Origin of the sequence: Mesorhizobium qingshengii (genome assembly GCF_900103325.1) — a bacterium.
Classification (GTDB): domain Bacteria; phylum Pseudomonadota; class Alphaproteobacteria; order Rhizobiales; family Rhizobiaceae; genus Mesorhizobium; species Mesorhizobium qingshengii.
The window spans coordinates 1-110,575 of sequence record NZ_FMXM01000023.1 but is presented as its reverse complement, the minus strand read 5'-3'; the positions used below and the strand labels follow the sequence as shown (position 1 = coordinate 110,575).

Here is a 110,575-nt window from a genome sequence, read left to right as displayed (position 1 = left end):
GCCATGTTATCCTCCCAAGGAACATTGATGGGGCTAAGGGGCGGCACCCGCTGCGTAGAGATGCAAGGCGCGGAAGACCGCCGTGTGGCCGGGGGTCGCAACACCGAACTTGATGCCCAGTTCGTGCATCCGTCCGGAAAGCCAGGCGACCTCGATTGGCTTTCCTCTTTCGAGGTCGTTGGCCATCGACGATTTCCCGTGAGGAGGCAGCGCGGTCCATCGGGCCATGACGCGGTCCACGAAACCGTCGGTCATCGGATGACCGGCCGCGGCGGCGACCGCCATCCCTTCGTCCCGCAGCTGTTCGATAAAGATGCGAGCTTCAGGGTCTTCGAGGATTGGACCGATCCCGGAACGCAAGAGCGAGGTTCCTCCCGCGAACGCGGACAGTGTCACGAACTTTTCCCACAGGACGCTGTCGATATCCTCGACCGGTTTCAAGTCCAGCCCGCGCGCTCGATCACACAGTTCCTGAAGGGCCTGGATGAGGCGATCCCGGTGCCCGCCAACGAGAACCTGAGGCAGTCCGCCGGCATGAACGATTTCTCCCGGCTTGTTGATGAAACCGGATATGTAGGTGGCTCCGCCAATCACCTGGTCGCCAGGAACATAACGGCCGAGAGTGTCGACGCTGTCGATGCCGTTTTGCAACGTCACCACACGCGTATCCCTGCTGATAAGCGGTCCAAGGGCCGCGGCGGCCTTCTCACTGTCATACAGCTTGACCGCAAAAATCGCGAGATCGACGGGACCGATGTCGGCCGGCGCGTCGCTCGCGGACACAATGGGGAGAAAGACGTTGCCGATATCACTTTGAATTCGCAGGCCGTCCCGGCGCATTGCCTGCAAATGGGCACCGCGAGCAATGAAGCGGACGTCGCCCCCCGCCTCGGCGAGCCTTGCGCCGAGGTAGCCGCCGATGCCGCCCGCTCCTACCATTGCGATCCGCATGCCGTCCCCTCGACGCCAGCTTCCGCCATTGGCCGCGCGAAGCTGGAATGGCGTTCGCCGGCCCGATTAACATTAGCATTTCCTTGGATATAAGGCCAGCCGACAGGGTAGACGTCCGACGGCAAGCCGATCACGACTGGTCCTCGCCTACCTTATCGCCCGGCATGCCGCGCTCATGCGCTTGGGGTCACGAGCAGATATCGGCAAATGGCTATGGCCGAATGTTCCCATAGCGTCTTCGTCCGCTATGAGGTGCGAACATGACTTCCAATGTGGAGACGCTCTATGTCTGCTTCCGGGCGGAGGCGAAGTTCGCTTCTACGACCGGTATGCGGCGCAGTCCCGACTTCCAGTTGGCAAACGCCGGACCGGCCGAGCAACGGGCGCGCTCGAGATCGCCCGCGCGCGGTTCTCCTAGTCCGAAAACCTCACGCTCACGCCGCGCTGCCGAAAATAAGCCTGCATCAACTTGCGGCCCGAGCGGTTGTTCTGCGCCAACTTGGCCGGATCGAACACCGCCTGTTTTATCCCCTCTCGTGCCAGCGCTGCCTTGAGCGTCGCTATATGTGCGTCGATGTCGGCATTGTCCGCCCGCAGCGAAGCATAGATATTTTCGGTCGCCTCGGCCACGGTCGGTTCGTTCACAGGTGTCTTCCTTTGGTTGGTTGGCCGGCGGCTTAGCACAGATTCGCGGCTCCGCCGATACTGATGAGACAGTCAGTGCGCAGTGCCCGGGTTTTGGAGCGACATCAGCGGCGCTTCGAACTTGCACGGGTAGATGTCAGCCAATTCGCGACGCTAGTAACCGGCGGCGAAGCCGGCTGCAGACAAGGCGACCGTGCTTCGGATACAGTTCTGCCGGGAGCGACAATCATCGAGGGAGGATAGCGAGGTGAATGAAGCCAGTCCAAGACCGCTCGCGGAGATTGCCAGCTATCATGCCCACATCTACTACGGCGGGCAAACCGAGCGGCCACATGCCGAATGGCTGCGCCTTCGCATCGCGGAACGTTTCAGCGTTCGCCTGGGTGCCTGGCACGACCAGAAGGTCGGGCCGCATGACCAGGCCATGTACCAGGTCTCGTTCGCCAACGAGATTTTCGGCTCGCTCGTTCCGTGGCTGATGCTGAACCATGGGGAGCTCAGCATCCTCATCCATCCGAACACGACCAACCCCCGGCGCGACCATCTGGTCGACCCGATCTGGATCGGCCGGCCGCTGGCAGTGCACGGCGATATCCTTCCGGAGGATCATGAGGCGGAAGAGGCGCTGCCGCCCAACACCGAACCGACCCTGCCGGCATAGCGGTTCCCAGCGCAGCCCGCGAGAAATTCGCGCTGGAAGCAAATCCGCAGGCAAACGCGATTTCCGAGATCGAGGCCGAGGCGCGGACGGGGAGAGCAATTCTTCCTCAAGTCGGCGGACGAACCGCAGCGATTCCGTCTCGGGCGGCAGGTCGATGTTCATCCGTTGAATCGAGATTTGGCGCCAACTTGCTGTTCGCCAACAGTCTTTTCCGGTCTCGCCTGTTCTTTCTAGGCGAGCAGGCCGTGAATGGTGGCTGCAACAGCCGTGGGCGCGTAGGGCTTGGGCAGGAAGACGCCACCGCTCGGCATCGCGTCCCGGGCCGGCCGTTGCTTGCCCGAGGTGATGATGATCTTGACCGGCGGCCAGCGGTCGCGCACGGCAGCCGACAGGCGCAGGCCATCCATCGAACCCGGCATGTCGATGTCGGTGAACAGGATGGCGATGTCCTGCCGGCTCTCCAGTATGCGGATCGCCTGGTCGGCGTTGCTCGCCTCCAGCACGTCGAAGCCCGCCTCGCGCAGATCATCGGCGATGGCGAACAGCAGGAAGGCTTCGTCTTCGACGACAAGGACGGTGACGAGGCTCTGAGTGGTCATGGCATGCCCTATGTAGTCAGTAAGGTGCTGTCGGCAACTGGGGTGCCGGTGCGTCCAGCACGCATTCGACGCCGTCGGGGTGGTAGTCGATGCGGACCGCTCCGCCGAAGTCGGTGCCGAAGACGCGCTCGATCAGGAAGCGGCCGAAGCCGCGCCGGCTGGGCGGCGTCACCGGCGGGCCGCCGCTTTCGCGCCAGCGCCAGATCAGCCTGATGTCGCCGGGCCTGTCGTGCGACGGCTGCAGCGACCACTCGATCGCCACCTTGCCGTCCGGTGTCGACAGCGCGCCGTATTTCAGCGCGTTGGTGGCCAGTTCGTTGACGGCGAGCGCGAGCGTCAGCGCCATCTTCGGGTTGATCGGCAGCGCCGGGCCCGAAATCGAGATCTGTTCGAGCGGGAAGGCGGCGATGGTGTTGTCGACCACCTGGCGGATGGAGGCGCTGGTCCAGCGGGTCTTGTTCAGGATGTCATGGGCGTTGGCGAGCGCGCGCAGGCGCTCGTTGAAAGTGGCGCTCGCGGTGGCGATATCGGTGTTGCGCAAGGTTTGCGAGGCGATGGCAGCGACCATCGCCAGGATGTTCTTGATGCGGTGTTCGAGCTCGTGGGTCAGCAGCTCCTGCCGTGCCTGTGCCTCGCGCCGGTCGGTGACATCCTGCATTACGCCGAACATCTTGACCGGCTTGCCGGCCTCGTCATGGACGAAATCGATGTGGCGCGACAGCCAGCGCAACTCGCCGGTGTCGGGCCGCCGGATGCGGTATTCCACGGCCGGCACGGCGGTGCCTTGCTCGCGCGTCTCCCGGTTGGAGCGGACGTCCTTGTCCTCCGGAATGACGATGTTTTCCAGCACGGAGATGTGTACGCTTTCGCGCGGCGACAGCCCCCAAAGACCCCAGAAGCCCTCGGAGCCGACCACGGTTCCGCTGGCGATGTCGAGTTCGAGTGCCGCGATGCCGGCTGCATTTTGCGACAGCTGCAGGCGGCGCTCGCTTTGCAGAAGGGCCTGTGCCACCTGCTTCTGATCGTCGATATCGGTGTTGGTGCCGATCCAGCGCAGGATAGCGCCGTCGGCATCGCGGATCGGGACGGCGCGCGCAATGAACCAGCGATAGATGCCGTCATGCCGACGCAGCCGGAATTCGGTTTCGTAGAATGTGCCGGCGGCCAGCACCAGTTGCCACTTTTCCGCGGCTGCGACGATGTCGTCGGGATGCACGATATCGGCCCAGCCATGGCCGTCGAGCTCGCCCGGCTTCGCACCCGAATAATCGTAGACGCGCGGGTTGAACCAGTCGAGCAGCCCCTCCGGCGTCGCCGTCCAGACGTGGTTCGGCATCGCCTCGGCGAAAGTGCGGAACTGGGTCTCGCTCTGGCGCAGCGCCTGTTCGGCGATCAGCCGGTCGGTGACGTCGACACCTTGCACGAAGATGCCGAACACCTCGCCCGCGGGATTGCGCACCGGCTGATAGACGAGGTCGATGAAGCGCTCTTCGCTCGCGGCACCAGGCGTGCGCTGCAGCTCGGCCTTCAGCGCGTAACCGATGAATGCCTCGCCAGAGGCGAAGACCTGGTCGAGCAGTTCGAAGAACCCCTGGCCTTCGACCTCGGGCAGGGCCTCGCGAACCGGCTTGCCGATCACGTCGCGGTGCCCGACCAGTTGCATGTAGGCCGCGTTGGTCAGCTCGAACACATGTCGAGGCCCAGACATCATGGCCATGAAGCCCGGCGCCTGTTCGAACATCTGGCGCTGCCGGTCGCGCTCGCTCGCCTGCCAGCGCTCGGCGGCAATTTTCCCGGTCACCTCGATGACGATGGCAACGACGCCGGCTGGTTCGCCGCTTTCGTCGAGAATCGGTGAATAATCGAGATCGAGCCACACCTGTTCCGGTTTTCCGGTTCGGTTGAGCGTCAGCTCCTGCTCACGATAGGCGAGCGTGCCGCCGGCCAGACACACCTTCATGATGTTGTCGTTGAAGTCGGCCACTTCGGGCCAGCCTTCGCGGACCTTGGAACCGAGCAGTCGCGGATGGCGCGCGCCGGCAAATTCCGAATAGGCATGATTGTAGATCATGACGCCGTCCTCGCCCCACAGCATGACGATCGGCACGTTGGAGCGCAGGATCAGCGACACCGCCGTCTTCAGGCTTTGCGGCCAGACCTCGATCGGTCCGATCGAGGTCGAGGCCCAGTCGAACGTAGCGATCAGGCAGCCGAGCTGGCCGCCGCCGGCGAGGAAGGCATGACGACGATCTTCTATCGCGGTTTTACTGGTTGGTGGCATGGCGTCTCGCGGGTCGGCCGGCGTTTGTTCGAATTTCGATTGGTCGTCGCAAACGTGTCAGGTACCGGGAGCCGCTCACCATTGTCCCACCATCAGCCGTCACAGCCCATGAAGCTTCGCGCCACGAGCGCGCGCTGCCGGACTTTCTCGCATTCGATGAGATCGTGATCATGTGCATCCCCCGAGGGCCAGAACCCGGGACAGGGCTGATCGGTTCCCGATGCATGGGTATTTTCCTTCGGATGCAACAGGCTTGCCCACGCGATGGTCTGCTATTCGATCTATTTTCTTTGCCAGCCGTTAATCCGATTTCTTTGCCAGCCGTTAATCCGGGCATGTTGTTATTAAGCGGCTACTAATGAGTCGTCATGCGGGGGGTCGCAATGACCAAGAATCTCGGCAACGCACGCTATGTGCCGCCAAAGGACACAAAGGACTCCTTCTTCAGCAAGGTCGCGCCGGCGCTGTTTCCGCTGGTCGTGGTCGCGCTGGGCTACGTGATCGGCCGGCAGTTCTTCGGCCTGTAGCGCGCAAGCGCGGCCCCTCGTTCAAGTCGCGCCTATTTTCGCGCGCCTATTTTTCGAGCCCGCCGCCCGCCTCCGTCCTGGCTTCCGTGGGGCGGATACGCTCGCTGGCCAGAAGCACGACCGGGCAGGCGACGGCGGCAAGCACCGCCGTGGCGGTATCGCCGAAGAACAGCTCTTCACCCGGCCTTTGCGTGACGCCCATCACCACCATCGCAGCCCCCTTGGCGACCTCCCTGGCGATCGCCCTGTCGGGCGTGGCACGCGTGCGCAGCGCGGTGTCGACCTGCACGCCATAGCGAGCGGCCAGATCGGCGATATCCTTCAGCATGGCTTCCTCGCGCCGGTGCGAGACGGAGGTGGCCCCTTGCCGTGCCGCCTGCGATACATAGAGAACCTTGACCCGCGCCCGGTGCGGCCGTGCCAGCGCCAGGGCGAAATCAGCGGCGCGACGCGAGACTTCCGTGCCGTTTACGGGAACCAGGATGGTGGTGCCGGCTTTTAGAACCGGCATCTTGGCCGCGGATTTGGCGCCGTTCAGCACCAGGCACAGCGGACCGTCGAAACCGCCGGTGATGTCGTTGAGCGTCCCGGTGAACGATCCCTTGGCCGTCATCATGGTCTCCAGCCCGACCAGCAACAGGCCGTAGCCCTTGCGGGCTTCCTGGGCGATCGTGTCGGCGGTGGCTTCGGACTTCGTGCGGGTGGTCAGATGCACCTTCTCGACCGACGTGTCCTCGGCCTTGCTGACGGCCCTGGCGCTTCGCGCGGCACCCTTCCTGACCTCGTTGCGCGCCCGTTCCGGGCCCTTGTCGCCGGCCGGGCCGGCGATCCTGCCATCCTTGAGGTGGAGGAGGGTGGTCGGCATGCCGCTGCCGCCGCCGACCAGCCCCGCCAGATAGGCGGTGAACTTGCCGACCGGGCTGTCGTCGACCAGCAGCAGGAGCCGCTCCAGCTTCGAGACGAAGCCGCGCTCGTCGAGCAACTCGCGCTCGACACGCTGCTTCTCCGCATGTCCGACCGGCAGCCGGCCGAGCGCCCAGCGCAGCATTGGCGGCATGGCGAGCGTGGTGATGACGGCCATGGTGACGATCATGGTGAACAGGTTGTGCGAGAGGATGTTCATCGACAGGCCGATGCTGGCGACGATGACCTCGGTCGAGCCGCGCGCGTTCATCGCGCTGCCGACGGCGATGGCCTCCTTCAGCGACATGCCGGCCAGCCTGCCGCCGATGAAGGCGCCGCCGAACTTGCCGATGCTGGCAATGGCCACCAGCGCCAGCGTCAGCAGCGCCAGCGTCGGATCGGTGAGCACGGTGAGGTCGGCCGAGAGGCCGGCCATGCCGAAGAAGATCGGCATGAACAGAGCGGTGATGACGCCGCGGAGCTGACCCTCGATGTGGTCGGACAGGATCGGCGATTCACCGACCAGGATGCCGGCGACGAAGGCGCCGAGCACGGTGTGGACGCCGATCAGATTGGTGATCAGGGCCATCACGCCCATGATGATGAGGATGACGGTGATGACGGCGTATTCGCTGCGGAAGGAATCATTGCTCCAGCGGATCAGCGTGAACACCAGGCGGCGCCCGAGTGTGAAGGAGAACACCATGAACAGCGCCACCTCGGCCACGGTGGTGAGCAGCGGCAGCACCTGCAGGCTGCCATTGGTGGCGATGCCGAAGGTGATGGCGATGATCAGCCAGCCGATCGTGTCCTCGATGATCGCCGAGGAGATGATGACCTGGCCGAGATTGCGGCGCATGAAGTTCATCTCGCGCACGACCATGGCGACGATCTTGACCGAGGAGATCGACAGCGCCGTGCCGAGGAAAAGCCCGGCGACGATGCGCTGCGTCGGTTCGGGCAACAGCGTGGCGGGCAGGAATTGCGCCAGTGCGAAGCCGCAGGCAAAGGGCACGATGATGCCGGTGATCGAGATCGAGAAACAGGCGGCCCCCACCCGGCGCACGAGGCGCAGATCCGTCTCCATGCCGGTCAGCAGCAGGAGCAGGAGAATGCCGAGCTGCGAGACGGCGTCGATCATGCTTTTCTGCGCCGGGTCGGTCGAGAAGATCAGGTGCTGCGCGTCAGGCCACAGCCAGCCGAACAGCGACGGCCCGAGCAGTATGCCGCCGATGAGCTGGCCCATGATCGCTGGCTGGCCATAACGCTGGAAGATCTCGCCCAGGCCGCGGCCGACCAGAAGCAGAAGCACGATCTCGGCGACGAACAGTCCCTCCGCCGAGCCGCCCATGCCCGAGGCGTGGCCGACCGGCTGCGCGGCAAAGGCATGGCTTGCCGACGCCAGGGCGAGAACGGCCAGCAGGACAATCGCCGCAACAATGCGTGGCGTGGTTGCCGATTGACAGTTCATGGGTTCCCTCAAACACCGCGGTGGACTGGCCGTCACAACGCGCCGGCCATCGTTTGCGTTGCAACCGTCGTCAGGCGCCGGCCTCAGACGTGGACGTCGCCGAAGGAAAGCTCGCCGTCGTCGCGCGCGGCGAAAAAGACGATGGCGAGCAGGCTAGCATAGAATGCCGCCACAATGACAATGATCGCCACACCAGGAATGGGACCAAGGGCGGCGCCGTCGACGGCCTCGCGAAGCGATCCGGCGAACCCGGTCCGGAGAGCCGCGGTCTGAAGGCTGGGTGTCGAGATCTTCAGACCCCAGGCCAGCAGCAGGATCAGGAAGAGGTAGATGTAGTTGCGGCGCAGGCGACGCGCCAACGCGGCGCGTTGCGAGAGCAGAAACTTCGGCGCGCGCAGGCCTTCGCCGACGATGAGCAGCCAATCCGAGGCGAAGTCGGGCTGCGGGGAGAAGATCTGCGCGAAATAATGACGCTCGAACTGGCGCACGCGGGCCCGGTAGAAGTCGAAGAACCGATAGCGGCGCGCCTCGATCCACAGCAGCAGCAGGATCAGCAGCATGGCGAACAGCAGCACGCCGTGATGCGCGCTGGCCGTCGATAGCGACACCGAAAGCATCGCCGCCACCACGGTGATCGCCCAGTTCGTCGTCCTGTCGAGCCGATCGCGCCATCCCGCCATGCGCGCGATCTCGGCGCGGTGGAAATGCGACAGCGTGTTCACGCGCTCCGTCGATGAAAGGACGGGACCCGCGGGCTTTGCCGACGCATCGTTCATGGCATCCTCCGGCAAGACTAGAACAGTTTGCCGGCAACATTGTTCCCTGTCGCAGATCGCGGCGACCTGTTCACTCCGGCCCGCCGATCCAGTCGACCAGAAGCGCGACGATGCCGAAGGCGGCACCGATGGCACAGACAGCGGGCCAGCCGCCCAATGTCCATGCGATCCCCGCCAGCATCGAGCCGATGGCGCCGCCGATGAAGAAGATGCCGACGAACAGGCCATTAAGGCGGCCGCGCGCCCTCGGCTGCAGCAGGTTGATGGCGCGGCGGCCGAGCGTCTGGTCGCCGGTGACGCCGATATCCAGCAACACGGCGCTGAGGCCCATCAGCACCAGTGGCCACCATCCGGTTGCGGATTCGGTTGACCCCGCCCAGCCCGCGAGGGCCATCGCGCCGATCAGCACGAGATGGCAGGCGATGGTGGCCGAGCGCGTCCAGCCACGGTCGCCGGCGCGGCCAAACAGCGGGGTCACCACCGCGCCGCCGGCGCCGACCAGCGCGAACAGCGCAATGCCGCGCTGGCCGAGGTCGAAGGGCGGCTGCGCCAGGCGCAGCGCCACCGCCGTCCAGAACAGGCTGAACGCCGCCATCACCAGCGCCGCCGTCAGCGCCCGGCGCCTCAGCACCCGCTCGTCGCGCAGCAGATCGAACAGCGAGGCGATCAGTGCGCCATAGGATGATCTCGCAGCCGGGCGCCGTCGCGGCAAGGTGAAGGCGAGCACGCAGGCGAGCAGGACGAGGGCGGCGGCGCTGAGGCCGTAAAAGGCGCGCCACCCCCAGGCGTCGGCAACAAGGCTCGCCAGCGGCCGCGCCAGCAGGATGCCGACCATCAGCCCGCTCATGACATCGCCGATGACGCGGCCATCCTGTCCGGGCGGCGCCATCGAGGCGGCGATCGGCACCAGGATCTGGATCGCCGAGCAGGCCGCACCGAGGATGAACAGGACGATCAGCAGCGCGGGCGCGGTGGGCGCCAGTGCGGCGCTGCCCGCCGCGAGGGCCGCCGCGATCAGCATGCGCAGGATCAGGGCGCGGTTTTCGGCAAGGTCGGCGAGCGGCACCAGGAAGAACAGGCCGGTGGCATAGCCGAGTAGGGTGGCCATGGCGACGAGGCCGACGCTCGCGGCGTTGGCGCCGAGCGATGGCCCGATCAGCCCGACCAGCGTCTGCGGCGCGAAAAGGTTGGTGACGATGACGCCGACCGCAGTGGCAAACAGCAGGGTCTGCGGGCCGGTGATGGTCGCGGCCGGCGCGGCCAGTTGGCCGTCATTGGTGTCGAGCATATGGTCCTCAATGAAATTGCATATCGTGCGAGGACTTTATGCCGATCTGTTATCATGCTACAATTCAATCAATTCGATAATGATTATGCGAGATGCGCATGAATATCCATGACCTCGAAGCGTTCATCGCCGTGGTGGAAACCGGCTCGATCGTCGGCGCCTCGGCCAGGCTCAACCTCACCCAGCCGGGCGTGACACGCCGCATCCAGAACCTCGAGGATGGGCTGGCGACGGCGTTGCTCGACCGCCAGTCGAAGCCGCTGAAGCCGACCGCTTCCGGGCGCGAGGCGTATGAGCATGGCCGGCGCGTGCTGCGCTCGCTCGAGGATTTGAAGGCCGGCGTGTCGCCGCAAGGTGGGGTCAAGGGCGAGTTCCGGCTTGGCATCATGCCCTATCTCTCGGATGCCGCGCTGGCGCTGCCGCTCGACACCTTGCGCGCCGCGTTTCCGCGGCTGACGCTGCGCATCTCTTCCGGCTGGTCGCCAAGGCTGGTCGAGCAGGTGGCGCGCAGCGAGCTCGACGCGGTGGCGGTGTGCCTCGCCGAGGGCGTCACTCCGCCGGACGAACTCGTGCGCGACGATCTCGGCCTGCAGTCGGTGCTGCTGGTCGCGTCCCCCGGCCTTGGCGTGCCCGGGCCCGCCGACCTTGCCTCGCTGTCGCGCTTCCCCTGGGTGATGAACGAGAACGGCTGCGGCTTTCGCGCCTTCATCCGCCAGAGTTTCGAGACCGCGCGGCTGCCGTTCCAGGTCGGGGTGGAGGCGCTCAGCGTCGATCTCAGAATGTCGCTGGTGGCGCGCGGCCACGGCATCGGCATCGTCACGCCGGGCGCCTTCGCCGACAGCCGGTGGCGCGATGCCGTCGAGGTCATCGACTGCCCGGACTTCAAGCCGCAAGTGCGCGCCTGGCTGCTGCACCGCCCGCCCGCCGGCCGGCTCAGCCGCCCGATCGCGCTGTTCCGCGACGCCTTGATCGAAGGGCTTCAGGTGCCGATGCCGCTGGTGTCTTGAGTTGGCGACCAACTGGCCGTCGCGAGCATTTGTTGAATCCGGCCAAGCTGTTGAGCGTGGCTGCTCAGATTCTGATTCCATGTCTGGATGACCCTGACCCTTGAGATTTGAACTGCTTTCAGCAAGATGACGGTAAGGCTGAGGACGCGAGAATGAACAAAGCCATGTCCGGCAAGCCGGCCCGAAAACCCACCATTCGCAAAACGCCGATGGCGCTGACCGAGGATTTGGTCGCGCGCACGCTGCGCGCGGTCGAGGATGCTGGGCCGGTGCCGGGCATGGTCACCATGACCGACGCGGATTATGCGCGTTTCCGCGACGAGGTGCTGGCAACGGCTCCGGCCGGGCCGCTGAAACTGTTCGCCTATGGTTCGCTGCTATGGAAGCCGGCCGGCGAGGTGAGGGGTGGCGATCGGGCGGTGGCGACCGGCTGGCATCGGTCGTTCTGCTTCACCGTGCAGCGCTTCAGGGGCACCATCGAGCAGCCCGGCCTGATGATGGCGCTCGACCGTGGCGGCCAGTGCCAGGGCATGGTGTTCGAGATCGCCGAGCCGGTGGCGGCCAATCTCGAAGCGTTGCTGCGCCGCGAGATGACCATCCTTCCCGCCGTCAACGTGCCGCGCTGGCTGCAGGTCAGGACAGGCGACAGTGCCTCGCGGGCGCTCGGCTTTGTCGTCGACCCCGGTAATCCACGCTATGCCGGCAAGCTCGACAAGCGGGCGATCGCGGCGACGCTGGCCAGGGCGGTCGGCCATTGGGGTTCGGGCGCGGAATATCTGTTCGAGACCATCCGTCACCTCGACGCCTGCGGCATCCGCGACCGCAATCTGTGGCAATTGCAGCAACTGGTGGCCGATGAGATCGAACGGACGCGCCCCTGACGCCTCACCCGTCCCTTAGCCACACCAGCATTTCGCCTGGCTCGCGGTTGTCCCAGGCGAAGTAGGGGATGGCGGTCAGGCGCGTCTGTGTGGTGGCCGGCGGCTCGGATCTGTAGAGCCCGCCCTGCCAGCCATCGCCGGCGTCAGCTTGCGCGGTGGCTGAAAGCGTCACCACGCCGCCGAGAAGCTCCGGCCGATCCCGCGCTTCGACACTTGCCGTCCTCGGCAGCGTCAGGCGATGCAACTGGCTGTCATTATCGGTCGCCTCGACGCAGTAGATCACCGGACCGCGTGACAGCGCAACGCGACCGGCATCCTGGCGCACCCGCGGGTTCGCGTAGAGCCGTTCGATCGGCATTTCGAGATCGAGCCGGACGCGGTCGCCCTTTTTCCATGTGCGCCGTATCGCGGCATAGCCGTCGCTGGTGACCTCCGCCAGCTTGACCGCCTCGCCATTGATCTCGAGCGCCGCGCTGCTGCTCCACGCCGGTATGCGCAGATGCAGCGTGAACTCGACTGGCGCCTGTGGCTCGAGCGTGATCTCGACGGCGCCGTCCCAGGGATAGTGGCTCGCCTGGGCAAGGCTGATTGCGGTGCCGCCAATGTCGAAGCGGGCGGTCGAGTCGCCATAGAGATGAACCGCCAGCGCATCGTCCGCCAGGCTGTAGAAATAGCTGCCGATCGAGGCCACCATGCGCCCGACATTGGGCGGACAGCACGGGCAGCGGTGCCATTTCCATCTGTTGTGCCGGCCCCGGCTTTCCAGCGGATTTTCATAGAAGAACAGCGAGCCATCCAGCGACAGGCCCGAGATCGAACCGTTGTAAAGCGCACGTTCCATCATGTCGGCGTAGCGGGCGTTCGGCCCCATGCCGAGCATGCGGCTGGCCCAGAAAACCAGCCCGACCGCGGCACAGGTCTCGGCATAGGCGGTCTCGTTAGGCAGGTCGTAGTCGCTGGTGAAGCCCTCATTGTGCGCCGACGGCCCGAGCCCGCCGGTGATGTAGAGGTTTTTCGTGGTGAGATCGTCCCACAGCCGGTCGAGCGCCACGCGCAGGCTGTCGTCGCCATATTCGGTGGCGATGTCGGCCATGCCCGAATAGAGATACATCGCCCGCACCGCGTGGCCGACGACCTTGTCCTGCTCGCGCACCGGGATGTGCGACTGGCTGTATTCATAGGTCTTGAAATGGTAGGCCTTCGGGTCGGCGCCGCGGGCGCGCGCCTCCTCGTCGAAATAATGCGGCTGCTGGCCGCGCTGGTCGATGAAGTATTTCGCCAGTTCCATGTATTTCTTCTCGCCGGTCACCCGCGCCAGCTTGACCAGCGCCAGTTCGATCTCCTCATGGCCGCAATAGCCCTTCTTTTTGCCGGGCTCAGGCCCCAGCACCGAAGCGATGTGGTCGGCATAGCGGCACATGATGTCGAGCAGCTTGCGTTTTCCGGTCGCCTGGTAGTAGGCGACCGCGCCCTCGATCAGGTGGCCGGCGCAATAGAGTTCGTGGCAGTCGCGCAGATTGGTCCAGCGTTTGCCCGGCTGGATGCGCTGGTACCAGCTCGAGAGATAGCCGTCCTCCTGCTGCAGCCTGCCATACATGTCGATGACGGCGTCGATCTTCTTTTCCAGTTCGGGGTTCTTGCGCCGGTAGAGCGAATAGGCCGCGGTCTCGATCGTCTTGCCGAGATCGGAATCCCAGAACATCTGCGTGGTCACCGTCGAGCCGGTGAATTCCGCGCCCTGGCGGTCGGCTTCGTCGGGCGAGGGCGAGTGGAACGGGATGACGACGCCGGGCGAGGGCCGGTCGGGGTCGATCTGCTCCAGCATGCGGGCCTCGACGCAGCGGTCGTAGAGGATGTCGGCGGTGCGCGCGGCGACCGCGTCGGCGCGGTCGCCCCAGAAGCCGTGCACGTCGACCTGCGGCACCGGCAGCGGGCGGAAGGCGAGCTTCGGTTTTCCGGTTTTTGCGGATGGCGATGCGGTCATGAACTTACTCCATTCGGTCGAATTACTTGACGGCCCCGGCCATGAGGCCGCGGATGTAGAAGCGCTGCAAAGCGAGGAAGAGAATGAGGCAAGGCACCATCATCACGGTGACGCCGGCCTGCACCGCGCCCCAGTCGATGGCGCCGAAGCGGCCCGACTGCAGCGCGGTCATCATCACCGGCAGCGTGAATTTGGACTGGTCGGTCATCAGCACCAGGGCGGCGAGGAACTCGTTCCAGGCGCCGAGAAAGGCAAACAGCGCGATGGTGACGACACCCGGCCAGACCAGCGGCAGCATCACCTTGAGAAGCATGGTGACGTTGCTGGCGCCGTCCATGCGGGCGGCCTCCTCGATCTCGCGCGGCACCGCGTCGAAAGCGTTGCGCATCATGAAGATGGAGAATGGCAGTTGCAGCGTCACATAGACGCCGACCAGGCCGGTCAGCGTGTTGTGCAGGCCAAGCTTGGTCAGCACCAGGAAGATCGGCGTCAGGATCGACTGGAACGGGATCATGATGGTCGACAGGATGAGGATGAAGAACAGGTCCTTGAACGGGAAGCGGAAGCGCGAAAAGCCGTAGCCGGCCAGCACGCTGACGATGACCGACAGCACCACGGTCATCACCGAGACGTAGATGCTGTTCTGCGCCGAGACCCAGAGCCCGTCGCCGAAGGTGTCGAGCGTGGCATAGTTCTCCAGCGAGAACCCCGACGTTGGCCAGGGCGGCAGCGGTGGCAGGCGCGCTTCGGCTGCCGGTTTGAAGGTCGACAGCACCGCCCACACGATCGGCGCCGCGAACAGCAGCGAGGCGATGATGCCGGTCGAATGCTCCGCGATTCGGGCGGCGAGCCGGCGGTTGCGGGAGGCGGCCTGCGCCATCAGTCGAGGCCCTCCGGCTTGCGCAGCAACCACAGCTGCACGAGGCTGAGCGCCACCAGGATGACCAGCAGCACCATGGAGAGCGCGGCGCCATAGCCGAGCTTGAACGAGACGAAGGACTGGTTGAAGATCCAGTAGACCGCCGTCAGCGTCTGGTTGCGCGGACCGCCGCGCAGGATGATGTAGAACTGGTCGAAGGCGAGGATCGAGCCGGCGACCGACAGGATCAGCGCCAGCGCCAGCGTGCGGCGCATCAGCGGCAAGGTGATGGCCCTGAACCTGGCGAACGGCCCGGCGCCGTCGATGATGGCCGCTTCCTGCAGATCCTGCGGGATCGACTGCAGGCCGGCCATCAGGATGATCATGGTGAAGCCGGCGACCTTCCACACGACCATGGCGATGATCGACCAGAAGGCCGGCTGGAAGGTGGCCAGCAGGTTGAACTTCTTGTCGATCAGGCCAAGGTCGTAGGCGGCCGGGCTGAACAGACCGGAATCGACATTCAGCAGCCATGACCAGAGCAGGCTGGCAGAGGCAAAACCGACAACCGCCGGCATGAAGAACATGGTGCGGTAGAGATTGGTCAGCGGGCGCGGCCGTTCGACGAACAGCGCCAGCGGAAACGCCACCGCGAAGATCGCGATGGTGACGATCACGGTGTAGTAGGCGGTGAATTTGAGCGCGTTCCAGAACCTGGTGTCGCGCAGGATCGCGACATAGTTGTCGAGGCCGATATAGGAGTGCTCGCCCATCAGCGGCCAATTGTGCAGCGACATCCACGCCGTCATGCCGAGCGGGATGAGGAAGAAGACGACGACCAGCGCGACAGCGGGCGCGACATAGAGCAGGCCGATCCACTGCCGGCGCCCGGCACCGGCCAGTTTTCTGGCGCGGGGCGGGGCGGTGGTGGTTGTTGCGATGGTGGTCATGGTTGGCCTGTTCTTGCGTCGGATCCAATTGGCCGCCCTACCTCCCCCTTGTGGGGAGGTCGGACCGCAGGTCCGGGTGGGGGTAACTGGCGTTGACCCCACCCCGCTGCTTCGCAGCGACCCTCCCCACAAGGGGGAGGGTAAGGCGCGCCGGCCACCCGCCCAGGGAGACAGGCGGGCGGCCGGCAGGCGGCCGCTACTTCTGCGGCGCCTGGTCGATGATCGACTGCATGGTCTCCTGCGCGTTCGCGATCGCGCCATCGACGTCGTCGCCGAAGAAGACCTCGTTGATCATCTGCGTCCACGGGCCGTTGGCGGAGTTGATCAAATCGTTGAACACCACCGAATAGGGCGTGCGGCCCTTGGCCATGGCCTCGGCGGCGATCTGGTAGCGCGGATCGAGATCCTTGAGCGCGTCCTTGGCGATGTCGCCGCGCACCGGCAGGCTGCCATATTTGGCGAGGATGGTCTGGCCCTCGAGCGAATAGGCGAAATCGAGGAACTCCTTCACCACGGGCAGTTTCTTGGTGCCCTTGGTGACGACGAAATTGTCGCCGCCGGCAAAGGACGACCAGTTGCCGTCCTTGCCCGGCAGGAAGGTGACGCCGTAGTCGACATTGGGATACTGGGTGTTGAGCGCGCCGATGGCGAAGGCGCCGGACGGCGAGATGCCGATATTGCCGGCGGCGAAGGCGGCAAAGAAGTTGGCGCCGGTGTCGGTCTGGGCGCCCGCCGGTACCAGATCCTTCTTGACCATCGAGCGGTAGAGATCGATGGCGCCGCGCAACTGCGGACTGTCCAGTGTCGCCTTCGAGCCGTCCTCGGAGAGGATATCGCCGCCGGAAGCCCAGATCAGCGGCGTGAAGGTGAAGATGTTGCAGCCGCCGCAATTGCCCGAGAAGTAGAAGCCCTTGATGTTGCCGCCGAGCGCGTTGACCTTCTCGGCGTCGGCCGCGATCTCGGCCCAGTTTGTCGGGCCTTTTTCGGGGTCGAGGCCGGCCTGCTTGAACAGCTTCTTGTTCCAGATCAGCACCGAGGCGTCGGCCGAGAACGGCAGGCCGTAAATGTGGTCCTTGTAGGTGCCGGTCTTCACATGCGCCGGCGACAGGCTGGCGAAATAGGGCAGCGACTTGGCCCAGTCGGTGATATCCTCCAACTGGCCGGCGGCGGCGAAGGACGGCGTGTAGATCAGGTCGAGCGACAGCGCGTCGGGCGCGGTGCCGCCGGCGGCGGCGGCACCATATTTCGGGATGATCTCGGCGTTGGGGATGATGTCGAGCTTGATCTGGTCCTTGTGCGCCTTGTTGTAGGCGTCGACGATCCTCGGCATGAAGTTCGAGCCGTCGGCGCGCACCCAGATGTTGGCGGTTTCGGCGGCGGCAGTGCCGAGACCGCTACCCAGAACGGCAGCGGCCAGGGCCAGTTTGGCAATCAGGTTCCTCATGTTCTCCTCCTCCACGGTTGGCCGCTGTCCGCGGCTTGGCGCCGATCACGCGGCGCTTCGTTTTCAGCCATCCGGCGGATGGCCGCAGGACTGACGCACCACCAGCCGGCACGGCAGTTTTCGAATGCCCGGCGCGGCGGGCTGGCCGCCAACCAGCGACAGCAGGGTCAGCCCGGCCTCGCGTCCGAGTGCGACCAGGTTCATGTCGACAGAAGTCAGCGGCGGGCGCGTCGCCTCGGCGACGATCTCCCAATTGTCGAAGCCGATGACGGCGACATCGCCGGGGACGCCGAGGCCGCGCTCGCGCAAGGCATCGATGACGCCGCGCGCGATCTGGTCGTTGCCGCAAAAGACGGCATCCGGCCTTTCGCGCTTGCCGTCGAACAGGTGCGCCACCGCCTCATGGCCCCAGGCTTCCGACCAGGAGCCGAGCAGCGGTTCGGTGACCGGCAAGCCGTTTTCGGCGAGCACGTCGCGATAGGCCTGGGCGCGGGCGTGCACCACGGCGAAGCTCGCCGGCCCGGTGACATGGGCGATGCGCTTGCGGCCCAGCCGGCACAGATGTTCGACGGCCAGCCGCGCGCCGCCGGCGTCGTCCGAGACGAAGGCGATGGCGTCGGGATCGGGCTGGGTGAAGGCATAGATCACCGGGACACGCAGATTGCCGAGGTCGACCGGCAGATGGCGGTCGATGCGCTTGCCGGTGGCGATGATGCCGTCGACGCGCTTGTCGAGCATGGCGTCGACATGCAACTGGCCGAGGCGCGGATCCTCCTCGACATTGCACAGGAACACCGAGACGCCATTGTCGACCAGCGCGTCCGAAATGCCCGACATCAGCGGCAGCGAGAAGCGGCCATAGGTATCGTTGGTGAGCAGGCCGACGGTGAAGCTGCGCCGCCTGAGCAGGCTTTGCGCCAGGCTGTTGGGCCGGAAACCGAGATGCCGGGCCGTCTCGCGGATGCGCTCGCGCGTCTTGGCGGTCATCCGCCCCTGGTCGTTGAGCGCCTTCGAGGCGGTGGCGACGCTGACGCCGGCCCGTGCCGCCACGTCACGCAAGGTGACTGGCTTGGAAAAGACCGGAACAGGCTGATCGTCCGATGCCATCGCGTCGAGAATCCTGAGTTGGGAAAAGGTTTTCTCTTTCAGACCCCAATGAGGCCCGGCCAATGGCCAAGCCTGATCGGAAATGTTTGGGAAAACCTTTTCTCAAGCCAAGGCTAGGCCAGATTGGTTGGTCGTTCAAGGGGAAAAGTATCCTGGGTCAGGGAAGCGGGGCCACTGGAAGTGAAGTGTTAATGGCTTGGGCGCCATGGTAGTCGCCCGCCAGGACAGCAGAGCTCCGCAATGCCCGATACGCCCTACATTCCGAAAGGCCCGGCGCGGGCCGATGCTCCGCGCGCCGGCAGGCGGGAGGGGAACGGCAGCCGCTCCGACGAGCGTCGTCGCGACGCCGCCACCATCGCCCGGCTCAAGGCCGAACTCGCGGCACAGGCGGCGCTGATCGCCAGCCAGGAAGTTTCGCTGGCGCACAGCCGCAAGATCTTCGACCGCGCCTCGGTGGCCGCGCGCCTCGGCGTGTGGGAGTGTAGTCTGCCCGACGTGCAGCTGCAGTGGACCGACGTGGTCTACGACCTGTTCGACCTGCCGCGCGGCTCAGCGCTCGATCGCGCGGAGATCGTCAAGTGCTATCCCGCGGAGTCGCGCAAGGCGCTGGAGACGATGCGCAGCCGGGCGATCGAAGAGCGCAGCGGCTTCACCCTCGACGCCGAGATCACCACTTTCGCCGGGCGCAGCCGCTGGATCCGCATCACCGCGACCGTCGAGTGTGAGGACGGCGTGCCCGTGCGCATCTTCGGCATCAAGCAGGACATCACCGAGGAGAAGAGCCAGTCGGACCGGATGCGCCATCTGGCCGAATTCGACGCCATGACCGGACTTGCCAACCGCGGCCGGTTCCAGGCGCGGCTCGCCCATACGGACGAGGGCCGCCCGCTCGGCGCGCTGCTGTTGATCGACCTCGACGGCTTCAAGGCGGTCAACGACACGTTCGGCCATGTCGTCGGCGACGAGTGCCTGAAGACGGCGGCGCAGCGGCTTGCCGATGTCTGCGGCGAGGCGGATCTGGTGGCGCGCGTCGGCGGCGACGAGTTCGCGGTGCTGCTTGGAGCGCATCTCGATCGTGGCGCTGTCTCCGGCCTGGCGCGCCGCATCATCGAGGCGATGGGCAAGCCGGTCGCTGCGGGCGGCCAGTCGCTCAAGCTCGGCGCCTCGGTCGGCATCGCCTTCGCCGCTACAGGCGCGCCGTGCGACCTGTTCCTGCAGGCCGACACCGCGCTCTATGCCGCCAAGGCGGCGGGCCGCAATACCTTCCGTATTTTCAAGACCGAAGCCGGCGTGAAAGGCCGCAGCGCCGCGGCTTGAGGCCGGTCGTCGGGCCTTGTCCATCGGGCCGGCTCATCTCTCTCCAATGCGTGCCGTGGTGCTTATCTTCATTTGGCATGCGGGGCGTTCGTGAAAGGGTGCTATGGAAGCGGCGCGGAAGTCATTGTTCCGGCTTCTTCCCGACATCCGAGGTCATTTTCGTGCGTCAACCGTCGCTGCTGCCTGTCTTTGGAAAACTTGGTGTCAAGGCACCTGTCGCCTTCGTGGCGGCGCCGGTGCGGTCGGCGGGCGTCGTGCCGCGCCTGCGAAAGCTGCTGGCCGCGCATGGCGGCATGGTGTTGAAGCTGTCGGTCATCGCCTGGACGGTGCTGATCCTGGGCGCGGTGTTCTTCATGATGCAGGGCTGAGGCAAGCCAGCATGGCCAATCGCTACACACTGCGCATGGAGCTTCCCCAGAGCTGGACCATTGTCGATGTCTTCACCGGCCAGCCGGCCGTGGTCAGGCAAAAAGTAATGGTCGGCATGAGCCCTCGCGAGGCCGAGGACATGGTCGTGCAAATGAATGTCCGCGACGTCAGGCGTCGGGAGAGGGCGGAGCGCAAGGATTGAACGTTCCGTCTGCCGGCTCGGAGCGAGGGCCAAGACCCCGCCGCGCCAAAACCAGAGGATTCCCGTGAGAGCGAGCCTGAAGCAAAAGATACTGGAAGTCTGCGACCGCAAGATTTCCGAGAAAGGGCCTGCCGTCGGCGTGTCGTTCTATGCGTTTTTCGCCAACAGGAATGACGACCCCGAACTGCTGATGGAAGCAGCCGAATGGTGGATCAGAACCCACCGCCTCGACCATTTCGAAAAGGCCGAGAAGATACGGAAGATGGTCGAGGACATGGACTCTTAGTCTTCGTTTCCATGCATGTCGTTGTCTCAAAACCGAGACCACTCCTGAGCGACATGCACTATAGGCTGATCAGCCGAAGTCGGCGGCCGTCAGCACATACATGCTCTTGCGGGTGCGGTCATAGGCCTTGGACGCCACGTCGCGGATGGCGCTGCTCTCGGTGTCGAACGTAGCGAGGTAACCGGCCTCGTTGGCCGCGGTCGCCGGCTGCATCCTGGTCATGGCGTCGGCTGCGACGGAAAAGGAAATCTGGAACATGCCGTCGTGGCCGACGAAACGGATGCGCTTGCCGGCTTCGTCATAGCTGCGGCTGCGGTTGGGGAATGTCAGGCTCATGTCTTGACCTCCGTTGCGGCCACCTTCTTGACCGCGCGCTTCTTCTTCGGCGTCGGGTTCAGGGCTTCCGCGACGCGATCTGCCTCTTCCTTGGCCAGCCGCAATTCCCTGAGCCTTGCGGTCTTGATCTCCCTGGCCCTGGCTTCGGATATGTACTCAGCGGTTGCCTTGTTGCGCTCCGCCGTTTTCTTCTGCTTGTCGACAAAGCGGGCTTCAGCTTTTTCCATGATCGTCTGATTGCCTTCGGCCATCGAAGAAATCTCCCTTGTGCTTGAAATCGTGAAAGTGAACTTGTCCGATAAATAGGTGCTCGATCGGCAAAATTCAATCTTTTGAAATATTTGACTTGGTTCCGATATCACGAAACGACAGGCCGAAATAATACTTTTGAATATTTAATTCCGCCCGCGAACAATTTTTTGGCACTCCTATCTATCGAGTGCCAAAGCGCCTATATGAGAGACGCGGCCGCCTATGCCGGCCCCAGAAAGAAGTTCTCATGAAGTTTCGGCCACTCCACGATCGCGTCGTCATCCGGCGCGCCGAAGGCGATATCAAATCCAAGGGCGGCATCATCATCCCCGACAATGCCAAGGAAAAGCCGCAAGAAGGTGAAGTCATCGCCGTTGGGCCTGGCGCACGCGACGAAAATGGCGCGCTTGTTCCGCTCGACGTCAAGGCCGGCGACACCATCCTGTTCGGCAAATGGTCGGGCACCGAGGTCAAGATCGACGGCGAGGACCTTCTGATCATGAAGGAAGCCGACATCATGGGCGTCATCGAGAAGACCGTGGCCGCCAAGAAAGCTGCCTGACCTCACTCCCTCTGAACGAACTGGATAAAAAATGTCTGCCAAGGAAATCAAATTCTCCACCGATGCTCGCGACCGCATGCTGCGCGGCGTCGAGATCCTCACCAATGCGGTGAAGGTCACACTCGGCCCCAAGGGCCGCAACGTCATCATCGACAAGGCCTATGGCGCGCCGCGCATCACCAAGGACGGCGTCACCGTCGCCAAGGAAATCGAGCTTGCCGACAAGTTCGAGAACATGGGCGCGCAGATGGTGCGCGAAGTGGCCTCGAAGACCAACGACCTCGCCGGTGACGGCACCACCACCGCCACGGTGCTGGCCGCCTCGATCCTGCGCGAAGGCGCCAAGCTGGTCGCCGCCGGCATGAACCCGATGGACCTCAAGCGCGGCATCGACCAGGCCGTCGCCGCCGTCGTCGGGGAAATCAAGGCCAAGGCCAAGAAGGTCAAGTCGTCGGCCGAGATCGCCCAGGTCGGCACCATCGCCGCCAATGGCGACGCCACCGTCGGCGAGATGATCGCCAAGGCGATGGACAAGGTCGGCAATGACGGCGTCATCACTGTCGAGGAAGCCAAGACCGCCGAGACCGAACTCGACGTCGTCGAGGGCATGCAGTTCGACCGCGGCTATCTCTCACCCTATTTCGTCACCAATACCGACAAGATGCGCGTCGAACTGGAAGAGCCTTACGTGCTCATCCACGAGAAGAAGCTCGGCAATCTGCAGGCGATGCTGCCGATCCTCGAGGCGGTCGTCCAGAACGGCAGGCCGCTGCTGATCATTTCGGAAGACGTCGAAGGCGAGGCTCTGGCCACGCTGGTCGTCAACAAGCTGCGCGGCGGCCTCAAGGTCGCGGCGGTCAAGGCGCCCGGCTTCGGCGATCGCCGCAAGGCGATGCTGGAAGACATCGCCGTGCTCACCGCCGGCCAGATGATTTCCGAGGATCTCGGCATCAAGCTCGAAAACGTCACCATCGAGATGCTCGGCCGCGCCAAGCGCGTGCTGATCGAGAAGGACACCACCACGATCATCGACGGCGCCGGCACCAAGGCGACCATCCAGGCGCGCGTCGCGCAGATCAAGGGCCAGATCGAGGAGACCACCTCCGACTACGACAAGGAAAAGCTGCAGGAGCGGCTGGCCAAGCTCTCCGGCGGCGTTGCCGTCATTCGTGTCGGCGGCGTCACCGAGTCGGAAGTCAAGGAAAAGAAGGACCGCATCGACGACGCGCTGAACGCCACGCGCGCGGCGGTTGAAGAAGGCATCGTGCCCGGCGGCGGCGTGGCTCTGCTGCGTGCCAGGTCGGCGCTTGCCGGACTGACCGGCGCCAATGACGATGTCACTGCCGGCATCTCCATCGTGCTTCGCGCGCTGGAAGCCCCGATCCGCCAGATCGCCGAGAATTCCGGCGTCGAAGGTTCGATCGTCGTCGGCAAGCTCACCGACAGCAAGGACCACAATCAGGGCTTCGACGCCCAGAACGAGACCTATGTCGACATGATCAAGGCGGGCATCGTCGATCCGGCAAAGGTGGTGCGCACCGCACTGCAGGACGCCGGCTCGATCGCCGCGCTTCTGATCACCGCCGAAGCCATGATCACCGACATTCCGGCCAAGGACGCAGCGCCTGCGGGCGGTAATGGCGGCGGCATGGGCGGCTACTAATATTCAGCTGATGCCGGTCTGCAAACGGCTGATTCCTGCGCTTCCGGTGCTCACGTACCCAAAGTACGCTCCGCTCCGGTTCTCGGTATCAGCCGTTTTCGACTCGGCCTGACCTGAATCTACGCCGGTTCTAGGAGCCGGGATTACCGCCGGGGGATTTCTCCCGGCGCGCAGGCCTCTAGCCCAGGAGACGGATCCATGATCACGTTCGTGCGGAAGCCAGAAACGGTCGTCACGACCGAAAAAACCGAGGAAAGCCGCTTCGACCGCATCCGCAGGATTGCCGCCGACAAGCATCGGAAATCCGATTCCGACACGGCCAGTCCGCCAAAGGGCGAACCCAAGCGTCCGATGTAGGCGCTGACGGCGCTGCCGTGTTCAGAGCGCGACTTCGGACCGCCGGAAACAGTTGGCCGCGTGATCGTTGACGATGCCGACCGCCTGCATCCAGGCATAGACGATGGTCGGGCCGACGAATTTGAAGCCGCGTCGCTTCATTTCCTTGGAAATCCGTTCGGACAGGGGTGATGACGCGATCCAGCCATGGCCGTCGCTTGCGACCACCTTGCCATCGGTGAAGGACCAGCAGAAGTCGGCGAAGCTCTCGCCGCGCTGCGCCGTCTCGCGGAAGATCTGGGCGCCACGGATCGTCGCTTCGATCTTGGCGCGGGCGCGGATGATGCCGGGATCGGCCATCAGGCGCTCGATATCGGCCGCGCCGAAGCGCGCGACCTTCTCCGGATCGAAGCCGGCGAAGGCGGCACGAAAGGCGTCGCGTTTCCTGAGCACGATGATCCAGGCGAGACCAGCCTGGAACCCTTCCAGCATCAGCATTTCCCACAGCATGCGGGCATCGCGTTGCGGAACGCCCCATTCCTCGTCGTGATAGGCGCGCATCAGCGGATCGCCCTCGGCCCAGCCACAGCGATGATGTGCATGATTGTCCATCGTGGTTCTCCGTCACACGATACTGTGGCGGACCGGCGCCACGGTCCAGTCCACGGTGCGCTGGTCGATCATGGTATGCACCGGCGATTGCCCCATCTCGGTCATGATGCCGCCCGCCGCGTTGCGGCCGGCCTCGGCCGAGGCCCAGATCAGCACGTCGACGATGGTGCCATCGTCGCGTTCGGCGATCCGGCGGGACAGGAAGCCCGGCTGACGCCGCAGCCAGGCGTCGATATCGGCATTGGCGGCGACGAATTCCGCGCAGGAGCGGCCGTTGAGCCTGAAGGTCGTCACTTCGATTGCCTCTGTCATGTCATCTCTCCATTGGCAGGGGTTCATGAGGATCAGCCTTGCGCCGTCGGGCGCACGATCAGTTCGTTGATGTCGACGCCGTCCGGCTGGCTGATGGCAAAGCCGATCGCCTCGGCAATCGCGCCGGCCGGGATGGAGGCCCGATCGACCATGGCGCGGGCTCCAGCCTTGATCTCGGGATTGGCGATGCCGTCAAACAGCTCGGTGCGGGTGAGACCAGGGCTGACGACCGTCACGCGCAGATCCCTGCTTTCCTGTCGAAGCCCTTCCGAGAGCGCCCGTACCGCGAATTTGGTGGCGCTGTATACGGCGGCTGTCGGGTCGACCCGGTGCCCGGAGACAGATGCGACGTTGATGATGTGGCCGGACTTCTGTTCGGCCATGATCGGCAGCACGGCGGCAATGCCATTGAGAACGCCGCGCAAATTGACATCGATCATCCGGTTCCATTCGTCGACGCGCAATTCGGCCATGAACGACAAAGGCATAACGCCGGCATTGTTCACCAGCACGTCGACCCGGCCGTAGCACTCACGGGCGGCCGCGACGAAGGCCTTGACGCTGTCGAGGTCGGTCACGTCAAGCTGCCGGGAATGCGCCTGGCCGCCGGCCTGCCCGATGTCCCGCGCGACAGCGGCAATCCGGTCGGTCCGCCGGGCGCCAAGCACGATCCTGTGGCCGCTTGCCGCGAGGTGGCGGGCCGTGGCCTCGCCGATGCCGCTGCTGGCGCCGGTGATGAGCACGACCTTGCTGGTTCGGGTCGATGGATCGGTGATCGGTGAACTGGTCATGGAAGGCTCCGCCTGTGATGATCGGGAGCACGCTCCCGCTGGCGGCGTTATGCGACGGAGCGAACGTGGAGCGTTATCGCGATCCTGCAAGATTCATGCACGATCCTGCAAAGCTTGATTGCCGCGGCTGGCCGGACTTGCAGGATCGGATATGATCGCCCCATGATTGTTTCGAAGATACCAGGTGCCTTTTGACGATCGCGCAAGATCCATATGGGGAGATGGCGTCGATCATCGCCCGGTTCACGGCGGGGGACGAAGAGCGCGCAACGGCGATCGACAATCTGTTCCTCAGCCGGCGATCGGCGACCGACAAAAGCGTCCACACCGCGCAATGGCCCTGCTTTGCGCTCGTCGTACAGGGCGCCAAGAGCCTCACGCTCGGCTCGCATGTTCACTGCTATGGCGTTGGCGACTATCTGGTGGTCTCGCTCGACCTGCCGGTCGTGTCCCGCGTGACCGAGGCGAGCCCCGAGGCACCGAACCTGGGGCTGGGCATGCGGATCGAGCCGGATCGGCTGAAGGAGCTGTTCGGCCGGATCAGCACGGCGCCGGTCGTCCCTCACGACATGCGGGCGGTGGCCGTCAACAGGGCGCCACCAGACCTGCTGGATGCGGTCGTGCGGCTGCTGCGCCTGCTTGACCGACCACAGGATATTGCCGCGATGGCGCCGCTGATCGAGCAGGAGATCCTCTACCGCGTGGCGACCGGCCCCTTTGGTCCTGCCCTGCTTCAGATCGCCACGATCGAGACGCCGACAAACCGGATTGCCCAGGCAATCGCCTGGCTGCGGCAGAATTTCACGCGGCCGCTGCGCATCGAGGAACTGGCGCAGCATGTCGGCATGAGCACGTCCTCGCTGCATCATCATTTCAAGGCAGTCACGGCGATGACGCCAATGCAGTATCAAAAGCAGCTGCGCCTGCACGAAGCGCGGCGCCTGATGCTGACGGAGCGCCTGGATGTCGGCTCGGCCGGCTACAGCGTCGGCTACCAGAGCCCGTCGCAATTCAGCCGCGAATACAGCCGGCTCTACGGCCGGCCGCCACTGCGCGATGTCGCGGGATTTAGGGAGCCGGCGGGCGGGGCCTGAGGTTAAGGCTCGCGGCCGCCGCGCTACTTTCCACTCAGCCTCAGCACCACGTCGCGCGTCAGCGGCGCGAGCTGGATGTCATGGGCCGAGGCGGGGTCCAGCCAGATCATCTCCTCGATCTCGGCCGCCGCTGCCAGCTGGCTCTCGATCGGCTGTGCGGCAAAAGTGAGGGCGAACAACTCCGCCTCGACCGTGCTGTCAGGCTCATTGGCCGCCTTGGCCGAGAACAGGCCCAGCCGGGAAGCCGTGCCCGGGTCGATCAGCAGCCCAAGCTCCTCGCGCAATTCGCGCACCAGGGCATCGACCGGCTCCTCGTCCGACTCGATCTTGCCGCCGGGCTGCATGAAGGCGCTGGTGCCGCGCTTGCGCACCAGCAGCAATCTGCCCGATGCATCGGCGATGACGGCGGCGGCAATCCGGATCTTGCGGCTTTCGGAGTGGATGGGATTCACGCTAGTATCGTCCCGTGGTCGTTTGGTGCAGGGCTTGCCGAGTTTGACAGCTTGTCGAAGCAACCGCGATTCTGAGTACGGAGACAAGCCATGTTTGCGGCCAAGGCCATCGATACCACTGACAAGGCCGCGTTCTATCGCGACCTCGCCACGCAACTGAAGGCGCTGCTCGAGGGCGAGCGCGACTCGATTGCCAACGCCGCCAACACCGCCGCGCTGATCTTCCAGATGGTGCCGGACCTCAACTGGGCCGGCTTCTATTTCCTGGCCTCCGACGAGGAACTGGTGCTGGGGCCGTTCCAGGGCAAGCCGGCCTGCGTGCGCATCGCCGTCGGCAAGGGCGTGTGCGGAACGGCGGTCGAACTCGGCACCTCGATGCTGATCAAGGACGTGCATGATTTTCCCGGCCACATCGCCTGCGATGCCGACTCGCGCTCGGAGCTGGTCGTGCTGCTCGAAGACGATGACGGCGTCTTCGGCGTGCTCGACCTCGACAGCCCGCTGCCCGGCCGTTTCGACAAGGCCGACCAGGCCGGCATAGAGACGCTGGCGGCGATCTATGTCGCGGCGAGTTCCTTCGAGGATTGATCAGCCTACAAGCTTCACCAGCATCAGGCTGAAGCCGCCGATGAACAGGAAGGCCGAGAAGGCGAGCGCCAGCGGGCGCAGGCCACGCGAGCGCAGCTGCGAAATATCGGCCTGCAGGCCCATGGCGGCCAGCCCCATGGTCAGCATGATGGTGGTGGCGAGCGCCATCGCCGACTTCACTTCGGCCGGCACCGTGATCAGGCTGTTCAGCGCCACGACGGCGACGAAAGCGGCGACGAACCACGGCATAGCCGGCCGCGCCCCAGCTTGATCGCTTGCCTGATCGCTGCTCTTGCGGCGCGCCATCAGGCCGAGCGCGATGACCATCGGCGCCAGCATGGCGACGCGGGTGAGCTTGGCGACGGCGGCAATCTCGCCGGACTGGGTGCCGTTCTGGAAGCCGGCGCCGATGACTTGTGCCACTTCATGGATCGAGGCGCCGGCCCACAGGCCGAAAGCGTGCTGGTCGAGCCCCAGCACCGGTGCCAGCAGGGGGAAGCCGAGCATGGCGACGGTGCCGAACAGCGTGATCGAGGCGACTGCGTAGGTGACGTCCTCGTCGCGCGCGTCGGTGACGATGTTGGTGGCGACGATGGCCGAGGCGCCGCAGATCGAGGTGCCGGCGGCGATCAGCTGCGCCAGCTTGGCGTCGACGCCAATCAGCCGACCGAGCGTGATGGTGAAGACGAAGGTGGCGCCGAGCGTCAGTGCAACAATGCCGACGCCGCTGGCGCCGATCGCCACCACCTGGCCAAGCGTCAGCTGGAAACCGAGCAGCACGATGGCGAAGCGCAAGAGCCGGCGCTGCGAAAAGGCGATGCCGGCCCTGGCGTGGGCGGGCGTGCCGAGCACGTTGGAATGGATCATGCCGGCGACGACGGCGAGGATCATCGGGCTGAACAGAGCGAAGCCGGAAACATTGCGGGCCGAGAAGGCGACCCCCGTGATCATCGCGACCAGCACGATGCCGGGGATGATCCCATTCCATACCGAATTCAGGCGCTTCCGGCGTCCGGCCAGATCGGCGGAAATCAGGCTTTTGGGAATATCGTTCGCGATGTGGGTGAAGGAAGACAATGCAAATGCTCCAAGCGGGTAGGCTGGAGGAATGCCATTCCTGAACCGATCTTTCCAACGAATTGTTATGGTTGGAATGATCGATTTTTACGAACGATTGCCACCGTGTGGAGTCACTTTCTAAGTCGGCGCTGCCCCTCATCGCCCTGCCGGGCACTTCTCCCCGTATAGTGACGGGGAGAAGTGGCTGGCCGCAACGACGGCGCCCTTCTTGCAACGCTGATGATTGGCGAAATCATCGATGAGAGCGTTCCCTCTCCCCGTCAGTATACGGGGAGAGGATGGCGGCAGCCAGGTGAGGGGCGGCGCGAACGCCCGGACTGGTGGGCGAACTCAAGGCCGAGCGCGCTGCGTCAGCCCTGAAAATCAGCGCGCCCTGCGCCTCGATGCCGGGGATTTGCAGGCGCTTCTGGGCGACATGCATTAAAGCTGCGCTTCGATGGCCGCCTTGTCGATGACCGACCAGACATGCCTGATCCTGCCATCGAGAAATTCATAGAAAACGTTCTCGCTGAAGGAGACTTTCCTGCCGTTGACGGGCAGGCCAAGGAAATTTCCCGTTGGCGTGCAGTTGAACTGAAGGCGGCTGGCTATGAACGGCGTATCGGAGATCAGCAGCTGGATGTCGAAATAGAGGTCGGGAATCTCCTGAAAGTCCCGTTCCAGCATCTTGCGGTATCCGGCCAGTCCGATCCGGTCGCCATTGTAGTGCACCTCGTCATGAACGAACCGGTGGAGGTTTCGCCAGTCCTGATTGTTGAGGCAAGCGATATAGCCGAGATAGGTGTCGGTAAGATCGGGGTCGGTCACGGCGATTGCTCCGGTGCGTCCGCAAGATCACGTTCAGCAGGAAGATAGAACACTCCCAGATGCAGTCCAGATGGACCGCGCTCTGGAGCCTGTTCCATCCGGAAAGAATCGAGATCTTGCTCTATCTGTTTGTTTGAGCACAATCTTTTCCGTAAACCGGGTTCCGCTTTTCGGCCCTAGCCGCGATAGCGCAAGGCGTCGACCAGCAGCGAGAAGGCGGGCGTCGCCTGGCGGCGGCTGGGGTAATAGAGGTGGTAGCCGGCGAAGGGCGCGCACCAGTCGGCAAGCACCCGCACCAGCCGGCCGTCGGCCAGGCAGGTCGTCACCTGGTCCTCGGGCAGATAGGCGAGACCCAATCCGGCAAGGGGCGTGCCCGAGTGGCGGTCGTGTCTCAGCTTGGAATCTGGCTTTCCGCGAACTCGCGTCTCGCGGCGGTGAAAACCTCGCGGGCGGCGTCCGCATTCATGGCGGCGATTGCAAGGCCGATGACAATGTCCGGCCAGGCCGAGTTCCACACAAATGCCGTGAACAAGCCGGCGGCGATGATTGCCACATTCGCCAGGACATCGTTGCGCGCCGACAGGAACGCCGCGTGGGTGAGGCTGCCGCTGTGATGGCGATAGCGAGCGAGCATGAGCGCGCATGACAGGTTGACGAGGATCGCGCCCGCGGCGGTCAGCGTCAGCGGAACGGGCGCCGGCGGAATTGGAATGTTGAACTTCTCCCAGGCCGTCCAAAGGGTCGCCAAAGCCGGAACTAGAAGTACCCCCGCCAGCGCCATTCCGAGCCGTGCTCGATTGCGGATGGTCCAGCCCAGCGCGACCATGATCAGCAGGTTGACGGATGCATCCTCGAGAAAATCGATGCTGTCCGCGAACAGCGATACCGATCCGATCCAGACGGCTACGGCAAACTCGATTCCGAAATAGCCAAGGTTCAGGATGGCGACCATCCGCACCGTCTTGTTCAGCGTCCCGGTCATTTTTTTCCATCGATCAATTGCCGTCACGGCAAGGCATATATAGCGATTCCATGCTCAGCGGACCTGAAGGCCAGAACCGCATCGCCGATATGGGACATTTCCGATCGAGCGGCCGTCTTGACAGCGCCGCTACTCCTGTTCCAGCTTGGCGCCATGTTCGTCCTTGCGCCAGCCAACACCAAGCGACGCCGTTCCCGCACAGTGCGGAGCGGCAAGCTGATCGCGCGACGACAAAGACTGGCACGATAGATCCGGTTCGTTCGTTTCCCAGCCCCGCCCGCGACATCCGCCGGCGGGGTTTTCTATGTCTGGAGCATTGTGATGACCATCGATACTTCCATCCGGCTTCGGCCGGCCGAACCGGCTGACGCCGCAGCCATCAGAGACATCGTGCGTGCCGCCTATGCGAAGTGGGTGCCGGTGATCGGCCGCGAGCCGCTGCCGATGCGTGCCGACTACGACAAGGCCGTTGCCGAGCATTCGTTCGATCTCGCCATCGAGGAGGGCCGCATGGTCGGGGTGATCGAAACCATGCTGGCCGACGATCATCTCTGGATCGAGAATGTCTGCGTCGCGCCGCTGGCGCAGGGCAGGGGCATCGGCCGGCTGCTGCTGGAACAGGCCGAGCGCAGGGCCGCGGAAGCCAGCCGGTCCGAGCTTCGGCTGCTGACCAATGGCGCCTTCGAGAGCAATGTGTCGCTGTACAAACGGCACGGCTATGTGATCGACCGCGAAGAGCCGTTCATGGGCGGCGTGACGGTCTATATGAGCAAGAAACTGGCGCAATAGCCGGTAATCGGAAGAGCGGAACCCGATAATGACTGCCAGGATCAGATTGAAGCAACTTCCCAGGCTTTACGCGATTTCGCGGCTTGAGAGGGGCGACGCCATTCCGGGTTGGGCGGACGGGCCCGGCTTCGTCAGCATCACCAGGACCGACGACGAACTTTCGATCGTCTGCCTGCAGGATCGCGTGCCGGATGCCGTCAGGCAGGACGGCGACTGGGTCGCCTTCAAATTCGAAGGGCCGTTTGCCTTCGGCGAAACCGGTATCGTGCTGTCGGTCATCAGGCCATTGTCGGAAAACGGGTTGGGCATCGTCGTGGTGTCCACTTTCGATGGCGACCATCTCCTGGTGAAAGCGACGGATCAGGCCGCCGTGAGGCGGCTTCTGGCCGAGGCTGGACATACGTTGCTGTAGTCCATCCTCACCAGGCCAGGTGCTGGCCCCCTGGCTCAATGACTGGCGCGCTGGCTCAACCACTTCGGGGGTTGCGTTTGACAGTGCCGTTTGCGCATCGTTATTTCTAGCCACATATGACGGTCGGCACGGCCACGCGGCGCACCCCCAAGGGAGAAACCATGTCACACAATCTGCAGTTCTATATCGATGGCGCGTGGGTCGATCCTGTCGTGCCCAACACGCTCGATGTCATCGATCCGTCGAACGAAGACGCCTTTGCGCAGATCTCGCTTGGCTCCAAGGCCGATGTCGACAAGGCGGTGGCCGCCGCCAAGCGCGCCTTCAACACGTTCGGTTTCACGTCGGTCGAAGAGCGGCTCGATATCCTGAATCGCGTCATCGAGGTCTACAAGAAGCGCAGCGCCGATCTGGCGCTGGCCGTGTCGCGCGAGATGGGCGCGCCGCGCCAGTTCGCGCTCGACAGCCAAGTCGGTGTTGGGCTGGCGCATCTGCAGAAGATGGCGGAAGTGCTGAAGTCGTTCCAGTTCCGTCACGTCAAGGGCTCGTCGCTGATCGTCAAGGAGCCGATCGGCGTCGTCGGCCTGATCACGCCGTGGAACTGGCCGCTGAACCAGATCACCTGCAAGGTGGGTCCGGCGCTTGCCGCCGGCTGCACCATGGTGCTGAAGCCGTCCGAGATCGCGCCGCTCGACGCCATCATCTTCGCCGAGATCATCGACGAGGCCGGCGTGCCGAAGGGCGTGTTCAACCTCGTCAACGGCGACGGCCCGGGTGTCGGCCAGGCGCTGTCCAGCCACCCCGACATCGACATGATGTCGTTCACCGGCTCGACGCGGGCCGGCATCCTGGTGGCCAAGGCCGCCGCCGACACGGTCAAGCGCGTGCACCAGGAGCTTGGCGGAAAATCGGCCAACATCCTGTTCCCGGATGTCGATCTCGCCACCGCCGTCACCAAGGGCGTCGCCGGCTGCTTCGGCAACAGCGGCCAGTCCTGCAACGCGCCGACGCGCATGTTCGTGCCGCGCGACCGTCACGACGAGGCGGCTGGCTATGCCAAGGCAGCGGCGGAAAAGTTCACTGTCGGTCCCGCTGACGCGGCCAGCACCAGGCTCGGCCCGGTGGTCAGCCAGGTCCAGTTCGACAAGATCCAGGACCTGATCCAGAGCGGCATCGACGAAGGCGCCACGCTGGTGACGGGTGGTCCCGGCCGGCCGGCCGAACTCAACCGCGGCTACTACATCCGGCCGACGGTGTTCGCCGACGTCACGCACGACATGCGCATCGCGCGCGAGGAGATCTTCGGGCCGGTGCTGGCGATCATGCCCTATGACACGGTCGAACAGGCGGTCGAGCAGGCCAACGACACCGTCTACGGCCTGGCCTCCTACATCCAGGCCAAGGACATCCACAAGGCGCGCGACGTGGCGGCGCGCATGCGCTCCGGCAATGTCTACATCAACTACCCGACCTGGGACGCCGGCCTGCCGTTCGGCGGCTACAAGCAATCGGGCAACGGCCGCGAATACGCCGAATACGGGCTCGAGGATTTCCTCGAGATCAAGGGCATCGCGGGGTATGAGGCGGCGGAGTAGGCACGACGCGCCGTCCGTTCGACACGGCACTCGACCTGTTGGAGCCGGAATCATTGCGAGGTCGGCGCCGCCCCTCATCGCCCTGCCGGGCACTTCTCCCCGTATAGTGACGGGGAGAAGGGGGCTAGCCGCAACGCCGGTGCCTTTTCTTGCGACGCTGGTGATTGGCGAAACCGGCGATGACAGCGCCCCTCTCCCCGTCACTACGGGGAGAGGATGCCGGCAGGCAGGTGAGGGGCGGCACTGGGCCCGGCGATTGGCAGCCCCCCCTCACAAGTTCGGAATTTTCATTGATCTGAAAGCCGTTGCCCTACGACCCCATCCTTGCCATTTGGCAAACACATGCTATATCTCTGCCAATAGCGAGGGAGCAAAATGCAGCTTCAGCCCATAGTCACCACACCGTCCACGGTTGGCAGCGTCATCACCGACGACGAGGCGGGCGCGCTGGCGCGCACCACCGTCAACCTGTTCAAGGCCTGGAATCTGACCGATAGCGAGGCCTGCATCCTGCTCGGCGGCATGTCGGCGCGCACCTGGGCACGTTGGAAGACTGGCGCGCGCTGGAAGGAAGGCGGCATCGGCCGGATCGATCGCGACCTGCGCACCCGCATGGCGCACCTGATGGGCATCCACAAAGGCCTGCGCTATCTCTTCACCGATCCGGCGCGCGGCTACGCCTGGATCCGCAAGCCGAATGCCACCTTCGGCGGGCAATCGGCCCTCGACCTGATGCTGCGCGGCGAAATCGCCGATCTCGCCGCGATGCGAGAATGGCTCGATGCGGAGCGTGGTGCATGGTGAGTGGGCTTGCGGTCCGTCGCCGCGTCGACTGGCACCAGACCTTCCGCATCATCCGCTCCATCCATCCCCCGATCGACCTCTTCGAGGACATTGCCGACCCGCGTGACTGGGAGGCGCTGGCGGCCGTCGAGGAGAAGACGAACCCACGCATCCGGCTCGAACTCGGCGACCTCGGCAAGGTGCCGGCCGCAAGGCGGGTTTCCGGCCCCGGCGCCAGCTTCGTGATGGCACCCTTCGTGCATTGTTCGACGCTGCGGCCGGGCCGGTTCTCGGATGGCAGCTACGGGATCTATTATGCCGGCGACAGCGAGGAGGTGGCGCTGGCCGAAACCATCCACCACCATCAGAAATTCATGCGCGCCACCAACGAGGATGCGGGCTGGACGGCGGATTTCCGCGTGCTGATCGGCAGCGTCGACCGCGACCTCGACGACGTGAACGCGGTGCCCGGCGTGCTCGATCCCGACGACTACACCGCCTCGCAGGCGGAAGGGCGCGCCCTGCGGGCCGCCGGCAGCGACGGGCTGGTGTGGAACAGCGTGCGCAGGCGGGGCGGGGGCTGCATCGGCATCTTCTGGCCGGACGTGATCACCGTTCCGGTCCAGGGCAGGCATTACAGCTACCACTGGGACGGCGCCCGCGTGGATTTCGTGCGCCAGCACGATACGGGAAAGGTGCTGGCGGTCGTATAGTGGCAGGCGAGGGCGCTGCCTCCAGATCGCTTTACAGATCACAGGGAAGGCGGTATCTAGAAATCCATAAATCCAAGGATTCGGATATATGGATAAGAAAGACACGTTGAACGCGCTGGCCGCGCTTGGCCAGGAGACGCGGCTGGATGTCTTCCGGCTGCTCGTGCGCGCCGGTCCGGAAGGCATTGCGGCGGGCGAGATCGCCACAAGGCTGGATACGGTCCAGAACACCATGTCGGCGCATTTGAAGGTGCTGGCCCATGCCGGGCTGATTCGCCCCGAACGCGACGGCCGCATCGTGCGCTATGTCGCCGACATGACCGGCTTCCGCGACCTGTTGGCCTATCTGATGGAAGATTGCTGCAACGGTGCGCCGGAGCTCTGCCGTCCCGTCATCAATGCCGTGACCTGTGACTGTTAATCTTGTGTGGGAGCAATCGCCAATGAGCAATCCGACATTCAACGTGCTGTTTCTGTGCACCGGCAATTCGGCCCGGTCGATCCTTGCCGAAGCGATCCTGAACCGTGTCGGCGCCGGAAAGTTCAAGGCCTATTCGGCCGGATCGCAGCCGAAAGGCGAGGTGCATCCCTACGCGCTGCAATTGCTGAAAAGCCTCAACTACGACTCGTCTTTCGCCCGCTCGAAGAGCTGGGAAGAGTTCGCGGTTCCCGGCGCGCCGGAGATGAACTTCGTCTTCACGGTCTGCGACAACGCCGCCAACGAGTCCTGTCCAATCTGGCCGGGGCAGCCGATGACGGCACATTGGGGCATTCCCGATCCCGCTGCCGCCGAAGGCACGGACGCCGAAAAGCATCTCGCCTTCGCCGAAGCCTACCGCATGCTCAACAACCGGATCTCGACCTTCGTCAGTCTGCCGGTGAACATGGTCGACAAGCTCGCCTTGCAGAAGCGGCTGGACGAGATCGGCCGCAACCTGCCGAAGGCCGGCTGAGTCAAGGAACCCCCATCATGACCGATCACGCTCTGAACGCTGGCGAGGCACCGAGGCCCGGCATCGGCTTCGTCGAGAAATACCTGACGGTGTGGGTGGCGCTGTGCATCGTCGCCGGTGTGGCGCTCGGCCATTTGCTGCCAGGCGTGTTCGGCGCCATCGCGGCGGCCGAAATCGCCAGGGTCAACATTCCCGTCGCCGTGCTGATCTGGCTGATGATCGTGCCGATGCTGTTGCGCGTCGATTTCGCCTCGCTGGCCAGCGTCGGCACCTATTGGCGCGGCATCGGCGTGACACTGTTCATCAACTGGGCGGTGAAGCCGTTCTCGATGGCGCTGCTCGGCTGGCTCTTCATCGGCTGGCTGTTGCGGCCGTGGCTTCCCGCCGCGCAGATCGATTCCTACATCGCCGGGCTGATCATCCTGGCCGCGGCACCGTGCACGGCAATGGTGTTCGTGTGGTCGAACCTGACGCGCGGCGAGCCGAATTTCACGCTGTCGCAAGTGGCGCTCAACGACGCGATCATGATCGTCGCCTTCGCGCCCATCGTCGGCCTGCTGCTCGGCCTGTCGGCGATCACCGTGCCATGGGGCACGCTGGTGCTGTCGGTGGCGCTCTACATCGTCCTGCCGGTGATCGTCGCGCAGCTGGTCCGCGCCCGGCTGCTGGCGGCGAAGGGGCAGGGCGGGCTCGATGCGCTGCTGGCCGCGCTGCAGCCCTTGTCGCTGGTTGCCCTGCTGGCGACGCTGGTGCTGCTGTTCGGCTTCCAGGGCGAGCAGATCATCGCCCAGCCGCTGGTGATCGCGCTGCTGGCGGTGCCGATCCTGATCCAGGTCTACTTCAACTCCGGCGTCGCCTATCTGCTCAACCGCATCTCCGGCGAGCGGCACTGCGTGGCCGGGCCATCGGCGCTGATCGGCGCGTCGAACTTCTTCGAACTGGCGGTGGCGGCGGCGATCGCGCTGTTCGGGCTGAATTCGGGTGCCGCACTCGCGACCGTCGTCGGGGTCCTCATCGAGGTTCCGGTCATGCTGTCGGTGGTGTGGATCGTCAACCGCAGCAAGGGCTGGTACGAAGAGGGCGCCGCCGTCAGGAACACCATGTCGACAGAGAGGGCCGCGAAATGACCGTCACCATCTATCACAATCCGGCCTGCGGCACGTCGCGCAACACGCTGGCGATTATCCGGCAGTCCGGCGAGGAGCCGGAGGTGATCGAATATCTGAAGACGCCGCCGTCACGGCAAAAGCTGGTCGAGCTGATCGCGGCGATGGGCATGACACCGCGTGAGTTGCTGCGCGAGAAGGGCACGCCCTATGCCGAACTCGGCCTTGCCGATCCGAAATGGTCCGATGACGATCTGCTCGATTTCATGCTGGCGCATCCGATCCTGATCAACCGGCCGATCGTCGTCAGCCCGCTCGGCGTCGTCCTGGCACGGCCGTCGGAAAAGGTGCTCGACATCCTGCCCAACCCGGAGATCGGCGCGTTCACCAAGGAGGATGGCGAGGTGGTCATCGCGGGCAAGCGCGCCGGCTGATCATATTTCCATATTTTTCGAAATAGGGTTGACGGGTCGAAAAGCGCCGTGTAGCTTATTTCGATGAAACTCGAAAAAGCAGCCTCCCAGCTCGAAGCGCTCGGCAATCCGACGCGGCTTCAGCTTTACCGCATCCTGGTGCGTGCCGGCGAGGGCGGGCTACCTGTGGGCAGCATCCAGGGCAAGCTCGACATTCCGTCCTCGACGCTGTCGCACCACCTCAAGCGGCTGGTCGACACCGGCCTCGTCACGCAGGAGCGGCAAGCGACGACGCTGATCTGCCGCGCCAACTATCCCGGCATGAATGCGCTGATCGGCTATCTCGCCGACGAGTGCTGCGCCGATGCCAGTTGCGCGCCCGCCGTCGGCAAGGCGATGGCTTGATTTTTTTGCCTCAATAATTCGAAGATACCGGAAGGATCGAACCAATGGACACGATGGCAAACCTTCCCGTCGCGGTGATCGGCGCTGGCCCGGTCGGCCTCGCCGCCGCCGCGCATCTGGTGCAACGCGGCATCCGCCCGCTCATCCTGGAACGCGGTGAAAGCGTTGGCGCGGCGCTGCTCGAATGGGGCCATGTGCGGGTGTTCTCGCCTTGGGAATACAATATCGACACGGCGGCGCGGGCGCTGCTCGACCGCTCCGGCTGGACGGCGCCGGCCCTGCGGGGCCTGCCGACCGGCGGCGAGATCGTGCGCGATTATCTGGCGCCACTTGCAGCACTTCCCGCGATCGCCGCCAATTTGAAACTCGGCGCCGAGGTCACCGCGATCACCCGCCAGGGACATGACAAGGTCGCCAATGAGGGGCGCAAGGACGCCCCCTTCGTCATCCACTATCGCGATGCCGGCGGCGAGCACCGCGTTCTCGCGCGCGCCGTCATCGACGCGTCCGGAACATGGTGGCGGCCGAACCCGATCGGCGTCGACGGGTTGCCGGTTCCCGGCGAAGGCGCGGCCTCGGCGCGCATCGCCTATGGCATTCCCGACGTGGTCGGCAAGGCGAGAAAAGACTATGCGGGCAAGCGTGTCCTCGTCATCGGCGGCGGCCACTCGGCCATCAACGTCGCGCTGGCGCTGATGGAGCTGCAGGACGCGGCACCGGGCACCGAGATCTTCTGGGCGCTGCGCCACGGCAGCGTCGAAAGATTGCTTGGCGGCGGGCTGAACGACCAGTTGCCCGAACGCGGCGCGCTGGGGCTGGCCGCCAAGCAGGCGATGGCGGACGGCAGGCTGAACATGCTGGCGCCCTTCGCCGTCAACCGCATCGCAATGCAGGGCGAGGGGCTCGCCGTCGACGCCAGCCTGGCCGGCAAGCCGTTCAGCCTTGCCGTCGACCGTATCGTCGTCGCCACCGGCTTCCGGCCCGACCTGTCGTTCCTCAGCGAAATCCGCATCGCGCTCGATCCCGTTGTCGAAGCGCCGCCGGCGCTGGCGCCGCTGATCGATCCGAATTTTCACTCGTGCGGCACCGTCCCGGCGCATGGCATCCGCGAACTCGCCCATCCCGAACCCGGCTTCACCATCGTCGGCTCGAAATCCTACGGCCGCGCCCCGACCTTCCTGATGGCGACCGGCTACGAGCAGGTCCGTTCCGTGGTCGCCGATATTGCCGGAGATCACGCAGCGGCCCGCGAGGTGCGGCTGGTGCTGCCGGAGACCGGCGTGTGCAGCGCCGATGTCGTGACCGGACCGGAAAGCGCCGGTTGCTGCGGCGGGCCTGCTCCCGCCACTGTCGATGCCTGCTGTGTCAGGGATGCCGACGCCAAGGCAAGTGGCGCGTCGGGCTGCGGCTGCGGAACCGATGCCAAAGCCAGAAAAGCCGTGGCGGCCGGCGTCGATGCCTGACCGGTCCGCCCTGCGCAAGGCGATCTGGGGGCTCGGGCTGACCCAGATCATCGGCTATGGCACGCTCTATTACAGCTTCTCGATCCTGGCGCCGGCGATGGCCAGGGAATTCGGCCTCACGCAAGGGTGGGTGTTCGGCGCCCTGTCCGCCTCGCTGTTCGCCGGCAGCCTGTTCGCGCCGACGGCGGGGCGCTGGGCCGACCGGTTCGGCGCCGGGCGCATCATGACCATCGGCTCGGTCGCCGCAGCCACGGCGCTGGCGCTGTGCGCCGTCTCGCCCGGCCGGGTGACGTTCGTTCTCGCGCTGCTGGCGATGGAGCTGGCTTCCAGTTTTGTCCTCTACAGCGCCGCCTTCGTGGCGATCGTGCAGATCGGAGTCCTGCGGCCGCAACGCAGCATCACCCACCTGACGCTCATCGCGGGATTCGCCTCGACCCTGTTCTGGCCGCTGACCTCGGCGCTGCATACCCATCTGACATGGCGCGAGGTCTACCTGCTGTTCGCGGTGCTCAATCTCGGGCTCTGCCTGCCGATCCACGCCTGGTTGATGCGCCTGTCGCGCCGCCACGCGACGGTCGCGCTGCAAGGCGAGGGACGAGCCCTGGCGCATGAAGCGGGGGCGCCGCTCGATCCGCGACGCGGACGGGTGGCGTTTCTCCTGATGCTGGCGGGTTTCGCCACCGAGGGTTTCGTGCTGTCGGCGATCCTCATCCACATGGTGCCGCTGACGGCGGCGCTTGGGCTGGGCACCGCCGGCCTCTTCGTTTCGACCCTGTTCGGGCCGGCGCAGGTCGCCAGCCGGCTGGTCAATATGCTGTTTGGCGGGCGCCTTCAGCAAACGCATCTCGCCGTCATCGCCGCGTCGCTGCTTACTGCCGGGCTGTGCGCGCTGCTGTTGACCACGCCATGGCTGCCCGGCGCGTTCCTGTTCGTGTTCCTGTTCGGCCTCGGTTCCGGCCTCACCAGCATCGTCGGCGGCACCTTGCCGCTGGAGCTCTTCGGCCGCGAAGGCTATGGCGCGCGGCTGGGCTGGGCGAGTGCCGCCCGCCAGTTCACATCGTCCTTCGCACCGTTCGCGCTCGCCTTCATGATGGCGCGCACATCCGTCGCCAATTCGCTGTGGGTGCTGGTGGTCGTCGCCGCGACCGGCGTGATCGCCTTCCTCGCCATCGCGCTTTTGAGATCGCGCGCCGGCCGGGTTGCGTTTGCGATTGGCGGCAATCCGGAAGAGGCGACCTAGCCCCGGATGCGGAAGGTTTCACCGTTTGTTGGAAAATCGCGCGACCTTCGGGATTGGACAAAACCAGCTCTCCAATTGCCACTTTGCCATGAATCACGGATACTCCGATCCGACCCCGACTACTTACTACATCCCCTGAAGCAAAACGCGTTTATGCGTAAACGCATTTGCTCCAACTGATTGTTTCGACGCGTCCTTGCGATTCCGGCAAATCTCAAGACGCTTTGGACATCCTGTAATTCCCCTCGAACCGGGACAAGCGACCATGATGAAACATCCAGGGTTCCTGGGGTTCCCGGACAAGCTGCCGGGCGGTGCCGAACCCCGTATCGTGCTGTTCGGCGCCCCCTATGGCAGCTACTATCTCGGCACGGACAGCAGCGGCTATGCCCAGGCCGCAACTGAGATCCGTGCGGCCAGCGCGGAAGATGCCGATCTCGTCGACAATTGGGATTTCGATCTCGACGGCCCCCTGTTCGCCGGCCACGCGGCGTGCTGCGTGGATATCGGAGACCTCCCCACGCGCATTCAGGACAACGCCCGGAACAGGGCGCTCATCGAGGCAAAGACGCGTGAGATCCTTGCTGCGGCCGCCACCCCTGTGATGATTGGCGGCGACGACTCGGTGCCTATTCCCTTTTTTGCCGGCTTTTCCGAGTGCGGCCCAATCTGGATCCTGCAGATCGATGCGCATATCGACTGGCGCGACGAAATCCATGGCGAGCGCTTCGGTTATTCGAGCCCGATGCGGCGCGCCAGCGAGATGGCGCACGTCGCCGGGATCGTCCAGGTCGGCATTCGGAGCGTGGGCAGCGCGCGGTCCTCGGAATTGGAAGCCGCAAAGCGCTACGGCTCAAGGATCGTTACGGCGCGGGAAGTCCACGCGCGGGGCATTGAAGCCGCGATCCGGCATATCCCCGAAGGGGCAAGGATCGTGATCACGCTCGATTGCGATGGCCTCGACCCCAGCGTGATGCCCGGCGTGGTGGCCCGCACACCCGGCGGCCTGAGCTACATGCTGGTGATCGACCTGATCGAAGCCGCCAGCAGACGCGGGCGCATCGCCGGATTTGATCTGGTCGAATTGCACACGCCTTCCGATATTGGCGGCATTTCGGCCCTGACCGCGGCCCGCATCCTGGTCAATGTGATCGGCAGGATCGTTCGGCAGGTTTGAACCCGGGCTCTTTCCCGGCGCATGATGCGATCACGCCGAAACGCTTATTCGCTTTCCCTTGATTCCAAGCATTCTTGCGATCGCTGCCGCTCCGGCAAAATCGCAGATGGGAGATCGCCGTCCAACCCGAAACCACAGCTGACGAAACGCCCTGAATACGGCGCTCTCAATGCCTGAGGATCTTGCTCAGGAAGGCGCGGCTGCGGTCGGTCCTGGGATGCGAGAAGAACTCGTCCGGGGTGCCGCTTTCGACGATGGCGCCGGCGTCCATGAACACTACGCGCTGAGCGACCTTGCGGGCAAAGCCCATCTCATGCGTCACCACCATCATGGTCATGCCTTCCTCGGCGACCGCCACCATGACGTCGAGCACTTCGGAAATCATCTCGGGGTCGAGCGCCGAGGTCGGCTCGTCGAACAGCATGATCTTGGGCCGCATGCCGAGGCAGCGCGCGATCGCCACGCGCTGCTGCTGGCCGCCGGAAAGCTGCGCCGGGTAGGCGTCGACCTTGTCGGCGAGACCGACCTTGGCCAGCAATTCGCGCCCGGCCTGTTCGGCCTCGGCGCGCGGGATCTTGCGGACATGGATCGGGGCGAGCGTGACGTTCTCGAGCGCGGTCTTGTGCGGATAGAGGTTGAACGACTGGAAGACGAAGCCGATCTCGGTGCGCAACTGCGTCATGTTGGTGGCGGGGTCGCCGAGGCGCTGGCCGTCGACGATGAGATCACCATCCTTGATCGTCTCCAGGCCGTTGATGCAGCGGATCAAGGTGCTCTTGCCCGAGCCGCTCGGGCCGCAGACGACGACCACTTCGCGCGGCTCGACGCTGAGCGTGATGTCCTTCAGCACGTTGAGCGCGCCGAACCATTTGTTGACGCCGCGAAAGTCGATCATGCCGGTTTTGGTCATGGTTGCCGGACCTTTGGGGTTCGATGTCACAACTGCACCTCGCCATGGGCCGCGCCCATGCGGCGTTCGAGCCGGCGGGCCAGCATGATCAGGGGATAGCAGACGATGAAATAGCCGACGCCGACGAGGAAGAACACCAGCAGGCCGTTCGGCACACGCTGCACCACCAGCCAGCCGACGCGGGTGAGGTCGGTGAGCCCGATCGCCGAGACGACCGAGGAATCCTTGATCAGCAGCACATATTGCCCGACCAGCGGCGGCAGCACGATGCGCATCGCCTGCGGCAGCACCACCTGGCGCATGCGCTGCCAGCGCGACAGGCCCGACGCAAGTGCTGCCTCGACCTGGCCGGTCGGCACCGAGCGGATGCCGGCGACGACGATCTCGCAGATGAAGCAGGCGGCCAGATTGGTGAGCGCGATGATGCCGGCGGTGAAGGCGTCGAGCTCGATGCCGAACTCCGGCAGGATGAAGAAGATCAGGAAGATCTGCACCAGGAACGGCGTGCCGCGGATCAGGTCGACCCAGGCGCCGATCACCGAACTGATCAGCCGGTTGCCGCCGGTCCGCAAGATGCCGAGGCCGAAGCCGAGCAGGGTGCCGAGCACCAGGCTGATCAGCGACAGCACCACTGTCATGCCGAGGCCGCGCAAGGCGAGGGGATAGGAGCCGGCGAGGCTGAGGAATTGTTGCCAGATCATGTCCGCGCCCCCGCTGTGCCGAGCCAGCGGCTGGAGAGGGCAGCCAGTCCCTTCAGGCAGTAATAGAGCAAGAGGTAGAAGGCGGCGATGGTGAGAAACCCTTCCGCCGGCATGAAGCGGTCGGAGGCGAGCAACTGGCCGGCGCGCGTCAGCTCGGCGACCGAGATCAGCGACAGCAGCGCGGAATCCTTGACCAGCACGATCGCCTGGCCGAGCAGCGGCGGGATCGTCACCTTGAAGGCTTGCGGCAGGATGACCAGGCGCATGCGCTGGACATAGGTCATGCCCGAGGCGACGCTGGCTTCGACCTGGCCGCGCGGGATCGACAGGATGCCGGCGCGAATGATTTCAGCGACATAGGCGCCGCTGTTCAGCGACAGCGCGAGGATGCCGACGACCAGCTCGGGCAGGACGAAGCCGAGCCGGGGCAGGCCGAAATAGAGGAAATAGAGCTGCGCCAGCAGGGGCGTGGCGCGCACGGCGTCGATATAGGCCTTGGCCGGGGCGCGAAACAGCCAGCCGCGCTGCAGGTTCATGGCGCACAGGACGATGCCGACGGCGAGCGCGCCGACAAAGGACAGCGCCGACAGCCAGACGGTCGTGATCAGGCCCTGCCCGAACAGGGGCAGGTACTCGACGATGGTGCGAAAGCTGAAGTTCTCGAGCATCGTTGGGTGAAGTCCCTGAGGCGCCAAAGGCGACGGACGAAGCAAGTGATGAAGCGAATTCCAGGCGGCTTCGCGGCGCCGGAGGCGCGCGCGAAACCGCCTGGATCTATCGCTGCTTAGTGGTCCTTCTTCCAGGCGTCGGAATTGACCCAGTAGTCGAGGTTCTTCTGCAGGCGGCCGTCGATAGTGACCTGGTTGAGGAACAGGTTCATCCAGATCAGCAGGTCCGGCTCGTCATAGCGCGTGGCGAAGGCAAGCGGCTCCTTCGACAAGAGGTCCGGCATGATGGTGAAGGTGCCGGCCGGATACGCGGTCGACTGGCCTTTCACCGCCGAGACGTCATTGACGCCGCAATCGGCCTGGCCGTTGTTGACGGCGTCGAGCAGCAGCGGACCGCCGCCCTTGTAGCTCTTGATGTCGGCATCGGGGAAGGCGGTCTTGGCTTCCTTCTCACCGGTGGCGCCCAACAGCACGGCGATCTTGGTGCCCTTGGCCTTGCAGTCCTCGGTGGTCTTGAACTTGCTGTCGGCCTTGGTGAAGACGGTGCTGCCCGTATACATGTAAGGCGTGGTGAAGGCGACCTTCATGCCGCGCGCCAGCGTCGGCGTCATGTCGGCGACCAGGAGGTCGGCCTTGCCCGACAGCAGCGCCGGGATCAGGCCGTCCCAGTCGAAGTCGAGGAAGGTGATCTTGACGCCCATTTCCTTGGCCATCAGTTCGGCGAGTTCAACCGAACTGCCGGTGCGTTCGCCATTGGCGCCGACCAGCGAGAAGGGCGGTCCTTGGGTCTGCACGGCGACGCGCAGTTCGCCGCGCTTGGTGATGTCGTCGAGCGCTCCGGCACTGGCGGCAGCGGTCAAGCCCGCGAGTGCAAGTCCGGCGATGAAAAGTCTGGCAATCTTCATGTGGCATTCCTCCCTGTTGTTGTTTGCCCGCGGATTCCCTTGGGCTCCTTTTTTGAACGGCGGGCGCCATTGCCGGCGGCCACCGTTCGAAAATCTGTCTCCTCAGTACCAGGCCACCGTCTCGGCAACCTTGATGCCGCGCTTGGCCAGTTGGTCGAAGAATGGTCCATCGGGCACATGCAGCAGCGGGTTGAGCAAGCCTGGTGTGGTGATCTCGCGCCGCGCCAGCATCTGCGCCACGATGCTGGCGGGATAGCCGACGCCGAGGCTCATGCCGAACAGGCCCGAAGCCAGGTCGCGCTCGATGATCAGGTCCGACGTCACCGTCTTGGCGCGGCCGCCCTCGAGGCCGGAGAAGACATTGCGCATCACGCAAAGGTCCTTTTCGCCGGGGCCATATTGCAGTTGCGGCCCGAGCAGCCGGCCGAGGAATTCGCGCGGGCTGATAGTGGTGCCGGCCACCTTGTCCTCGGACAGGAAACCGAGCTCCTTCAGCGGCGCCCAGAACGCCGACCATCCGGGCCAGCGCAGCGTATAGCGGCCCGAGCGGCGCAGCCCCTTGGCGGTGGAAAGCATCTCGACGTAGTGCAGCGCATCGCCATTGGGGAAGGCCTCCAGCCTGCCCAGACCGGCGACCTCGATCTCGTGGATGAAATGATTGTCGTGCTGCCGGGCGGCCGGCACGGCGACCCGCTCGCCGTCCTCGATCATCACGCTGTCGCGGTTCTGGCTGACCAGGACCATGTCGAAGTTCCAGCTCACTTTGTAGCACAGCGGCTTGGCCATCGCCTTCGGCTCGGGGATGCCGCCGCAATAGGAATCGATGGCGGTGATGGAGTCGAACTGCTTCGCGGCGCGCGCGTAGAGCACCAGGTCGATGCCGGGGTCGAGCCCGCATTCGGTCATGATCGAGACGCCGGCCTGTTCGGCGGCCGGCGCCAAATCGGCGATGGCCTTGCCGTAATTGGTGGTGACTAGCGGCGTGCGCGTCGCGATCGCGGCCTGGACCGCCTCGCGCATCAGCGGCTGCGGCAACAGGTCGATGACGGCGTCGACATCCGCCAGCACGCCGGCCACGGCCGGGCCGATCGCGCCCTCGGGCACAACGAAGCGCACGCGGGCAAGGTCGGTCAGGCCGCCAAGCCGGGCCGGGCCATCAGGTGCCGTGTCGACGCAAACCACTTCCTCGACACCGCTGGCGACGAGATCGGCGATCGCCGCCCGGCCTTGCAGGCCGAGGCCTCCGAGAACCGCGATCTTCATGCCGGCTCCTTGCGGACGCTGTCGTCCGACCAGCAGCCTTCGGGCAGGCTGACCCATTTGTTGCAGGACGCCATGACGACGAAGGTCTCGCTGCGCACGACTTCGCCCGGCTCGCCGGCGCCCGGGATCAGCTCGCTGGTGACGCGGTAGAGGTCGGCGACGTCACCGGCCACGGTCACGTCGACGATGATGTCGAAGCGCCCGGTGACCACCGAAGCCGAATTGACGAAGGGCAGTTCGGAAATCCGCTGCGCCAGCTCGCGGGCCCGGCCGCGCCCCTGGGCATTGATGCCGACAATGGCCGAGATCAGCTCGGGGCGCTCGGTCAGGTTCAGCAGCCCGACGATCTTGAGCAGGTTGCGGTCGAGCAAATTGCGCAGCCGCGAGCGCACCGTCGGCACCGAAATCGCCAATATCTCGGCGATGCGGTTGATGCCCGGTTGCGCGTCCTGCGACAGCTGTTTGACCAGCCGCCGGTCAGTCAGATCGAGATGTTCCCGCAAAGGTAAGTCTTTCACAAAGAGAAAAAACATCGGCAATTTCTTTGCCTATATGCAAACAAGCTATGTCACGGATTTTTGAAAAGCAAGGCAATGATTCCACGCTGATGGGGATATGTCGGCGCTGCCCGCGCGCGGTTGCGGGCGCTGGCTCGGCTTCAGGCCAGTGCGGCGGCGAGCAATTTTGCCTGCGGCGTCAGTTCGTCGAAGCGGCGGGCGCAGAGGTTGAGCTGGCGCGTCGCCCAGTCGTCGGTGAGCCGCAGGCCGCGCAGCGTGCGGGCCGAGCGGCGCGCGGCACTTTCCGGCACGATGGCGATGCCGGCGCCTTGCGCGACGAGCCGGCAGACATTGTCGAGGCCGGGCACGCGGATGCGGACATGCAGATGGCCGCCAAGGCGGGCGGCCTGGCGCGTGATGTGCTCCTGCAGCGCATGGCCGGTGCTCAGGCCGACGAAGGACTCGCCGAGCACATCAGAAAGGCTGGCGGTGCGCCGGCCTTCGAGGCCGGGCCAGTTGCGCGCGGCGATCACCACCAGCCGATCGACGAAGAACGGCTTCTGCTCGAGATGCGCAAGGCCGGCCCAGGTCGCGGCGATGCCGAGGTCGGCGGCGCCGCTGGCCACCATTTCAGCGATCTCGTGGCTGGGGCGCTCGTCGAGATCGATGTCGATGCGGGGATGCGCGACAAGGAAGGCCGGCAGGGTGTCGCGCAGGAGTTCGGCCGTGGCGGCGGTGTTGGCGGCGAGCCGCACGCGGGCGCGCAGGCCCTCGGCATAGGCGCCGAGGTCGCCGGTCATCGCCTCGATCTGGTTCTGCACCGCCCTGGCATGGTGCAGCAGGGCCTGTCCGGCCGCCGTCGGCACCACGCCACGGCGGCGGCGCTCCAGCAGCGGCGCGCCGAGGCGCTCCTCCATGCCCTTGATGCGGGCGCTGGCCGAGGCGAGCGCGAGCCCGGCAAGTTCGGCGCCATGGGTGATGCTGCCGCGCTCGGCCACCAGCAGGAACAGTCGGAGATCAACCAGATCGAAGCGCATCTTTTTTGCCTCCCGCTATCTCCATCAGCCTTCGTCCAGGCCGAAGGCTGGTACCGCAATTTCCACATTGTGGCCGGCCGGCATCTTCGTCAAACCATTTGCGATGGAGGTGTGCGATGAGCGAACGAGCTTCTGGCCGGTCCGGCATTCTTGAAGGCATGGCGATCGTGCTGGCCGTCGCCGTGGCCTGCCTTGCGGCGGCGCGGGCGGAGCCGGGCCCGCGAGGATGCGCGACGGCGGTTGCTCCCGTCAGCCGCGATGCCGCGCCGATAAAACCCAGCCCGGATGCCGATGCCACCGACATGCTGCTGCATGATTGATCCTATCCTGAGAGAGCGATCATGCTGAGCGCCGGTGTCATTGCCTGGGTCGGCGTCGTCTTCCTCGCCGCCGGCTTCGTCAAGGGCGTCGTCGGCATGGGCCTGCCGACCGTGGCGATGGGGCTGCTGGCGGTGACGATGCCGCCAGCCGAGGCCGCCGCGCTGCTGCTGATCCCGTCGCTGGTCACGAACCTGTGGCAATTGTTGACCGGCCCATCCTTCGGCGGCCTGTGCAAGCGGCTGTGGACGATGATGGCCGGGGTCGTGTTCGGCACCGTCGCCGGCGCGGGCCTGCTCAACGGCACGCATGCGGGCGTGGCCTCGGCGGGGCTCGGCGTGGCGCTGGTGCTTTATGCCATCGTCGGACTGGCCAGGGCCCGCTTCGCCACGCCGGCGCACCACGAGGCCTGGCTGTCGCCGCTGGTCGGCGTGGCGACCGGGCTGGTCACCGGCGCCACCGGCGTCTTCGTCATTCCGGCCGTGCCCTATCTGCAATCGCTGCGGCTGGACAGGGAAGACCTGATCCAGGCGCTCGGCCTGTCCTTCACCGTGTCGACAGCGGCCCTTGCCATCGGGTTGTTGAGGGAAGGCGCCTTCGCGTCGCCGACGGCGCAGCTGGCGGGGTCGATCGCGGCATTGGCGCCGGCGCTGGCCGGCATGTTCATCGGCCAGGCGCTGCGCCAGCGGATGAGCGTCGAGACCTTCCGCACGGTGTTCCTTGCCGGGCTGCTGGCGCTCGGCCTCTATCTTTCGCTGGAGGCGCTGCGCTAAAGCTGGAAGCAGCAACGAAAGGCATCGCATGAGCAGCGCGTTTCCGCAGATCCACCTTGTCCGGCATGGCGAGACGGCGTGGAGCCTTTCGGGGCAGCACACCGGCCGTACCGACATACCGATGACGCCGGCCGGCGAGGCGGCGGCGCGGGGCGTCGCGGATCGCCTGAAAGGCCTGTCGTTCTCAGCCGTGTGGTCGAGCCCGTCGCAGCGCGCCTATAACACCAGCGTGCTCGCCGGCTTCGGCGCTGAAACCGTCAAGAAGGACGATCTGCAGGAGTGGGATTACGGCGCCTATGAGGGGCTGACGACCAAGCAGATCCTGGCCGAGCGGCCGGGCTGGACCGTGTTCCGCGATGGCTGTCCGCAGGGCGAGATGGCGGCCGATGTCGGCGCCCGGGCGGACAGGATCATCGCGGAATTGCGCAAGGCGAATGCCGACATACTGGTGTTTTCCAGCGCGCATTTCCTGCGCGTGCTGGCGGCGCGCTGGGTCGGCCTGCCGCCCGAAGGCGGCGCCCTGTTCGTGCTCGATACGGCCAGCATCAGCGTGCTCGGCTACGAGCATGATCTGGCCGAGCCCGTCATTCGTGAGTGGAACCAGCAGTAGGGCCAGTTCTGCCCGGGCGCCGGCCGGTTCAGTACTATTTGTCGAACTTCCTGATCGCTTCGGCGGTGACGGGCGTGAAGAAGTTGACCAGATTGCCGTCCGGGTCGCGGAACAGCAGCGAGCGGTTGCCCCAGGGCATGGTGGTCGGCTTCTGCACGGTTGCGTCCTTGAGGACGTCCGACAGCCTGGCGAATTCCGCATCGACGTCGCCGACACGGAACTCGATGATGGCGGTGTGGTTGTCGGCGGGACGGGCGATGTCGCCTCCGAACAGCATCAAGGTGCGCGTGCTGCCGATCGCCAACGTGCAGGCCGGCGTCACCAGTTCCGCGAAGTCTTCCGTGTACATGGTCACGGGCATGCCCGTAATCTCACCGTAGAAGCGCACCAGGCGCTGAACGTCGGACGTGATGATGCGGACGGAGACGAAATTCATCGCATTGTTCCCTGATTGCTGGAGCCACGACCGGACCCATCAGCGATCTATAAACGAGCCCTCCTGACAGCTTCCCGTCAGGATGCGGGCCAGACAGGCGGCAGGTTACCCGCCCACCAACACCAGCTCCTCCGGCGTCAAATGCCGCGCGGTGCCCTTGGCGAGGTCGCCGAGCCGCAGGCGGCCGATGGCGATGCGGATCAGGCGCTTGACCTCGATGTCATGGGCGGCGAGCAGGCGCCGGATGTGGCGGTTGCGGCCCTCGTCGAGCACGATCTCCAGCCATGCGGTGCGGCCGCCGCTGCGCAACAGCTCGATCGCGTTCGTCGTGAGGGTCTCGCCGTCGACAGTCACGCCGGCGCGCAGTGCATCCAGCATGGCTTCGTCGGGCACGGTGCCGACCTGCACGTGATAGGTCTTGGGCAGATGCGAGGCCGGGTCCATCAGCCGGTTGGCGAAGCGGGTGTCGTTGGTCATCAGCAGCAGGCCTTCGCTGGCCTTGTCGAGGCGGCCGACCGGCGAGACGAAGGGCAGGTCGAGCCCTTCCAGGCAAGCATAGACGGTGTCGCGCTGCTGCGGGTCGTCGCGGGTGGTGACCAGCCCGCGCGGCTTGTTGAGCATCAGATAGACCTTGCGCTCGGCAACGACCTGCTCACCGTCGACGACGATGCGGTCGCGGTTGAGGTCGACGCGCTGCGAGGCATTGCGCGCCACCTTGCCACCGACCCTCACGCGCCCTTCCGCGATCAGCACCTCGGCCTGCGTGCGCGAGCACAGGCCAAGTTTCGACAGCGCGCGGTTGAGGCTGACGCCGGCCACCGTATTGCCGATGGGCGGCCTGCTGGTGGGCGGCCTGCCTCCGGGTTGTTTCTGGCGTGGTGTCATCTTGTTTCGGATCGGCCCTTTGATGTCGACAGATGCCATGGGTGGCGCGGGTATCGCAAGCGGCCGCCGGCGCGATGGCGCGAACGACGGCGCAAGGGATCATCCGGCATCCGATTGCCGGTCACCTCGCGGCGGTTCGTCCTTGTTCTTGATCAAGGTTTCGGCTCGGCCGCCAGGCTATCGTTGAGTCGGACGTTCACCGGTGAGGCTCGTCGGGCATCGGCCGGAGTTTAAATTCCGGAATTTGCACGTTGATATTGTTGGTTTCCTGGCGATCTCAGGCTTGCGGTCCTGTTATCACACTGAGACATAATCGCGGCATGGATGCTGTGCATCGGTGCCGCGAAGCACGCGGGTGCTGAACCGGCCATGACTTCGGTCGAACCGGCCGCCAGGGGAAATTGACATGGCCGAGTTGCCGACAGACCCCTTTCCCGGCCTTTCAGAGGCCGAGGCGCAAGCCAGGCTTGCCGCCGAGGGGTACAACGAACTGCCGAGGTCCAACCAGCGCACGCCGTTGCGGATTGCCTTCGAGGTCATCCGCGAGCCGATGCTGGCGCTCCTGCTTGGCGGCGGCGTTGTCTATCTCATTCTGGGCAATCTGGAGGAAGCGCTGATCCTGCTGGCCTTCGCCACGATGTCGATCGGCATAACCATCATACAGGAGACGCGCACCGAGCGTGTTCTGGAAGCGCTGCGTGATCTCACCAGCCCTCGCGCCCTGGTCATACGCGGTGGTGAACGCAAGCGCATTGCCGGTCGCGAGGTTGTTCGGGGGGATCTCGTCGTGCTCGGCGAAGGTGACCGGGTGCCGGCCGATGCCAGGCTTGTCCAGAGCCAGGATCTGCAGAGCGACGAATCCCTGCTGACCGGCGAATCCGTGCCGGTCCGAAAGATTGCCGCCGACGGCGCCCCGCCACTGACCGAAAGCCGGCCAGGCGGCGACGACCTGCCTTTCATATTCTCGGGTTCGCTGATCGTTCGCGGTTCAGGCCTGGGCGAAGTCCTGGCGACGGGGCCACGAAGTGAAATCGGCAAGATAGGGCACTCGCTGAGTTCAATGGAGACCGAACCGCCGCGACTGCAGGCACAGATGCGGCGCGTCGTACGCATTTTCGCACTGGTCGGCGGCGCGGTCAGCGTCGTCGCGGTCCTGCTTTACGGGCTTCTGCGGGGCGGATGGCTTGACGCCGTGCTCGCGGGCATCGCGCTCGGCATGTCCATGCTGCCGGAAGAGTTTCCCGTCGTGCTGACGATCTTCATGGCCATGGGTGCGTGGCGCATATCACAGGCGCGCGTCCTGACCCGCAGGGCCGCCGCGATCGAAACGCTTGGCTCGGCGACGATCCTCTGCACCGACAAGACAGGCACGCTCACCGAGAACCGGATGACGATCGCCGAACTTCGGTCGGCGGATGGAAAGTCGTTTCGGATGGCGGACAGGCCGGGCACCGACCTGCCGGCGGCATTCGCCGATCTGGTCGAGACGGGTGTGCTTGCCAGCGCCCAGATTCCTTTCGACCCCATGGAGATCGCATTTCACAAACTCGGCAAGGAACGGCTGTCCAGGCACGACATTCTGGGCAATCCGGATTGGCGACCGGTCCATGCATATCCGCTTCGACCCGGCCTGCTGGCGATGTCGAATGTCTGGCAATCGACAGGTGGCGACGGCAATTCGCTGGTTGCGGCAAAAGGTGCGCCAGAGGCGATCGGGGCGCTATGCCATCTGAACGCAAAGGACTTCAAGGCCTTGAAGGGCTCGGTCGAGGCCATGGCGACCGAGGGGTTGCGGGTGCTCGGCGTGGCCCGCGGGTCTCATCGCGGCACCGACTTGCCGGAGACGCAACACGATTTCGAATTCGAATTTCTCGGGCTGGTCGGCCTGACGGATCCGCTGCGCGCGAGTGTTCCCGAAGCCGTGAGCGACTGCCGTTCGGCCGGCATCAGGGTGATGATGATCACCGGCGACTATCCGGCAACCGCCAAAATGATCGCGCGCCAGGCCGGCCTCGATGCCAAAAGCGTCGTGACCGGAAGCGAGATGCAGGCGCTTGGTGACGACGAGCTGGCACGACGCTTGAAGACCGCAACCGTGTTCGCGCGCATCATGCCCGAACAGAAACTTCGCATCGTCAACGCGCTGAAGGCGAGTGGTGAAATCGTCGCCATGACGGGCGACGGGGTCAATGACGCGCCGTCGCTCAAGGCCGCCAATATCGGGATCGCCATGGGTGGCCGTGGCACCGACGTCGCGCGCGAGGCGTCGTCGATCGTCCTGCTCGACGACGATTTCGGTTCAATCGTCAAGGCAATTCGGCTTGGCCGCCGCATCTTCGACAATCTGCGCAAGGCGATGGGGTTCATCTTCGCGGTCCACGTGCCGATCGCGGGCCTCTCGCTGCTGCCGTTGCTTTTTGGCCTGCCGATCCTGTTCGGGCCGATCCATATCGCCTTTCTGGAGATGGTGATCGATCCCGTGTGCTCGCTGGTTTTCGAGGCTGAAAGCGAGGAGGACGATGTCATGCGCCGTCCGCCCCGCAATCCGGACTCGCCACTGTTCTCCGGGGCGTTGATCAGGTGGGGGCTGGTCCAGGGGACGCTCGCCTTCGCGCTTCTCGCGGGCATTTACCTGTTCGCCCTGAAACAGGGCATGGCCGAGAACGAAATCCGGGCTCTGACGTTTTTCTCGCTGGTGCTGACAATCGTGGGACTGATCTTTGTCAACCGCTCCTTCAGCGCATCGCTTCGGACCGCCCTGATCAGGCCGAACCGATCGCTCATGATCGTTGTCGTGGCCGTCGCTTCAATGCTGGGCGGGACGCTCCTGTGGCCATCTGCCACCAATCTGTTCCGCTTCGGACCTCTGCATCTCGACGATCTGGCGCTGACGCTTGCGGCTGGATTTGCCGTGCTGGCATGCCTGGAGTTGCTGAAGCCATTCTGGCGGGCGCAGCTGGAGGCCTGACAATGGCTCAGACCGCGGTGCCGACCAGTGCGCCGATGCCGGCGGTGAGCGCCATGGCGAAGGCGCCCCAGAAGGTGACGCGCAGCGTTGCGCGAACAATGTTGGCGCCGCCCGCTTTGGCGCCGATGGCGCCCAGCAGAGCGAGGAAGAGCAGGGACGCCACCGAGACCGCCAGCACCAGCATCGAGGCCGGCGACACCAGCACCATGAGCAGCGGCATCGCAGCACCTACGCTGAAGGTCGCCGCCGAGGTCAGCGCCGCCTGGATCGGCCGCGCCGTGGTCATTTCGGAGATGCCGAGTTCATCATGGGCGTGCGCGGCCAGCGCATCCTTGGCCATGAGCTGATCGGCGACCTGGCGCGCCAGGCCCGTCTCCAGCCCGCGCTTGACGTAGATTTGGGCCAGTTCCTCGCGCTCGAATTCCGGCTGGGTCCTGAGTTCCTCGCGTTCGCGGGTAAGGTCGGCATTCTCGGTGTCCGACTGGGAGCTGACCGAGACATATTCGCCGGCCGCCATCGACATGGCGCCCGCCACCAACCCGGCTATGCCGGCGACCAGGACCTGCGAAGTCGGCGCGGCGGCCGACGCCACGCCGACGATCAGGCTGGCGGTCGAGACGATCCCGTCATTGGCCCCCAGCACGGCGGCGCGCAGCCAGCCGATGCGCGACACCAGGTGGCTTTCGACATGCAGGCGGCTCATGCTTTTCTCCTGATCGTGCCTTCGAGTTTCGTGGCTGCGGCGACTGTATTGGAAATCGTGCCGTATTTGCGGACGTTCTTGTGCAGCAGCTCCAGCCGCTGGTCGGTTTCATCGGTGTCGACGACAAGCTCGTAGTCGATGGAAGCAATCCCCGGCGGGCTGTCGCGTCGAACCGCATGCAATGCGACCCTGACGCCGCGCAGTTTGAAACCGAGCATCGGGGTGACGCGCTCGATACCCTTGATCATGCACGCGGCGATCGCCGCAAGAAGCAGTTCGGCCGGATTGAAGGCATCGGCCCGGCCCTCGAGGCAGGTGTCGAGAACGAGCGTGGCGTTCTTGGTGGTGGCCACGCTGCCTCGTGCATCGGTCCGTCTGGCTTCAACGCTGTATTCGAACATGGTGCCACCTGTTTCGCCGCTGGCAGGCGCCGTTTTGGCGCTTCTAGCCTCTTTTCAGGAGCCCGGTGTTGATCCAGGTCAGAAGTCTGATCGGCATCTTGAAATGTCGGGTCGGCTTGGCCACAGTCCCTATCGAACAATCAGCATGGGGCACGTGCTGAAGGACAGCACCTCTGTCGCATGGCCGACAGCAGCATCCTTGTGAGCCCCCATGACATCCGCGGCACTTGGTTGTCAGTCAGGTCGTTTGCGTCCGGTAACCATTGCCCTCGCGAGGTTCTCGTGATGCACGAAGCTTGCCAGGATTACGCCGAGAACGTGGAAGACAATCAAGCCAAGCGTTATGCTGGCAATCACTTCGTGGGACTCACTGAAGGCACTCCTGCCTCCGCGTTCTCCGACCTGATTCTCGTCGTCTTCGACGGTCTGCGCTCCCCCGATAGATGATGTCTGCGCGTACAGTGGGGCCAACGGCCCGGCAGCGTCTTCTTCAGCATACCGGACAAGCCCGGTCACCACCGTCGCAGCCAGGAAAGCCAAAAGCGCGATCACCATTGCGCCGCCGGCCGGGCTGTGCCCGACGTAGCGCTTTGCACGCGCACGCACGAGGTCCCAGAGGTAGTGGGTGGCCGCTACCGGACCGGTGATGAAGTCAGAAAACCGCGCATGGCGCGGCCCGACAAATCCCCACACGATACGGGCGAAGACCAGCGCTCCGACAATGTAGCCCGCCCACACGTGGACGATCTTTGCGTCTTCCGTAAGGTATGCAACGAAAAATCCGACGGCGACCGTCCAGTGAGCTATGCGAACAAAAGGATCCCAGACCTGTACGTCGGAGGAAGCTCGAGCGTGCATACCGTCAACTCCTTGCTGGAAGTCCATCAGAAACAGGCAAGTCGGCTTCCCGTGCCTTGACCTGGATCAAAGCGCTGCAGCTGTTCACCCGATGGACCAATGATCCTGACGCTCACCGCAGCAGGCTGACGATGTTGGATATTTGGGGTATCGAGGCCGATCTGCGGCACCGCATTGCCATGGCAAGCCGCTCAGGGCGATTTCACAGGTTCCTGTAATCTTCGCCCGCTCTCGCTGCGCACCGACAGACCACGCTTTCATTGACACAGGTCAAGTTCGCAACCGGTGCCCGTGCTAAAAGTCCAAAATTTGGAAGAGAAATCAATGCTCTCGCGTCGTCGTGCTCTCATCGCGTTGCTGGGCGTCTCCGTGGCATGGACGTCGGCGATCGGTTTGACTCAGTCCCAGGCAGCACCGTCGAACAGCACGTTTACTGGAGCTTGACCTCGCTCCCCTCGGCAAGGCTGGCAGGTGGGTAGACGACGACGATCTCGCCAGGGCGCACGCCCTGCGCCACGGCTGCAACGCGTGCTGAAAGCCGCGCAACCTCAATCCCTCGGAGATGAACGCGGCCTGCTTCGACAACGAAGACGCTCCAGGCATCGCCGCGCCGGAACAGGGCTCCGATCGGCACGACGATTGCCTGGTCGTTCTCGTCGACCACGATCTTGACCTCGACGCGGTAGCCATCCCCCAAGCTGGCCCACGTCTCTCGTGGCGAGGTTATGTCGACGACCACCCAGACGCGCTGCTCCTCGACGCCGAGCGCGGAGACTTTGGTGAAGCCGGAGGGCTCGACGCGCCGCACGGCCCCATGCAAATCCGTGGGGCCGCCCCAGCGCTCGATGATCACCTTGTCGCCCTCCCTTATTCTGGCGGCATCGGTCGTCAAAACGTCGACGGCAATTTCGAGATCGCCAGGATCACCCAATTCGAGCAACGGGGCTGCCTGCGCGACAATGGTCTCGCTCTCCTGCATGACCCTGAGAACGCGGCCGTCGATGGGGGAGGATACCGGGAAACTCTCGCTGACCTCGGAATTGTCGGCGGAGTTCAGTGCCGCGCGCGCCTGTTCCAGAAGATGCGTGGCCGCGTGCCAGCGCCGCTCGGCGGCATCGGTTTGTCGCTGCGTGGAGCGGAACAGGAATTCCTCACGCTCCAGCTGAGCCGCGGCCGCCACGTTGCGCTTGACGAGCTCCCTCGTGCGTTCGAGATCCGCACTGGCTTGAGCCAGCAGCACCTTGGCCTGCTCGTGAAGCGATGCCGTCTCCTCGACTGCCGCCTCGGCGGCACCGACCTGGGCCTCGAGTTCCAGCCGCACGCGGGGGTCGAGAAGCGGCGAAACCGGCGGCGTAATAGTCGCCAGCTTCTGTCCCGTCCGCACGGTATCGCCGGCCTTGAGTGTCAACCTCTGGATACGCCCGGACAAAGGCGCCGACACCAGATAGCGATCCCGCACGCGCGTGCGGCCGTCCTCTTCAACCGTGTCCTGGAAGCGCGAGGTCACCACCTCGGCGGTTTCGACAAGGGTCGGCTGCGGCATCAGGAGCCAGTAGAAACCCAGTGCCGCAAGCGCCAGCACCAGTGCGCCCGCGATCGAAGTTGTTCGACGCTTCATGTTCAGTCCCTCGTCTTCAGGACAGCCACGAGATCGAGCCTGTCGATCCTGCGGCGGATTGTGATGAAACTGGCAATTGCCGCGCCGATGACCAGGAGCGCGGCGATGGCATAACTGCTGCGATCGATCACAGCGGGGATCTGAAACGACTCGCTCGCACGCGCCGACGCGATCAACTCGATCAGGTACCGACCGATCAGGAGCCCGGCGGGGATAGCCACAATCAGCTCCACGACAAGCTCGCTGATAATGACGGCGGATACCTCACGCCGCGTCAGTCCGATGATGCGCAGGCTGGCCAATTCCCAGGCGCGCTCCTGCAGGGCGATGCGGGCACTGTTGTAGACCACGCCTAAGGCGATCAGCATTCCAAACCCTGAGAGGACCAGCGCGCCGATAACCACCATTCCGCCGATCGTTTCGTTGAACAACGCAAACCACAGGGCCTTGACCGAGCTTCCCTCGATCTTCGGCATTGACCTTATCCTCGACCAGAGCCGTTCAGATTGACCCGGATCGATCCTGAAGGTCGCGAGATTCGCAACGGAACCCTCCCGCATCAGACGATTGAGTGCGGTGCGCTCCATCGTCACCGACGCCCCCAAAATATCGTCCGAAATCCTGCGGACGGTGACTTCTCTCACGGGTCGGCTGCCTTCGAGCACCTCGATCGTGACACTGTCACCGGCCTCGAGGTCGAGCTGCCTCGCGATCGTCCGGCTGAGCATGATGCCATCGGAGGGTACGGCAATCGGCCGTAGCGCGCTGTCTCTCAGCACCTTGAGCTCGGAACCGGAATCCAAACCAGTCGCCGAGGTGCGATAGGCGCGATGCCCAGCTCGCAACGTGATCGGCACGACTCGCTGGACTTCAGCCTCGAGCACGCCAGGTATCGCCCGCAATTCGTAGAGCGCATCCGCCGAGACCGGTTCCGTGAAGGTAACAAAGGCGTCACCGCGCTCGATGCGTCCAAAACTTACATCGATCATGTAGTCGATGGCGTCGAACCAGTAGAGCCCGAACAGAATGAGCGGAATGGCCAGCGCGATTCCGACGGTCGTCAACAGCGTCCTCACGGGCCGTCCGAGGATCGTGCGCGCCGCTATCACGTACTGGAGCGGAATTCGCTGGCTGCCAATCGTCTGCAGCCAGCTGAAAGTGTGCAACGCGGGCGGCGTCTCGGGACGCATGGCTTCGGCGGGAGCAAGCATGGCAATCCGGTATACCGCCGATGCCGCGGCAAGGTTCGCCGCGCCGACGCTGACAAGGGTCGCCGCAACGAGCAGCCATGGCTCCAGTTGCGCCTCCAGCGATGGAAACCGGAAGAAAGCGGCATAGCTCCCGACGACCCCAATCGCGAACCAGCGCCCCACGACCAGACCTATCGCCGATCCCAGCAATGCGATGGCGGTGACCAGCTTGAAGTAGTGGAAGGCGATGGTCCGGTTCGCAAACCCCAACGCCTTCAGCGAAGCGATCTGACCCCGTTGTGCTTCCACCATCCTGCCGATGACGACGTTGAGCAGGAACGCCGCGATGCCGAAGAAGACCGACGGCATGACGATGCTCAGGGTCTCCTGCTCCGCCAGTTCATCCTTGAGAAAGCGGTGCGACGGCTGATCGCTCCGGCCATAGGCTCCGGTGCCGCCGTATGGCGCCAGCAAACGATCGACCTCTTCGAGGACATGCTGCGGCCCTGCGCCGGGCGCCAGAGTCATCAGCGCGTCGTTGAAGGCGCCTTTCATGTCAAAGGCGCTTGCCACCGCATCCTCGCTTGCCCACACCACCACGAAATTCCGATCGTCCGGAAGCGGCACCGCGGCGCGGGTGGCAAAGATGAATTCGGGTGACAGGGCGGTGCCCACGACGCGGAAGCCTTGCAGCCGGCCATTGAGCACCACCGCCATGGTTTCTCCGCTCCGCACGGCGCGCGCCTCGGCATACGCCGCGTTGATGATGACTTCTTCCGGATGCAGCGGATCAGGCCAGCGTCCCTGCACGAGATGCAGGCAGTTGAGCAATGGCTGACCCGCGGCCGGGAGCGAGATGACGCGCCCCGAGATCGGGAGGTTGGTGTCCTCGCGGATCACGCGCACCGGCTCGGCGACGCGCGGCTCCACGATGCCAATGCCGTTGATTTCGCGCAGCCGGTCGACGATCGAGAGCGGCGCCCGCGTCATGCCCACGAAGATGTCGGCGAACCGTTCGTTGCGGTAGTGTGCCTCCATGGCGCCGATCAGCGCCTGGTAGTTCGACACCGACATCACGAAGACGGCCACGCCGGCCGCGACGAGCAGCGCGATGCTGAGGACCTGAAGCCGCATCGACCAGAGGTCGCGCGCCACCTTGATGTCCAGGACGTTCACCATGTCACATCCTCGGCCCGGATGCGCCGCGGATTCGCTTCTTCCTTGACGATGCGCCCGCCGCTCAGCCGCAACACGCGATGAGCCATCCCCGCGATTGCCGAGTTGTGAGTGATCACGGCGGTCGTCGTGTTCAGCTCCGCATTGACCTTGGCGATTGCCGCCAGAACCAGCCTGCCGGTGTCGACGTCGAGCGCACCGGTCGGCTCGTCGCAGAGCAAGATATCCGGCCGTTTCACGATTGCGCGTGCCACCGCGACGCGCTGCTGTTCCCCTCCGGACAGTTGTGAAGGAAAGTGACCGGCGCGATGTGACAGTCCGACGAGTTCGAGCGCTTCGGCTGGTGTCATTGGATTGCTGGCGATCTGCGCGACCAGCCGCACGTTCTCCTCGACAGTGAGGCTCGGTATCAGGTTGTAGAATTGAAACACGAAGCCGACATGCTCGCGCCTGTATGTCGTGAGCTGCTCGTCGCTGGCTCCGGTCAGTTCGTGGTCTCGCCAGGTCGCCGTGCCTGACGTTGGAGCGTCCAATCCGCCGAGGATGTTGAGCAGGGTCGATTTGCCTGACCCGGAAGGGCCGAGAAGTACGATGAACTCGCCTTGTCGGATATCGAGGTCGACGTCCTTCAGCGCCAGGACACGTGAATCGCCCGCGCCATAGACCTTGGTCAATCCCCGGGCCACGAATACCGGGGCCAGAGGCTGCATGACTGAACTCTCCACGTCTCGTCCCTGGACTCTCATGCGGACTCCGGTTCCGGCCCACGCCGGACAGGTCCTACAGCCTGGACGGCCTGATCACCTTGACTCTTGTCAAGTTCGGAACCGTGGCAAGCAAACCGCAGGTCCCCAGAGCCAGGCCCGGTATCCCGGTTTTCCGCGTCACCAGCCGCCGTTCGGGAGCCTGGCATTGATCCAGGTCAGGATCCGGCCCGTCTGTTCGCGTTCACGTGCGCAGCAACCGGTAGATCGCCGAGATGACCAGCACCGTCAGCAACGTCGTCGGCAGGATCGGCTTGAACCTGATCGCGTCGGCCTCAGCCGCGCACTGCGCGCCGGTAGCATGTGACGCCTCACCTTGTCTCTGATGGCCAAGCTCTATCTGGACCTCATGTTGCCACAATCGGACAATGCGATGGAGCCAGCATCAGCGATGGATCCAACAAGTTGAAGAGCACCGTGTTTCCTGCCGCCGTTGCGCTCGTCGGTATGACGGTACCGGCGTGGGCCGATGCGGCTTGCATGGCCAACATGGGACGTTTTGAGCCCGGGCAGTATGCCTGTCTGAGGGTCGGCGAGACGAGCCGTCTGGCCCGCTGCGAGATGAACCTCAACATCATGTCCTGGAACGAGGTTCTTGACCATTGCCCAGGTGACCCGGCGCCAGGACCCGCGCCGGCTACATCCGTCTGCCGTGCCAACGGCCAGTTCATCCCGGGGGGCGGGTTTGCCTGTCTCGTGGTGGTGGGCAGCACGTACCTGGCGCGCTGCGACACCGTGCTCAATGCTCCGTCCTGGACCAAGGTCCAGGACGGCTGCCCTGGCGCGCCGATGCCTGAACTCAACCCAGATGCCCAGGTTCCGGGGTCAAAGCATCCGTTGTCAGGCCCTCGCCGCCTGCTTGAGCGGCTGCGAGACGCGCTTTGACGTCAGCGACTGACGAGATTGCCGTCGGCGACGAGCGACAGCCGCCACGCCCCGTTCCTCGACTGAATCATTCGCGCGTCGATCCAAGTCAGCATTCAGCCGCATCTCTAGGTGCGCAGCACGCGGTAGATCGCCGGGATAACCAGCACCGTCAGCAACGTCGAGGAGGCCAGGCCGAACAGCAGCGAGATCGCCAGCCCCTGGAAGATCGGATCGGTCAGGATCACCGCCGCGCCGATCATGGCGGCAAGTGCGGTCAGCAGGATCGGCTTGAACCGGATCGCGCCGGCCTCGATCAGCACCTCGCGCAACGGCCTGTCGGGCGACGCCGCGTGGCGGATGAAGTCGACCAGCAGGATCGAATTGCGCACGATGATGCCGGCCAGCGCGATGAAGCCGATCATCGAGGTGGCGGTGAACGGCGCGCCGAACAGCCAGTGTCCGCCGAGGATGCCGATGAAGGTCAGCGGGATCGGCGTCAGGATCACCAGCGGCACCTTGAACGAGCCGAACTGGGCGACGACCAGGATGTAGATGCCGAGCAGCGCGACGCCGAAGGCAGCGCCCATGTCGCGGAAGGTCACCCAGGTGACTTCCCATTCGCCGTCCCACAGCAGCGTCGGCCGGCTTTCATCCTCAGGCTGGCCATGCAGCGAGATCGCGGGTTTCTGCAGTCCGGTCCAGTCCTGCGCGTCGATGGCCTTGCTGACGGCAAGCATGCCGTAAAGCGGCGCCTCGAAGCTGCCGGCAAGCTCTGCCGTCACCGTTTCGGCTGCGCGGCCATTGTGCCTGAACACCGGGAACGAAGCGCGCTCCGGCGTCACCCGCACGACATCGCCGAGCTCGACCACGCCGCGGTCGCCGGGCAGGACATTCGCCGGAATGGGCGTGGTCAGGAAGCGCTCGTCGAGCGTCCTTTCGCCCTTCGGCCGCTCGATGCGGATCGGGATCGGCTGGCGGCCGCCGCCGCGATGCGAGTAGCCGACGGTCTTCCCGCCGTTGAGGATGGCGAGCGTGTCGAAGACGTCGCTTTCCTCGACATGGAAGAACTCCACATCGTCGGTGGAAATCGTGGCGCGCAGCCGGCGTGCCGGCTGTCCCCAGGAATTGTCGACGTCGACGATGAAGGGAACGGAGCGGAACGCCGTCTCGATCTTGGCGGCGACCTTGCGGCGCGTCTCGCCGTCGGGTCCGTAGATCTCGGCCAGCAGGGTTGCCAGCACCGGCGGACCGGGCGGCGGCTCGACGACCTTCAGGCTGGTGCCTTCCGGCACGGGGATCGTGGCGATGCGCTGGCGGACGTCGATCGCGATCTCATGGCTGGACCGGGTACGGTTCGCTTTCGGCAGCAGGTTGAGCGCAACGTCGCCTTGCTGCGGCTCGGTGCGCAGGATGGCATGGCGGACGAGGCCGTTGAAGTTGAAGGGCGCCGCCGTCGCGGCATGTGTCTGGACCGATCGGACCTCCTTCAGCTCGAGAACCTTGGCGGCGACGGCCTGCGCCACCGCATCGGTCGCCTCGACGGAAGACCCTTCCGGCAGGTCGATGGTCACCGACAGTTCGGACTTGTTGTCGAAGGGCAGGAGCTTGACCGTGACATGCTCGGTGTAGAACAGCGCGAGCGAGCCGAGCGTCAGCACGCCGACGGCAAGCAGGAAGGCCCAGCTCGCCTTCTTCGAGGCCAGGATCGGCCGGGCGACGGCGGTGTAGGCGCGGCCGAGCGGGCCGCCACTGCCATGATCCGCATGGGCGTGCACCGGCGCCCGTCCGGCGAGTTTGAGCATCAGCCACGGCGTCACGGTCACCGCGACGAAGAAGGAGAAGATCATCGCCGCCGAGGCATTGGCCGGGATCGGGCTCATATAGGGGCCCATCATTCCCGAGACGAACAGCATCGGCAGCAGTGCGGCGACAACGGTCAAGGTGGCGACGATGGTCGGGTTGCCGACTTCGGCCACCGCCTCGATCGCCGCTTGCCGGCGATCGCGCCCGCCGCCCATGGCCCAGTGGCGCGAGATGTTCTCGATCACCACGATGGCGTCGTCGACGAGGATGCCGATGGAAAAGATCAGCGCGAACAGCGAGACGCGGTTCAGCGTGTAGCCCATGACGCGCGAGGCAAACAGCGTGAGCAGGATGGTGACCGGAATGACGACGGCCACGACCATGGCTTCGCGGCGGCCGATGGCCACCCAGACCAGCAGGATGATCGAGATCGTCGCCAGGCCGAGATGGTAGAGGAGCTCATTGGCCTTGTCGTTGGCGGTCTCGCCGTAGTCGCGCGTCACGTCGATCGAGACATCGCCGGGGATCAGTCCGCCCTGGAGCAGGGCGACCCGGTGCAGGATGGCGTCGGCGACCGCGACCGCGTTCGATCCGGCGCGCTTGGCGACGGCGAGCGTGACCGACGGCACGCGCTCGACGCCAGCGCCAGCCCGGGTGACCGTGGACACCAGCGCATCACCGGTGTCGGTGGCGAAGGCGACGTCGGCGACGTCGCGGACATAGACGGGGCGGCTGTCGCGCGAGGTCAAGAGCAAGTTGGCGATCTGGTCGGGCGAGGCCAGCGTCTCGCCGGCGACGATGTCGATCTGCTCGCCCTGATTGCGAACGCGTCCCGCCGGAAAGGCCTTGTTGGCGCCGGAAACCTTGGCCGCGAGCTGCTGCAGGGTGACGCCGTAAAGGGCGAGCTTTTCCGGGTTCGGGTTGACGCGGATGATCTCTCCGGTGTCGCCGACCAGATAGGTCAGGCCGACATTGTCGATCTTGGCGATCTCGGTGCGCAGTTCGCGTGCGATGCGGGTGAGGTCGTTGGCCGTCATGCGCGCCGCCGCCTCCGGCTTCGGCGACAGCGTCAGCGTGACGATGGCGACGTCGTCGATGCCGCGGCCGACGATCAGCGGCTCGGGCACGCCGACGGGAATGCGATCCATGTTGGCGCGCACCTTGTCGTGGACGCGCAGCACGGCGGCGTCCGACGAGGTGCCGACGACGAAGCGGGCGGTGACCATCACCTGGTCGTCGCGCGTCTGCGAATAGACATGCTCGACGCCGTCGATGCCCTTGACGATCGTCTCCAGCGGCTCGGTGACCAGCTTGACGGCGTCGTCGGCCTTCAGCCCGTCGGCGCGCACGGAAATGTCGACCATCGGCACCGAGATCTGCGGCTCCTCCTCACGCGGCAGCGTGAGCAGCGCCACCAGCCCGAAGGCGAAGGCGGCGACCAGGAACAGCGGCGTCAGCGGCGAGGCGATGAAGGCCCGCGTCAGCGCGCCGGCGATACCGAACGAGACAGGACCTTTCATGGCGTGACCACGACATCGCCGGCCGCGAGGCCTGTCAGGATCTCGACATAGTCGCCGTCGGCGCGCTTGGTCCGCTCGCCGGTGACCACCGCGCGTTCGGCCTGTGCGCCGCCGGTGGCGACGCGCACGAAATCGATACCCGAACGGGTCTGGATCGCCGACGCCGGCACCAGCAGTGCGGAGCGCTCGGCGACCGGCAGTTCGACCAGGACACGGGCATCGATGAAATCGGTATCGAGATTGTCGACCTCGACGTCGGCGATGACGCGGCCATTGTCGATCTGCGGATAGATCTTGGCGAGGCGACCGGCGGACTCCTTGCCGCCGGCATTGATGCGGATGGCGGCTCCCTGCTTCAGGGACGCCGCGTAACGCTCCGGAACGGCCAGCCGCAGGAACACGCCGCCCCCGCCGATGTTGGCCACCACTTCACCGGCCATGATGACGGCGCCGCGCGTCACCGGCACGGTCAGCACGCGACCGTCGCCGGGAGCAAAGACATCGCCCTCGGCGCCCTGCTGCACGATCACCGAACGCTGCGCCTCGGTCGCGGCAAGCTGGTTGCGCGCGACGTCGACCTCGGTGCGCAGCTGATCGAGGCGCTGCGCGGTCATCACGCCCTTGTCGACCAGCGTCTGGCCGCGGGCGAGTTCGGACTGCGCCGTCTCCAGCTGTGCCTGCAAGGCGCGCAACTGGGCGTCCAGCGCGGCGACCTGAAAGGCGATCTTGTCGTCCTGGACGGTGGCGATCTTCTGCCCCGCCTTGACCAGTTCGCCCTCGGTGACCGCCAGGTCGACGATCAGGCCGCCGATGCGGGCGCGCGCCGGAACGGTGTCGCGCGCCTCGACACGGCCATAGACCGCTTTCCATTCGGTCACCGTCGTCGGCGCCAGCGTCAGCGTGCCGGCAAGCGCCGGAGAGGCCGCCAGCAACGCGGCGAACAAAAGAGGCATGCGCATCCGGATATTCCTTAGAATGCGCATCCCGGCTTGACGCCGAGCTTGCGGAAGATCATCGCCGCCGGGCAGAAGCCGGTGAACGCCGACTGCAGCATGTTGAGCCCGACGAAGACCGTCAGCCAGACAAACAGTGGCGAGACAAAGGCGGTGAGCACGACGGAGAGCAGCACCATGATGCCGGCGAAAGCGAGAACGGAACGGTCGAGGGACATCGTCATCTCCATTTGTATATGATTATATCTAAATATATGAATGTTATCGTTGGCCGCAAGAGGCGGCGCCAGATTTGCCGCCGGCGGTTGCGGGCCGTCGCCGCGCCCGCCATCCGCCGTCCGCAAAAAGGCCAGCCGCGGCGGCTTGCTCCGGTCAGGCTCCCGGGACATCCGCTGGCGCCTCGACCTTGATCTGCTTGAGCTTGTCGATGCCCAGCACCTGCAGCGCGAGGCGCTCGTAGAAGGGTTCGGACTTGCCGGTCCTGATCTTGTGCAGGAAGTATTTCTCGAAGCCGACCTTGGCGGTGTGCACCCATTTGCCGGAGGACGACCAGTTGACGTTGCGCGGCGGGATCTGAGGCTGCGCCACGAAGGCGACGCCGGAATCGCCGAAATCGGCGAGGCAGACCGCATTCCACGTGCCTTGGGCGTCGGGCTGCTCGCCCTTCACCAGGCGGCCGATGTTGCGCGCCGTCGCCGTGACCATGGATTCGATCATGAAGCCGGTCTTGGGCACGCCCACCGGTACCGGCGTCTTGCCGATCGGCGGGATGGCGACGCAGACGCCGACCGCGAATATGTCGGGGAAGGCCGGATTGCGCTGGTGCTTGTCGACGACGATGAAGCCGCGCGGATTGGTCAGGCCTTCGATGCCGCGCACCGCCGCCACGCCACGGAAGGCCGGCAGCATCATGGCGTAGGTAAGCGGCAATTCATGCGCCTGTCTGACCGACCCGTCATCGGCGATTTCCTGGACGAACATCTTGCCCGGCTCGACCTTGTCGACCTTGGCGTTGCAGATCCACTTGATGTGATGCTGGCGCATCTCGCTCTCGAGCAGGCCCTTGGTGTCGCCGACGCCGTCGAGGCCGAGATGGCCGATATAGGGTTCCGAGGTGACGAAGGTCATGGGCACGCGGTCGCGCACCCTGGCGTCGCGCAGCGCCTTGTCGAGGATGAAGGTGAATTCGTAGGCGGGCCCAAAGCAGGACGCGCCCTGGACCGCGCCGATGACGACCGGACCCGGCTTGGCGACGAGCGCGTCGAAGGCCGTCCTGGCCTTGAGGGCGTGATCGATGTGGCAGACCGACTGGGTGTTGTGCTCCGGCCCGAGCCCCTCGATCTCGTCGAAAGCGAGTTCGGGCCCGGTGGCGATCACCAGATAGTCATAGGAGAGGGAGGAGCCGTCGTTGAGTTCCACCGTGCGCTCGATCGGGTGGACGCGCTTGGCTCCCTGCGGATGAAAACCGATGTTGCGCCGTGCCAGCACCGGAGCAAGGTCGATTTCGACCGCTTGCCTGTCGCGCCAGCCCACGGCGACCCAGGGGTTGGACGGCACGAATGAATAGTGGCTGCCATTGTTGACGACGGAAACCTGGTGTTCCCTGGCCAGTTCGTCGCGAAGCTCGTAGGCCATGATGGTGCCTCCAAGTCCGGCACCCAGGACGACAATATGCGCCATGCTCTTTCCTCCTTCGCGGCGTCGCCTTTGGCGCAACGCCGACATTGCTGTTCCCACATGGAGACCGGCAGTGGCTGATCATGCGCCATCCTGGCCGGCCGCGATTTGATGCGGGTCAAACGAACGTGCTGGCGTGAATCCCCCGCGTATCGATCCATCGGCTTGACAGGCGCCGGGGCCAGACTAATATTATTTGTAACTCTTAATATGATAATGTGTTCATATGCGCAATATAAAAATCACCGAACTGGACAAGCAAGCGCGTGAAGCGTCCGAACTGCTCGCGGCCATGGCCAATGAAAAGCGGCTGATGATCCTGTGCCATCTGCTTGACGGCGAGACGAGCGTCAACGAACTGGCCGAACTGGTCGCGATGAACCAGTCGGCGCTGTCGCAGCAGCTGGCAAAATTGCGGGCGCTCAAGCTCGTGGACACAAGGCGCGACGCCCAGCAGGTCTACTATCGGCTGGCCTCGATGGAGGTTGAGCGCATCCTGCAGACGCTCTACGGCATCTATTGCGACCCGCAGACCAGAATTGCGAAGGCCGACAGCCGGTAGGGTCCACCGCACGCCAGCGAGCAGCCGACGACCCCCGGTCGTCGGCTGGTTCCGCGCGGCCCGCGCCGGTGCATCGTTGTTTGGTGTCGCGCCTACCGAACCACGAGAACCGGGATCTCGGTGAAGGACAGCACCTCGGCGGTCTGGCTGCCCAAGAGCAGCCTTCCCAGTCCACGGCGCCCGTGCGAGGCCATCACGATCAGATCGCAGCCTTGCGCCTGCGACAGTTCCAGGATCGCTTCGGCGGGTTTTCTGTTTTCGATATGAAGGACCTTGGCGCGCACGCCGGCCAGGTCCGCCGACGCCTTGCATTTGTCGAGCACTTCCCTGGCGTATTGGCGGCCCCCTTCCTGATAGGCGGCGAATTCATCGCCGGCGGCATAGCCGGCCATGGCGCCGCCCCAGGCGAATATCGGGAACGGCTCGGTGATGTTGACAAAGGTGACGGCGGCGCCGAGGCGGCTGGCCAGCGCCACGCCCTGGGCAACGCCCTTGTCGGCCAGTTCCGACCCGTCCGTGGCGATCAGCAGATGTGTGTACATGATGATTTGACCTGTTGTGAAAGGGTCGTGCGACGACGCGCCCTTGTGATGGCGGGAGCCTGATGGAGGCTGACTTCGATATAGGTCCGCTATCAGCTTGATCACAGGGCCAGCTTGACGCGGATCAAGGCCAGGCAAGAGACGTAACGCTTTGTTGTCATTGAAGGCCTATCGAGGAGCCGATGCGGCGAAAGCCCCACGCAAAAGGAAAGGCGCGCAATGGGTTCGCCCTGGTCCGAATTGCTGGCCAATCTCGCGGTTGTCGCGATGTTCGTCTCGGTCTGGATCCACACGCATGTGTGGCTGGATCGCAAGCCGGCGGCGATAAGGGCGGCCGCCTTCGGCCTGCTGATGGGCGCCGGCGCCATCATCCTGATGCTGACGCCGATGCAGATCCAGCCGGGTGTCCTTGTCGACCTAAGGGCGACGATGATAGCCGTTGCCGGCTTCTTCGGTGGCCCGGTCGCCGGCATTATCGCCGGAGTCATGGCCGGTGCCTACCGGGCTTTCGAGGGCGGTATTGGCGCGTTCGCCGGTGCCGTGGGCATCGCTGCCGCCATGCTGATCGGTGTTGCCGGCAACCTTGCCCTGAGGGGCCGTTCGCCCACCATGGCGGACATCATGATTCTGGGGGCGGCAACCGCGGCCGGATCGCTGCTTGGCCTCAGCGTGCTGCCACAATCCGTCCTGCAGATCGTTCTGCCCAAAGTGACGCTCCCATCCACCCTGCTCATCTTCGTCTCGGTCGCGGTCTCGGGGCTTGCGCTCTATCAGGAAAGGCGTCGCCTCGAGGCGCTGCATTCCAGGCGCATCTTCAAGGCGGTGGTGGAGACATTGCCCGATTGCCTCAACGTCAAGGACCTCGACGGGCGGTTCATCGTCGCGAATCCGGCAACGGCCGAGCTGATGCATGCAACCAACGCCAAGGCGCTGATCGGCAAGACGGACTTCGATTTCTACCCGCGAGAAACGGCGCAAAGATTCCGCCAGGACGAGCTCGCCATTCTCGCAACGGGCGTGCCGTCCACCATCGAGCAGCACCTTCACCATGACGATGGCACCGACGGCTGGCTGGCGACGTTGAAAGCGCCCTTCAGGGACAAGACCGGGGCGGTCGTCGGTCTGATCACGCACAATCGCGACATCACCGCTCGCAAGCGACTGGAGACCGAACTGGCCGAAAGCCGGATGAGGCTGGCGGACGCCCTGGCGCAGATGGCCGATGGCCTGGTGATGTTCGACCAGGATGGCAAGCTGGTGCTCTGCAACGCCCGCTACAGGGCCATGTTTCCGCTGACGGCCGATGTCCGGGTGCAGGGCGCCGACTATCGCGATATCCTGCGCGCCTCGGCCGCGCGCGGCGAACAGATCGTGCCGCAGGGCACGGTCGAGGACTGGATCGGCAGCATCGTGGCGACGCAGATGCAAGCCAGCAAGCGTCAGGTCCGGCTCACCGACGGGCGCTGGCTCGACGTCCGGACCAGGCCGACCGGCGATGGCGGGAGCCTGAGCCTTTTTTCCGACATCACCGAGGCAAAGCACCTCGAGGCCGAGCTGCTGGTGGCCAACGAGAAGCTGAACCTGCTGGCGCACCGCGACGGGCTGACCGAGCTGTTGACGCGCCGGGCCTTCGATGAGGCGCTGGCGCTTGAATTCGCCCGGGGCAAGCGGAGCGCGATACCGCTCAGCCTGCTCTTCATCGACGTCGACTGGTTCAAGCAGTTCAATGACCACTATGGCCATCCGGCGGGAGACGAATGCCTGCGCGCCGTCGCCGGCTGCATCAGGGCCACGGCCCGGCGGCCGACCGACTCGGCGGCCCGCTATGGCGGAGAGGAGTTCGCGCTCATCCTGCCTGAAACCGATGCGCGTGGCGCATTCGTCATCGCCGAAAACCTCAGGGGCAAGGTGCGCGACCTCGGGCTCACGCATGCCGGCAGCGAAAAGGGCATCGTCACGGTCAGCATCGGTGTCGGGACCTTCGATCCCGGCAGCGCCCCGATCGAGATCGCCGATCTGCTCAGGCGCGCCGACGAGGCCCTCTATGGTGCCAAGGCGGCGGGGCGGGACAGGGTCCACGGCTGGCGCCCGCATCTCAGCGAGCCACACTCCACTGGCGGGCGGCGCCGGCTCTGAGCCGACGGGGGCTCGGCCTTCCTATCTCGCATCCGGTAAAGGACGGCCCGCAGCGGAAATCCAAAAATCCGACAATTCCGATAATTTGCCCCGGCAGCTCTGTTATATCGATGTTGCACAAATGGTTGACCCTGGGTTAGCATTCGCGCGCAGGCGTCGATGGGAGGCTCTTTTTTACAGCGGCGGCCAGCTGGAGCGGCATGCGTTGTCTAGCGCAGGGAGGATGCTCCAACACTTTGAACCGACGCATGATCCTTCCTGAAACCGGTCCCGGTTTTCGGGGGCGTGCGTTCTTGTGGAGGAGGATCCCATGAACAGACGTGAATTCCTGCTGTCGTCCGCGGCGTTCGGCGCCATGATGCTTGCCGCGCCCTCGGTGTTCGCCGAAGACAAGCTCACCATCCTTGGCTCGGTGCCCAATCTCGGCTTTCCGTTCTTCGTGCACATGCTGAACGAGATCAAGGCGGAAGCCGCCGCGCAGGGCGTCAACCTGACCGAGAGCGACGGCCAGAACTCGGCCACCAAGCAGACCGCCGATATCGAGGCCGCCCTGGTGCAGAAGGTCAACGCCATCGTCATCTCGCCGCTCGACGTCAACGCGCTGGCGCCGGCCATCGAGGAAGCGGTCAAGGCGGGTGTTCCGGTGGTGACGATCGACCGCCGCGTCGACGGCGTCGAGGGCATCCTCGCCCATGTCGGCGCCGACAACGTCAAGGGCGGCGAGGCGGAGGCCAGCGCCATGGTGGCGGCGTTCCCCAACGGCGCCAAGATCTTCCACCTGCAGGGCCAGCCGGGTGCTGGGCCCGCGATCGACCGCAACAAGGGCGTGCACAACGTGCTCGATCCCCTGAAGGACAAGTACCAGATCATCTTCGAGCAGACCGCCAACTTCGCCCGCGCCGAGGCACTGTCGGTGACCGAGGCCGGCCTTGCCGCCAACGGCAAGCCGGACGCCATCGTCTGTGCCAATGACGACATGGCGCTGGGCGCCATGGAGGCGTGTGCGGCGCGCAACTTCACCGACGTCAAGATCTACGGCTTCGACGCGCTGCCGGAAGCGCTGGTCGCGGTGCGCGACGGCAAGCTTGCCGGCACCGTCGAGCAGTTCCCGGGCGAGCAGTCGCGCACGGCCGTGCGCATCGCGGTCGCCTATGCCAAGGACAAGACCGAGCCGAAGGAGAAGCTGGTGCTGTTGACGCCGATCGTCATCGGCAAGGACAATCTCGACAAGGCGGAGCGGATTGGCGAGACGAAGTAGGGACTTGTGATCGGCATGGTCGGGACAGTGTCCCGCGAGCAAGATCGATCGCCGAAGTTTGCGCCGCCCCTCATCCGCCTGCCGGCACCTTCTCCCCGTCAAGTGACGGGGAGAAGGGAAGCGCTCCGACGCTGGCGACTCCCTCTCCCCGTCTCTATACGGGGAGAGGGTAAGGGTGAGGGGCAGCGCAGACGTCCCATGTCTCGGGGAGCAACCATTGCCCGCAGCTGAAGCCGCATCGCCTGAACCCATCCTGCTTTCCGTCGAGGGCGTCACCAAGCATTTTTCCGGCGTCACCGCGTTGAGCGACGTCTCGCTCGACATAAGGCCCGGCGAAATCCTCGGGCTGCTCGGCGAGAACGGCGCCGGCAAGTCGACGCTGCTGAAAATCCTGTCCGGCGTCATGCCGCCGTCCAGCGGCCGCATCACCTTCGACGGCACCGACTATCAGCCGGCGAGCCCGCAGGATGCCAAGCGGCTCGGCATCGTCACCATCTACCAGGAGCTGAGCCTGATCCCGACGCTGACGGTGGCGGAGAACATCTTCATCGGCCGCGCGCCGACCGGACCGCTCGGGCTGGTCAGCTGGCGGCGCATGGAGGAAGACTCCCTCGCGATCATCGCCCGGGTCGGTCTGACGATCGATCCGATGACGCCGGTCTCGGCGCTGTCGGTGGCCGAACAGCAGCTGGTCGAGATCGCGCGCGCGCTGTCGCTGAAAAGCCGGCTGATCATCATGGACGAGCCGACCTCGGCGCTGACCGAGACCGAGGTGCAGCGCCTGCTGTCGATCATGGACCGGCTGCGCAAGGACAAGGTCGCGATCATGTTCGTCACCCACCGGCTGGAGGAGGCCGCGGCCATCTGCGACCGCATGACGGTGCTGCGCGACGGCCGGCTGGCCGGGCATCTCGACCGCGACAACGGACCGATCGAACTGCCTGCCATCATCGAGAAGATGGTCGGCCGCGCCGCGTCCGAACTCTATGCGCGGCCGGTACAGCGCGCCGTTGCCGGCGACATCAGGCTCTCGGTGCGCGGCTTGCGCACCGTGCGCGACCCCGAGGCGCCCCATGCCATCGTGCTCGACGGCGTCGACATCGATCTCAAGGCCGGTGAAATCCTCGGCGTTGCCGGTCTCGTCGGCTCGGGCCGCACCGAGCTGGCGCGCGCCATCTTTGGCGCCGACCGCATCGCGGCGGGAACGATCACGCTCGACGGCAAGCCGATCGCACCGGCTTCACCGGCCGATGCCATCGCGCTCGGCATCGGCCTGGTGCCGGAGGACCGCAAGCACCAGGCGATCTTTGCCGCATTGGGTATCCTGCCGAATTTCTCCATCGCGTCGCTCGGGCATTTCAGCAACGGCTTCGGCTTCATGGCCGAGAGGCGCGAGCGCGATGCGCTTGCCGGGTTCCGCAAGATGCTGTCGATCCGCATGGCATCGGCCGAGCAGGCGATCGAGGGCCTGTCGGGCGGCAACCAGCAGAAGGTGATCCTGGCGCGCTGGCTGGCGCGCGATCCCAAGGTGCTGATCGTCGACGAGCCGACGCGCGGCGTCGATGTCGGCGCCAAGACCGAGGTGCACCAGATCCTGGTGCAGCTTGCGGCGCGTGGCATCGCGGTGATGATGATCTCGTCCGAACTGCCCGAGGTGCTGGCGGTGTCGGACCGCATCGTCACCATGCGTAGGGGGCGCATCACCGGGCAGATGCAGGGCGTCGAGGCAAACGAGGAAAAGCTGATGGAACTGATGGCGCTCGACAGGCAGGACGCGAAGGGGCAGGCACGATGAGCGTGGCGGGCGAACAGAACCAGCGTGGCGGCATCAATTTCGCGCGGCTGTTGATGAGTTTCGGGCCGCTCCTGTTCCTGGCCGCGCTGATCGTCGTTTTCACCGTGCTGAAGCCGAGCTTCATGGATCCGATCAACCTGTTCAACATCACGCGCCAGATCTCCATCACCGGGCTGATCGCGCTTGGCATGACCTTCGTCATCCTCACCGCCGGCATCGATCTCTCGGTCGGCTCGCTGCTCGCCTTCTGCGGCATGGTCGCCGCCGTGGTCGCCAAGGGCGGCACCGCCAACACGCTGTCGCTGTCGACGTCAGGCACGCAAGGCTATGGCTGGTTCGCCGCGCTTCTGGCCGCTGTCGTGGTGGGCGCCGCTGCCGGCGGCGTGCAGGGGCTGGCCATCACCCGGCTGAAAGTGCCGCCCTTCGTCGTCACGCTGGGCGGGCTGACGGTGTTTCGCGGGCTGACGCTGACCATCTCCAATGGCGGCCCGATCTCGGGCTTCGACGCCTCGATGCGCTGGTTCGGAACCGGCCTGATCGGCCCGGTGCCGGTGCCGGCGATCATCTTCGCGATGGCCGCCATCCTGTGCCACATCGTGCTGCGATACACGCGCTACGGCCGCGCCGTCTATGCCGTCGGCGGCAATGCCGAGGCGGCACGGCTGTCGGGCCTGCGCGTCGACCGCATCCTGGTCTCGGTCTATGTCATCGTCGGCTTCTTCGCCGGGCTTGCCGCCTTCGTGCTGTCGGCCAGGCTCAACTCGTCGGAAGCGGTGGCCGGCATCGGCTACGAACTGACTGTCATTTCGGCCGTCGTCATCGGCGGCACCTCGCTGTTCGGCGGCATCGGCTCGGTCGGCGGCACGGTGGTGGGGGCGGCGCTGATCGGCGTGCTGCAGAACGGGCTGCAGTTCAACAACGTCTCGTCCTACACGCAAAGCATCGTCATCGGCCTGATCCTGATCCTGGCGGTGGCGTTTGACCGCTGGCTGAAATCGCGGGTGCGAAGGTGAGGGCTGGGCATGGCGGTGATCCCTTCTCCCCTTGTGGGAGAAGGTGGCCGAGCGGAGCTCGGTCGGATGAGGGGTGTTCCAGCTTGGCAGACGCTTTGACAGAGCAGAATTACCGACGCCTCATTTCTTCCAGTACCCCTCATCCGTCTCGGCGCTAGCGCGCCGAACCACCTTCTCCCACAAGGGGAGAAGGCGATGCCAACGCTGGCGCCTCCCAGACTCGCTGTGGCTCACGCCGCCTCCCTTGCCCAGAGCCGGTGGCCGTATCGACGAAAGAAGCGCGCCACGAGGCGTTGCTGCCTGGCCCTGATGAGGTCGGCCAGGCGCCGCTCCTGGCGCCAGCGCGGCATGTTGCGCCAGCAGGCGATGAAGCGGGTGGCGTCCTCGATGGCTTCTTCCGCCGACAGGGCCGGGCCGATCGAGGCCAAGAACAGTGCTTCCGACTGCTTCAGCTCGTCGATGACGGCCTTGCGGCTCATGTGATCGTGGCGGGCACGCTCGATCCCGTTGCGGCGGATCGCCTCGAAGGCTTCGAGCAAAGCAGGGCTGTCGCCGGTGTAACCGCAGGCGCGGGCGAAATCGGCGGCAAGGGCGTGCATCGTCGCTCCCGGAACTGATGCGGCGGGCGGTTCTCCCTCCGACTCACATTTGTGAGTATATATAAGCATAACTCAAATTTTTGTAGAAGAAAAACTTTTGGAGAAGTTTGAAAAGCGCGACTCGACTCTCGCGCAAAAAGGCAGGAATATGCGAACAAATCAGGAACAAAAGGCAAGGGAGGGGCGATGGCATTGCCAGGCAAGGAACCGGTGATAGCGCATGTCGCCTCGATATCGGTCGAGTGCGCCGATTGCGGCCGCAACAGGTGGTGGCGGCCCGATCAGCTGAAGCGGTTCGGGGTGACGGGGAACACGCCGCTGGCCGCATTGTCGGGCCGCATCGTCTGCTCGGCCTGCCGCGCCGACGGGCTGCCGGGCGCCGCGGTGTCGATCCAGGCGGCGTTCATCGACGAGCGCCAGCGGGTGCGCAGCGAAGCGCGGATGCTGAACGACCGCGAGGTGCCGCTGGAGGGATCGAAGCGGGCTTGAGAGGGCGGGCGAGCGCTGGCGCTGGTTCTGCCTTCTCGCCCTGTGGGGTGAGAAGCGGTCCGCGTAGCGGACGAAAAGCCAATTGCTTGGCTTTTCGAGCTTCGAACGCCCTGAGCCTGCGAAGGGCCGAGTGGTGGCCGATCCACCTGCCGGGTCCCCGCTGCTTCGCAGCGTCCCGGCGTTCGCCGGCCTTTCATCGTGCCACCGGCACGATGAATTCGCTTCGCGAACCGGCTGCTCACCCCACAAAGGGGGAAGGAAAGAGCCCCCTCAATACCCCAACAACTCCTTGAGCGGGATGACGCGCCAGACGTGTTTGATGGCGTAGCGGTTGAAGGTCAGGGTCTTGGGCGGATTGTACTGCTCGACCACCAGCTCGGCGGCGGTGCGCTTGACCAGCTTCTTGATGAAGGCCTTGCCGTTGCGTTCGTTCTCTTCCGGAAACGTCTCGATGACCACATGGTCGCCGGGCACGGCGTCGCGGCCGCCGCAATAGATCAGGTCGCCGGGTTCGTAGCGCGGCACCATGGAATCGCTGAGCACATGCAACGCAAACACTTTCGGCAGGTTGCGAACCCCCGGCGGGCGCTGGACATAACCGGCAGGCTCGCCGTTGAAGGTGAAGTCGCCGTCGTCGCCGCCGACCGCGGCCCCCAGCACCTCGATATCCATTGATCCGGCAGGCAAGGGGGCGGCATCGGTGACGATTTCGGCGTCGGCCACCGGGCCGGCCTCGTCGAGGAAGACGACCTCGCCTTTGCCAAGCGCGACGGGGTCGACGCGCAGGAAGGCGGCTGTCTTCAGCAGGTTCTCGGTCTTGGGCAGGTTGCGGCCGGTTTCCCAGTTGCCGACGGCGGCGACATCGGTGTCGTTGTGCTCGGCGATGTGGCGCATGACCAGGCCGCGCTGCTTGCGCGCCTTGCGGATCGCCGCCCCGACCTTGATCGACAGTTCAGTCTTTGCCATGGCGCCATGTGAGCGATGAAAGCGGCTCTCGTCTATGAAAGAATGGCTTGCATCTATTTTTGAGTTATGCTTATATCTGGTCATGCAGAACCTGTCCAGCTTCGATGGCGCCCTGGCGCCGGCCTCATCCGAGGCGCATCCGGCGGCGAAGGCCGTCACCCATTTGCTTCCGTCCCGGCCGTCCTCCTCCCCGGCCGGGGCGAAGCCCGAGGCCCAATGCTTGAGAGCACCAGCCTCGGGTCCGGTCCGCCCGTCACCGGCGACCGGAACGGCCGGAGCCGCCGCTCCCCGCGGCTCCGGCCCCCAATTCGGCCGGCATGGCGCCGGCCTGGGTTCTTCTGGGCCAACCGGCCGGTCGTGCATCCGCACGCAGGACGGCACCGTTGTCCTGTTCGACCGGACAACGGGCAGGGCGGTATCCGCGCCTGACAGACCTACGGCCGAAGCGCGGCTTTCGCGCTTCGCCGCCAGGCAATCGATCCGCCCCGGCTGACGCAGGCGAGAAGCCGGCCCTCTAACCACACAAACCCTGATCGCAGTTCCCGACACTCGGGGCCGATCCCCTGACGCTTGCCTGACGGCGCGCGCTCTCACGCGCGGCCGGAGGCGGAACCTTGGACGGAGCCTGGAGATGGCAAGCTATAGCGACGCGGAATTGCAGGAGATCGCCCGCTGGCTGAAGGAGGGGCTGTCCGCCTCGAAGATCGCGGCCGCGTTCAGCGCACTGCGCGGCGCGCGCGTGTCGCGCAACGCCATCATCGGCATCGTGCACCGCAACGCCATGTTGGGCGCGATCGGCTTTGCCAATGGCAGGCCGGCCGGCCCCAAGCCGGGCGCGGGCGATCGAGCCGCAAGCAAGCGAGGGGCCGGAACGCCTGCCAAGGGCAAGGCGGCTGCCGGCAAGGTCGGGCATGCCGCCAAGGTCGCCGGTACCCCCAAGGGTGTCGCCCGGCCGAGGCGCGACCCGCCGCCGGCCTGGCTGCCGCCGCGCCTGTATGCGCGCGAGGTCGGCGTGCTGGTGGCCGACGGCGAGGCCTATCGCCTGAAGGTGCCGGTGCCGCCGCGCACCGCCATCGGCCGCCAGCCGCATGGCGTGGCGATGCGCTTCATCGACTGCCTGTTCGGCCGCTGCCGCGCGCCGCTGGATCTGACGCTGGAAGAGGACCCTGAAAACGATGCGCCGGGCGGCCGGCCAGGTGCCGACATGTTGTGCTGCGGCATGCGCACCAGGGCGCTGAAAAGCTATTGCGACTACCACCAGGCGCGCTTCCGCCGCCGCGTTTTCGAGGCGGCGCCGGGGTGAGCATCCCTTCTCCCCGTCACTACGGGGAGAAGGTGCCGGCAGGCGGATGAGGGGCGGCACTGACGTAGCAGAGTTGAAAGTTCGGTCGCCACTTACCGAAGCGTTGGCGCTGCCCCTCACCCTTACCCGTTCCGGGGCGAGCCACGGGTCTCGCCCGTCCTCCGGACCCCCGTATAGGGACGGGGAGAGGGGGGCGTCAGCGCCGGATCTTAATTCTTCTCCCGTCCACGTGCCGGCAGGCGGATGAGGGGCGGCGCTGACATGGCAGGCACACGCGGACGAGCGGTCGCGAGGATTTCAGATGAAGCAGGATCGAGACGAAAGCCCCGCAGCCTTATTTCGGGATGTGGCGGCCTTGCTTGGGCATGCGGCTTTGCACGGTCCTTGCCTCGAGCGTCATCGCCGGGCCGCTTTCGGCAACCAGGATGCCGCTGACCCGGGCAAAGCCGGTGAACACTTTCATGGCGTCGGACTCGGAAATCTGCGCGGCGATGGCCGCACTGCAGGCATTGAGCGCGCTGCGGTATATGTGGCCGCGCCGCTCGATCGGCCAGCGCTGCAGGAAATCGGCGGCGTCGCTGACGCTGTCGATCTCTTCCACCTCACCCTCCATCCGCACTTTAAGCGGCACCCCGGTCTTCATCGTACCCACGGCGTTCACCTTCGCTCTGGCCTTGCGCTCGGCATTCAAGCCCGCGCTGATAAACGCGCAAGGCCGGCAGGCGGTTGCATCACATCCTCGCCGGCGTCACGGACCGGCGGCGGCGTCGAACCAATCATGCGCCCGGCTTCGCGGCTTGGCAACCAGTATGCCCTGCTGCCTGGCCGCCTCGAGGAAGGCGTCGAAGGCGATGCGCTGGGTGCAGGTGCCGTCCACGGCCAGGGCAACCAGCCGGGCCGCCTCGACGTAGCGCGGCGCGGTCTTGTCCGGCCATTGGTGCCGGAGCGCCGTCGCGGCGTCGGCCACCGAGCCGACCAGCATGGTTTTGTTGTCGCAAAATCGCAGCGTAACCGGCATGAAGGCCGTCATCGGCAAACCTCCCCTTGTCATCGACGCGACAAAACGTCGAAACCCGCCGCTGGTTCCATCAGGCGTGGCTTGAATACGGGCGCGGCGGCGGCATGAGCGAGCGCCCCTTCATGCAGCTCTACGTCTCCGATTTCGTCGGCGACACGTTGCAGCTCTCCACCGAGCAGATCGGCGCCTACATGCTGCTGCTGATGGCGATGTGGAACGCCGGCGGCCGGCTGCCCGACGACGATGCCAAGCTGGCGCGGGTGGCGCGCCTGTCGCTGAAGAAATGGCGCGCGCTCAGCGCCGACCTGTTGACCTTTTTCGAGCGCGAGGGCGGCGAGATCGGCCACGGGCGGCTGACCAAGGAGCTGCACAAGGCCCGGGGCAAAAGCGAGGCGAGGGCCGCCGCCGGCGCACGCGGCGGCGCCGCCACCGCCTTGAAAACAAAGGCGCATGCGGCGGCAAATGCCGGCGCGTTGCCGCGGCATCTTCCAGAGTCCAGAAACCAGAGTGAAAAAGCTGCCGCTTTTTCCCGGGAAAAGGCCGACGCCTTTTCCCCCGAAAACGCGCAGGGATTTGCGGGCCGGACGCAAGAAGACGCGCGGCGTTTCTCCCCGCGCACCGCCAGGCCGAAAAAGCCGGCCGGCTGGCATCAGCCGAAAACCCATACCGACGCCGCCAACGCCATCATCGAGGAGATCCGCAACCATGACCGCAGCCGAATTGCAGCAGGCGACGAAGGCGCTGGCCGCGATGTTCTCATGCTTCCCGCAATCCGCGCTGACTGACGTCGACATGCAGATGCGCGGCTATCTCAGCGCCGTGCAGGAGGCCGAGCTTGTCGACCTGCAGTCCGCCATCCAGCGCTTCATGCGCGGCGAGGTGAAGACCGGCAACGCGCAGTTCTGCCCCTCCAGCGCGCAGCTCTGCATCGAACTGCGCGAACGCCGCGCCATCCGCGAGCTGCTGGCAAGGAGGGCGGCAGGCATGCTGGCGCAACCGACGGGAAGGAGGGGGGCTGCGTAAGGATGTGCGCATCCGCTGGGCTGCCTGTTCGGTCGGCGCCGCCCCTCATCCGCCTGCCGGCACCTTCTCCCCGTATAGAGACGGGGAGAAGGGAGCAGCCCGCAGGCTTCGCTCATCTTCTCCAGCGCTGGCGATTGGCGAAACCGGCAGTGAAGGCGTCCTTCTCCCCGTCTCTATACGGGGAGAAGTGCCCGGCAGGGCGATGAGGGGCGGCGCCAACCTGACGTGATCGGAACGTCGCGTGAGGCGCCGATCACCTGAACCCAGAATCTCCGAACTCCCAACTACCCCCAAAAAACCAAGGAGCCCCCATGGCCAAGAAAACCAGACCCGCAAAACCCCAGGCGCCGAAGCTGCCCAAGGGCGAGGCCGAGCAGGTGCGCATCCGCCGCGAGATCGGCCATGATTTCGCGCTGAAGGCCGACGCCTTCGGCCGCAAGCGGCTGGCCACCGGCACGCAGGAGGCAAGCCGCGTCTACGAGGTGTCGAATGACGGCTTCACCGCCACCGGCGGCATCGTGCGGGTGCGCAATGTCGACCCGCTCATCGGTATCACCTCGCTGTCGCGCCAGCAGCGCGAGGCCGGCCAGCGCTACCGCGAGGATTTCCAGTGCAGCCAGCAGGCCAGCGTGAAACCGATGCGCTGGACCGAACGCGTCGACGGCGGCCGCCAGGGCGGCGGCATCGCCGACAGCGTGCTCGACGCCGGCCGCGCGCACGCGGCCGCCACAAGGGCGCTATGCCACTGGGAGGTGGCCGCCGTGGTGCAGCAAGTCTGCTGCGCCGGCGGCTCGATCAAGAGCCTGGCCGAGCAGACGGGGGAGGGCAGGGACGTGGTGACGAAGCTGTTGAAAGTCGGGCTGGATTTGCTGGCGGTGCATTATGGGATGATGATGGGGCGGTGAGGGGAAGCGCCTTGAACAGATCGGCTGCCTAGCCTAGAAAGTGGTCGACAATTGCCTCTAGCTTATCATCTCGATGCCGCAGTTTTGGTGGGTCAATCATAATCAAACAGCCCGCCAAGAGATTGATGGGCAGTATCTCTGGTCTCCAAAGACTGAAAGCAACGGCGCGCGCAGCGTGTTCTATAACAACATGCGCCGCGCGGCACCTGGCGATCTAGTCATGTCGTTCTTCGATCAAGCCATACGCTATGTTGGCCGGGTGGCTGAGTTCGCATTTACGGCTCCTAAGCCCGCCGAATTTAAGGAGACTGGATCTTACTGGAACCAGGAGGGTTGGCTTCTCCCAGTATTCTGGACACCGCTTGTGCCGCCTGTGCGCCCGAAGGCGTTGATAGATGTGTTGGGGCCGCATTTGCCTGCTAAGTACTCGCCAATTAACCCCAGCTCCGGATCAGGCAATCAAAAGGCCTACTTAGCAAGTGTCTCGCCTGAGGTGTTTCAAACGATCGTCGATGGCGCGGCCTTTGACGGCGCCGCTCTGGCGCGTGGTGGTGCCAACAGCCTGACCTTTGAAGTGGTCAATGAACTGCTCGAGAACGCAGTCGAGCGCCGGATCAAGGAAGATCTCACCCTTGAGGACACCGTTAAGAAAAGCGTGATTCAAGCGCGTCGCGGCCAGGGAAAATTTCGTGCGAATGTTGAAACTATCGAGCACTCTTGCCGACTTACTGGCGTTACCAATTCCGCGCTCTTGATCGCGAGCCACATCAAACCCTGGCGCCTATGCACGTCTGCGCAAGAGCGCCTTGATGGCATGAATGGCCTGCTTCTCACGCCAGACGCCGATCATTTGTTTGATCGCGGGTTCATCAGTTTTGAAGATGGCGGCGAGGTACTCATCTCTCCGCGCGTCGACAAAGCAGATTTGCGGCGCCTCGGATTCGAGCAATTAGTAATGCAGAGCTTCGGCTTTTCCGAAGCTCCCGTCGTCTGGCGCACTGAGGCCTTCACCCAGCCACAACAAAGTTACCTTGCTCAACATCGCGCAGATGTGTTCGTGGGATAAGGAAGAACCCACCCATCCTAAAACAGCGCCCTTTCGATCGGCCCCTCCAGCGTCTCCGCGAACGCCGTCGCCAGATGGTGCCTGTCGCGGAAGGCGAGTTTGCCGCCGATGACGACGTGGCAGGAATTCGGGCCGCAGAAGCGGTTGGTTAGGTCGACATAGAGCGTGTCGGGCACGCTTGCCACCACGGCGCGCTCGGCGGCGGCGGCCTTGTCATTGGCGGCGTCGGCCCTTGGCGTGTCGCAGCGCGACGGGGTCTCGCGCTGCCACAGCGCGCGGGCAACGCAAGTGTCGGCGAAGCTGTCGTTGATCGGCGTGTCGCGGATCACCGCCGTCTCGACGCCGGCCCGGCTGAAGGCCTGCAGGGTCGAGCGCAGGCCGGTCTGCCAGCGCGCGGTCTCGGCGGCGCGGCCGGCCGCGGACATCTCGCGGGTCAAATTGCCGATGGAGAATTCCGAGATCACCACCAGGCGCGGCTTGCTGCGGATGATGTCTGCTATCGCCTGTTCGCGCCAGGCGTCGCATTCGGTGTAGTCGCGCTTCAGCACGGCGTTGAAGGTGGAAAGCCGCGAGGCGCGGCAGGACGATTTAAGATAGGTGACAACCTTGGTGTCGTTGCGCTTCGCCGCCTCGACCAGCGGCGTCGACCAGTGGTCGGCATGCGAATCGCCGAACAGCACGATGGTGTGGGCGGCATCCGTCGCGCCGAACACGCAAGGCTTGGGCGTCACCGTGTGGAAGTCGAGCAGGCAGTTTTTGTCGGTGGCGCGCGCGGTGGAGGGCTGTTCGGCCGCCTGCTCGATGCCGCGCTGCGCTTGGTCGATGTTGCGCGTGGCGAAATGGGCGTTGGCATAGGCCACCGCGACGCCCACACAGGTCAGCGCCAAAGCGGGGATGAGAGCAATTCCAGGAAAAGTGCGGAGCGGTTTTCCCGGGAAAAGCGCGTAGCGCTTTCCCTGGGGCATTGCGTCAGGATCGGGCGCCCGGGCGCGCGCCGTCAGCCAGGCGCCGCGACGCGCCGGGTTCTCGATCAGGTGGTAGGTCAGCACCGACAGCGCCAGCGCCAGCAGGCCGCAGCCAAGGCGCTCCAGGCTGGTGAGATCCGGCACCAGCATCCGCGCATAGACGATGACCGGCCAGTGCCAGAGATAGAGCGAATAGGAGAGCGTGCCGATCCATTGCAAAGGCGGCAGCGACAGAGCGGCGGCCGGGCCGGGGGCCTGCATGCTCTGCCCACTGGCCTGCTCGCCGGCGCCGCTGAGCAGCACCAGCACCGTGCCGGCAACCGGCAGCAGCGCGTACCAGCCGGGAAAGGGCAGGTCCTCGCTCAACAGGAGATAGGCCGCCGCGATCAGCGCCAGGCCGAACCAACCAAGTGCAGCCCGCAGCCACGGGCGGTGCCGGAGAAGGGCCGCCGGCACCAGCGTCGCCAGGCCGCCGGCGGCGAACTCCCAGGCGCGCAGCGGCGAGAAATAGAAGGCCCAGGCCGGTGCCGCGCTGCTCAGCCACAGGCAGGCGGCGAAGGAGGCGAGGCCGGCAACGCCGATCACCGCGACAGTCGTTCGCCGGCCCGGCCGCAGCCAGGCGGCGAGCAGAAGCAGCGCCGGCCAGGCCAGGTAGAACTGCTCCTCCACCGACAGCGACCAGAAGTGGATGAAGGGGTTGCTGGTGGCGTCCGTGGCGAAATAGTCGAACGACCAGCGCAGCAGCCACAGGTTGATGGCGTAGGCGGAGGCGAACATGGCGCCGCGCGAATAGAGCGCCTGTTCCTGCGGCGCCAGGATGAAATAGCCTGATGCAAGCGTGGCCAGGATGACGAACAGCGCTGCCGGCAGAAGCCGCCGCGCCCGCCTGGCATAGAAGCGCCAGAGGTCGAGCCGGCCAGTGTCGCCGATCTCCTGCATGAGGTGGGTGGTGATCAGCCAGCCGGAGATGACGAAGAAGATATCGACGCCGGCAAAACCACCGGGCAGCGCGGTGAGGCCGAAATGATAGGCCACGACGCCGCCGACGGCGAGCGCGCGCAACCCCTGTATGTCCGGCCGGAACGATGCTGCCATGACGGCTCCTTCGTACAAGCCCGCCCGTCGCCAGCGGCGGCCGGCAGACTGATATTGCAATGCAGCAAACCCTTCGCATTGCAACATGGCGAAAAAGGGAAGGCGACGGAAATGAGCCGGGCAGCAGGCTGGCTGGCGACGAGAGATCGCTGGAAATCCAGCCGCTTGCGTGACGTTCCAGAAAGCATTTTATTGGCCACGACTTGACAAGCGGTGACGTCTGCTGCGACCTGCCGCCAGGCAAATTCTGGGCATTGGGGATATCCATGAAGAAGATCTACGAGAAACCGGTTCTGGAAAAGCGCGAGCAGCTGTCGAAGGTGGTCGCTGGCGCTGCTGTATCGGCCCCGACCTAAGCCTCGTTACGGCTGGAGCGCGAAGCACTGTTGATCTGGGGGAATCGATGAAGAAGACTTACGAAAAGCCGACGCTCACAAAGCGCGAAAAGCTGTCCAGCGTCGTCTCGTTTGTGGCTTCCGGTCCCTTCTGACCGAGCCGTTTTCGACGACGCCTGCTTGCATCGCGACGTGGTGACGACCAATGATCGTATCGTTGCGCCGCCGCCGCGATCCATTGCGGCTTTCGGCTCCGCCTTGACAGAATCCGGATCCGCGCCGCATCTGGCGCCAGACCATGGGATTGGGGACATTCGATGAAGAAGATCTATGAAAAGCCGACCCTCGACAAACGCGAAAAGCTGTCCGCTGTGACGGCTGTTCCGGCGAGTTCCCAGCTCGGGTAACGAGCCTTCGCGGTTCTGGTGGGGCGCTCCCGAGGGGGCGTCGCCCGGTGTCACCGCGGGTTGACAAGATCGTCCTGGGAGTGCCTTCTGGCGTGCTTATCGGGCCTGCAGGGGACATCACATGAAAAAGACTTACCAAAAGCCGGTGCTTGTGAAGCGCCAGAAGCTTTCGACCGTCGTGGCCGCCGTGGTCTCAAAGGACGTATAACAGCGGTCCTGGATCACGGGCTGGCTGAGCGACTGAAGATCTCTCAATTCGAGACATAAACGCCAGCCCCCGCCGCCACGCTGAGGGCGGCGAGGTTGGTTTATGCGGCGTCGCGCCGTCTGGTTGGCAGCGGACGAAGATACCGCCTGACAGCTGTACCTACTTGCTGCCGCCGTTTGCCTTCACGCTGCTGCAGAACTCCGGATGGCTGTTGGCGGCATTCGCGTTCTTGGCCTCGTCGTCGCAGGCCGCCATGACCATTTTCTGATCTTCAGGTGACATCGCCTTCCAGGCCTTCACGAAGTCGTCACTGCTGACCATCTTCTTCATGCTGGAGTCCGTATAGAAGGGCTGCATCTTGGCCGGGTCGTCGAGCGCGGATGTGCCGGTAGTGCCGGCGGCGAGGGCCGAGCCAGCAACCATCGAAAGCGCCATGGCGCCAAAGCAGATCATCTTGATATTCATGGCATAATCCTCCTATTGCCTCAGGATCGTCGAAGCAACGATCTTGTGGAAAACGGCAGGTCTGGACGAAAGTTCCCGGTTTTTTGTACGAAAACGGGAATTTATGGCGAAATATATTCGAGAACTGCTTGCTGCTTTCGGCTTGCGGTAACGGCGGCCATGATACGCTGCTCGGTGGCGTCGCACTTCCTGTGGACCCGCTGTCAGCGGCGCTCTTGACCTGAGCCGCTTCCGACGCTGCCCACCCTTGGCTTTCTCATATACGGCATGTATACGATACATATACGAATCGTATGAGGAAATCCGATGGGTATCGTGAACATAGACGATGATTTGCACGATCAGCTGCGCAGAGCGAGCAAAGTATCGTTTCGTTCGATCAATGCGCAGGCCGCCTATTGGATCAAGCTCGGCATGCTGTGCGAGACCAATCCGACGCTCAGTTTCACTGAGATCATCGAGCGCGAGCTTAGTTCCGCGGGCTTTTCGGCTCTACCACTGGTGGTGAGCGAAGCATGACGAAGCAGCCCCGGGAACTGGCGTTGCTGGCCGAATCCGGCCGGTTGCTGGCGTCCGTATTCGGGCTGCTGGATCGAACCTCGCTCGCCGGTCTATCGACACTTCAGGTCAATGAGATGGTCGAGCAATTCATCGTCCGTGATCTCCAGGCCCGGCCGGCAAGCAAGGGCCAATATGGCTATGGTTTCGTGTTGAATTCCTCGGTGAACAATGTGGTCTGCCACGGCGTTCCATCGCAATCGAACGTGCTTCGGGATGGCGACATCGTCAATTTCGACATCACGCTCGAGAAGAGCGGCTATATCGCGGATTCCAGCAAGACCTATCTCGTTGGTCGGGTGAATCCAGCCGCCAAGAGGCTGGTCCAGACCGCCTACGAAGCCATGTGGATGGGCATCCGGACGGTTCGCCCGGGCGCGCGGCTCGGAGACATCGGCTGGGCGATCGAACGACATGCCAAGCGAAATGGCTATTCCGTGGTGCGTGAATATTGCGGTCACGGCATCGGCCGGGAGATGCATGAGGAACCGCAGGTTTTGCACTTCGGCAAGCCGGGAACTGGCCTCGCGCTGCGGGAGGGCATGGTTTTCACGATCGAGCCGATGCTCAATCGAGGCCGACGGAGTGTCAGAACCGAGGCTGACGGCTGGACTGTGGTGACGAGAGACGGATCGCTTTCCGCACAGTTCGAGCACACCGTTGCCGTTACAGCTTCCGGCGTGTCGGTGCTGACGCTGCGGCCTGACGAACCAGGCCCAGGACCCAATTAAATTGGCTCTCGGCGGTGGCGGCGGCTGGTTGAGCCAACGGCAGCGCGAGGAGGCGCCGCTTGGGTGGTCTGATCTGGTTGAACCTGGATATGAGCCACGATCGCCGCCGCCATTGATGCTGGCACATTGAGCAAGGCGAGGGCTTCGGCAACCTGGCTGCCCCAGCCTGCCGGGGCCGCCGCGGGCTTCCCAAAATTGTCGGCGCCGGTCAGAAGTCCGCGTGCCGCGTGGAACCCCAGGGCACGATAGGCCTCGAACTGTTCCTCGGTGAAGAACTGGTCGACGGTCGTTTCGTGCGGAAAGGTTGGATGTCGCTTGAAGTAGTCGAGGATGTAGTCGTTCTCATCGCCGCTCAATGACGATTTTATATAGATCAGGACGCCAGTTTCGTCGTCGTCATATTTTATGATGCCTATGGCGGCATGCGGGCCATGCCGGCCGGGCGGGCCGCCAGGCCCATAGGGAGCGCCTGGCGTGATGCCGAGTGAATTGGCCTGGATCGCTTGCCATCCCAGGTCAATTCTCACACCGAGATCGATGCGTGCCATGACCTCCAGATTGACCAGCGATGGAAAGGTCAGGGCCGGATCAGCCTCGGCGTCGACCGCCAGGATGACCTTGCAGCGGCGGCGCAGCAACTCGTAGATGCCGAGGTTCTCGATGTGGCCGCCATCGGTCAGGTACACGTTGAGCATGTTCTCGCTCAGAAGGCCGGTTGTCTCCGCCGCGAAATACCATGTGCCGACATTCGCGACCCATCGGTTCACCCAGCTCTTGAACGCCTGGATCCGCATAGGATTGGCCAGCCAGTAGCCGAGGCGGATGTTCAGGAGCGAGAGGCTGAATGTCAGGATCTTGACGGTCTGCCGTCCCATGTTGGCGGACGCCGCCGCGCCCGAAGTCGCCATTGCCGTGGCGAGGCTGAGGTCGGGCACCACGCGCTCCATATCAGTCGACCGGACATAGCCGGTCGACTGGCTGCCGACATGGAGCGGGCTGAAAATGAAATTGTCGGCGTTGCGCCCACGCTTGTTGAGGTCCTTCGAACCCTCGAGATTTATGGCGGCGTTCGACAGGAGATAGGGCGAGAAGGCTGCGCCCTCCTTCCAGCTTCCGGCTTTCTTGTCGAATGGCTTCAACGAGGAGAATTTCCAGGTGTCGACCGCTTCCGACGGTTTCTTGCCTATGGTCTTCCTCTGCATCAGAAAGGCACGGCTGAGGCGGTCGCGATAGAGCCTGTGGAGAGAGTTCGAATTCGGCCCGATCAACAGGCAGACAGCCGAGAGAGCCAAGGCGACGCCCAGATATGTTGCGCCGATCGGACCAAGTCGGGAAAGCGGCCATATCTGCCAATGGGCATACCAATCCCCCTCGCATTGCGTGATCGCTTTCAGCCAGCGCGGGGTTTCCACGCCGCACCACTCGTCGCCTTTCCGGATCGCCCAGTAACTCAGGTATATGTATGCTACCCACAGCATGAACGGCACGATCACGGCGGCAAGGTACAGGACAAATCGGCTGCTGTTTTTCTTCATCGCCGCACTCCAGGTCACATCGCCGAGCGACGCCTCCGCGAGTTTGGCCAGTTTCTGCGCGACGGAAATCAGCACCGCCACCGTCGGGACCAGCACCGTGGCGAGCGAGGGCAGAATGCTCGCGAAAGCCGCGAGCAAATCCTGAAAGGGCTGCGCCAGGACGATGACTTCCCTGGCCGAGGTGATCTGTTTGTCGTTGGCGTTCGCAAGCATCCCGGAAAGGACCAGGGGCTGGATCTCGATGATGGCCGAGGCGAGCACCAGCGCAACCAGCGCGCCCAGGGCACGGCCGAGAACTTCGCGGCTCTTCAGCGTGTCCCTGCGAAACGCAAGCGACGTGTAGAGGGCGCTGCCGAACATCAGCAATGCCGCCAGCGCGGCAAGAACCATCGTATACGCAAAGTGCTTCATGGTTGCGCCGAGCATCGACAATTTCGAGGCCGAAAAGCCGAAAATGCCGGGCGTCATCAGGTCCGATACGGTTGGATTGATCAGGATGGTGAGTGCGGCAAGCAGCAACAAGGCCGGCAGAACGATCAAGGCATTGACCAGCAGGCCGCGTATCACCAGCGCGATGGTCACCAGATAGTCCGGGGCGCCCGCCGGCGCCAGGAAATTGGAGAAGTCGCGCAGATGCTGTGTTTCCGGCGTTTCCGCTTCGTCGAGCCGGCTTTCGAAAGGGAATGAGCGATTGTCCTGCATCATCCCGGCCACGACCGAGGTGCCGATATAGCCACCGCCCGAGACCGTGGAGAGATAGTCGACGGCATCGAGCGGGCGCGGACTGCCCGCCGGCGACAGAGACGCCAGCGCCTGCAAGACGCCGAGGCCGTACGAGGCGGAGCGCATGCCCCCGCCCGACAGGGCTATCCCGGTAAGGTTGCTGGTTTTTTCCGTCCGGACCGTGCCGCGCTGTGGGTCGGATTTTGTGTCGTCGAGGGCCGCGTCGCCGCGATCGACAACAAAATGGCGAGCGGCCTTGCTTGCGGCCTGCGACCTGCGTTCGGCCACCATGCCGTTGCGTATGGCGTCGCGACGGAAATTGATGACGCTCAGTTCGCGACGAAAGACATCAACAAAATTCAGGAGCACGCTCGATCTCCGTTATTTGGGAACCGCACGCTGTCTGTATTGTAGGGAGATATCCTTGCGTCACTAAAGCGCGTCCCGCCGGCCATGTCCATGGGCGCGGGCGGGATGGCCTTATCTGCCTTGTCGGATTGCCTAGTTCTTGTCGACCGGCTTGGAACGCATGCGCGACACCGTCTCGCGTTCGGCGCGCTTGGAGCGCAGCGGCGGCAGGCCGCGGTCGATCAGGTCCATGTCCTCCAGCACCATGTCGCCCATCCGCTTGAAGGCGATGTCGAGGGCGCCGGCGCGGTGGGCAGAGCGCAGGAAGCCGGGCAGGGCACGCACCGGGTGGTCCTGCGCCAGCGGCTCTTCCGGGAAGACGTCGCTGGCGGCGACGATGTGGCCACTTTTCACCGCCGCCATCAGGGCCGGGAAGTCGACGACGCCGGCGCGGCTGAGCAGGATGAAGGCGGCGCCCTTGCGCATGCTGGCGAAGGCCTCAGTGCCGAGAAAGCCCTGGTTCTCAGAGGTGACCGAGGCGACGACGAAAATGAAGTCGCTGGTCGACAGCACCTCGTCGAGCGAGGCCGGCTCGACGCTATTGTCGATGAGGATCGACGGCGGCAGCCAGGGATCGAAGACCTTTGTGCGGGTGCGGAAGCCCGTCAGCAGCCGGTTCAGCGCGCGGCCGAGATCACCGAAGCCGATGATGCCGACATCGGCGCCGGACAAGAGGCGGGCTGTCTGGTTGCCGTCGCCGCCCCACAACTCCTTGCCCTGGCGAAAGGCGAGATCGGCGTCGACGATGTTGCGGGCGAGGTTGAGCGCCATGGCGAGGCCAAGTTCGGCCACCGGCTCGGCGAACACCAGGCCGGTGGTGACGACATGGATGCCGCGCGAAAACAGCGTTTCATAGGGCATGTTGTTGAGGAGGTTGGTCTCGACGTTGAAGACGCAGCGCAGCGCCTTCATGTTTGCCAGCGTCTCGGGCGCGATCGGCGGCTGGCCGACAATGTAGCGGGCTTCGCCCAGCACGTCGGCCGGCAGCTTGGCCACGCCATCGGGCGTCGTCTCGACGATGCGGTACTTCGCCCTGAAGCGCGCCAGCTGGTCCGGCGTGAAGATGAGATCGAGCGTGCGTGGTTCCGGTGCGCTGATGACCAGCGGCAAGGCGCTGTTTGACATGGCAATTCCTCCCGGGCGCGATCCGCTGGCGCCTCTCTCGATGGATAAAATACCTCCGATTAAACGATTTACAACCGCGAAAAATCGATTTACTCATTTTGGCGGCGGATAGAGAATGCTGATATCCGCGCCTCGGGAGGAGGAGCAATGGCGCATCGGCAAGCCCAGCAGCGGCGTCCGTCGATCCACGACGTGGCAAGCCGCGCCGGCGTGTCCGCCGCCACCGTCTCCAAGGTCATGGCGGGCGTCACCACGGTGAAGCCAGAAAACGCGCAGCGCGTCTTCGATGCCGTCGAGCATCTCGGCTACCGTGTCGATCCGCTGGCCTCCGACATGCGGCGGGCCAAGCGGCGGATCATCGGAGCCATCATGCCGGAATTCGAAAGCGAGTTCTTCGGCCAGATGGTCAGCCAGCTCGAGAGCCTGGCCGAGCAGCGCGGCTTCACGCTGGTGGCCGCATCCAGCCGCGAATCCGAAGCGCGCGAAACGGAGATCCTCGCCCGCATGCATGACTGGCGGGTGGCCGGCGTGGTGCTGGCGCCGGTGCGCAACGAGCATGGCCCGGCGGCCGCGTTCATGAAGGCCAATGGCATGACCGGCGTGCTGATCGACCGCGTGCTGTCGGACGATGCCTTCGACACCGTGTCGGCCGACAGTGCTTCCGCCAGCGCCGAAGTGGCGCGCGAGCTGATCGGCAAGGGCCACCGCCACATCCTGGTCATCGGGCTTGGCGAACAGGCGGCCACGGTGCGCGCCCGCCTCGACGGTTTTCGCTCGACCGCGCTCAAACTGGCGCCGGACGTCCGCATCGATGTCGTGCTTGCCGAAACCGATGTCGAACCGCTCAGGGCCCAGTTGCGCGACTACTTTGCAAAAGGCGAACGCCCGACGGCGGTCTATTCGCTGTTCCTCAAGGGCACGCTGGTGGCGCTGTCCGAATTCCGCCGGCGCGGCTGGCACTGCCCCGACGATATCTCGCTGGTCGGCTTCGACGATGCCGAATGGATGCAGGTGACATGGCCGGCCATCGCCGCCGTGGTGCAGCCGGTGCGCCAGATCGCCGGCCACGCGATGGAGGCGCTGTTTGCCAGGATTGAAGGCGAGGAGGGGCCGCCGATCGCGCGGCTCGAACCTTGCAAGGTTTTGATGCGGGAATCCGTTGGCTCGCCAGGCAACGTCCCGCATTCCGGGGGAGGAAACCGACAATAGCCCCCATTGTCGAAGACGGAAGGCAAACGCCGCGCCTGGCCTCGGCTCGCGGCACGTGACATCAACCGGAGGAAACCAAAATGAAACCGTTCGCTCTGAAGATAAATCGATTTACTTTGGCTTTGGGCGCGGCGATCGCGTTCTCGGCCATCTCCATGGCCAAGGCCGAGGATGGCGAATATGGCGTGCTGATGAAGACGCTGGCCAATCCGTTCTGGGGCGCGATGGCCCAGGGCGTCGAGGCCGGCGCCAAGGAAGCCGGCGTGAAATACTTCCAGCAAGCGGCCGAAAGCGACCAGGCGGCCGAGCCGCAGCTCAATTTGTGCAACACCATGCTGGAGCGCAAGCCGGCGGCGATGATCACCGCCGCCATCAACTCGACAAACCTGCTGCCGTGCCTGAAGGCGGCGCAGGACGCCGGCATCAAGATCGTCGACCTCGACAACAATCTCGACCAGGCGGTGCTCGACAAGGAAGGCATCAAGGTCACCTTCCACATCGGCTCCGACAATGGCGCGGCCGGCGCGCAAGGCGCGGACTATCTCGTCTCCAAGCTCGGCAAGGACGCCAAGGGTCCGGTGCTGGTGATCGAGGGCCTGTCCGGCAACATCACCGGCGAGAAGCGCGCCAAGGGCTTTGCCGACAAGCTCAAGGAGCTGGCGCCGGGGCTGGAAATCGTCGCCTCGCTGCCGGGCGACTGGGACCGCGGCAAGGCGGCCTCGATCGCTACCGACACGCTGACGGCGCATCCCGACCTCGTCGCCATCTTCTGCGCCAATGACGGCATGGCGCTCGGCGCGGTCGAATCCGTCTACGCCGCCGGCAAGGGTCCGCAGGTGACGATCATCGGCGTCGACGGCAATTCGGATGCGGTGAAGTCGATCAAGGACGGCCGCCTCAACGCCTCCGTCGCGCAGCTGCCCTACCTCGTCGGCAAGCAAGCGGTCGAAAACGTCAAGAAGGCGCTGGCCGGCGAAAAGGTCGAGGACAGCATCGCCGTGCCGACCCTGGTGCTGACCAAGGACGTGCTCGACGCCGGCAAGGAGCCGATGCTCGAATATGTGAAGTAGGAAGGGAATAGGCAGTAGGCAGTAGGCAGTAGGGGAACCAGGCATGTTCCGCCCTTGGAGCTGATCTCGATCGACCTTCTACCCCTACTGCCTAATCCCCACTGCCTACTGCCCTCATAAAAGGTGCAACCAAATGTCATTCTGGTCCCGGGTGCAGCGCGCATCCGTCGAGCGGCTCCACATTCGCCTGGAATCGCTGCTGGTGCTGGTGGCGCTTAGCGCCGTCATGGCGGTGCTGTCGCCCTACTTCCTGTCGCTCAGCAATTTCCTCAACATCCTGCTGGCCACATCGACGATCGGCGTGCTGGCCATCGCCGCCACCTTCGTCATCGGCTCGGGCGGGCTTGACCTGTCGCTCGGCTCGGTGATGGGGCTGGCCGGCGTCGCCGGCGCCTTCGTGGCGGTCAATCTTGGCTGGCCCTCGGTGCTCGCGGTCTGCGCCTGCATCATCGCCGGCGGGCTTGCCGGCTACATCAACGGCCAACTGGTCACCCGCGCCTTCGTGCCGGCCTTCATCGTCACGCTCGGCATGCTCGGCCTGGCGCGCGGCTTGGCACTGGTCATCTCGCAGGGCAGGGCGATCTACGGCCTGCCGCCCGCAATCGTCTATATCGGCCAGGGCCGCCCCTTCGGCATTCCGATGCCGGTCATCCTGCTGGTGCTGACGGCCGTCGTCGCGCACTGCCTGCTCGCCTATACGCGCTTTGGCCGCCACACGCTGGCGCTCGGCGACAGCGAGGGCGCGGCGCGCGCCGCCGGCATCCGCGTCGAGCACCATCGCCGCATCATCTACACGCTGTCGGGGGCGCTCGCCGGCCTTGCCGGCCTCTTGTTCACCGCCCGCGTCAACGCCGGCGACCCGACCGCCGGCATCAACTACGAGCTGACCGCGATCACCGCGGCGATCATCGGCGGCACCAATCTGTTCGGCGGCCGCGCCTCGATCCTCGGCACCATGATCGGCGCGCTGATCATGGGCGTGCTGCAGAACGGGCTGACGCTGCTCGCGGTGCAATCCTACTACCAGCAGATGGCGATCGGCGCGGTGCTGATCCTGGCGGTCTTCATCGACCAGTACCAGGTGCGCAAGGAGTCACGCGTATGACCCTCCTTGTCCTCAACGGCATCCGCAAGAGTTTTGGTGCGGTCGACGTGCTGCATGGCGTCGACCTCTCGGTCGAGGCCGGCGAAGTGCTCGGCCTCGTCGGCGACAACGGCGCCGGCAAGTCGACATTGATGAAGACCATCACCGGCATCTACCGGGCGGACGCCGGCTCGATCGAACTCGGCGGCAAGGACATCCTGCCGCTCGACCCCGGCCAGCGGCGCGAACTCGGCATCGAGATGATCTACCAGGACCTGTCGCTGGCCAGGCAGCAGGACGTGGCCGCCAACATCTTCCTCGGCCGCGAGCCGACGAAGAAGCTGTTCGGGCTCATTCCAGGCTTTGTCGACAAGGCCGAGATGGACCGCCAGGCGGGCAAGATGATCGAGCGGCTGGGCGCGCACCTGCCGTCGATCAACCGCTCGGTCGGCTCGTTCTCGGGCGGCCAGCAGCAGACGGTGGCGATCGCGCGGGCGCTGACCTTCAACCCCAGGCTGGTCATCATGGACGAGCCGACGGCGGCGCTTGCCGTGCGCGAGGTGCAGAGCGTGCTCGACCTCATCCGCCGGCTGAAGTCGGAAGGCATCGCCGTCATCCTGATCTCGCACCGGTTGAACGACGTGCTGGCGGTCACCGACCGCATCGTCGTGCTGCGCCATGGCCGCGCCGAGGCCAATCTGGTCACCGCGAAAACCAACATGAATGAAGTCGTCAGCCGCATCGTCGGCGGCGGCGACACCAGCGCCGCGGCGGCGCACGAACAGAGAGGCTGAACCGATGAATACCTTTGGACTGCACACTTTCGCCATCGCGCCGGTCTGGGACCTCGACCTGATCGAGCCGCAGATGGAGCGGCTGAAGGGGCTCGGCATCGGCCTCCTGGAAATCCCGCTGCTGCGCCCCGAGGAGGTCGACACCAGGCGCACGCGCGCTTTCGCCGAACGCTGGAATATCGAGCTTATTCCGTCGCTTGGCCTGCCTGCCTCACTCGATGTGGTGGCGCGGCCGGACGAGGCGCTGGCCTTTCTCGGGCCGGCCTTCGGCGTCTGCGAGGCTGTCGGCAGTGCGGCACTCGGCGGCGTCACCTATGGCACGATCGGCAAGACCTCGGGCCGCGCGCCGACAGCTGATGAAATCGACGGCATGTGTAGCTTCCTGGCGCGCGCGGCCAAGGCCGCCAAGGCGCATGGGCTGAAGCTCGGCATCGAGCCCTGCAACCGCTACGAGACGCATCTGATCAATCGCGGCGTAGACGCTGCCAAAATCATCGAGCGCGTCGGCGCCGACAACATCTTCATCCATCTCGACACCTATCACATGCATATCGAGGAAGAGAGCTTCGAGGCCGGCTTCAAGGCCGCCGCGCCCTATCTCGGCTATGTCCATGTCTCGGAAGCCAATCGCGGCGTGCCGGGGCGCGGCATGCTCAACTGGGCGGCCTGCATGAAGGCGATCGCCGGCATCGGCTACAGCGGCGCAATCACGCTCGAAAGCATGAACCATGTCGATGCCGACATCGCCGGCGGGCTCGCCGTGTGGAGGCCGGTAGCCGACAATCCCGACGACGTCATCGGCGTCGGCCTGCCGTTCCTGCGGGCGGAAGCGAGGAAGGCCGGGCTGACGCTGGGGTGAGGGTGCCTTTTAAGCTGTGGCAGCCGTCCGTGGCACAATTGACACATGGCACCAAATTGGCTCTTCTGGCCCGGTATCCAGCGAGGAGGGTATATCCATTGAAGAAATATGAGAAGCCAACTTTGCAGAAGCGGGACAGGCTTTCGGTCGTCACGGCCCAGGTTGGGCCGTCGTCAGCTCCAACGCCGCCGCCCTGAGCGGTTGAACGTCTGACGGGTTCGCCCGGTGAGGCGAAAGCACAAGGGCGCGATCGGTTGATCGCGCCCTATTGCATTTTGGCCACGGCCGCCGGCCGCTGGCCGAAATGCCGTATCTTGCGGCCGATGATCATCAGCTGGCGCGCGGTGTTGTTGCGCAGGCGGCGCATGCGCCATTCGAGTCCGGTGCCCGTGGTGATCGACCTGGCGTAGTAGCTCACACGCATACCGTCCTCATCGGTGGCCACCTTGACCGGGTCGTCATAGAAGGCGCAGATCTTGTCAGCCGCCATGCCCGGGGTTTCGAGCCAGCGCGGAATGTGAACCGAATAGAGCTGATCGACATCGGCCATCACCCGAGTGATGCCGACGCCCGGCGTTGGACATGTCGTGCAGAAGGCGTCGCCGATGAAGACAACCCCGTCACGGCGATGCCCTTCCGTCCGCGTCAGATCGATCGGCCTGATCTCGACTGGCCCGCTAACCTTGAAGTTGCCGCACTGCGCCGCGATTTCCGGCATCATTTCGCAAAGCATTTTCTGCGGATCCTTGCGGAACGCCCTGGTCCAAGGCTCGTTCGCCTGGCGATAGCCGAACATGTTCGCACGCATGACACCGCCGATGGGAAACACGCTGATATAGGCCATACGGTCTTCGGGTCGGCTGGAGAAACAGGTGACGGCCTGAAAGCCGCATTCGCTCGGCGTGATCGCAAGATCGAATCCGATCGACAGCGAATGGCCCTTGGACTCCTCGATGCGGCGCACGCCGATGGCGCGCCGCACCGCCTCGCTGTGGCCGGTGGCCACCACAAGCAGCCGCGCCTCGATGATGGCGCCAGTGTTCAGGACAAGCCGCTGCTTGTCCGGCCCGGTGGTAATCTCGGTGACCTTGGCCACGGTGACCGGCACCTGGGGCGGCAAGGCGGCGCGCAGGCCGTTGATCAGCGCGCCGTAGGAAAATCCGTATTCCACGCGCCGTTCGCGGGCGAACAACTGGCCAAGGCGAAAGACATGGATGTCGTCCATCGGCGTCATCAGAGGCAGGACGATCGAGTCCAGGCCCAGCTTCTCGAACAGGCGCCCCTGGCCCGTGCCAAGCTTCTCGGCCCTGAACTCGTCGGGATGGGTGTGGTGCGGATCGATCAACGCGACCTTGCGCCCGTCTCTGCCCAGCAGCGTGGCCAAGGTCGTGCCGGCCAGTCCGGCGCCGACAATCGCCACGTCGACCGTCGTCGGCTCGGCGTCTCCAGCAGGTCTTTCAGGGTCTTTCTGGCTGCTCATCATGCTTCTCCGGGCCTTGTCCCGAGTATCTCTCTGCCTCGATCAACCTCAAGCAACCTTTGCGTGAGGCTGGTGGTAAGCAATGTTTAGGTTAATCCGCCGCCACGCTTCCAGCGCGGCGCGATCGCCGAGCCGTCGATGAACTCGAAGCCGCCCGCCTCGTTTAGCGTGTGCAGCTTGCGCCCACTCCATAGCTCACCGGGATTTAAGATCGTTTCAACGACCTGCTCCATGCCGGTCGGATCAAGGCGCGAAACGCGGGCGATGCCGAGGGCGGCGCCATAGCTCCGGCGGCAGTCCTGCACGGGGCGGATGAGGTCGTTGCCGCGTTTCACCATGCGGCCGGCCGGCCTTGCCGAGGCAATATCGATCAGCACGGGATTGTTCGGATGCGGCGTCCAGGGCCCGCGAAAATCAGGCGCCGACCACAGATGCAGCGCGTCGGAAAAGGCACCTCCGCCATCCCGGATGGTGCCTCCACCATCCCTGACGGTGGCGAACATCCACCAGCGTCCGCCATGCTCGACCAGCGTGGCGTCACTGGCAACGACGCCGGACAGAAGCGTCGATTCCTTGACCCAGCCGCCGGGGAAGGCGGTCGCGCGGTAGAGGTCGACCGTGCCGTTGGCGCAGCTTTCCGGGATCATCCAGACCTCGCCGTCGCGCTCGAAGACGAAGGGGTAGGAGAGGTGGTAGGGCAGTTCCAGAACCGGCCGCGGGCTTCCGAGCGGCCCCGCCGGGCCGAACGACACGGCGGAGATGATGGCCTTGCCGAGCCGGTGAATATAGTCCTCGACGAACAAAGTGAGCCGGCCCTGATGCAGGATCGGAAAAGGATCGGCGTAGAAGCGACTGCCGTCGTCCGGCAGCACTTGCCAGCCCGATGCCGGATGCGCGCGCAGCTCGAACAGATCCCTGCCTTTGGTCTCACGCCAGCCGACCTTCCAGTGCGGCGCGTTGTAGCAAAGATGATAGATCTTCTGGACGATCCGCCGCGCCAGCGCCTTGCCCGCCCTGACGCCAAGCTTGCCGGCCGAGGGCATCGGCGGCGGGGCGCCAGCCCGCGCCGCCTCGGGCAGCGCCGGCAGGGCGGTGGCCTTCGCCGCGCCCGTCATTGCCGCGACGACCAGGGTTGCCGTGCGCGCCAGCACGTCCTGGAAGGAAGCGAGCGCGATGCCGCCATATTCGGTTCCCAGGCGCCCGGCGGCAATCGCAACGCCGTTCTCCTCGATCTGGGCAAGCGGCGTCCGGCCGTCGAGGATCAAGGCCAGCAAGGCTTCTTCTCCACTGGCGCCATCGTAGGTGACGCGCCAGACGCGGGTTGCTTCCGGATTGACGTCACCGCAGAGGTCGAGCACCAGGTCGGGGGAAGCGGGCTGCTCCGTGCGGTAGGGAGCGAGGTCCGAAAGTGGCACGCGTTTCGCCAGCCCGTCGCGGGACAGGCCGTGTATCGCCGTTTCAAGTTGGAACAGGGCTTCCGCGCCGCGTGGGATGCCGCCGCCGGCCGGCCGGGCGTCGACGGACACCGTCACGTCTGGAAGCACGGCCAGGCGTTGGAGCAGCGTGAGGTGAAAGGCGCGGACGCATTGGCTGTCCAGGCGAAGGTTTACCCGCATATCGGACGCTCGGCGGTCCGGCGCATATCATCGCCAACGCAGCCGGCCCGGTTCAAACATTGCCCCATCTATGTCGGCCTCCTGCTACGCGATCTCAACACTCTGGTTTCCTTCTAAGCAAACCCCGTGCCAAAATTCCAAGGAGGTGCGAACATAATTAATAATGTTTTAACAATTGGAGGAATAGCTAGGCTCACGCCGCAATTTGGTCTTGCAGGCAAATGGAGTATTGTAGGAGGCAGCTATGCTATCATCTCTGCCCAGCGTTCCTCAGCAATACTTTCCGGAAGCGGGACCGGTGGATTCGGCGTCATCATACGCACCTTCGACGGTCGAGCTTGGCGACCTGAAGCGCATATTGGTGCGCCGTCGCCTGTGGATCATCGGCACCGCCGTGCTGCTGACGCTCGCGACCCTGCTCTACGGCCTGCTCACGCCCGCGCTCTACAGCTCGGTGGCGGAAATCATCGTCGATCCGCAGGACCTGCAGGTGGTCACCAACAATATCAATCCGAGCGGGCTGGCACCCGACGGCGGCATCACGCAGGTTGAAAGCCAGGTCAGCGTGGTCCAGTCGACGGGCGTGCTGCTGCGGGCGATCAAGGCGACGAACCTGACGGCGGATCCGGAATTCAACGGGCAGGGCCTGCTGTCGCGCCTGCTTGGCTCGGGCCCGGACCAGAAGGACAGGACGCTCTCGACCCTCGATGCGCTGCGCAGCCGTCTCGCGGTGAAGCGGGCGGACAAGGTCCTGGTCATCGACGTGATCGTCACGGCCAAGAGTGCCGACAAGGCCGCGCTCCTGGCCAACGCCATCGCGCAGGCCTATCTGGCCGACCAGGCAAACGCGCGCGCGCAAGCCGCCACGGATGCGTCGAAGTCGATCACGGCGCGGCTGGACGAACAGCGAAAGCGCGTTCAGCAGGCCGAAAACGCCGTCGAGGCCTACAAGGCGGCCAACAATATGGTGATGGCGGCGGGCACCCTGGTCAGCGACCAGGAACTCACGGATATCAATACACAGCTTTCGGCGGCGCAGAGCCGCACCGCGACGCTGAAGGCGCAGGTCGACCAGCTCCGCAAGCAGAACGGCACGGCCGATGCGACCACGGAAGCGATGCGCTCTTCGGTGATTTCGAGCCTGCGGGCACAGGAAGCAACTCTTGTCGACCAGGTCTCGCAGCTTGGCACGGAACTGGGGCCGCGCCATCCGTCGATGATCGCCGCGCAGCAGCAACTGCGCGACACGCGTCAGCTGATCGCGCGCGAGCTCGGCCGGATCCAGACGGCCGCCGAGACCGACTACGAGCGGGCGCTCGCCAACCAGCAGGCGCTGGAAGCGAAGGTCGCGGGCATGAAGAGCAAATCCCTCGACACCGACCAGGCATCGGTGCGGCTGCGCGAACTGCAGCGCGACCTCGAGGCGGTGCGTTCCGTCTACGCGACCTACCTGCAGCGAGCCCAGGAAACGCGCGAGCAGATCAACGTCGACAGCACCAACGCGCGCGTCATCTCGGATGCCATGCCGGCCCAGAAGAAAAGCTGGCCGCCACTGGGGCTGCTTTTGTTTGGCGCGGTGTTTGGTGGATTGGGGCTAGGCACCGGCCTGGCGCTGATCGCGGAATATTCCTCGCCGACAGTGCTTTCCAGCAACCAGATGCAGTCGGTGATCGATGCCCCCGTGCTTGGCATCCTGCCGGCGGGAACGAAGGCTGGGCGGCGCTGGTGGCCCTTCGGCGCGAGCCCGGCCGCCGCGGCCAGCCAGAAGACGGACGCTGTCGTCGGCCTGGCGCTGCGGCGCATGTTCACCTCCGGCAGGCGCCCGCCGGATTGGCCGCTGGTGCCAAGCATTCTGGTGACGTCGCCGCCCGAGGATGGCGCGCAGCGCAACAGGATCGCGCGGCTGATCGCCAACGCGGCGGCTGCCAGGGGCAGCCGCGTCCTGTTCGTCGACACCAACGCCAGCAACGGCCAGAAGGACCCGCAGCCGGGGATACTCGATGTGCTGCGCGGCGAGTATGCGTTTGAGGCCATCAGCCGATATGCCCCGGGCAGCAACGTTGCCCTTCTGGGCAGGGGCCGGCCGAAGGCGGTCTTCCAGGAAGCCCACGGCGTCTACTTCGCGCAGCACATGTTGACCCAGGCGAGCCGGAGTTTCGAACTCGTCGTCGTCGATGGCGGCGCGCTCGCCGAGAACCTGAATGCCTCGCCGCTTGTCGCCATGGTGGACGAGATCGTGCTGGTCGCGCGGCTGAACGCCACGCCGATGCGTGACGTGACGGCGACGGTGCAGGCGATTTCCGTCATGGGGCGGGTGCCGACAGGCGCGCTGCTGGTCGACGAGGTGGCTTGACATGGCCTCCGGCTGGAGCGGAACCGCCTCGACCCTTAGTGGCGTCGCGCCCCGCGCCGGCACCTCCATCGATGCGGTGACGCAGATCGGACTGATCGTCGCCGTGGCGGTGCTGTTCAGCGTCTCGGGCGGCATGCTCTGGCTGCTGGGCTACAATTACGATGGCCTGTCGGGCAGCGCGGCGACCAAGATCCATCCCTCCACCTATCTCATCATCCTGCTGTTTGCCTGGCGTGCGTGCACGTTCGGCAATCCGGTCGGCTATTGCGTCCACGTCGCCGACCGGCGGCCGGCCACCGCGCTGATGGTCGTCATCTCCATCGTGCTCCTGGCCGTCGTCATCCTCAGGCAACGGCCCGGCATGGCCGGCATGATCGACACGTTCGTGGCTTCCGGGCTCCTGGTGCTCTTGCTCGGCGAGGACGACGAATGGACATTCGCCCGGCTGCCCACCGTCATTCATGCGATCATGACGGCCAACGCGCTGCTCGCCCTCGTCGAGTTCGCCACCAAGACGCTGCTCTTCCCCTATCGTTTCGATGGCGAGGTGTTCGCCACCGACCTGCGTTCGAGCGCGCTGCAGGGGCATCCGCTGGTCAATGCCACGCTGACGTCGATCTACGTGCTGGCGCTGCTCAGCGGCGCGAGATCGCTGCCGGCGCCGCTGCGGCTGGCGATGGTCGGCCTGCAATGCGCGGCGCTCGTTGCATTCGGCGGCCGGTCGGCGATGGTGGTGACCATCCTCCTGGGCGGCAGCTATGTGCTTTTCCACGGCTTTCGCAAATTGCGCACCGGACGCGTCAACCTGCTCGGCGCCGCGCTGGCGAGCATGCTGGCCGCGCTGCTGCCGGTTGCCATCGCCGTCCTGGCCTCGCAGGGCTTTTTCGATGCACTGCTTGGCCGCTTCGTTTCGGACGGCGGCAGCGCCAATGCCCGCGTCGAGATGTTCGAGATCTTCAGATATCTGGAGCTGCGCGACGTGATCGTCGGGCCGAGCGTCGATCTCGTCGAGAGCCTGCGCCGGATCAACGGCCTCGAATGGGGTATCGAGAACCCGTTCATCCGCATGACGGTCTACCAGGGCGCCTTCTTCACCCTGTTGATGATGTCCGGCTTCGGGCTGTTCATGCATGAGGTGGCGCGCCGCTGCCATCCCGGCGTCTGGCTGCCGGTCGTGGGCTGGCTCATCCTCCTCAACACCTCGGAAAGCATCTCCTCCAAGACCACGCTGCTCACCAAGATCGCCGTGCTGTGCCTTGCCCTCTATCGGCCGGCGCGCGCGGTGATGAGGCCGGCCAGAGCAGTTCCTCGTTTCATGGAAACGCAGAACCGCTCCACATCTTTTTGATGCAATTGCCGTTTCACAAAGCTTAATCAACTGGCTGCCGCCGATGGCCGAGATGAGGCCGTTGACGGCCAGTCCGCTGCTCCGGTGATTTCGCGAGAAGCGGACATACGTGGTGTCGGCATGTAAAGTCGTCTGTCGGCCCATTTCCAACGCTAATGCCTAGCGAAGCATCTAGCGAGTTAATGGACATGGTACGCGGGAAACTGCCATTCGCTGCTATCCAAACAACCGTCCGCAGTTAGGCATGCGCATGAAAGTTCTGATAATCGCCGCCTCGCGCACGTCTGAGTGAGCATGAACGCTGCGTTGATCGCTTTGAATAGCTTATCTGCCGAAGCCGCTGTGCCCTCCGGTAGGTCTGAGACCTTGGTCCAGCTATCGAAATCTTTTAGCATCTAGTACCTGCATCCCATCGCTGCCCGATTGCAAATGCCGCATACATCGGTGCTTTAATTGATGTGGCAGCAGGCCAATTAGCTTTTCTCGTTCACGCTTCTCAGCTCCAGCAAGGTGGGGTTCCCACGTGATCTTTCAGCGCTTGCGTGAATGCCTTGACTTTCGCGGGTGGCGCCGGGAGGGCGCGCAGGAGATAGATTCCCGAAGGCCTCTCATTCCACCTCTCCCTCGATATCGTCAGGCGTACAAGATCACCCGCCTTTACTGAAGGTCCCGATACCCAGCTTGGGAGGAACGCAACGCCCATCCCGGCCAGCGCAGCCCCGTTCAGCGCTTCAAAATCGTCCGACCGGAAGACAACGTGCTCACAGGTCTCCCCTGTCGGCGCGCCGAGAATCGAAGACCACCCAAGAAGATCGTTGCCATGGAGCTTATCGAGAAGGCGATGATTGCGAAGCGCGGCTTCGCTTTCCGGCACGCCGTGCTGCTCAAGATATGCAGGACTTGCCACGAGGATGCGATCGTGAGGTGCCAGTTTGGTTGCGATCAGCGTGCTGTCCGATAGCTCCCCCATTCTCACCACTAAATCAAGGCGCTCCGCGACCGGGTCGGCCAGCCGTTCGGTCAAGTCCAGCTCTACATGCAAACTTGGGTATTGCTGTGCAAGCGATGCCAGAACAGGAATGACATATCGTTTTCCGAAGGTCGGGAAGCAAGCGAGCCGCAATGTGCCGCTGACCTCGCCATCGAAAGCTGCCACCTCGGCATGCGTATCGGCCAGTTCATCGAGCAAGCGCTGGGCGCGCTCGAAGAGATGACGCCCCGCGTCCGTTAACGACAGTGCCCTTGTCGAGCGGACAAGGAGTGGGACTCCCAGGTCCTGCTCGAGCGCATCGATCTGTCGAACGATAGCCGAGGGAGTGACAGCCCGACGCCGAGACGCAGCCGAAAAGCTGCCCGCGCGGACGACGTCGACATAAACCGCCAGATGTTCGGCGAAGCGTGGGTCCCTCATCTTTGCCTACGACGCAAAACCGTTCCGCCCATTCAGTTGGTTATCATCCAAGGTCATCAGGAGCACATTCCTTCTCGTCAACGGGCAGTTTTGCTCACCAAACACAAGGAACACTCCCATGGTCAAGGTCCTCGATTCACTCCTCTCACAGTCCGCCTATTCCGCAGAGATCGACGTTCCGCTCGAGAAGATCGACATCGCCGATTGGCTCTTCAACTTGCCAGAAGCGGAATATCTTCGCTGCTGCCCGCCCGACCACATTGCAGCGGGCGTCACCTGGACGGACGACGGCCGTCGTATGTCGATCAATGTCGAACAGATCGGCTCGGGCCTCGTGGTGCAGCACTATGTCGCCGAGGTCGCCGAACCAACCTATTGCCGGATGAACTCAATCTCGGATGTATTCACTGCCAATGGCAGGACCCAGGTCAATGTCGTCTGGGAACTCTCTGTTGAGAAGATTGACGACCGCAGGTCGCGCTACACCAACAAGGTCACAGCCCATCCGACGGATGCGTTCATGACCTTCATCCAAAACCATGGGGTCACCTACGAAGACGCCGCCGCAGCCCGTCAGACGGCAGGCGGAGACCACAACCGTCGCGAAACTCCGCTGTTTGCTGCCAGCATCGCCCGGCGCGCGCTTTCGAAGTAAGGAGCCTTGCGATGAAAGCGATCATCTTCGATGACTTCGGAAGCGCCGATGTAATGCGACTTGCCGACGTCCCTATGCCCGAAGTGCGTCCCGACGACCTCCTGGTGAAGGTCATGGCGGCAGGTGTCAACCGCGCTGACCTTCTTCAACGCGAAGGTGTCTACGGTTCTCGGACTTACGGCGATAGTAGCATTCTGGGCCTTGAGGTCGCGGGAGAAGTGATAGCCGTCGGAAACGCAGTCAGCGACTATGCCGTTGGCGACAGTGTCATGGGGATTGTCGGCGGCGGCGCCTATGCCCAGTATGCGCGCCTCGACAGCGGCATGGCGACTGTCATTCCATCCGGCATGTCCTTCACCGACGCCGCCGCAGTCATGGAAAGCTTCGTGACAGCCTGGGAAGCGCTGGCAAATCTCGGAGGAATCGCGAAGGGCGAACTCGTTCTCGTCCATGCTGCTGCAGGCGGCATCGGATCGGCTGCGGTCCAACTTGCAAAGGCTCAGGGCGCGACAGTGCTGGCCACTGCGTCTGGAAACAACATCGAAAGGGTACTGGCACTCGGCGCGGATGCCGTTTTTGATTACAGGCAGGTCGACTTTGAGGCAGAGATCATTGACGTGACAGCCTCACGCGGTGTGGACCTGATCATCGACTTTGTCGGCGGGTCCTACTTGGCCCGTAACATCAGAAGTCTTGCGCCTGGCGGTCGGCTTGTTCAGGTCGGCCTGTTGGGGCGTGATGACAATGCCATCATTCCCCTCGGTACCGTTCTTCACAACCATCTGCAACTGCTGGGGACGGTCATGAAATCCAGATCTCGGGCAGAGAAGAGAAAGATGATCCGGCGGTTCAGGGACCAGGTGCTGCCGATGATGGGCAAAGAACTTCATCCCCTCGTTGGAGCAACGTATCCGCTCTCGGCAACCTCGGATGCCCATCGTCGCATGGAAGCCGGCGGTGTGTTCGGCAAAATCGTTCTTGGCGATTTTCATCCGTGATGCCGAAAGTAAGATTCCGCTCTTGAACGGGATAGGAGTGACGGACCTACCCTCAGATATCGGCGTACAGATTACGAAACATCGTCGCGGGTGCGTCTGCTTATAGGCGCGCGCCGCGATGACTTCTATGACCGAAATCGGGCGCAACTGCGACCTCCGGCGTGGCCGCCGCTTAGTGTCTGCTTTCAGTAGTTGGCAGGACTGGGTTTTACAGCCGACATGCGGCGGAAGACAGCTATTCAGTAACAGCAATAGAAACGGCTGGTTTAAGGCTGATGCTGGCAAATGACTCGGTACCACCGCCAGGACCAATGCTATTCAGCGGCAATAGGTGCTTGCTTGTGCTGGATAGCACTACACTCGCCTCACCGACAGCCTGCGCCAACCGATCGAGGATCGACTGCGAGGCGGGGATGCCTTCGACGAAGTCGCGGTCGACGGCATAGACCGCGGTCGGCAAGGTGAATGCCTCGAAGAAGCCGAACAGCGGACGAAGCTGGTGCTCGACGATGAGGGCATGCCGATCTCCGCCGCCCGTAGCCGTCAGCAGAACCGGCTTGCCGCGCAACGCGGCGGGATCGACCAGGTCGAAGAAATGCTTGAACAGCCCGGTATAGCTGCCCTTGTAGGTTGGCGATCCAACGACGAGTACATCCGCCGATATGATCCGTTCGAGGATGTCTCTCGCTGTAGCCTCGAGATCATGCGCGCGCCTTGCCGCAGGAAAGGAAGCGCCGAGGTCCGCGATGTCGTAGACGTTGGCCGACAGTCCATTGCGGCGCGCAACATCTCTGACGATGTGCTCGACGAAGGCATATGTCTTTGACGGCCGGGTGATGTTGCCGGAAAAACCTACGACCGTTGGTCCAGACATCGTAGCCTCCCTTCTATTCCTGTTTGTTGTCGGCCCTGTTGTTGTCTGCAGGACGTCACGAAGCGGATGCGGCGACTTTCGATCGCACCCGCCCGAACTCCACGTCCCAGCTGCGCTCCGCAGGTGCGGCTTCACCGCTCAGTCCGAGTTTGGGGAAAAGCAGTTCAGCGACGTTGAACGCCTCTTCCAGGTGTGGATAGCCCGACGCGATGATCGTTTCGATGCCGATGTCCTGATACTCGCGAATCCGCGCGGCAACATTTTCGGGATTGCCGACCAGCGCCGTTCCCGCGCCGCCGCGCACCAGCCCGGGCCCTGCCCACAGATTCGGACCCACGACCAGCCGATCGCGCCGGCCCTGGTGAAGCGCCGACATGCGCTTTTGGCCAACGGACTCCGAGATGTTGACAAACCCGTTCTGGGCTTCGGCGACAAGGTCGTCGGTGACGTGGCTGATCAGCCGGTCGGCTGCGGCCCAGGCCGCCTCCTCCGTTTCGCGGACGATCAGATGTATGCGAAGGCCGAAGCGCATTGTCCGGCCTTGCGCCGTCGCGGCCACCCTGACGCGGCCGATCTTTTCTGCAAGCTGGTCCACCGGTTCACCCCAGCTCAGATAGGTGTCCACGTGCTTTGCGGCGATGGCGATGCCGGCGTCCGAAGAGCCTCCGAACCAGAGAGGCGGATGCGGCTGCTGAACCGGCGGGAAGGAAATGTCGGTGCCGTGGGCGGAGAGGTACTTGCCCTCGAAGTCCGCCGGCTCACCCGAAAGGATACGTCGCCAGATGGTCAGGAACTCGTCGGTCTGCGCGTAACGTTCGCCATGGCTGAGTTTGTTGCCGTCGCCGGCGAGATCGGCCGGGTCGGCACCGGTGACGACATTGAGCAGGACACGGCCACCGGAAATGCGGTCGAGCGTGGCAGCATGACGCGCAAACAGGGCCGGTGTTCCGCTGCCCGGCCTAAGCGCGACGAGGAACCTCAGCCGTTCGGTAAGAGGGATCAGCCCGGCCGCCACGATCCAGGCGTCCTCGCATCGCGTTCCCGTGGGCAAGAGCACGCCCTTGAAGCCAAGCCGGTCGGCGGCCTGGGTGATCTCCCTGAGATATCCGAAGGTTGCCGGGCGGTGCCGCTCGTCCGTGCCGAGATACGGTCCATCGCCATGGGTCGGCAGGTACCAGTAGAGGTCGAGGGGATGGTTGTTGCTGGACATCGGATTGTTCCTTTCAGCGATACGGAAGTGTGTGGGCGGGCAATCGTCAGATCTTGCCCTTCCAGGGGATGAGGCGGTGCTCCAGCCAGCGCATGCCGCTGGTGAAGGCGAAGGCAAGGATGGCGATGACGATCAGGCCGACGAAGACGACATCCGTGGCGAGGAAATTGGCGGCCGACATGATCATGTAGCCAAGGCCCGACTGGGCGGCGATCAGCTCGGCCGCGACCAGCGTCGACAGTCCGGCGCCAATGGCAATCTTCAGGCCGGTCATGATTTCCGGCAATGCGGACGGCAGGATGATGCTCGTGAACAGTTGCAGCCGGCTGGCGCCAAGCGACAGCGCGGCATTGATCCGTTCAGCGGGCACTGACCGGACGCCCGCCTGTGCTGCAAAGCAGATCGGCGCAAAGGTCGACAGCGACAGGAGCACTATCTTGGAGGTCTCGCCGATGCCCAGCCAGATGATCAGCAGCGGCAGGTAGGCGAGCGGCGGCAAGCCCCAGTAGAGATCGATCGGAACGCTGAAGATGCCCTTGACCCAGCGATTGAGCCCCATCAACAGGCCGAGCGGAATGCCCAGGAAAATGCCGACGCCGAGCGCCGCAGCGATCCGGGTAAGGCTGGCGAGCGTGTGGTCAAGCAACGTGCCGTTGGCATAGCCGTCGGCCCAGACGGCGCTGAACTGGGTCAGGACTTCGCCCGGCGACGGCAGGAAAAGCGGCGACGCCCATTCGAAATGCGCAGCGAGGAACCACAACGCGATCAGCGCAGCCAGCGTGATCAGGCTGATGCCGAGCGTGCTGGTCGATGCGGATCGACGCGGCCGAGGCGACGGCGCGCGCTGAGCCGTCGAAGAAGGGAATGAAGTTGCGGAATTGGCGGCAAGCGTCATTGCAAGGTTCCTGTGCGGGCGCCTTCCGGCTGGTGGATGAGCGAGCGAATTTCCTGCCGCAGCTCGATGAAACGCGGGTGCGACTGGATCGGCCCGATGTCGCCTCTCTCAGCGAAGTCGCGAACGAAGTCGGCGTCGAACCGGGCGACGATTCGGCCTGGCCGGGGCGACATCACAACGATGGTCGTGCCGAGCATCAGGGCTTCCTCGATCGAATGGGTGATGAACAGGATCTGCTTGCCGGTCTTGGCCCAGACCGAGGCCAGAAGCTGCTGCATCGTCTCTCGCGTCAGGCTGTCGAGGGCACCGAACGGTTCGTCCATCAACAGGATCTTCGGATCGGTGGCCAGCGCCCGCGCGATGCCGACGCGCTGGCGCATGCCGCCGGACAGTTCGTAGGGCGGCTTTTCGGCGAAATCGGCAAGCCCGACCAGTTCCAGCAGGCGCCGTGACCGCTCATGGCGTTCGCCGCGCGACATGCCCCGGTATTTCAGGCCGAGCGCGACATTGTCGAGAACATTGGCCCATGGCAGCAAGGTATCCTTCTGGAAGACGACGCCACGATCGCCGCCGGGCGCGACGATCTCCTTTCCGTCCAGTGTGATCGAACCCTCGCTGAGCGGCAGGAAGCCGGCGATCGCGTTGAGCAATGTCGACTTGCCGCATCCCGAAGCTCCAACGGCGACGACAATGGAATCCGGAGCGATGTCGAGCGAGACGTGATCGAGCGCATGAACGTCCGGGCCGTCCGAGGCTGGAAAGGTGACGCTGGCATCGCGAATTCGAAGCATGGAGACCTCCAGGCGGTCTGGCCGGCGGGATTTCCGCCAGCCAGAACCGAATGTCGTTCGGGGATTTCTAGTTGGAGGCCTTGGCGGCTTCCGCATATTGCGGATCGGCGGCGGCGGCGTAACTGTCCTTGATGGCGGTGATCTTCTTCTGGCCCTTCAGGAAGCCCGCTGTATCCTTGAGGATTTTCGCAACGGCGCTCTTGTCGCCGCCGCCCAACCATTTTTCGGAAACCTGTTCGTCGAGCGGCGGAACCACCGTCGTCTTCAGCTGTTCCGAATTCTCGGCTGCAGTGCCGCCCTGCAATCTGGCGATCGCCTTGGCGCTATCGGAGTCGGGTCCCCAGGCGGCCGGGTTGGTCAGGTAGGACGTGGTGTAGCCGTCGATCAGCCGGACATACTGACCGAGGAAGTCGGGATTGGCCTTGGCGAAATCGCCGGTCACCACCAGCGCGCTGAAGGTCGGCGCGCCACGATCGGCGACCTGCCCGGCTGTCAGCAGCACCTTGCCGTTCTTCTTGAGCTCGGACAGTGCCGGATCCCAGACGAACGCCCCGTCAATGTCGCCGCGCTTCCAGGCAGCGACGATCTCCGGCTGCGGAATGGCAATGACCTGGGTTTCCTTCTCGGAAATGCCTTCCTGCTTCAGCACAGCGAGAAGCTGGTAATGGTCAGTGGAGACGGGTGCCGCGGCGAGCTTCTTGCCCCGCAGGTCGGCCGGCGACTTGATCTCGGGCCGCACCACCAGGGCTTCGCCGTCACGAGAGACCGACGAGATGTAGAACGCCTTGACGTCGATGCCCCTGCTGACGGCTGCGGCGAACGGGCTCGAGCCGACATCGCCGATCTGGACGTCGCCGGATGCGATGGCGGCGAAGATATCGGCGCCGGAATTGAACCGGCGGAACTCGATGTCCCAGCCGGTCTTCTTGGCGATATCACCATTGGCGATACCGAGATTGTATGGGTTGGCTCCGGTCTGGTAGGCGATGACGACTTTCTTCTCATCGGCATGCGCAGCGGTCGAAGCGACCACTGTGGCAACCCCGAAAAGAGCGGCAGAAATTAGCTTTCGCATGGGCTTCAATCCTTTTGAACCGAGGTCACAGCCTCGTTTGCCGGCCCACTCGCGGGCCTTAGATCCAAAGTCTACTGAATTTATAGACTTAGATAGAAATGAAATCCTAAAAACGAGCGTTCGATTGAAAAATTGATCAGCTTAAAGCGAGGAGGTCGCTGTAGTGATGATCCGCGCGCAAGCGCGCCGTGCTCGTTGGCCGGGATGCCTGGGATCAGTCGCGTGAGTAGCTGATTGCCAAGCTACGCCTACAGCCTTGGCCCGTTAATCACAGCGATCCATTGTCCCTTATGGCAGGACGGCGACCTACGGCGCGGTTCCCGGCAATGTCCGCTAGAAGGCGGCGACAGAGCTAACTTCAACGGCCGAGATGCGGCGGTGGGTTCAATAGGTCGCCGCAACACTCTTAATCTGAGAGGATGAGGAGGTGTTGCATGGTGACGTCACGGATCTGGTTTACGTCAGCGCAGAAGGCCGAGCTTTGGGAGCGATGGAAGCAAGGTCAGAGCATTTCGTCGATCTCGCGGGCACTGGACCGCCGGAACAAGACCGGCGTTCAGCGGATCGTATCCTTACACGGCGGCATTGCTCCGTCAGCAAGGCGTAGAGCGGCCTCGGCGCTCGGGCTGGCGGAGCGCGAAGAAATCTCTCGCGGGATCGCGGCGGGTCTCGCAATCCGCGCTATTGCACGAAGTCTC

The 110,575-nt window shown here is 64.5% G+C and carries 113 protein-coding genes and 4 pseudogenes (1 of these 117 cut by a window edge); 56 read left to right on the top strand and 61 right to left on the bottom strand.

The window, feature by feature from the left end:
• The 3 genes from BLS48_RS28335 to BLS48_RS28325 form a co-directional block, all read right to left on the bottom strand.
• On the bottom strand, nt 1-5 hold the 5' end (the start) of the coding sequence (locus BLS48_RS28335) for a class I SAM-dependent methyltransferase (RefSeq protein WP_091585017.1). It extends 736 nt beyond the left edge of the window; the window shows 5 of its 741 coding nt (coding positions 1-5); the start codon lies at nt 3-5; its stop codon lies beyond the left edge, outside the window.
• 28 nt (nt 6-33) lie between these two features.
• The gene (locus BLS48_RS28330) at nt 34-951 is read right to left on the bottom strand and encodes a ketopantoate reductase family protein (protein ID WP_244529935.1); all 918 of its coding nucleotides are present in this window, start codon (nt 949-951) and stop codon (nt 34-36) included.
• A gap of 414 nt (nt 952-1,365) precedes the next feature.
• Nucleotides 1,366-1,596, bottom strand: coding sequence for a hypothetical protein (locus BLS48_RS28325; RefSeq protein ID WP_091585016.1), 231 nt, complete (start codon nt 1,594-1,596; stop codon nt 1,366-1,368).
• A 247-nt stretch (nt 1,597-1,843) separates the two neighbouring features.
• Here BLS48_RS28325 and BLS48_RS28320 point away from each other — a divergent pair, with 247 nt between their 5' ends.
• Nucleotides 1,844-2,257, top strand: coding sequence for a DOPA 4,5-dioxygenase family protein (locus BLS48_RS28320; RefSeq protein WP_091585014.1), 414 nt, complete (start codon nt 1,844-1,846; stop codon nt 2,255-2,257).
• A gap of 230 nt (nt 2,258-2,487) precedes the next feature.
• Here BLS48_RS28320 and BLS48_RS28315 read toward each other — a convergent pair whose 3' ends face one another.
• Both BLS48_RS28315 and BLS48_RS28310 read right to left on the bottom strand, forming a co-directional pair.
• Nucleotides 2,488-2,856, bottom strand: a complete 369-nt coding sequence (locus BLS48_RS28315) for a response regulator (protein WP_091585012.1) — start codon at nt 2,854-2,856, stop codon at nt 2,488-2,490.
• Nucleotides 2,857-2,872: 16 nt separating this feature from the next.
• Nucleotides 2,873-5,137 carry a PAS domain S-box protein gene (locus BLS48_RS28310; protein ID WP_091585010.1) on the bottom strand — a complete coding sequence of 755 codons (2,265 nt, stop codon included), beginning with the start codon at nt 5,135-5,137 and terminating at the stop codon, nt 2,873-2,875.
• Nucleotides 5,138-5,520: 383 nt separating this feature from the next.
• Here BLS48_RS28310 and BLS48_RS35795 point away from each other — a divergent pair, with 383 nt between their 5' ends.
• Nucleotides 5,521-5,664, top strand: coding sequence for a hypothetical protein (locus BLS48_RS35795; RefSeq protein WP_091585008.1), 144 nt, complete (start codon nt 5,521-5,523; stop codon nt 5,662-5,664).
• Between the two features lie 46 nt (nt 5,665-5,710).
• Here the strand turns inward: BLS48_RS35795 and BLS48_RS28300 are convergent, their stop codons facing one another.
• The 3 genes from BLS48_RS28300 to BLS48_RS28290 form a co-directional block, all read right to left on the bottom strand.
• A complete protein-coding gene (locus BLS48_RS28300; RefSeq protein WP_091585049.1) occupies nt 5,711-7,918 on the bottom strand; it encodes a cation:proton antiporter domain-containing protein in 2,208 nt (735 codons plus the stop codon).
• 203 nt (nt 7,919-8,121) lie between these two features.
• Nucleotides 8,122-8,814 (bottom strand): DUF2270 domain-containing protein, encoded by a 693-nt coding sequence (locus BLS48_RS28295; RefSeq protein ID WP_091585047.1) that lies wholly within the window; start codon nt 8,812-8,814, stop codon nt 8,122-8,124.
• A 70-nt stretch (nt 8,815-8,884) separates the two neighbouring features.
• Nucleotides 8,885-10,102 (bottom strand): MFS transporter, encoded by a 1,218-nt coding sequence (locus BLS48_RS28290; RefSeq protein ID WP_091585005.1) that lies wholly within the window; start codon nt 10,100-10,102, stop codon nt 8,885-8,887.
• A 98-nt stretch (nt 10,103-10,200) separates the two neighbouring features.
• Between BLS48_RS28290 and BLS48_RS28285 the strand changes: the two genes are divergently transcribed.
• Nucleotides 10,201-11,109 (top strand): LysR family transcriptional regulator, encoded by a 909-nt coding sequence (locus BLS48_RS28285; RefSeq protein ID WP_091585045.1) that lies wholly within the window; start codon nt 10,201-10,203, stop codon nt 11,107-11,109.
• Between the two features lie 152 nt (nt 11,110-11,261).
• On the top strand, nt 11,262-11,990 hold the full coding sequence (locus BLS48_RS28280) for a gamma-glutamylcyclotransferase (RefSeq protein WP_091585003.1): 729 nt from the start codon (nt 11,262-11,264) through the stop codon (nt 11,988-11,990).
• Between the two features lie 4 nt (nt 11,991-11,994).
• On the opposite strand, the gene BLS48_RS28275 is transcribed toward BLS48_RS28280, so the two are convergent.
• From BLS48_RS28275 to BLS48_RS28255, 5 genes are all read right to left on the bottom strand, one after another.
• A complete protein-coding gene (locus BLS48_RS28275) occupies nt 11,995-13,974 on the bottom strand; it encodes a glycoside hydrolase family 127 protein (protein WP_091585001.1) in 1,980 nt (659 codons plus the stop codon).
• Between the two features lie 22 nt (nt 13,975-13,996).
• Nucleotides 13,997-14,854 (bottom strand): carbohydrate ABC transporter permease, encoded by an 858-nt coding sequence (locus BLS48_RS28270; RefSeq protein ID WP_091584999.1) that lies wholly within the window; start codon nt 14,852-14,854, stop codon nt 13,997-13,999.
• A complete protein-coding gene (locus tag BLS48_RS28265; protein WP_091584998.1) occupies nt 14,854-15,783 on the bottom strand; it encodes a carbohydrate ABC transporter permease in 930 nt (309 codons plus the stop codon). The genes BLS48_RS28270 and BLS48_RS28265 overlap by 1 nt, the downstream gene beginning before the upstream one ends.
• 196 nt (nt 15,784-15,979) lie before the next feature.
• Nucleotides 15,980-17,227 carry an ABC transporter substrate-binding protein gene (locus BLS48_RS28260; protein ID WP_091584996.1) on the bottom strand — a complete coding sequence of 416 codons (1,248 nt, stop codon included), beginning with the start codon at nt 17,225-17,227 and terminating at the stop codon, nt 15,980-15,982.
• 63 nt (nt 17,228-17,290) lie between these two features.
• The gene (locus BLS48_RS28255) at nt 17,291-18,334 is read right to left on the bottom strand and encodes a LacI family DNA-binding transcriptional regulator (RefSeq protein WP_091584994.1); all 1,044 of its coding nucleotides are present in this window, start codon (nt 18,332-18,334) and stop codon (nt 17,291-17,293) included.
• Nucleotides 18,335-18,574: 240 nt separating this feature from the next.
• Between BLS48_RS28255 and BLS48_RS28250 the strand changes: the two genes are divergently transcribed.
• The 4 genes from BLS48_RS28250 (at nt 18,575) to BLS48_RS28235 (ending at nt 20,508) form a co-directional block, all read left to right on the top strand.
• Entirely contained in the window at nt 18,575-19,651 is a 1,077-nt protein-coding gene (locus BLS48_RS28250) for a diguanylate cyclase domain-containing protein (RefSeq protein WP_091584992.1), read from the top strand.
• 161 nt (nt 19,652-19,812) lie between these two features.
• On the top strand, nt 19,813-20,019 hold the full coding sequence (locus BLS48_RS28245; protein ID WP_091585043.1) for a hypothetical protein: 207 nt from the start codon (nt 19,813-19,815) through the stop codon (nt 20,017-20,019).
• Between the two features lie 11 nt (nt 20,020-20,030).
• Nucleotides 20,031-20,222, top strand: coding sequence for a hypothetical protein (locus BLS48_RS28240; RefSeq protein WP_091584990.1), 192 nt, complete (start codon nt 20,031-20,033; stop codon nt 20,220-20,222).
• Between the two features lie 64 nt (nt 20,223-20,286).
• The gene (locus BLS48_RS28235; RefSeq protein WP_091584988.1) at nt 20,287-20,508 is read left to right on the top strand and encodes a DUF6500 family protein; all 222 of its coding nucleotides are present in this window, start codon (nt 20,287-20,289) and stop codon (nt 20,506-20,508) included.
• Nucleotides 20,509-20,577: 69 nt separating this feature from the next.
• Here the strand turns inward: BLS48_RS28235 and BLS48_RS28230 are convergent, their stop codons facing one another.
• Nucleotides 20,578-20,844, bottom strand: coding sequence for a DUF1488 family protein (locus tag BLS48_RS28230; RefSeq protein WP_027044354.1), 267 nt, complete (start codon nt 20,842-20,844; stop codon nt 20,578-20,580).
• Nucleotides 20,841-21,095: a hypothetical protein gene (locus BLS48_RS28225; protein ID WP_091584986.1), complete on the bottom strand. Its 255-nt coding sequence runs from the start codon at nt 21,093-21,095 to the stop codon at nt 20,841-20,843. The genes BLS48_RS28230 and BLS48_RS28225 overlap by 4 nt, the downstream gene beginning before the upstream one ends.
• A 248-nt stretch (nt 21,096-21,343) precedes the next feature.
• On the opposite strand from BLS48_RS28225, the gene BLS48_RS28220 reads away from it, so the two are divergent.
• The 3 genes from BLS48_RS28220 to BLS48_RS35790 all read left to right on the top strand — a co-directional run bounded on the left by BLS48_RS28220 (nt 21,344) and on the right by BLS48_RS35790 (nt 23,678).
• Entirely contained in the window at nt 21,344-21,658 is a 315-nt protein-coding gene (locus tag BLS48_RS28220) for a co-chaperone GroES (RefSeq protein ID WP_091584984.1), read from the top strand.
• A gap of 31 nt (nt 21,659-21,689) precedes the next feature.
• Nucleotides 21,690-23,321 (top strand): chaperonin GroEL, encoded by a 1,632-nt coding sequence (gene groL / locus BLS48_RS28215; protein ID WP_091584982.1) that lies wholly within the window; start codon nt 21,690-21,692, stop codon nt 23,319-23,321.
• 198 nt (nt 23,322-23,519) lie between these two features.
• The gene (locus tag BLS48_RS35790) at nt 23,520-23,678 is read left to right on the top strand and encodes a hypothetical protein (protein WP_167365270.1); all 159 of its coding nucleotides are present in this window, start codon (nt 23,520-23,522) and stop codon (nt 23,676-23,678) included.
• 21 nt (nt 23,679-23,699) lie between these two features.
• Here the strand turns inward: BLS48_RS35790 and BLS48_RS28210 are convergent, their stop codons facing one another.
• Genes BLS48_RS28210 through BLS48_RS28200 form a run of 3 tightly spaced genes read right to left on the bottom strand, consistent with a single transcriptional unit; the run spans nt 23,700 to nt 25,372 of the window.
• Nucleotides 23,700-24,269 carry a DNA-3-methyladenine glycosylase I gene (locus BLS48_RS28210; RefSeq protein WP_091584980.1) on the bottom strand — a complete coding sequence of 190 codons (570 nt, stop codon included), beginning with the start codon at nt 24,267-24,269 and terminating at the stop codon, nt 23,700-23,702.
• Between the two features lie 12 nt (nt 24,270-24,281).
• Nucleotides 24,282-24,581 carry a hypothetical protein gene (locus BLS48_RS28205; RefSeq protein WP_091584977.1) on the bottom strand — a complete coding sequence of 100 codons (300 nt, stop codon included), beginning with the start codon at nt 24,579-24,581 and terminating at the stop codon, nt 24,282-24,284.
• A 32-nt stretch (nt 24,582-24,613) separates the two neighbouring features.
• Nucleotides 24,614-25,372, bottom strand: coding sequence for an SDR family oxidoreductase (locus BLS48_RS28200; RefSeq protein WP_091584975.1), 759 nt, complete (start codon nt 25,370-25,372; stop codon nt 24,614-24,616).
• Between the two features lie 191 nt (nt 25,373-25,563).
• Between BLS48_RS28200 and BLS48_RS28195 the strand changes: the two genes are divergently transcribed.
• Nucleotides 25,564-26,466, top strand: a complete 903-nt coding sequence (locus BLS48_RS28195) for an AraC family transcriptional regulator (RefSeq protein ID WP_091584973.1) — start codon at nt 25,564-25,566, stop codon at nt 26,464-26,466.
• Nucleotides 26,467-26,489: 23 nt separating this feature from the next.
• On the opposite strand, the gene BLS48_RS28190 is transcribed toward BLS48_RS28195, so the two are convergent.
• Nucleotides 26,490-26,918: an NUDIX hydrolase gene (locus BLS48_RS28190; protein ID WP_091584971.1), complete on the bottom strand. Its 429-nt coding sequence runs from the start codon at nt 26,916-26,918 to the stop codon at nt 26,490-26,492.
• A gap of 90 nt (nt 26,919-27,008) precedes the next feature.
• Between BLS48_RS28190 and BLS48_RS28185 the strand changes: the two genes are divergently transcribed.
• Nucleotides 27,009-27,506: a GAF domain-containing protein gene (locus BLS48_RS28185; protein ID WP_091584969.1), complete on the top strand. Its 498-nt coding sequence runs from the start codon at nt 27,009-27,011 to the stop codon at nt 27,504-27,506.
• Here BLS48_RS28185 and BLS48_RS28180 read toward each other — a convergent pair whose 3' ends face one another.
• The 4 genes and pseudogenes from BLS48_RS28180 to BLS48_RS28160 form a co-directional block, all read right to left on the bottom strand.
• Nucleotides 27,507-28,583, bottom strand: coding sequence for a YeiH family protein (locus tag BLS48_RS28180; protein WP_091584967.1), 1,077 nt, complete (start codon nt 28,581-28,583; stop codon nt 27,507-27,509). It lies immediately after the preceding gene.
• A 423-nt stretch (nt 28,584-29,006) separates the two neighbouring features.
• On the bottom strand, nt 29,007-29,393 hold the full coding sequence (locus BLS48_RS28170; protein WP_091584963.1) for an ester cyclase: 387 nt from the start codon (nt 29,391-29,393) through the stop codon (nt 29,007-29,009).
• Nucleotides 29,394-29,569: 176 nt separating this feature from the next.
• Nucleotides 29,570-29,758, bottom strand: a pseudogene (locus tag BLS48_RS28165) (LysR substrate-binding domain-containing protein); the annotation flags it as partial.
• 26 nt (nt 29,759-29,784) lie between these two features.
• Nucleotides 29,785-30,375: a cation efflux transmembrane domain-containing protein gene (locus BLS48_RS28160; protein WP_091584961.1), complete on the bottom strand. Its 591-nt coding sequence runs from the start codon at nt 30,373-30,375 to the stop codon at nt 29,785-29,787.
• A gap of 321 nt (nt 30,376-30,696) precedes the next feature.
• Between BLS48_RS28160 and BLS48_RS28155 the strand changes: the two genes are divergently transcribed.
• The 13 genes from BLS48_RS28155 (at nt 30,697) to BLS48_RS28090 (ending at nt 41,424) form a co-directional block, all read left to right on the top strand.
• The gene (locus tag BLS48_RS28155; protein WP_091584959.1) at nt 30,697-31,164 is read left to right on the top strand and encodes a GNAT family N-acetyltransferase; all 468 of its coding nucleotides are present in this window, start codon (nt 30,697-30,699) and stop codon (nt 31,162-31,164) included.
• A gap of 28 nt (nt 31,165-31,192) precedes the next feature.
• Nucleotides 31,193-31,576, top strand: coding sequence for an ACT domain-containing protein (locus BLS48_RS28150; RefSeq protein WP_091584957.1), 384 nt, complete (start codon nt 31,193-31,195; stop codon nt 31,574-31,576).
• A 161-nt stretch (nt 31,577-31,737) separates the two neighbouring features.
• A complete protein-coding gene (locus tag BLS48_RS28145; protein ID WP_091585041.1) occupies nt 31,738-33,171 on the top strand; it encodes an aldehyde dehydrogenase family protein in 1,434 nt (477 codons plus the stop codon).
• Nucleotides 33,172-33,546: 375 nt separating this feature from the next.
• Nucleotides 33,547-33,975, top strand: a complete 429-nt coding sequence (locus tag BLS48_RS28135; RefSeq protein WP_091584955.1) for an MbcA/ParS/Xre antitoxin family protein — start codon at nt 33,547-33,549, stop codon at nt 33,973-33,975.
• Nucleotides 33,969-34,667 carry an RES family NAD+ phosphorylase gene (locus BLS48_RS28130; RefSeq protein WP_091584953.1) on the top strand — a complete coding sequence of 233 codons (699 nt, stop codon included), beginning with the start codon at nt 33,969-33,971 and terminating at the stop codon, nt 34,665-34,667. Before BLS48_RS28135 ends, BLS48_RS28130 begins: the two co-directional genes overlap by 7 nt.
• A gap of 88 nt (nt 34,668-34,755) precedes the next feature.
• Nucleotides 34,756-35,088 (top strand): ArsR/SmtB family transcription factor, encoded by a 333-nt coding sequence (locus BLS48_RS28125; protein ID WP_091584951.1) that lies wholly within the window; start codon nt 34,756-34,758, stop codon nt 35,086-35,088.
• Nucleotides 35,089-35,110: 22 nt separating this feature from the next.
• Nucleotides 35,111-35,620, top strand: coding sequence for an arsenate reductase ArsC (locus tag BLS48_RS28120; protein ID WP_091584949.1), 510 nt, complete (start codon nt 35,111-35,113; stop codon nt 35,618-35,620).
• A gap of 17 nt (nt 35,621-35,637) precedes the next feature.
• The gene (gene arsB, locus BLS48_RS28115) at nt 35,638-36,747 is read left to right on the top strand and encodes an ACR3 family arsenite efflux transporter (RefSeq protein ID WP_091584947.1); all 1,110 of its coding nucleotides are present in this window, start codon (nt 35,638-35,640) and stop codon (nt 36,745-36,747) included.
• Nucleotides 36,744-37,160 carry an arsenate reductase (glutaredoxin) gene (gene arsC / locus BLS48_RS28110; RefSeq protein WP_091584945.1) on the top strand — a complete coding sequence of 139 codons (417 nt, stop codon included), beginning with the start codon at nt 36,744-36,746 and terminating at the stop codon, nt 37,158-37,160. The genes arsB and arsC overlap by 4 nt, the downstream gene beginning before the upstream one ends.
• Before the next feature lie 63 nt (nt 37,161-37,223).
• Complete coding sequence (locus BLS48_RS28105; protein ID WP_091584943.1) at nt 37,224-37,544, top strand: ArsR/SmtB family transcription factor; 321 nt, start codon at nt 37,224-37,226, stop codon at nt 37,542-37,544.
• Nucleotides 37,545-37,588: 44 nt separating this feature from the next.
• Nucleotides 37,589-39,007 carry an NAD(P)-binding domain-containing protein gene (locus BLS48_RS28100; protein ID WP_091584941.1) on the top strand — a complete coding sequence of 473 codons (1,419 nt, stop codon included), beginning with the start codon at nt 37,589-37,591 and terminating at the stop codon, nt 39,005-39,007.
• Nucleotides 39,000-40,247, top strand: a complete 1,248-nt coding sequence (gene arsK, locus BLS48_RS28095) for an arsenite efflux MFS transporter ArsK (RefSeq protein WP_091584939.1) — start codon at nt 39,000-39,002, stop codon at nt 40,245-40,247. The genes BLS48_RS28100 and arsK overlap by 8 nt, the downstream gene beginning before the upstream one ends.
• A gap of 265 nt (nt 40,248-40,512) precedes the next feature.
• On the top strand, nt 40,513-41,424 hold the full coding sequence (locus tag BLS48_RS28090; RefSeq protein ID WP_091584937.1) for an agmatinase: 912 nt from the start codon (nt 40,513-40,515) through the stop codon (nt 41,422-41,424).
• Nucleotides 41,425-41,590: 166 nt separating this feature from the next.
• Here BLS48_RS28090 and BLS48_RS28085 read toward each other — a convergent pair whose 3' ends face one another.
• From BLS48_RS28085 to BLS48_RS28055, 7 genes are all read right to left on the bottom strand, one after another.
• Nucleotides 41,591-42,334, bottom strand: a complete 744-nt coding sequence (locus tag BLS48_RS28085; RefSeq protein WP_091584935.1) for an amino acid ABC transporter ATP-binding protein — start codon at nt 42,332-42,334, stop codon at nt 41,591-41,593.
• Between the two features lie 26 nt (nt 42,335-42,360).
• A complete protein-coding gene (locus BLS48_RS28080; RefSeq protein WP_091584933.1) occupies nt 42,361-43,035 on the bottom strand; it encodes an amino acid ABC transporter permease in 675 nt (224 codons plus the stop codon).
• Entirely contained in the window at nt 43,032-43,703 is a 672-nt protein-coding gene (locus BLS48_RS28075; protein ID WP_091584931.1) for an amino acid ABC transporter permease, read from the bottom strand. The genes BLS48_RS28080 and BLS48_RS28075 overlap by 4 nt, the downstream gene beginning before the upstream one ends.
• Before the next feature lie 116 nt (nt 43,704-43,819).
• On the bottom strand, nt 43,820-44,608 hold the full coding sequence (locus BLS48_RS28070; protein WP_091584929.1) for an ABC transporter substrate-binding protein: 789 nt from the start codon (nt 44,606-44,608) through the stop codon (nt 43,820-43,822).
• A 102-nt stretch (nt 44,609-44,710) separates the two neighbouring features.
• Nucleotides 44,711-45,871, bottom strand: coding sequence for a saccharopine dehydrogenase family protein (locus tag BLS48_RS28065; protein WP_091584927.1), 1,161 nt, complete (start codon nt 45,869-45,871; stop codon nt 44,711-44,713).
• A complete protein-coding gene (locus BLS48_RS28060; protein WP_091584925.1) occupies nt 45,868-46,374 on the bottom strand; it encodes a winged helix-turn-helix transcriptional regulator in 507 nt (168 codons plus the stop codon). The genes BLS48_RS28065 and BLS48_RS28060 overlap by 4 nt, the downstream gene beginning before the upstream one ends.
• Before the next feature lie 155 nt (nt 46,375-46,529).
• A complete protein-coding gene (locus tag BLS48_RS28055) occupies nt 46,530-47,405 on the bottom strand; it encodes a LysR substrate-binding domain-containing protein (protein WP_091584923.1) in 876 nt (291 codons plus the stop codon).
• Between the two features lie 116 nt (nt 47,406-47,521).
• Here BLS48_RS28055 and BLS48_RS28050 point away from each other — a divergent pair, with 116 nt between their 5' ends.
• Genes BLS48_RS28050 through BLS48_RS28040 form a run of 3 tightly spaced genes read left to right on the top strand, consistent with a single transcriptional unit; the run spans nt 47,522 to nt 49,106 of the window.
• Nucleotides 47,522-47,725: a hypothetical protein gene (locus tag BLS48_RS28050; RefSeq protein ID WP_091584921.1), complete on the top strand. Its 204-nt coding sequence runs from the start codon at nt 47,522-47,524 to the stop codon at nt 47,723-47,725.
• Between the two features lie 21 nt (nt 47,726-47,746).
• Nucleotides 47,747-48,496: a sulfite exporter TauE/SafE family protein gene (locus BLS48_RS28045; RefSeq protein WP_091584919.1), complete on the top strand. Its 750-nt coding sequence runs from the start codon at nt 47,747-47,749 to the stop codon at nt 48,494-48,496.
• Nucleotides 48,497-48,524: 28 nt separating this feature from the next.
• Complete coding sequence (locus BLS48_RS28040) at nt 48,525-49,106, top strand: histidine phosphatase family protein (RefSeq protein ID WP_091584917.1); 582 nt, start codon at nt 48,525-48,527, stop codon at nt 49,104-49,106.
• 34 nt (nt 49,107-49,140) lie between these two features.
• On the opposite strand, the gene BLS48_RS28035 is transcribed toward BLS48_RS28040, so the two are convergent.
• Together BLS48_RS28035 and BLS48_RS28030 are read right to left on the bottom strand one after the other, a co-directional pair.
• Nucleotides 49,141-49,542, bottom strand: a complete 402-nt coding sequence (locus BLS48_RS28035) for a VOC family protein (RefSeq protein WP_091584915.1) — start codon at nt 49,540-49,542, stop codon at nt 49,141-49,143.
• A 105-nt stretch (nt 49,543-49,647) separates the two neighbouring features.
• Nucleotides 49,648-50,427, bottom strand: a complete 780-nt coding sequence (locus tag BLS48_RS28030; RefSeq protein WP_091585039.1) for a pseudouridine synthase — start codon at nt 50,425-50,427, stop codon at nt 49,648-49,650.
• 406 nt (nt 50,428-50,833) lie between these two features.
• Between BLS48_RS28030 and BLS48_RS28025 the strand changes: the two genes are divergently transcribed.
• The gene (locus BLS48_RS28025; RefSeq protein WP_091584913.1) at nt 50,834-53,395 is read left to right on the top strand and encodes a cation-translocating P-type ATPase; all 2,562 of its coding nucleotides are present in this window, start codon (nt 50,834-50,836) and stop codon (nt 53,393-53,395) included.
• Nucleotides 53,396-53,402: 7 nt separating this feature from the next.
• On the opposite strand, the gene BLS48_RS28020 is transcribed toward BLS48_RS28025, so the two are convergent.
• From BLS48_RS28020 to BLS48_RS35785, 7 genes are all read right to left on the bottom strand, one after another.
• Nucleotides 53,403-54,098 carry a VIT1/CCC1 transporter family protein gene (locus tag BLS48_RS28020; protein WP_091584911.1) on the bottom strand — a complete coding sequence of 232 codons (696 nt, stop codon included), beginning with the start codon at nt 54,096-54,098 and terminating at the stop codon, nt 53,403-53,405.
• Nucleotides 54,095-54,499, bottom strand: coding sequence for an OsmC family protein (locus BLS48_RS28015; protein WP_091584909.1), 405 nt, complete (start codon nt 54,497-54,499; stop codon nt 54,095-54,097). Before BLS48_RS28015 ends, BLS48_RS28020 begins: the two co-directional genes overlap by 4 nt.
• Nucleotides 54,500-54,733: 234 nt before the next feature.
• On the bottom strand, nt 54,734-55,384 hold the full coding sequence (locus BLS48_RS28010; RefSeq protein ID WP_208604679.1) for a cytochrome b/b6 domain-containing protein: 651 nt from the start codon (nt 55,382-55,384) through the stop codon (nt 54,734-54,736).
• 403 nt (nt 55,385-55,787) lie between these two features.
• Nucleotides 55,788-56,975, bottom strand: coding sequence for an efflux RND transporter periplasmic adaptor subunit (locus BLS48_RS28005; protein WP_091584907.1), 1,188 nt, complete (start codon nt 56,973-56,975; stop codon nt 55,788-55,790).
• Nucleotides 56,976-56,977: 2 nt separating this feature from the next.
• Nucleotides 56,978-59,344, bottom strand: a complete 2,367-nt coding sequence (locus BLS48_RS28000) for an ABC transporter permease (RefSeq protein ID WP_091584905.1) — start codon at nt 59,342-59,344, stop codon at nt 56,978-56,980.
• A complete protein-coding gene (locus BLS48_RS27995; RefSeq protein ID WP_091584903.1) occupies nt 59,338-60,051 on the bottom strand; it encodes an ABC transporter ATP-binding protein in 714 nt (237 codons plus the stop codon). Before BLS48_RS27995 ends, BLS48_RS28000 begins: the two co-directional genes overlap by 7 nt.
• A 238-nt stretch (nt 60,052-60,289) precedes the next feature.
• Nucleotides 60,290-60,466 carry a hypothetical protein gene (locus tag BLS48_RS35785; RefSeq protein WP_167365267.1) on the bottom strand — a complete coding sequence of 59 codons (177 nt, stop codon included), beginning with the start codon at nt 60,464-60,466 and terminating at the stop codon, nt 60,290-60,292.
• Between the two features lie 44 nt (nt 60,467-60,510).
• Here BLS48_RS35785 and BLS48_RS27990 point away from each other — a divergent pair, with 44 nt between their 5' ends.
• Nucleotides 60,511-60,990, top strand: a complete 480-nt coding sequence (locus BLS48_RS27990) for a hypothetical protein (RefSeq protein WP_244529929.1) — start codon at nt 60,511-60,513, stop codon at nt 60,988-60,990.
• 107 nt (nt 60,991-61,097) lie between these two features.
• Here BLS48_RS27990 and BLS48_RS27985 read toward each other — a convergent pair whose 3' ends face one another.
• The 4 genes from BLS48_RS27985 to BLS48_RS27970 all read right to left on the bottom strand — a co-directional run bounded on the left by BLS48_RS27985 (nt 61,098) and on the right by BLS48_RS27970 (nt 66,928).
• Complete coding sequence (locus BLS48_RS27985; RefSeq protein WP_091584901.1) at nt 61,098-64,295, bottom strand: efflux RND transporter permease subunit; 3,198 nt, start codon at nt 64,293-64,295, stop codon at nt 61,098-61,100.
• Complete coding sequence (locus tag BLS48_RS27980) at nt 64,292-65,254, bottom strand: efflux RND transporter periplasmic adaptor subunit (protein WP_167365269.1); 963 nt, start codon at nt 65,252-65,254, stop codon at nt 64,292-64,294. The genes BLS48_RS27985 and BLS48_RS27980 overlap by 4 nt, the downstream gene beginning before the upstream one ends.
• 11 nt (nt 65,255-65,265) lie before the next feature.
• Nucleotides 65,266-65,466, bottom strand: coding sequence for a YgaP family membrane protein (locus BLS48_RS27975; RefSeq protein WP_091585033.1), 201 nt, complete (start codon nt 65,464-65,466; stop codon nt 65,266-65,268).
• A 154-nt stretch (nt 65,467-65,620) separates the two neighbouring features.
• Nucleotides 65,621-66,928: an NAD(P)/FAD-dependent oxidoreductase gene (locus BLS48_RS27970; RefSeq protein ID WP_091584897.1), complete on the bottom strand. Its 1,308-nt coding sequence runs from the start codon at nt 66,926-66,928 to the stop codon at nt 65,621-65,623.
• Nucleotides 66,929-67,151: 223 nt separating this feature from the next.
• Between BLS48_RS27970 and BLS48_RS27965 the strand changes: the two genes are divergently transcribed.
• Nucleotides 67,152-67,487 (top strand): ArsR/SmtB family transcription factor, encoded by a 336-nt coding sequence (locus tag BLS48_RS27965; RefSeq protein WP_091584895.1) that lies wholly within the window; start codon nt 67,152-67,154, stop codon nt 67,485-67,487.
• A 92-nt stretch (nt 67,488-67,579) separates the two neighbouring features.
• Here the strand turns inward: BLS48_RS27965 and BLS48_RS27960 are convergent, their stop codons facing one another.
• Nucleotides 67,580-68,029 (bottom strand): universal stress protein, encoded by a 450-nt coding sequence (locus BLS48_RS27960; protein WP_091584893.1) that lies wholly within the window; start codon nt 68,027-68,029, stop codon nt 67,580-67,582.
• 219 nt (nt 68,030-68,248) lie between these two features.
• On the opposite strand from BLS48_RS27960, the gene BLS48_RS27955 reads away from it, so the two are divergent.
• The 5 genes and pseudogenes from BLS48_RS27955 to BLS48_RS27940 all read left to right on the top strand — a co-directional run bounded on the left by BLS48_RS27955 (nt 68,249) and on the right by BLS48_RS27940 (nt 74,231).
• Nucleotides 68,249-70,165, top strand: a complete 1,917-nt coding sequence (locus BLS48_RS27955; RefSeq protein ID WP_091584890.1) for a diguanylate cyclase — start codon at nt 68,249-68,251, stop codon at nt 70,163-70,165.
• A 310-nt stretch (nt 70,166-70,475) separates the two neighbouring features.
• Nucleotides 70,476-71,423, top strand: a complete 948-nt coding sequence (locus BLS48_RS27950; protein ID WP_091584888.1) for a substrate-binding domain-containing protein — start codon at nt 70,476-70,478, stop codon at nt 71,421-71,423.
• Between the two features lie 313 nt (nt 71,424-71,736).
• A pseudogene (locus BLS48_RS36930) lies at nt 71,737-72,165 on the top strand (ATP-binding cassette domain-containing protein); the annotation flags it as partial.
• Nucleotides 72,160-73,218, top strand: coding sequence for a sugar ABC transporter ATP-binding protein (locus BLS48_RS27945; RefSeq protein WP_483127884.1), 1,059 nt, complete (start codon nt 72,160-72,162; stop codon nt 73,216-73,218). The pseudogene BLS48_RS36930 and the gene BLS48_RS27945, both read left to right, overlap by 6 nt.
• On the top strand, nt 73,215-74,231 hold the full coding sequence (locus BLS48_RS27940; protein WP_091584884.1) for an ABC transporter permease: 1,017 nt from the start codon (nt 73,215-73,217) through the stop codon (nt 74,229-74,231). Before BLS48_RS27945 ends, BLS48_RS27940 begins: the two co-directional genes overlap by 4 nt.
• Nucleotides 74,232-74,461: 230 nt before the next feature.
• Here BLS48_RS27940 and BLS48_RS27935 read toward each other — a convergent pair whose 3' ends face one another.
• A complete protein-coding gene (locus BLS48_RS27935; protein ID WP_091584882.1) occupies nt 74,462-74,830 on the bottom strand; it encodes a hypothetical protein in 369 nt (122 codons plus the stop codon).
• Between the two features lie 186 nt (nt 74,831-75,016).
• Here BLS48_RS27935 and BLS48_RS27930 point away from each other — a divergent pair, with 186 nt between their 5' ends.
• Complete coding sequence (locus BLS48_RS27930) at nt 75,017-75,319, top strand: hypothetical protein (protein ID WP_091584880.1); 303 nt, start codon at nt 75,017-75,019, stop codon at nt 75,317-75,319.
• A gap of 270 nt (nt 75,320-75,589) precedes the next feature.
• Here the strand turns inward: BLS48_RS27930 and BLS48_RS27925 are convergent, their stop codons facing one another.
• A complete protein-coding gene (locus BLS48_RS27925; protein WP_091584878.1) occupies nt 75,590-76,285 on the bottom strand; it encodes an XRE family transcriptional regulator in 696 nt (231 codons plus the stop codon).
• 631 nt (nt 76,286-76,916) lie between these two features.
• Here BLS48_RS27925 and BLS48_RS27915 point away from each other — a divergent pair.
• Complete coding sequence (locus tag BLS48_RS27915; RefSeq protein ID WP_091584874.1) at nt 76,917-77,588, top strand: GcrA cell cycle regulator; 672 nt, start codon at nt 76,917-76,919, stop codon at nt 77,586-77,588.
• Nucleotides 77,589-77,922: 334 nt separating this feature from the next.
• Here the strand turns inward: BLS48_RS27915 and BLS48_RS27910 are convergent, their stop codons facing one another.
• Nucleotides 77,923-78,231 carry a DUF982 domain-containing protein gene (locus BLS48_RS27910; protein WP_091585031.1) on the bottom strand — a complete coding sequence of 103 codons (309 nt, stop codon included), beginning with the start codon at nt 78,229-78,231 and terminating at the stop codon, nt 77,923-77,925.
• 105 nt (nt 78,232-78,336) lie between these two features.
• Entirely contained in the window at nt 78,337-78,618 is a 282-nt protein-coding gene (locus BLS48_RS27905; RefSeq protein WP_091584872.1) for a DUF982 domain-containing protein, read from the bottom strand.
• Nucleotides 78,619-78,710: 92 nt separating this feature from the next.
• Between BLS48_RS27905 and BLS48_RS27900 the strand changes: the two genes are divergently transcribed.
• The 4 genes from BLS48_RS27900 (at nt 78,711) to BLS48_RS27885 (ending at nt 81,600) form a co-directional block, all read left to right on the top strand.
• A complete protein-coding gene (locus BLS48_RS27900; RefSeq protein WP_091585028.1) occupies nt 78,711-79,391 on the top strand; it encodes a YdaU family protein in 681 nt (226 codons plus the stop codon).
• Nucleotides 79,312-79,629 carry a hypothetical protein gene (locus tag BLS48_RS35230; RefSeq protein ID WP_143019526.1) on the top strand — a complete coding sequence of 106 codons (318 nt, stop codon included), beginning with the start codon at nt 79,312-79,314 and terminating at the stop codon, nt 79,627-79,629. The genes BLS48_RS27900 and BLS48_RS35230 overlap by 80 nt, the downstream gene beginning before the upstream one ends.
• Nucleotides 79,630-79,940: 311 nt before the next feature.
• A complete protein-coding gene (locus tag BLS48_RS27890; protein WP_091584868.1) occupies nt 79,941-80,534 on the top strand; it encodes a DUF6456 domain-containing protein in 594 nt (197 codons plus the stop codon).
• 73 nt (nt 80,535-80,607) lie between these two features.
• Complete coding sequence (locus BLS48_RS27885; protein ID WP_091584866.1) at nt 80,608-81,600, top strand: HNH endonuclease; 993 nt, start codon at nt 80,608-80,610, stop codon at nt 81,598-81,600.
• 17 nt (nt 81,601-81,617) lie between these two features.
• Here BLS48_RS27885 and BLS48_RS27880 read toward each other — a convergent pair whose 3' ends face one another.
• Entirely contained in the window at nt 81,618-83,660 is a 2,043-nt protein-coding gene (locus tag BLS48_RS27880; RefSeq protein ID WP_091584864.1) for an acyltransferase family protein, read from the bottom strand.
• A 652-nt stretch (nt 83,661-84,312) separates the two neighbouring features.
• On the opposite strand from BLS48_RS27880, the gene BLS48_RS35220 reads away from it, so the two are divergent.
• Nucleotides 84,313-84,402, top strand: coding sequence for a putative RiPP precursor (locus tag BLS48_RS35220; RefSeq protein WP_143019524.1), 90 nt, complete (start codon nt 84,313-84,315; stop codon nt 84,400-84,402).
• A gap of 367 nt (nt 84,403-84,769) precedes the next feature.
• Here the strand turns inward: BLS48_RS35220 and BLS48_RS27875 are convergent, their stop codons facing one another.
• Entirely contained in the window at nt 84,770-85,075 is a 306-nt protein-coding gene (locus tag BLS48_RS27875; RefSeq protein WP_091584862.1) for a hypothetical protein, read from the bottom strand.
• Nucleotides 85,076-85,381: 306 nt separating this feature from the next.
• On the opposite strand from BLS48_RS27875, the gene BLS48_RS27870 reads away from it, so the two are divergent.
• Entirely contained in the window at nt 85,382-85,594 is a 213-nt protein-coding gene (locus BLS48_RS27870; RefSeq protein ID WP_091584860.1) for a ParD-like family protein, read from the top strand.
• Nucleotides 85,591-86,364, top strand: a complete 774-nt coding sequence (gene map / locus BLS48_RS27865; protein WP_091584858.1) for a type I methionyl aminopeptidase — start codon at nt 85,591-85,593, stop codon at nt 86,362-86,364. The genes BLS48_RS27870 and map overlap by 4 nt, the downstream gene beginning before the upstream one ends.
• Here map and BLS48_RS27860 read toward each other — a convergent pair.
• The gene (locus BLS48_RS27860) at nt 86,361-88,991 is read right to left on the bottom strand and encodes a patatin-like phospholipase family protein (protein ID WP_143019523.1); all 2,631 of its coding nucleotides are present in this window, start codon (nt 88,989-88,991) and stop codon (nt 86,361-86,363) included. The genes map and BLS48_RS27860 overlap by 4 nt on opposite strands.
• A 132-nt stretch (nt 88,992-89,123) precedes the next feature.
• Entirely contained in the window at nt 89,124-90,155 is a 1,032-nt protein-coding gene (locus BLS48_RS27855; protein ID WP_091584856.1) for a hydroxyacid dehydrogenase, read from the bottom strand.
• Nucleotides 90,156-90,302: 147 nt separating this feature from the next.
• On the opposite strand from BLS48_RS27855, the gene BLS48_RS27850 reads away from it, so the two are divergent.
• The 5 genes from BLS48_RS27850 to BLS48_RS27830 all read left to right on the top strand — a co-directional run bounded on the left by BLS48_RS27850 (nt 90,303) and on the right by BLS48_RS27830 (nt 95,171).
• Nucleotides 90,303-91,364: a LacI family DNA-binding transcriptional regulator gene (locus BLS48_RS27850; RefSeq protein WP_091584854.1), complete on the top strand. Its 1,062-nt coding sequence runs from the start codon at nt 90,303-90,305 to the stop codon at nt 91,362-91,364.
• Nucleotides 91,365-91,444: 80 nt separating this feature from the next.
• Nucleotides 91,445-92,434, top strand: coding sequence for a sugar ABC transporter substrate-binding protein (locus tag BLS48_RS27845; protein ID WP_208604677.1), 990 nt, complete (start codon nt 91,445-91,447; stop codon nt 92,432-92,434).
• Nucleotides 92,435-92,567: 133 nt separating this feature from the next.
• Nucleotides 92,568-93,539, top strand: a complete 972-nt coding sequence (locus tag BLS48_RS27840; protein WP_091584851.1) for an ABC transporter permease — start codon at nt 92,568-92,570, stop codon at nt 93,537-93,539.
• Nucleotides 93,536-94,312, top strand: a complete 777-nt coding sequence (locus BLS48_RS27835) for an ATP-binding cassette domain-containing protein (protein ID WP_091584849.1) — start codon at nt 93,536-93,538, stop codon at nt 94,310-94,312. Before BLS48_RS27840 ends, BLS48_RS27835 begins: the two co-directional genes overlap by 4 nt.
• Before the next feature lie 4 nt (nt 94,313-94,316).
• Nucleotides 94,317-95,171: a sugar phosphate isomerase/epimerase family protein gene (locus BLS48_RS27830; protein WP_091584848.1), complete on the top strand. Its 855-nt coding sequence runs from the start codon at nt 94,317-94,319 to the stop codon at nt 95,169-95,171.
• A gap of 265 nt (nt 95,172-95,436) precedes the next feature.
• Here BLS48_RS27830 and BLS48_RS27825 read toward each other — a convergent pair whose 3' ends face one another.
• Together BLS48_RS27825 and BLS48_RS27820 are read right to left on the bottom strand one after the other, a co-directional pair.
• The gene (locus tag BLS48_RS27825) at nt 95,437-96,651 is read right to left on the bottom strand and encodes an FAD-dependent oxidoreductase (protein ID WP_091584847.1); all 1,215 of its coding nucleotides are present in this window, start codon (nt 96,649-96,651) and stop codon (nt 95,437-95,439) included.
• Between the two features lie 86 nt (nt 96,652-96,737).
• A complete protein-coding gene (locus BLS48_RS27820; RefSeq protein ID WP_091584846.1) occupies nt 96,738-98,267 on the bottom strand; it encodes a glucosamine inositolphosphorylceramide transferase family protein in 1,530 nt (509 codons plus the stop codon).
• 298 nt (nt 98,268-98,565) lie between these two features.
• Here BLS48_RS27820 and BLS48_RS27815 point away from each other — a divergent pair, with 298 nt between their 5' ends.
• Nucleotides 98,566-100,620: a GumC family protein gene (locus BLS48_RS27815; RefSeq protein ID WP_244529926.1), complete on the top strand. Its 2,055-nt coding sequence runs from the start codon at nt 98,566-98,568 to the stop codon at nt 100,618-100,620.
• 1 nt (nt 100,621) lies between these two features.
• The gene (locus tag BLS48_RS27810; protein ID WP_091584842.1) at nt 100,622-101,968 is read left to right on the top strand and encodes a VpsF family polysaccharide biosynthesis protein; all 1,347 of its coding nucleotides are present in this window, start codon (nt 100,622-100,624) and stop codon (nt 101,966-101,968) included.
• A 496-nt stretch (nt 101,969-102,464) separates the two neighbouring features.
• On the opposite strand, the gene BLS48_RS27805 is transcribed toward BLS48_RS27810, so the two are convergent.
• Complete coding sequence (locus tag BLS48_RS27805; protein ID WP_244529937.1) at nt 102,465-103,157, bottom strand: substrate binding domain-containing protein; 693 nt, start codon at nt 103,155-103,157, stop codon at nt 102,465-102,467.
• A gap of 36 nt (nt 103,158-103,193) precedes the next feature.
• Nucleotides 103,194-103,379: pseudogene (locus tag BLS48_RS36370) on the bottom strand (helix-turn-helix domain-containing protein); the annotation flags it as partial.
• A 118-nt stretch (nt 103,380-103,497) separates the two neighbouring features.
• On the opposite strand from BLS48_RS36370, the gene BLS48_RS27800 reads away from it, so the two are divergent.
• On the top strand, nt 103,498-104,034 hold the full coding sequence (locus BLS48_RS27800; RefSeq protein WP_091584838.1) for a hypothetical protein: 537 nt from the start codon (nt 103,498-103,500) through the stop codon (nt 104,032-104,034).
• 11 nt (nt 104,035-104,045) lie between these two features.
• Entirely contained in the window at nt 104,046-105,032 is a 987-nt protein-coding gene (locus tag BLS48_RS27795; RefSeq protein WP_091584836.1) for an NAD(P)H-quinone oxidoreductase, read from the top strand.
• A 235-nt stretch (nt 105,033-105,267) separates the two neighbouring features.
• Here BLS48_RS27795 and msuE read toward each other — a convergent pair whose 3' ends face one another.
• From msuE to tauA, 5 genes are all read right to left on the bottom strand, one after another.
• Entirely contained in the window at nt 105,268-105,906 is a 639-nt protein-coding gene (gene msuE, locus BLS48_RS27790) for an FMN reductase (protein ID WP_091584834.1), read from the bottom strand.
• A 55-nt stretch (nt 105,907-105,961) separates the two neighbouring features.
• On the bottom strand, nt 105,962-107,116 hold the full coding sequence (gene ssuD, locus BLS48_RS27785; protein ID WP_091584832.1) for an FMNH2-dependent alkanesulfonate monooxygenase: 1,155 nt from the start codon (nt 107,114-107,116) through the stop codon (nt 105,962-105,964).
• 46 nt (nt 107,117-107,162) lie between these two features.
• Entirely contained in the window at nt 107,163-108,011 is an 849-nt protein-coding gene (locus BLS48_RS27780) for an ABC transporter permease subunit (RefSeq protein WP_091584830.1), read from the bottom strand.
• On the bottom strand, nt 108,008-108,802 hold the full coding sequence (locus tag BLS48_RS27775) for a taurine ABC transporter ATP-binding protein (protein ID WP_091584828.1): 795 nt from the start codon (nt 108,800-108,802) through the stop codon (nt 108,008-108,010). The genes BLS48_RS27780 and BLS48_RS27775 overlap by 4 nt, the downstream gene beginning before the upstream one ends.
• Before the next feature lie 67 nt (nt 108,803-108,869).
• Nucleotides 108,870-109,877, bottom strand: a complete 1,008-nt coding sequence (gene tauA, locus BLS48_RS27770) for a taurine ABC transporter substrate-binding protein (RefSeq protein WP_091584826.1) — start codon at nt 109,875-109,877, stop codon at nt 108,870-108,872.
• A 434-nt stretch (nt 109,878-110,311) separates the two neighbouring features.
• On the opposite strand from tauA, the pseudogene BLS48_RS35990 reads away from it, so the two are divergent.
• A pseudogene (locus BLS48_RS35990) lies at nt 110,312-110,575 on the top strand (helix-turn-helix domain-containing protein); the annotation flags it as partial.

Bases quoted from the DNA above. Each gene is read 5' to 3' on its own strand.
- BLS48_RS28330 (WP_244529935.1), bottom strand. From the start codon at position 951: ATGCGGATCGCAATGGTAGGAGCGGGCGGCATCGGCGGCTACCTCGGC.
- BLS48_RS28315 (WP_091585012.1), bottom strand. From the start codon at position 2,856: ATGACCACTCAGAGCCTCGTCACCGTCCTTGTCGTCGAAGACGAAGCC.
- BLS48_RS28310 (WP_091585010.1), bottom strand. From the start codon at position 5,137: ATGCCACCAACCAGTAAAACCGCGATAGAAGATCGTCGTCATGCCTTC.
- BLS48_RS35795 (WP_091585008.1), top strand. From the start codon at position 5,521: ATGACCAAGAATCTCGGCAACGCACGCTATGTGCCGCCAAAGGACACA.
- BLS48_RS28300 (WP_091585049.1), bottom strand. From the start codon at position 7,918: ATGGGCGGCTCGGCGGAGGGACTGTTCGTCGCCGAGATCGTGCTTCTG.
- BLS48_RS28295 (WP_091585047.1), bottom strand. From the start codon at position 8,814: ATGAACGATGCGTCGGCAAAGCCCGCGGGTCCCGTCCTTTCATCGACG.
- BLS48_RS28290 (WP_091585005.1), bottom strand. From the start codon at position 10,102: ATGCTCGACACCAATGACGGCCAACTGGCCGCGCCGGCCGCGACCATC.
- BLS48_RS28285 (WP_091585045.1), top strand. From the start codon at position 10,201: ATGAATATCCATGACCTCGAAGCGTTCATCGCCGTGGTGGAAACCGGC.
- BLS48_RS28280 (WP_091585003.1), top strand. From the start codon at position 11,262: ATGAACAAAGCCATGTCCGGCAAGCCGGCCCGAAAACCCACCATTCGC.
- BLS48_RS28275 (WP_091585001.1), bottom strand. From the start codon at position 13,974: ATGACCGCATCGCCATCCGCAAAAACCGGAAAACCGAAGCTCGCCTTC.
- BLS48_RS28270 (WP_091584999.1), bottom strand. From the start codon at position 14,854: ATGGCGCAGGCCGCCTCCCGCAACCGCCGGCTCGCCGCCCGAATCGCG.
- BLS48_RS28265 (WP_091584998.1), bottom strand. From the start codon at position 15,783: ATGACCACCATCGCAACAACCACCACCGCCCCGCCCCGCGCCAGAAAA.
- BLS48_RS28260 (WP_091584996.1), bottom strand. From the start codon at position 17,227: ATGAGGAACCTGATTGCCAAACTGGCCCTGGCCGCTGCCGTTCTGGGT.
- BLS48_RS28255 (WP_091584994.1), bottom strand. From the start codon at position 18,334: ATGGCATCGGACGATCAGCCTGTTCCGGTCTTTTCCAAGCCAGTCACC.
- BLS48_RS28250 (WP_091584992.1), top strand. From the start codon at position 18,575: ATGCCCGATACGCCCTACATTCCGAAAGGCCCGGCGCGGGCCGATGCT.
- BLS48_RS28240 (WP_091584990.1), top strand. From the start codon at position 20,031: ATGGCCAATCGCTACACACTGCGCATGGAGCTTCCCCAGAGCTGGACC.
- BLS48_RS28230 (WP_027044354.1), bottom strand. From the start codon at position 20,844: ATGAGCCTGACATTCCCCAACCGCAGCCGCAGCTATGACGAAGCCGGC.
- BLS48_RS28225 (WP_091584986.1), bottom strand. From the start codon at position 21,095: ATGGCCGAAGGCAATCAGACGATCATGGAAAAAGCTGAAGCCCGCTTT.
- BLS48_RS28220 (WP_091584984.1), top strand. From the start codon at position 21,344: ATGAAGTTTCGGCCACTCCACGATCGCGTCGTCATCCGGCGCGCCGAA.
- groL (WP_091584982.1), top strand. From the start codon at position 21,690: ATGTCTGCCAAGGAAATCAAATTCTCCACCGATGCTCGCGACCGCATG.
- BLS48_RS35790 (WP_167365270.1), top strand. From the start codon at position 23,520: ATGATCACGTTCGTGCGGAAGCCAGAAACGGTCGTCACGACCGAAAAA.
- BLS48_RS28210 (WP_091584980.1), bottom strand. From the start codon at position 24,269: ATGGACAATCATGCACATCATCGCTGTGGCTGGGCCGAGGGCGATCCG.
- BLS48_RS28205 (WP_091584977.1), bottom strand. From the start codon at position 24,581: ATGACAGAGGCAATCGAAGTGACGACCTTCAGGCTCAACGGCCGCTCC.
- BLS48_RS28200 (WP_091584975.1), bottom strand. From the start codon at position 25,372: ATGACCAGTTCACCGATCACCGATCCATCGACCCGAACCAGCAAGGTC.
- BLS48_RS28185 (WP_091584969.1), top strand. From the start codon at position 27,009: ATGTTTGCGGCCAAGGCCATCGATACCACTGACAAGGCCGCGTTCTAT.
- BLS48_RS28160 (WP_091584961.1), bottom strand. From the start codon at position 30,375: ATGACCGGGACGCTGAACAAGACGGTGCGGATGGTCGCCATCCTGAAC.
- BLS48_RS28155 (WP_091584959.1), top strand. From the start codon at position 30,697: ATGACCATCGATACTTCCATCCGGCTTCGGCCGGCCGAACCGGCTGAC.
- BLS48_RS28150 (WP_091584957.1), top strand. From the start codon at position 31,193: ATGACTGCCAGGATCAGATTGAAGCAACTTCCCAGGCTTTACGCGATT.
- BLS48_RS28145 (WP_091585041.1), top strand. From the start codon at position 31,738: ATGTCACACAATCTGCAGTTCTATATCGATGGCGCGTGGGTCGATCCT.
- BLS48_RS28135 (WP_091584955.1), top strand. From the start codon at position 33,547: ATGCAGCTTCAGCCCATAGTCACCACACCGTCCACGGTTGGCAGCGTC.
- BLS48_RS28130 (WP_091584953.1), top strand. From the start codon at position 33,969: ATGGTGAGTGGGCTTGCGGTCCGTCGCCGCGTCGACTGGCACCAGACC.
- BLS48_RS28125 (WP_091584951.1), top strand. From the start codon at position 34,756: ATGGATAAGAAAGACACGTTGAACGCGCTGGCCGCGCTTGGCCAGGAG.
- BLS48_RS28120 (WP_091584949.1), top strand. From the start codon at position 35,111: ATGAGCAATCCGACATTCAACGTGCTGTTTCTGTGCACCGGCAATTCG.
- arsB (WP_091584947.1), top strand. From the start codon at position 35,638: ATGACCGATCACGCTCTGAACGCTGGCGAGGCACCGAGGCCCGGCATC.
- arsC (WP_091584945.1), top strand. From the start codon at position 36,744: ATGACCGTCACCATCTATCACAATCCGGCCTGCGGCACGTCGCGCAAC.
- BLS48_RS28105 (WP_091584943.1), top strand. From the start codon at position 37,224: ATGAAACTCGAAAAAGCAGCCTCCCAGCTCGAAGCGCTCGGCAATCCG.
- BLS48_RS28100 (WP_091584941.1), top strand. From the start codon at position 37,589: ATGGACACGATGGCAAACCTTCCCGTCGCGGTGATCGGCGCTGGCCCG.
- arsK (WP_091584939.1), top strand. From the start codon at position 39,000: ATGCCTGACCGGTCCGCCCTGCGCAAGGCGATCTGGGGGCTCGGGCTG.
- BLS48_RS28090 (WP_091584937.1), top strand. From the start codon at position 40,513: ATGATGAAACATCCAGGGTTCCTGGGGTTCCCGGACAAGCTGCCGGGC.
- BLS48_RS28085 (WP_091584935.1), bottom strand. From the start codon at position 42,334: ATGACCAAAACCGGCATGATCGACTTTCGCGGCGTCAACAAATGGTTC.
- BLS48_RS28080 (WP_091584933.1), bottom strand. From the start codon at position 43,035: ATGATCTGGCAACAATTCCTCAGCCTCGCCGGCTCCTATCCCCTCGCC.
- BLS48_RS28075 (WP_091584931.1), bottom strand. From the start codon at position 43,703: ATGCTCGAGAACTTCAGCTTTCGCACCATCGTCGAGTACCTGCCCCTG.
- BLS48_RS28070 (WP_091584929.1), bottom strand. From the start codon at position 44,608: ATGAAGATTGCCAGACTTTTCATCGCCGGACTTGCACTCGCGGGCTTG.
- BLS48_RS28065 (WP_091584927.1), bottom strand. From the start codon at position 45,871: ATGAAGATCGCGGTTCTCGGAGGCCTCGGCCTGCAAGGCCGGGCGGCG.
- BLS48_RS28055 (WP_091584923.1), bottom strand. From the start codon at position 47,405: ATGCGCTTCGATCTGGTTGATCTCCGACTGTTCCTGCTGGTGGCCGAG.
- BLS48_RS28050 (WP_091584921.1), top strand. From the start codon at position 47,522: ATGAGCGAACGAGCTTCTGGCCGGTCCGGCATTCTTGAAGGCATGGCG.
- BLS48_RS28045 (WP_091584919.1), top strand. From the start codon at position 47,747: ATGCTGAGCGCCGGTGTCATTGCCTGGGTCGGCGTCGTCTTCCTCGCC.
- BLS48_RS28040 (WP_091584917.1), top strand. From the start codon at position 48,525: ATGAGCAGCGCGTTTCCGCAGATCCACCTTGTCCGGCATGGCGAGACG.
- BLS48_RS28035 (WP_091584915.1), bottom strand. From the start codon at position 49,542: ATGAATTTCGTCTCCGTCCGCATCATCACGTCCGACGTTCAGCGCCTG.
- BLS48_RS28030 (WP_091585039.1), bottom strand. From the start codon at position 50,427: ATGACACCACGCCAGAAACAACCCGGAGGCAGGCCGCCCACCAGCAGG.
- BLS48_RS28025 (WP_091584913.1), top strand. From the start codon at position 50,834: ATGGCCGAGTTGCCGACAGACCCCTTTCCCGGCCTTTCAGAGGCCGAG.
- BLS48_RS28020 (WP_091584911.1), bottom strand. From the start codon at position 54,098: ATGAGCCGCCTGCATGTCGAAAGCCACCTGGTGTCGCGCATCGGCTGG.
- BLS48_RS28015 (WP_091584909.1), bottom strand. From the start codon at position 54,499: ATGTTCGAATACAGCGTTGAAGCCAGACGGACCGATGCACGAGGCAGC.
- BLS48_RS28010 (WP_208604679.1), bottom strand. From the start codon at position 55,384: ATGGACTTCCAGCAAGGAGTTGACGGTATGCACGCTCGAGCTTCCTCC.
- BLS48_RS28005 (WP_091584907.1), bottom strand. From the start codon at position 56,975: ATGAAGCGTCGAACAACTTCGATCGCGGGCGCACTGGTGCTGGCGCTT.
- BLS48_RS28000 (WP_091584905.1), bottom strand. From the start codon at position 59,344: ATGGTGAACGTCCTGGACATCAAGGTGGCGCGCGACCTCTGGTCGATG.
- BLS48_RS27995 (WP_091584903.1), bottom strand. From the start codon at position 60,051: ATGCAGCCTCTGGCCCCGGTATTCGTGGCCCGGGGATTGACCAAGGTC.
- BLS48_RS27985 (WP_091584901.1), bottom strand. From the start codon at position 64,295: ATGAAAGGTCCTGTCTCGTTCGGTATCGCCGGCGCGCTGACGCGGGCC.
- BLS48_RS27980 (WP_167365269.1), bottom strand. From the start codon at position 65,254: ATGCGCATGCCTCTTTTGTTCGCCGCGTTGCTGGCGGCCTCTCCGGCG.
- BLS48_RS27975 (WP_091585033.1), bottom strand. From the start codon at position 65,466: ATGTCCCTCGACCGTTCCGTTCTCGCTTTCGCCGGCATCATGGTGCTG.
- BLS48_RS27970 (WP_091584897.1), bottom strand. From the start codon at position 66,928: ATGGCGCATATTGTCGTCCTGGGTGCCGGACTTGGAGGCACCATCATG.
- BLS48_RS27965 (WP_091584895.1), top strand. From the start codon at position 67,152: ATGCGCAATATAAAAATCACCGAACTGGACAAGCAAGCGCGTGAAGCG.
- BLS48_RS27960 (WP_091584893.1), bottom strand. From the start codon at position 68,029: ATGTACACACATCTGCTGATCGCCACGGACGGGTCGGAACTGGCCGAC.
- BLS48_RS27955 (WP_091584890.1), top strand. From the start codon at position 68,249: ATGGGTTCGCCCTGGTCCGAATTGCTGGCCAATCTCGCGGTTGTCGCG.
- BLS48_RS27950 (WP_091584888.1), top strand. From the start codon at position 70,476: ATGAACAGACGTGAATTCCTGCTGTCGTCCGCGGCGTTCGGCGCCATG.
- BLS48_RS27945 (WP_483127884.1), top strand. From the start codon at position 72,160: ATGGACGAGCCGACCTCGGCGCTGACCGAGACCGAGGTGCAGCGCCTG.
- BLS48_RS27940 (WP_091584884.1), top strand. From the start codon at position 73,215: ATGAGCGTGGCGGGCGAACAGAACCAGCGTGGCGGCATCAATTTCGCG.
- BLS48_RS27935 (WP_091584882.1), bottom strand. From the start codon at position 74,830: ATGCACGCCCTTGCCGCCGATTTCGCCCGCGCCTGCGGTTACACCGGC.
- BLS48_RS27930 (WP_091584880.1), top strand. From the start codon at position 75,017: ATGGCATTGCCAGGCAAGGAACCGGTGATAGCGCATGTCGCCTCGATA.
- BLS48_RS27925 (WP_091584878.1), bottom strand. From the start codon at position 76,285: ATGGCAAAGACTGAACTGTCGATCAAGGTCGGGGCGGCGATCCGCAAG.
- BLS48_RS27915 (WP_091584874.1), top strand. From the start codon at position 76,917: ATGGCAAGCTATAGCGACGCGGAATTGCAGGAGATCGCCCGCTGGCTG.
- BLS48_RS27910 (WP_091585031.1), bottom strand. From the start codon at position 78,231: ATGAAGACCGGGGTGCCGCTTAAAGTGCGGATGGAGGGTGAGGTGGAA.
- BLS48_RS27905 (WP_091584872.1), bottom strand. From the start codon at position 78,618: ATGACGGCCTTCATGCCGGTTACGCTGCGATTTTGCGACAACAAAACC.
- BLS48_RS27900 (WP_091585028.1), top strand. From the start codon at position 78,711: ATGAGCGAGCGCCCCTTCATGCAGCTCTACGTCTCCGATTTCGTCGGC.
- BLS48_RS35230 (WP_143019526.1), top strand. From the start codon at position 79,312: ATGACCGCAGCCGAATTGCAGCAGGCGACGAAGGCGCTGGCCGCGATG.
- BLS48_RS27890 (WP_091584868.1), top strand. From the start codon at position 79,941: ATGGCCAAGAAAACCAGACCCGCAAAACCCCAGGCGCCGAAGCTGCCC.
- BLS48_RS27885 (WP_091584866.1), top strand. From the start codon at position 80,608: ATGCCGCAGTTTTGGTGGGTCAATCATAATCAAACAGCCCGCCAAGAG.
- BLS48_RS27880 (WP_091584864.1), bottom strand. From the start codon at position 83,660: ATGGCAGCATCGTTCCGGCCGGACATACAGGGGTTGCGCGCGCTCGCC.
- BLS48_RS35220 (WP_143019524.1), top strand. From the start codon at position 84,313: ATGAAGAAGATCTATGAAAAGCCGACCCTCGACAAACGCGAAAAGCTG.
- BLS48_RS27875 (WP_091584862.1), bottom strand. From the start codon at position 85,075: ATGAATATCAAGATGATCTGCTTTGGCGCCATGGCGCTTTCGATGGTT.
- BLS48_RS27870 (WP_091584860.1), top strand. From the start codon at position 85,382: ATGGGTATCGTGAACATAGACGATGATTTGCACGATCAGCTGCGCAGA.
- map (WP_091584858.1), top strand. From the start codon at position 85,591: ATGACGAAGCAGCCCCGGGAACTGGCGTTGCTGGCCGAATCCGGCCGG.
- BLS48_RS27855 (WP_091584856.1), bottom strand. From the start codon at position 90,155: ATGTCAAACAGCGCCTTGCCGCTGGTCATCAGCGCACCGGAACCACGC.
- BLS48_RS27850 (WP_091584854.1), top strand. From the start codon at position 90,303: ATGGCGCATCGGCAAGCCCAGCAGCGGCGTCCGTCGATCCACGACGTG.
- BLS48_RS27845 (WP_208604677.1), top strand. From the start codon at position 91,445: ATGAAACCGTTCGCTCTGAAGATAAATCGATTTACTTTGGCTTTGGGC.
- BLS48_RS27840 (WP_091584851.1), top strand. From the start codon at position 92,568: ATGTCATTCTGGTCCCGGGTGCAGCGCGCATCCGTCGAGCGGCTCCAC.
- BLS48_RS27835 (WP_091584849.1), top strand. From the start codon at position 93,536: ATGACCCTCCTTGTCCTCAACGGCATCCGCAAGAGTTTTGGTGCGGTC.
- BLS48_RS27830 (WP_091584848.1), top strand. From the start codon at position 94,317: ATGAATACCTTTGGACTGCACACTTTCGCCATCGCGCCGGTCTGGGAC.
- BLS48_RS27825 (WP_091584847.1), bottom strand. From the start codon at position 96,651: ATGAGCAGCCAGAAAGACCCTGAAAGACCTGCTGGAGACGCCGAGCCG.
- BLS48_RS27820 (WP_091584846.1), bottom strand. From the start codon at position 98,267: ATGCGGGTAAACCTTCGCCTGGACAGCCAATGCGTCCGCGCCTTTCAC.
- BLS48_RS27810 (WP_091584842.1), top strand. From the start codon at position 100,622: ATGGCCTCCGGCTGGAGCGGAACCGCCTCGACCCTTAGTGGCGTCGCG.
- BLS48_RS27800 (WP_091584838.1), top strand. From the start codon at position 103,498: ATGGTCAAGGTCCTCGATTCACTCCTCTCACAGTCCGCCTATTCCGCA.
- BLS48_RS27795 (WP_091584836.1), top strand. From the start codon at position 104,046: ATGAAAGCGATCATCTTCGATGACTTCGGAAGCGCCGATGTAATGCGA.
- msuE (WP_091584834.1), bottom strand. From the start codon at position 105,906: ATGTCTGGACCAACGGTCGTAGGTTTTTCCGGCAACATCACCCGGCCG.
- ssuD (WP_091584832.1), bottom strand. From the start codon at position 107,116: ATGTCCAGCAACAACCATCCCCTCGACCTCTACTGGTACCTGCCGACC.
- BLS48_RS27780 (WP_091584830.1), bottom strand. From the start codon at position 108,011: ATGACGCTTGCCGCCAATTCCGCAACTTCATTCCCTTCTTCGACGGCT.
- BLS48_RS27775 (WP_091584828.1), bottom strand. From the start codon at position 108,802: ATGCTTCGAATTCGCGATGCCAGCGTCACCTTTCCAGCCTCGGACGGC.
- tauA (WP_091584826.1), bottom strand. From the start codon at position 109,877: ATGCGAAAGCTAATTTCTGCCGCTCTTTTCGGGGTTGCCACAGTGGTC.